We start from the raw sequence: 115,343 nt of genomic DNA, 5'->3' as shown, positions 1-115,343 counted from the left end.
ATTGTAGGTACTTTCTTATTTTCGATAAAATACATATTTTGGTTTATTATTATCAGTTTTGATGTTGTTCCCTATTCTTAAAAGTTACGAGAACAAAATAATATTGCTTACAATAGTTGGTATACAAAGACTATCCAAATGTCAATCCAAAGTGGTAACTTAACTATGTTGGTATGCACTCTCACCTAAAATGTAGGAAGTACACATTTGGGTCATCACGTTATATACTATTTTGTTCTCTCTACCCACTATTAATAAGTTCAAATTTCTTCTCAGGGCGTTGGTGTACAATTTCTGTAAAACAATAGCGGAGGTATTATCCATTTGAACTAAACTGGTAAGATTAATAACTGCTTGTCTTCGGTGTAAAAAACAATCAGTAATTTTTTCTTGTAGCTGGGATATGTTTTGATTATTTAAATTTCCAAATACAGAAAACACACCATTTATTTCTTTAATTCTCAAATCCATATCTTGCTATTTTGGTTCAGATAATTATTATTCTTACGGCAAAAATGTTGTTTTAAAACTTTTTATAATGTCTATTAATGATGGTTAACAGATTACTGTAGATGAACTGCTTTTAAACTACTTCCAAATTCACTTTCACCAACATAACTTTACTAAAATTTAGAACCACCAATAATTTTAGAAACCTAGCGTTATCTATTTGTAGTAATTATCTTACTTAAATGAATAAATTTTTATTTTTAATCCTCCTTAGCACACAACTTCTGGTTTCCCAATCTACCATGGATGAAGGATTTGAACTTTTAGAAAACGGTGATTTTCAAGAGGCAGAAATGTTTTTTGAAGGCTATTTAAAGCATGATCCTAGCAATAAAACAGCTAAACTATGTTACGCCCGAGCTGTAGGCTTAAGTGGTGAACCTAAAAAAGCAACCCAATTATTCGCATCACTATTAGAGACATTTCCTGGAGACTTTGAGATTGCGATTAATTATAATGAATCCTACTTATGGGCTAAAGAATATGAAGAAGCAAAACCACTTTATGCCCAAATGGTAAAAGAATATCCAGAGAAGTTTGGTGCAATATTGGGCTATGCAAATACCTTGAGCAATCTAAAAGAATATGAGAACGCTTTAGATTGGATCGAAAAGGCTTTAGTTTTAGAACCTGATAACCATAGTGCAAAAACATCTAGAAAATACATGCGATTAGGTTATGCCAACACCTATGTTAACAATCAAGATTATATAACTGGCGAAAAGTTATTGCTTTCTATCTTTGAAGATTTTCCTGAAGATAAAGATGCTCTTTTAAACTTGGCCAATCTCTATTTAATTACAAAAGATACCGATAAGGCAAAATCAACTTACAAAAGGTTTGCTACCTCTCCAAAAGATTCTATTACCGCTTTAAATGGAATAGCCCTTGCAGAACATATTGATAAAAACGACAAAGGAGCTCTTGAGGTTACTATTACTGCCAAGAAAAAAGTAGCTAAGGTTAAAGATTTTGAACTGACTGAAAAAACATTAGATCGCCATATACAGGCATTGATTTGGAATAGAAAATTTATAGAGGCTAAAAAACAGATTAAGTCTCTAGAAAAATATTACAAGGATAGGAATTGGATCTACGCCCTAAAAGCAACACTAGGACTGTACACTGGAAATCCAAAAAAAAGTATTAAAAGTTACGATAATATTTTAAAAAATGACAGTACGTCTTTTGATGGAAACCTTGGCAAAGCCAATGCTTTGTTTGCTGCGGACCGCATTATACCTGCATATAGTTATGCTTTCAAAACCTTAAAATTTTATAACAATCAAAAAGATGCCCAAGGCTTTATTGAGAAGTTGAATCTTATGTATACCCCAACAATAGAAGAACATTTTGCATATACCTTTGATAATGGCAATAACATTGCCTTTGCTACCAACACAACAGCAAACATCCCGTTTTCCACAAAATTTCGAACCACTTTGTCCTATACCTACAGAACAACACAAAATACAGTGACCAATAACCAGGCGAAATCACATGTACTTATTGCGGGATTACATTATAAACTATTTCCTAAAGCCATATTAAAAACGGTACTCGGGTTAAACAATTCCAAGTTCATGACAGAATCATATGTACAGCCGGTTTTTGATATAAGATTGGCGTTACAACCTCTCAAATTACAAAATTTGGAACTTGGCTATCAAAGGGAAATTCAAAACTTTAATGCAGATTTAATTGGGTTGGAGATAGTACAGAATCATTATGGGTTAACCTATAATTTAGGCACTAATGTCAACTTTGGTTGGTACACCCAGCTTATGCATACTCAACAAAGTGATAACAATGTTAGAAATCTTCTGTTCACTTCTTTCTATTATACTGTTTTACAAAAACCTGCTCTTAAAATGGGGATAAACTATCAATACATAACATTTAATGATCAGGTACCCACTATATACTTTAGTCCAGAAAAATACCAGGCAATCGAGCTCTTTGCCGACCTAAGGGGTAAATTTTCTGAAAACACAACCTACATGGCGAGTGCGGCAACAGGTTATCAAAAAGTAGAAGAAGACCCAAACACGGTAATATTTAGGGCTGAAGCTGGAGTTCAATATCAATTCTCTAAACGTTTTAGTGGGAATTTTTACGGAAAATATAGTAACATTGCCTCTGCCACAGCTGCCGGTTTTGAGTTTACAGAAATTGGTATAAAACTAAAATGGCTTTTTCTTAGTAAACCATTATTTTTTGAGACAATGAAAAAGAAAGTTAATACTGGGGATTACTAGATCAGACCACTATTAGCGATTTGAAATCACCAGAACACCCTTAATAAATTCATTTTTTTTAATCACATTGATAATAAAAGTCGGTACACTTTTTCTTGCTATCAATAAACTGGGTTTAGGAATGCTATTACAACTGACCTTAAGCTCCTGTCCCTACCGAAATCTGTAAGTCCTACAGTTCTAATAATGGTCCAATCTAAAGAGGATATTAAAACTATTTCTTCTTGTCTTTCATGGTACTCATAAGCGACGCCAATATTACTGTTTTTTATCAACCATCTAAACCATAAAGGAATATCATTGCTAGTTTTTGATACACCCCAAGCGGAACATACCACTAATCGTTTAACACTGTGTTTCTTTGCTAATGGCACCACAACCTTTATTACTTGTGAAAGATAATTTTTAGGCGTTCTTATTTTGTGCCATATAAAATCTGAATTTCTAGATATGTTTAAAACACCTCTAACATAATCACAACCTTTTATGAATGTCTCTAAAACCAATTTATCAAACTCATTACCGTTAAAAATTGAAATGTTTTTATGTGTAGGTAATTACAATGTATTTCTGGATAAACAATTTATCTAGTACCCCTGTTCTATAGCCAACTATAACACCCATATTTGCCAGTCCTTAACGTTGTATCAGTAATAATATCATCATGTTAAATCTTAGTCCTTTGATTTTACCCTAAAAAGGAACATTATATTCCAAAAAATAACTCTAAAGTAAGACTCTGCTTTTTTTCAGTTTTAAAAATGACTAAAAACAAGAAGGCAACCTTACAGTGATTGTAAGATCGCCTCTCGTCAAAACCACTCCTAACCTAACCAAAAAAAAGAAGTGGTCCGCCATTGAACCAATCAATATTTGACCCAAAAATAGGGGCCTTTACCGTCTTGTATTTGGAATAATAGTTAAGTTTACGATTGGTATAGACCAATAGTTAATATGTGTAGATAAAGTGTTTTTACAATAAATTTAACCTGCGCATTAACTCAGGCCTACTAGATCTGCTGATAGGTAATACACTCTTTTCAATAAGTACACTATTATCCTCTATATCTATAATTTTTGTGAAATTTATGATGTATGATCTATGTATTTGTAAAAATGTCTTTTCTGGTAATTTCTCCTTTATTTTCTTTAAAGTGGTATGTACATGATATTTCCCTGTAATAGTAGTAATGTCTATATAATCCCCTTTGGCCTCGACAAAGAGTATATTCTTTAATTTAAGCTTTATAAGCCTACGATCAATATTTATATAAAGATCCTCATCATCTATGGACTCGTTTCCATTCTTAGATTCAACTTCCGCTTTTTTGGTTATAGCATTCTTTGTCTTTTGAATAGACTTTTCGAAACGTTCCAAAGTAATAGGCTTAACTATATAGTCTACTATAGATTCATATTCATATGCTTCTATAGCAAATTGAGTATCTGAAGTGGTAAGTACAATTTTAGGGGAGTTTTTTAAGGTCTTAACAAAATCTACACCACTAAAGCCTGGCATATGAATATCCAGGAAGACCACATCGGTTGTATGTTCATTTAAAAATTTAATAGCATCAATGGCATTATCAAACTGTTCTATTACATCTAGGCCATCTATTTTAGAACAAAGTTGATTTACAACGGCCCGGGCCGTAGCTTCATCATCTACTATTATACAATTCATTACGATATAGTTTTTAAATATCCCTCAATTATTATTAGTATCTCATTAAATTCGGGGTCTTTTTCCATGTTCTTTAACTTAAGTTCCTCTTCATAATCAACAGCTAAAGTATACGCTTGTGACATACTCAAGATATTAAATTTATGTTTAAGCTTATGGACGATTTGAACAGCGTCCTCATAGTTAATATCGGATATTGCTTTTTCGTAAGTCTTTTTTTCTTGCGGAAACTCTGTCACTAATATATTGATGAATTCTTTTTTAAAAGTTTCATCGTCACCGGATAGTTGTTCTATATAAGATATGTTTGGCTTGTCCACTTTATTCTTTTTTTAAGGTTATAAAAAAGGTGGTTCCCTCTCCCATCTTGGATTCTAACCATACATCACCATTCAACAAGCCTGTAATTTTCTTTACAAGAGCCAAGCCTACCCCAGCGGCATTGGTGCCATTTTCTAATTTACTGAACATTTCAAAAATTTTCACTCGATGCTTTTCTGGAATACCCTTCCCGTTATCTTTAACGGTAAATTTCCAAAATTCGTCTTCTTCAATAAAATCAATTTCAATCTTCGGGTTGTCAATATGCTCAGTTGCCGTAACGGCATTTTCAATAAGGTTTATAAATATTTGTTCGGCCCAAAGTTTTTGTATTGGTATAACAGGAAGATTGTTATTAATGTGCATGTTAACTTTTTCGGGGATTTCCAATTTATTAATGATATCCCCTATTAAAGCAGACGTATCAACATTGGAGCGTTTTTTGGTTTCCCGTTCTACCGTTGCATGTCTTAAAATGCCGGAAATAAGATTATCCATTCTTGATAAATTGTCTCCAACTAAAGCACAATTGGCCTTACTACTTTCAGAAAAATTACATTTTTCCTCTTCCAAAATCCATGACATCAACGCATGTATATTACGTAAAGGTGTTTTTAGGTCATGGGAAACCATATGAATATAATTGTTCAACGATTCATTTTGAGCTTCCAAATCTTTTAATAAGATACTTTTCTCATCGGTTATCCTAGTTACATCGGAAGCTAAATTTTTAATATGGAAAGCCAATTTTTCAACGTCAACAGGTAATACTTCAGCATCTTTCATTATACCTTCCTCTAAATTTGAGTTTAAGCTCTTTACTGCCTCCTCTAGTGATGAAAGTACCTTTTTTTGCCTTTGTGCTTCAGCTTCCAATTCTCTATTGGCATTATACAACTCGTCGGAGCTGATCTTTGTTGCTCTTTGAATCATTGTTAACTTGTCATCATAATTTCTGTATGACTTGCCCACGGCTTCCAAGAATTGGTCCATTTCTGGACTATCCTTTAGGTGTTCAGGTAAATACTTTCGTATTTGTCTATCTAATAGTGATGACATTATTCGCTAAATAAAGTTAAGGTCATAGTTTGATTGTGTAATTTACAATTTCCCATCCCAGCAAATGGTGCCATTTCACCATAGGAGTAAAAACCTGAAATTTTGGTGTTCTCACCTACAATGGAAATAACTTCTTCCAATTCTTCCTCTGTTCTTTGGTCCATTACCAATTTTCTGCCAACGCAACTCACCAATAATGCAAGCTGTGGATTATTAACCCTATTTTCCATAGCAAGTTCTGCTGCAGTCCTGGCCCCATTTGCTATATCATCTATAGTGGACATCATGAGTTGCACCCTTGATCCCTCTGGTACATCGCCTGCTAAAACCATGGAATTATCTTTTTCATTGATATTTAAGATGGTCCTTACCAATGGCTCTTCATTTTCCTTACGAACACTTAACGGGTACAGTAATGCAGATTTAGGTAATTCATCTGCTTTGTCACCCAAATATTTTTTATATAAATCCAACGCCGGTTTCCCATCTAATTCATAAAGAATATTATTCTCCGACTTGGTAATTCTTCTTTCTGGCCCAAAGGATGTCCAACCACCATAATTTGCACTGGTTACCTCTAAACTATCACCGTAAAATGCTATAGCTACTATCTCACCCTCCTTTGGGTTTTCATTATAAGATGCCAATGTTTTTTCAAAACGGGCGTCATCACCACATAAACCTCCAGAAAGGCCTATTTCTTTGGCCATATTTTTCTCTAGGCCTTTAATTAAAGCACTGCCATTTACCGTGCTCCCCTCAGAAACTATAAAGAAATACTGTAAATTATCCTTTGGAAACCCATTAAATAAATCTTCGCCTAGATTATAATCATTGTGATTAAAATCCTTTACATTTTTAGTCTTGACTTCAAATTTACTTTTTTCAAATTCTATGGCCGTAAGTACAACTGAGTTTTCATAAACCACATCCTGCATAATTTCTCCAGAAGTGGAACCAAATACAATATGCCCTGTTGGAAATAAAGATCTGACTTCTTCATAAATAGATACATCCTCCAATAAATACCTGTTCCCAAATACCAAAACTAATGGATTTTCCAAAGACATCTTATTATCTAGCGTAAATGGTTGACCTAATTTTTTAATTCCTTGAGCTACTTTCATATTATTTATTTAAATGAGCAGATTTCCTTGTTTAAAGTGAACTGGAATTCCGTTCCCTCCCCTACTATACTATCTACCCAGACTTCACCTCCATATCGATCAACTATTTTCTTGACTATAGACAGCCCAATACCTGTTGATCTTTCCTTGTTACCAATAGATTGAAATATTTCAAATATTTTCTTGTGATATTCTTTAGGTATACCAACGCCATTGTCCTTAATATTAAAAATATAATGAGTGGTTGTTTCTTTACACAATACCTCAACCAGTCCTTTTTCTTTCTCTATGTGTACTACGGCATTACCAATAATATTCTGGAACAGTTGTCGCAATTTAGTACGGTCTGCCTGTAAAACAGGTAATTTCTCTGGAATACTTAAAGTAACGTTATTAGGTATATAGATAGTTTCCCCAACTTCGGCCACTACCTCATTCAGATCTACTTTTTTAGAGTCCAGTTCCGAACTATTGGCTGTAGAATATTCTAAAATTCCATGAATCAGCTTATCCATAGACGCAATTTTCTCTTGCATTAGCTGCAAGTTATGCTGCCCTCCTTCATCCAAAACATCTTTATAATCTTCCTGCATCCAAGTTGCCAGTGCACTAATACTTCTTAAGGGGGATTTTAAATCATGGGAAACAATATGGGCATATTCTTGTAAGCCCTTATTACTATTCTCTAGTTCCTTAACCAAGTGTTCTTTCTGTAATTCTAATTTCTTTTGATTGGTAATGTCCAAATGTATTCCTATGGAACCACTAACCTTATTATGAATGTCATAAATAGGCGCACCACTTAATAGCCAATGTTTTTTAGCCCCTGTTTTATCAAATACCTCAATTTCAAAAGAATTTAATTTACCTTTTTCTTTTAAAGCTAATTTTTCTTTCACAATATTTTTATCCTTTAGTCTAAGAAAATCGGTAGCTTTTTTTCCTATTAATTCATGCTCTTGATAACCGCTCATGTTGCAAAAACTTTGGTTAACAAGTAGGATATTACCATTTAAATCTGCCTCGATCAAACCTAGGTTCATATTGGCAATGATACGGCTATATTTTTCCCTTTCTGACCTTAATCTTTCCTCTGCTTGCAGTTGCTTGGTAATATCCTCTACCATGGCCACGTGATATTCTGTTTTACCGTGATCATTGTTTACAGCACTTACCGAAACCTTTATATTTACTTTTGAACCATCTTTTTTCAGATATTTTTTAACAAGAGAAAACTTATTCAATTTACCATTGTTCATTTTCTGCATTAATTGTTCACTCTCCTCGTAATACTCCGGTACAGTAATGTCCTTGATGGTCAACGATGTTAAATCCTCAATGTTATGGCCTAACAAATTAGCCATAGTCCTATTGGCTTTAAGGATTTTACCATTTTTGGTGAGCATTATACCTAAGGGGGAATTATTTATAATGATATCCAACTGTTTACGTTGTTCCGAAAGCAATTCTTTTACTTCCATTTCATTAGTAACGTCTCTAACTATACCTTGGGCTCCAATAGGTTTTCCTTCTTTATTATATATTAGGCTACTATTAATCTGAACCCACTTTTCCGAACCATCTTTAATGATAATTTTGGCTCTATAATTTTTCAGCAATCCGACCTCTAAAAGGGATTTCATTGATTCGGCCGTATACTGTGCAAAGTCTTTGTGAACTAATTGTGTTAGGTTTATTACTTCTTTACTATTGTCATAACCCAAAAATTCCTTGGCAGATATGTTCATGTTAATGACATTAAACTTGAGGTCCATTACTACGTAAGGATCAATAATGTTTGCAAAAACACCTTCTAGCTCAGAGGTCTTATCATTTAACAAGTTTTCTAATCTACCATTGGTTTCCCTTAAATGTCTCGTAACATCATACAACTCCTTTGATTTTTCCTCCAGTATCCTCTCTGCCTGAAATCTTGCCTTTTTCTGACGCTCCAAGGCTTTTTTAAGAAGCGCTATTTCGCTATCCATTCTGGACAATATTAAATTTCACTTGTGTACCATCTTCTTTTAAAAGTTCATAGGACACTTGTGCCGAAGCATTAAAATGTTCAAAAGTCTTTTCTATTAGCCCATGAGCCAATCTGTATAGACCTCTAGAAGAGGAATATATCATAGTTAAGGAAGTATCCGTTTTATCCAAAATCCTAAAGGTAGGAAGTTCCGCTTCTGGGTATATTTTTTTTACATGTACATGTATATGGTCCTCAATCGAATATAAGAGCCCAAGTGGTGAGTTGTAATTGGCAATAACTTCTGGATGGGCTTTTCCTAATCCGGAAAAAAGATAATGACCAAAGGCATAAATTAAATCTCCAGGAGGGATATTGGTCTCTTTGTTCAATTGGGTAATAAGACTGATCATCTCATTAAAACTATAGGTACCTATAGAAGTGTAGATACCCTCAGATGGTAAATCTGATTTTTCAATAATGTCATCCGCGGTTTGTAAGCCGAATTTGGCCTCAACCATTTCTAAAAATTCTGTAAAAACAATACCTTTCATTATACCTATTTAGAAATTCAAAAGTAAGAAAAGTATTACCTAAGGTAAAATATTTGTTGTGAAATGGCTTTTTTTGTTAGCCTTTCACCAATTCGTTGATGTCCCAGTATTCTAAAACCTTTTTTATCTTGGATTCGTAGTCTTCATATTTAAGAGGTTTTATGACATATCCGGCAACTCCTGTTTTATAACACTTTAACAAATCTGCCCTATTTTCTGAAGTGGTAAGAATAACCGTAGGTAAGTATTTAAAAACATCGTCATCCCTTAAAATTTCCAAAAATTCAATACCACTCATTCTGGGCATATTCAAATCTAAAAGAATAATATTTGGCAATTTTTCCCCAGTCTTTAAAATTTCCAATGCCTCTTCACCATTAGTAGCCTTAACAATAGTATGTTTCGTTTCTAATTTGGATAAGGTCCGTTCTAATTTCATGACCTCAATAGCATCATCTTCAATTAATAAAATATCCATGTGTGTTTAAGTTTAAGAATTAAAAGTCTACTATTTATTCTATTTAAATTTTTATTCATTGACGAATGACGGTTTACTGTAGACGAACGGTAATTTTATACCGTTTAGTAAATTTATCAATTACCCTTATTTGAACTTGCGATGGGGATTAAATGCAGAGACATCCATGCTTGCCTTTTTACCGCTACTAATCTCGGCAACCAACTTTCCTGTTGCGGGTCCAAGGCTCCAGCCCATCATGGCATGCCCAGTGGCAAAAATGAGATTACCAAAATTTTTGGATTTACCTAGGTAAGGCAACCCATCTGGTGTAACTGGTCTCAAACCAGTCTTCACATTTTTTATTTCATCATTGGTAATCTTTACTTCCGGATAAAATGAGGAAACACCATTCGCTATTGCCAAAACGCGTTCTTTTCTAATGACATTATTTATACCGGAAAATTCCATTGTACCTGCAAAACGGGTGAAACCACTCATTGGGGTTACGGCAATTTTAGATTCCATAAGTATGGCTGGCATAGTAATTCCCGTATTTCTATACACATTAATGCTATAACCTTTTCCTGCCTGTAAAGGTAGGTTTATTTTTAGTTTTTTAGATAGGCTTGCACTCCAGGAACCAGCAGCCAATATAACCTCGTCCGGTTGATAACTGTTTTTTGAGGTAATAACTTCAACAACTTTATTTCCCTTAGCAATTACATCAACTACCTCTTCATTAATTTTTACGCCAACACCTACCTTTTTTAAATATTCCAACATTTTAGGCATAAACTCAGTTGGTGTTGTATGGCTATCGCATTCATAATGTATGGCACCTTCGGCGGCTATTTTTATATTTGGCTCTTTTACCAATAAATCTTGTTTGTCCAATTCAGAAACCTCTAACCCCAAAACACTGGCTTTTTCTGCAACTTCTTTTTCATGCTGGTAACTTTCCTGTGTCTTGTAAAGCATAAGAAGACCTTTCCTCTCTAATTGAAAACTTCCCAATTCAGCTGAATTTAAAATATCGGAAAACAGATCTTGACTTAATAAATTAATATCCTTTATAATAGGTATCGCTCTTTCTACCTTTTCAATTGTTGATGATTTATGAAAATACCACGACCATTTAAAAAATTCATAGTCCAATCTAGGCTTCATGTAAAAGGGACTTGAAGAATTGAACATCATTCCAATGCCCTTAGCAATCATCCCAGGTGATGCTAGTGGTATAATATGGCTAGGCGTAATGTACCCTGCATTTACAAAAGAAGCTCCCGAAGTAATATCACCTTTGTCTAAAATAGTAACTTGATGTCCTTCCTTTTGAAGAAAATAAGCAGAACAAAGCCCTACAATTCCTCCTCCAATGATAACAATTTCCTTTCCCATATATAAGCAGTTGACTACTAAACCTAAATTACTTGAAATCCCTTTGAATATGGGTCGTCATCATCAATAATAATGGTATTATAACCATAAATTCTTGCCCAGCCTTTGATACTAGGTATTATTGCTGGCTTTCCATAAAAATTCACCTTGCTCTCTACCTTACCAATAAACTGTGATCCTATATAACTTTCATGAACAAACTCATCACCTACCCCTAGTTTACCTTTTGCGAACCACTGTGCCATACGGGCAGAGGTACCTGTACCACAAGGAGAACGATCTATAGCTTTGTCACCATAGAAAACCGCGTTCCTGGCTGTTGCATTCTTTGAAATTGTCTCTCCAGTCCATAGCATGTGGCTCACTCCATTTATGGTTTCATCTTCTGGATGAATAAATTCATCAGGATATTTTTGGTTAATGGACAATCGAATTTCTTGACTTAATTGCACCAACTTTCCAGCAGTATAATTTTCCAAGCCATGAAAATTCTCCTGCGGATCTATGATAGCATAAAAATTTCCTCCATAAGACACATCAAAATGGATTGTACCCAACTCAGTAGATTCAATATTTAAATTTTCTGCGGCTAAATAAGAGGTTACATTTACCAGTTTCACCCAATCTACCTTACCGCCCGTCTTTTGATATTTGATTTTAACCAAGCCTGCAGGAGTTTCCATTCTTAACTCGCCGGGAATTTTAGGTACTAGCAGTCCTTCTTCTATTCCAATAGTAATGGCACCAATAGTACCATGGCCGCACATGGGCAAACAACCACTAGTCTCAATAAATAAAATACCAAAATCATTTTCTGGATAACAGGGTGGGTAGAATATACTACCACTCATCATATCATGGCCCCTAGGCTCAAACATTAGGCCGGTCCGTATCCAGTCATATTCCATTAAAAAATGTTGGCGCTTTTCACTCATAGTGGCGCCAATTAATGCTGGACCACCCTCTTTTATAACCCTGACTGGGTTTCCACAAGTGTGGGCATCAATACAAACAAAAGTTTTCTTGTTCATTTTCACTTGAATAGTGCTATCAAACATAAAATGGCAATCAATTCTGAGGTACTCGTTTATAGTTTAAATAAAAAGATGGACTAATTATTTAATCCTTTATAGTCAGGTAACGTTGGTCTATTCGCCATTCCTATCTCAATAATTTTGGCTACACGTTCCCTTTCTGCCCCTTGCAACGGTAATCTTGGTGCACGCACATATTCCGTTCCAATACCCGTTGCTACCTCTGCCATTTTAATATTTTGTACTAATTGTGGACTAATATCCAATTCCAAAAGAGGCAAAAACCATCTATAAATGCGTAAGGCTTCATGAATTTTACCAGCTTTTGCCAATTCATATATAGCACAGGTTTCAGCAGGAAAAGCACATACCAATCCAGCAACCCAGCCATCGGCGCCCATTAACAGGCTCTCTAAACCTAATGTATCTACACCGGTAAGTACTTTGAGTCGGTCGCCAAACCTATTTTTTATTCTAGTTATATTTGAAATATCCCTAGTAGATTCCTTCACTGCCTGAATATTATCACAATCCAATAATTCTTCTAACATATCCAACGTTACCATAATACCATAATCTATTGGATTATTATATAACATAATGGGCAAATCTGTACTATTGGCAACCGCCTTAAAATAGGTGACGGTTTCAAAATCATTGGCCTTATAACGCATTGGGGGTAACATCATTAAACCTTTGGCCCCACAGTCCATCGCAATCGCCGCTGCCTCAATTGCATCTTTGGTTGTTTGTTCGGCAATATTAATAATTACAGGTACTGTACCCCCAACTAGTTTTACCGTTTCCCTAATTAATATTTGTTTTTCTTTCTGGGTAAGTGTGCTTGCCTCACCAAGTGTGCCACCTAAAATTATCCCACTAACACCAGCATCTAATTGGGCTTTTATGTTTACGGCGAACATAGCCATATCCAAAATGTCCTCCTTGGTGAATTTAGTAGTTACTGCAGGCATTACACCCTTCCAATCTATATGCATTCTTTTCTATTTTGATAGTATTCAAATTTATTCAATTTTAAGCCCCGATACTTACACCATATTACCTCTATTTGACACTATATTACCTCAATTAATATATATGATTTACATTTATTGATAATTTTGATTCAAATGAAAGTTTATCCTTTTAAAATTCCCAAACCATTAGAAAACCAATTGGTTGTTCAAGAAGATGTTCTAACAACCTTTTACAATAAATTGCACCAACATAAAGAGATACAAATAAGCCTCATAGTAAAGGGGCAGGGAAAATTATTGGCCGGTGACGGAATTCATTACTTTACAAGTGGAGACATCTTTGTACTAGGTGGTAATTTGCCCCATATGTTTCAAAGCAGCCCTCATTTTATAGAGTCCCATATGATTTCTCTCTTTTTTACGAAAAACACCTTTGGAAAAATATTTTTTGATTTACCAGATTTAACTGAATTAAAATCTTTTTTTTCATCATCCGAAACTGGTTTTAAGGTACTTTCAAACCAAATCAAAATAGCAAATAAAATTCAAGGGTTGGCACAAACAAATAACACAAAACGTTTTGTATTGTTTTTAGAATTACTTGTGCTCCTTAACCAAGTCAGAAAGGAAACCCTTGCAAAATTCATTTATTCAAAAACGTTAAGCTCCCAAGAAGGGGAGCGATTGCGCACTGTTGTAGATTTTGTCATTAAAAACTTCCACGCAGAAATTCAGTTACAACAAATAGCTAAAATGGCCTATATGACCCCAACCGCCTTTTGCAGGTTTTTTAAACAACGTACCAACAAAACCTTTTTCCAATTTTTAATAGCCATTAGAATTCAACATGCAAGCCAGTTGCTGGTAACTAAAAAAGACCTCTCAGTTAGTGAAATAGCCAATCTTTCTGGATTTAACTCGAGCACCAATTTTAATAAAAAATTTAAATTGATCAAAGGTGTTAGCCCCACAATATATCGAAATCAATAACTCCAAAAAAATACAAATCTCTGTTTGCAAATAATTTAAAAATGTAACCTTCACAAATCCGTTGAATACCTTTTTATTTGAGATATAGCTTTCTATATTTGTATCCTACTAATAAAATGCCCACGTGGTGAAATTGGTAGACACGCTACCTTGAGGGGGTAGTGTTCGTAAGGACGTGCTAGTTCGAATCTAGTCGTGGGCACAATGGCCGGGTTATCACCCGGCTTTTTCATTTTATGAATTTTAACGTTGAATTATAAAAAAGTTAATTGTTTTAATTGTAGATTTGTTTAACGATTTTACAGAATATATGAACAATGTAAAAAAGAATTTTAGCATTCGTGACCTTGAAAACCTATCTGGAATAAAAGCACATACCATTAGAATTTGGGAAAAACGCTATAATCTACTAACTCCAGAACGTACAGACACTAATATTAGAACCTATGGCCTAGCCAGCTTACAAAAACTCCTTAACATTACCTTGTTATACCACAATGGTTATAAAATTTCCAAAATTGCTAAAATTCCAGAATCTAATATTCCATTGGTTGTAAGGGAAATAGTCTCTAAAAAAAGTAACAAGGACCATGTTATTAATGCCTTTAAATTGGCGATGGTAAATTTTGACCAAACCATCTTTTTTAACACCTACAATGCACTTATTGCTGAAAAATCGTTCCGGGAAATTTTTAAGGAAACATTTATTCCCCTTTTAAACGAGATAGGTCTGTTATGGCAAACAGATACAATAAGTCCTGCGCATGAACATTTTATAACTGGATTGATAAAGCAAAAGATTCTCATTAATACCGAAAAGTTACAAAACTTAAAACCTACCAAAACAGATAAGGTTTTTGTTACTTACCTTCCAGAAAACGAAATACATGAAATTGGATTATTGTACCTAAACTATGAGATAGTACTCAGAGGTTATCAATGCATTTATTTAGGACAAACCATACCCATGGAAAACTTAATGGATGTGATGAAATATTTTAACAATATTCATTTCTTATCCTATTTTACGGTAGTTCCAGAAAAGGACAAAATTAATAAATATGTTGAGGATTTTAAGAATTTGGTAAGTGAATATAACAATCCTAATTTATGGATTCTTGGTAGACAAATTCAATATATAGATGAGAGTAAATTACCCAATTTCATAAAAACGTTTACTTCTATAGAACAAGTTATTAGTAAACTTTAGCCAACAAATAACGCTATACATGGGCAAAAAAATCATTATTATAGGTTCTGGGTTTTCTTCACTGTCCGCTTCATGTTATTTGGCTAAAGCAGGATTTGAAGTAAGTATTTTTGAAAAAAACGAATCTATTGGCGGCAGGGCTTCCCAATTTAAAAAAGAGGGCTTTACCTTTGATATGGGTCCAAGTTGGTATTGGATGCCGGATATATTTGATAAGTTTTTTGCCGATTTTGATAAAAAAGCCTCAGACTACTATCACTTAGACAAGTTAAGTCCTGCCTATAAAATTTTCTTTTCAGACGATATTATAACCATAGGTGACACCATGGACAAAATATGTTCTGAGTTTGAACGAATAGAAGAAGGTAGTTCTAAGGAATTACGAAAGTTTATAGCTATTGCCCAAGAAAATTATGATATTGCCATCAATAAAATAGTGCTAAGACCAGGCTTATCCCCTTTAGAACTTGTAACCAAAGAGACTGTTTTAAGAGTTGACCAATTTTTTAAAACCATTAGTTCAGAGGTTAGAAAACGTTTTAAAAACCCAAAACTTATATCTACTTTAGAATTCCCTGTGCTTTTTCTCGGTGCAAAACCTAGCAAAACACCCTCTTTCTATAGCTTTATGAATTTTGCAGATTTTGGTTTGGGCACTTGGCATCCCAAAGGTGGTATGTATGAAATTATTAGGGCTATGGGTGATCTAGCCCAAGAACTAGGTGTAAAGATCCACACGAATAAGACGGTAGATAAAATTCTAGTTGAAAACGGCATCAGTAATGGAATACAAGTAGAAGGTGAAAATTATATGGGTAACGTTGTTCTAAGTGGGGCAGATTACCATCATTCAGAAAATTTGCTGGAACCTAAATATAGGCAATACAGCGAAAGCTATTGGAACAAGAAAACATTTGCTCCATCCTCATTACTGTTTTATATAGGTATCGATAAAAAATTACAAAATATAGAACACCATAATCTTTTCTTTGATACAGATTTTGAGCTGCATGCACAAGAAATATATGATACTCCTAAGTGGCCATCCAATCCTTTGTTCTACGCCAACTTTCCATCGGTAACAGATACCAGTATGGCGCCAAGTAATTGTGAAACCGCATTCTTTTTAGTTCCGATTGCTCCAGGCTTAGAAGACTCTTCAACCCTTAGGGAACATTATTTTAAAGTGGTCATGGATAGATTTGAGACAAGGACTGGCCAAAACATCCGGAATAATATTATCTTAAAGGAATCTTTCTGCGTAAATGATTTTATAGGTCGATATAATTCGTATAAAGGAAATGCTTATGGAATGGCCAACACACTAACACAAACTGCATTCCTTAGGCCTAAACTAAAAAGTTCAAAAGTGAGAAATTTATTTTTCACCGGACAATTAACCGTTCCAGGGCCTGGAGTACCGCCAGCATTGATTTCTGGAAAATTAGTTTCTGAATTAATTGAAAAAGAAAATTAAATTACCCTATGAAAAGTACATTTGACCAAGCATCATATCATTGTAGCAAAATTGTTACGCAGAGGTATAGTACTTCTTTTACCTTGGCAACAAAAATGCTACATAATTCAATTAGGGGGGATATCTATAATATTTATGGATTTGTACGATTTGCAGATGAAATAGTGGACACTTTTCATGATTATAATAAACATGAACTTTTTGATAAATTTGAAAAAGACCTAGAAGATGCATTAACGGATAAGATAAGCTTAAATCCAATTCTAAATTCTTTTCAACATACCTATCATAAATTTGATATCCCAAAACACTTAGTGGACTCATTTATGAAAAGCATGCGAATGGATCTTATAAAAAGTGTATATACAACAGATGCAGAGTATAAGGAGTACATCTATGGCTCTGCAGATGTTGTGGGCCTTATGTGCTTAAAGGTTTTTGTAAATGGGTGCAATACGTCCTATGAGAGTTTAAAAGAATCTGCAATGGCATTGGGATCTGCTTTTCAAAAAGTAAACTTCTTACGGGATGTAAAGGCCGATTTTGAAGAATTAAACCGTTCATATTTTCCTAATACCGATTTTAAGAAATTAGACGAAAATTCCAAGAAAAAAATTGTAGACGAAATTGAATCAGATTTTAAATTAGGATACGATGGTATCTTAAGATTACCGGTAGAGGCAAAATTTGGTGTGTACACTGCTTATAGGTATTATTTTAAATTACTTAAAAAACTACAACAAACGCCTTCATTGGAAATTAAAAATACTCGCATTAGGGTTCCTAACTATGAAAAATTTGGACTACTGGCACGGTCCTATGTTAAATATAAAATGAATTTAGTTTCATGAAAATAGCACTTTGGATATTAATTTTCTTTGGCACATTCTCCTTTATGGAATTTATGGCCTGGTTTACACATAAATATATAATGCATGGCTTTTTATGGAGCCTTCATAGAGACCACCATCATAAAGACCACGATTCTTGGTTTGAGCGTAATGATGCATTTTTTATTTTCTATGCTATCGTAAGTATGGTTCTTTTCTATTCAGGAGCAAATGGCTTTTGGTTTGGATGGCCCTTAGGTTTTGGGATTTTAGCTTATGGTATCGCTTATTTTTTGGTTCATGATATCTTTATCCATCAACGTTTTAAGTTATTTAGAAATGCCAATCATTGGTATGCAAAAGGTGTGCGAAGAGCTCATAAAATGCATCACAAGCATTTAGGAAAGAGTGATGGGGAATGTTTCGGAATGTTATTCGTTCCCTTTAAATACTTTAAGAAAAACTAAACAATTTATTCAATTATAAGTTGTTCCAATAAACTAATAACTTTTTGATTATCCCAATCTGCAACTGCATTTTGGTGAACTACAATGCTACCCTTTTTATCAAGTATGTAGGACCCTGGTGGCTTAAGTAAAGTGATAGGACTTGGTTCCCCAACTATTTGGTAGGTTACTGGAAAGGTATACCCATTTTTCTCCATAAACAATTCAACTGGAGCCCTTTCCTCATTTGTAATAATATAGAAGGATACTTTATCATTATATGAATCGTATAGTTTTTGGATATCCTTTAGTTGAGCCTTGGATGGCAAATGCCAAGAATTCCAAAAGGTGATAAACACAACTTTTCCTTTTGATTTTTCAAAATTGATAAAATTCCACTTAGCATCTTTTAACCTCCAGTTGTAATCAGCTATTTTACCTCGATTGGATTCACTTATTATTGTTGGCGCTCTTGCCAACCATCTATTCAGTACAATTTTACTAAAATCACCTAAGGGGGTAACAAAAAATGACAAAACAAAGGCAATAACAACTAAGGTATAAACAGTCTCTTTTTTCATTTTTAATATGTAGTATCCAAAACTAAAAAACTCCCGAGGATATTCGGGAGTTTTATGTACTTATTTTTACAGGTACTAAACCGCGTTTTCCCTTTTTATAACGTTAAGGGCAGATCCTTCCCTAAACCAACCGATCTGGGCTGCGTTGTAGGTATGGTTAGCTAGTATAGTATCCTTACTTCCATCTGCATGAACAACCTCAATTGTTAAGGGTTTGTCCGGGGCAAAATCTGAAATATCTAAAAAGTTGAAGGTGTCATCTTCCTGTATAAGGTCATAGTCACTCTCATTGGCAAAAGTTAGGCCTAACATACCTTGCTTTTTAAGGTTTGTTTCATGGATTCGCGCAAAAGACTTTACCAGCACAGCTGCCACGCCAAGATGCCTTGGTTGCATTGCCGCATGTTCCCTAGAGGAACCTTCACCATAATTGTGGTCTCCAACAACAATAGATTTTATTCCTTCAGCCTTATAAGCCCTCTGTGTATCGGGTACACCTCCATACTCACCTGTAAGCTGGTTTTTAACCAAGTTTGTCTTTTTATTGAAGGCATTAACGGCACCAATAAGCGTATTGTTGGCAATATTATCCAAATGTCCCCTGAAACGTAACCAAGGTCCTGCCATAGAAATATGGTCGGTTGTACATTTCCCAAAGGCTTTGATCAATAATTTTACTCCTTGTAACTGCTCATTCTTAATTGGTACAAAAGGCTCCAATAACTGTAGTCTTTCAGAATCTTTGTCAACCACAACCTCAACACCGGAACCATCCTCTTCTGGTGCTAAAAATCCTGCATCTTCAACCTCAAAACCTTTTGGTGGCAACTCCCACCCTGTTGGCTCATCAAATTTTACTTCTTGGCCTTGCTCATTAATCAAAGTATCCGTCATTGGATTAAAATCAAGTCTACCGGAAATTGCAATAGCAGCAGTTATCTCTGGTGAAGCTACAAAGGCATGTGTATTTGGGTTTCCATCAGCCCGTTTTGCAAAGTTTCTATTAAAAGAATGTACAATACTGTTCTTTGGGGCATTCTTTGGATCACCATACCTGGCCCATTGCCCTATACAAGGTCCACATGCATTAGTAAATATCTTAGCATCCAATTTTTCAAAAATCCCTAAAATCCCATCTCTATCAGCAGTATATCTAACTTGTTCAGAACCAGGATTAATACCTAACTCGGCTTTCATTTTAATTCCTTTGTCCAAGGCTTGTTGTGCAATAGAGGAAGCTCTTGATAAATCTTCATATGAAGAGTTGGTACAAGACCCTATTAATCCCCATTCTACCTGTAAAGGCCATTCATTTTTAGTAGCCTTTTCAGTCATCTCATCACCAACAGCAGTTGAGAGGTCTGGCGTAAAAGGTCCGTTCAATAACGGATTTAATTTAGAAAGGTCAATATCAATAACTTGGTCAAAATATTGTTCAGGATTTGCATACACCTCTGCATCAGCAGTAAGACAATCTTTAACTTCATTGGCTGCATCTGCAACATCTGACCTATCAGTGGCCCTTAAATAACGCTCCATAGCTTCATCATAACCAAATGTAGATGTAGTAGCACCTATTTCAGCCCCCATATTACATATGGTTCCTTTGCCTGTACAGGACAATGCCTTTGCGCCTGGCCCAAAATATTCAACTATTGCGCCTGTACCTCCCTTTACCGTTAAAATCTCCGCAACCTTTAAAATAACATCTTTAGGGGCAGTCCAACCAGAAATCTCACCGGTTAATCTAACACCAATTAATTTAGGAAACTTAAGTTCCCAAGCCATACCGGCCATAACATCTACGGCATCAGCTCCACCAACACCAATAGCAACCATTCCTAAACCACCAGCATTTACGGTATGTGAGTCTGTTCCAATCATCATTCCGCCAGGAAATGCATAATTCTCCAATACTACTTGGTGAATAATACCTGCACCTGGTTTCCAAAATCCAATGCCATACTTATTGGAAACTGACTCTAAAAAATTAAATACCTCGGCACTGGAGGTATTCGCCATTTTTAAATCTGCCGCAGCACCATTCTTAGCCTGTATCAAGTGATCACAATGTACTGTGGTTGGCACAGCTACTTTAGGCTTACCTGCTTGCATGAACTGTAAAAGGGCCATTTGTGCCGTTGCATCTTGACATGCTATACGATCTGGAGCAAAATCAACATAGTCCTTACCTCTAGAAAAAGCCTTGGTTGGATTACCATCCCATAGGTGGGAATATAAAATTTTCTCCGAAAGGGTAAGCGGTTTTCCCACGATCTCACGTGCTTTATCCACTCGCTCCGCCATATTGGCGTACACCCCTTTAATCATATCAATATCGAATGCCATTAGTTATCTATTTTTAATGTTAAAGCAATTCCGTAAAATTAAGAAAATCTAAGGCGCAATTAAAATTTAAATAGCAGGATTGAACTCTTTTTATCGAATTGATGCATTATCATAACATCCGTAATAAAAAAGATTGGTGGAAATAGAAGAATAAAGCGAATAACTTAATGCGTAAATCTATAAAAGTCGGTCTATAATATCTTCTTCAGATATACCTTCTGCCTCGGCTTTGTAGTTCTTTATAATCCTATGTTTTAAAATACCTTTGGCAACGGCATGCACATCCTCAATATCTGGAGAATATTTACCAGAAATTGCCGCATTTGCCTTTGCACCTAAAATAAGGTTTTGAGATGCCCTTGGTCCTGCCCCCCAATCTAAATACTGTTTCACATACTCTGATGCCGTATCTAAATTTGGCCTAGTCTTGTTCACCAATTTCACTGCATATTCAATAACATTATCTGGCACAGGTATTCTACGTACTAAATCCTGTACCTGTAGCATTTCATTGGCACTGAATTGCGGTGTTATAGTATAGGAATTGTTTGAAGTTGTATTCTTGACTACTTGAATCTCCTCCTCCACTGAAGGATATTCCAATTCTATTGCGAACATAAAACGGTCCAACTGGGCTTCTGGCAAAGGATAGGTTCCTTCTTGTTCTATTGGATTTTGTGTTGCCAAAACAAAATAGGGCAAATCTAACTTGTACCGGTGCCCGGCAATAGTAACCGCTCTTTCCTGCATAGCCTCCAATAAGGCCGCTTGGGTTTTTGGTGGAGTCCTATTTATTTCGTCAGCCAAAATAATATTCGAGAAAATAGGGCCTTTGATAAATTTAAAATTTCTGTTCTGGTCTAAAACTTCACTTCCCAAGATGTCGCTCGGCATTAAATCTGGGGTAAACTGAATTCGTTTAAAATCTAAACCTAAGGCCTGTGCGATAGTATTTACCATTAATGTCTTTGCAAGTCCTGGCACACCAATCAATAATGAGTGACCACCTGTGTATATGGAAAGAAGAATTTGGTCTATTACCTTATGTTGACCTACGATGACACTACCTATTTCTTTTTTAAGCGCATTATGTTTTTCTACCAAACGATCAATTGCAGCAACATCGGACATGGTTATTCTTTTATCCAGTTATTTGCAAAATCACAATCTTTGTTTGCATCATTTACACTAACATAGGTGTCTTCTATGTGCTCCTTCATCCAATCTTTGATGGCATTATACTGCTTTTCGGTTAATGCCAGTTGCTGAATCTTAATGTAATCCTGGGCAAAATCAGCAACATGTTCATCATAACGGTTGGTCACCTTTAAAATCTTATATTTTGGTGGTCCGCCACGTTGATCTTCTTCCAATAACGGGTAGGAAATTTCATTGTCCTTTAAATTCCTTACTTGATTATACAGTGCAGGATCCATTTTAGTCAACTCAAAACGCGAACTAAAATCTTGTGGATTCCGAAGCAATCCACCATCAAATTTAGTCTCCTTCTCATCGGAAAAATTTAGTGCAGCCTCTGCAAAAGTAAATTTGCCTTCAATAATATTTTTTCTAATACTATCCAGCTCAGATTTTGCCTCATTTAAGGCATCTTGTGAAATTTCGGGTTGAAGTAGTATATGACGAACATCTCTTTCTTGTCCTCTTATTTTTTCAACTAACATTATATGATATCCAAATTGGGTTTCAAAGGGATCTGAAATTTCACCTTCCGCCAAACTAAATGCTACATCCTTAAATTCACTTACATAACCAGATTCTTTAGTAACGCTTGGAATAGCGCCTCCTGAAGTTTTAGATGGACCTTGGGAATAAAGAATAGCCTTTACACTAAAACTGGCATCATTATCCTCTACATCGGCCTTTATTTGATTAAGTTTATCTACAACCTTTTGTTTTTCAACTTCTGTTGGCTCTGGAGCTTTTACAATTTGCGCAATCTCTAACTCTGCCCCAAACACTGGTCGCTGATCCTCAGGTATTTTATTAAAAAATTGTCTTACCTCTTCTGGTGTTATCTCAATGTCCTTAACAATATTTTGTTGCATTTTTTCGGACAACATACGCAGCTTGTTAATTTTATATAGCTCTTCCCTAAAACTAGCCTCATCCTGTTTTTTATAATATTTCAAGACCTTTTCCATAGAACCAATCTGCTGGACTAAAGATTGTAATTGTCTATCTCCTGTAGCATTTACCTCATCATCAGAAACCAAAATACTATCCTGTACGGCTTGGTGGGCATACAAACGGTCTTCCATTAACTTACCTAAGAGACTACAATGTGTAATATCCTCAGTGGAAGCCCCCTGACTTTTCAAATCAATCAATGTTTTTTCTACATCAGAATCCAATATTACATAATCCCCCACTACGGCGGCTATACCATCCAATTTAATTCTTTGGAAATTTTTGGTCACATTTTCCTTTGTAGTGTTGGCGGTTTCCGCTAAATTCTCCATAGGCTCCACCTGGTTGTCCGGCACTACTGGTATAGAATCTTGGGCTGTTGTAGCCATTACGGCAAAAACACCTAAGATTATGGTGTGTCTTAACTTATTTATCATTGGTAAATACCTCAAATTCCTTATCCTTAATTGCTTCATCTATAATTTCTGTTTCCAGTTTACGCAGGTAGTCTATTTTTCTGCGATTTAATAAGACTTGTTTTATGGTAGGTGTAATATATGAAAGTGGGGCAATCTCATTAATGTCCATCACTTCCTCGATTTTGCCCAAATATACCCCTAATGAATCCTCCAATTCAAAAAATTGTGATTTTTTTAAGTACCTATCACGGTTATCAATGGTAATCGGGGGTATTTCGTCCATTACCCTAGATGATCGTACCCAAATGGAATCATTAAAATTAAGCTTATTGAACTGCACCCCTATTGAATCCAAATAAGTTAAATCCTCTTCTTTAAAATTTTTGAGTCTTTTACTTACCTCTTCCTTATTTAAAAAGTTTTTGGGCAATGAAACAAATCGTATTCTAACAATACGTTCTTTTAGCTTAAAATTCTCTTTCTCAAGTTCGTAAAAAGTCTCTAGCTGGTTTTTATTGATAACGGTATCCGCCCCAATGGAGACCAAGGCCTCTTTGTATGCCCTAGTATACAAATCTGCCCTGTAGTCATCAACAAGTGCTTCAAATTGAGCTATTTTTTCTTCTGGTAGATTTATTTTTGATTTGGATAAGAGTAGTTGTTTTGAAGCCCAATTATTAATATATCCGCTAACGAAGGATGCACTGTCCCCCTTTGTCATTCCTTGGGTTAACAATGGTGCTATATCTTCAGGGTATAAGTAGGACTCGCCAACACGGGCTAATGGTTTCCTTTCTTCCTGTTTTTTAAAAAGAGAATTACAAGATACAAGTACTCCCATTAATAGCACTGCTCCTAACTTGACATTCAACAATTTCATTCTTAAATTTAAAAAAAACATCTCGCAAAAATAGCAATTACCTAATCCCTTGCAAATGAAGCCATCCTTACTTAACATAATTTTGGGGTTATTATAGAAATTCAAAGATGGTGAATTTCAGGAGTAAATGGATTTAGTGAATGTAAACATCCTTTAATAATAGGACACTTTAGTACCTTAAATAAGATGCTTTGCCTTAATTTTGGAATAAATAGAATTGTGCTTTGAATAGAAAAATAAAGCTTATTTGGGATTTTAGGGGGCCCACGGCATTTAGAACTGCTGAACATCACGAAAAACATTTGAAAGAATTTATTTCCATTGAAAGGCTACATCTAGATATTACAGGCCATGAGGAAATAAATGACATGTATAGCATAGCCTATATGGTTGTTGAAGAAAAAGAAATGGCACCTGTTAGGGATGCACTAAAGCCACACCGAGGCCAAGTTTACGAAGACCATAACGATTAATGCAAAAGAGAAAGATTCCTTATTTATTACTCCTGCTTTTGATTTTTTCCTGCAAAAAGGAGAATGCCAATGATAACTTGTTGGCACTGGCCCTATCATCTAGCCATCCAAATATCAAAAAGGTTATGGATAATATTGATGCGTATGAAGTACAAATTAGATATACCAAAATTGATAGAATACAGGACAGTGTTATTTTTACGGATTATGATTTTCAAGTAAACAGTAATAATTATTTTTATCCGGCAAGTAGTGTCAAGTTCCCCATAGCGGTTCTAGCATTAGAACGTTTAAACCAAACGGATACTATTGGGTTAAATACCAGATATTATGTAGAAGGTGATTCCATTGAAAGTACTTTTGCTGAAGATATCATCAAAATTTTCACTATCAGTGACAACATGGCCAATAACCGATTGGTAGAATTATTAGGTCAAGATGCTATTAACAACAACTTAGCCAAAAAAGGGATCAAACCTGTTCGCATTGCCCATAGGCTAGGATACCATTCAGAAGATTTAGTGACAAAACCACTAATTATTTACTTGAATGACAGCACCACAGGCATTACGACACCTAGTCTAAATACTTCTCCCAAACCTTTAGAACTAGACAGGATTAAAAAAGGAAAAGGTTACATTGAAGAGAACTTGTTAATTGAGCAACCTTTTGATTTCAGTCTAAAAAATTACTTACCAATTACAGCACAACATGAAGTTTTAAAACGTGTTATCTTCCCTAATCTGTTTCATAAGGAAGAACGTTTCAAAATTACTGAAGGGCAACACCAATTTCTATTAAACGCAATGCAAACCTTACCAAAAAATGCTGGCTATGACCCAGACGAATTTTACGATGGTTACTGCAAGTTTTTTATGTTTGGTGACACAAAAGAAAATATACCTGGCCATATTAAAATTTATAACAAAGTAGGTTTCGCCTATGGAACATTAACAGACATTGCATATATAACGGATACCTTAAACAATGTAGATTTCATGCTATCCGCTACCATTTTAGTGAATACAAATGGTATATTTAATGACAATGTTTATGAATATGATGAAATAGGAATTCCCTTTCTTGCTGAACTAGGTAGAGAAATATACACCTTGGAACTTAAAAGGAAAAAACTACGATAGCACCTTGTATAATGTCTGATGCAATAAAACAAACCAGGATTAATAAATATTTGAGCGAAGTAGGGTATTGCTCTCGCCGTGCGGCCGATAAGTTAATAGATCAAGGTCGTGTTACTATTAATGATAAAGTTCCCGAAATGGGCACCAAAGTCTTGGACGGCGATTTGGTAAAAGTAGATGGCATACCTGTATCTGAACCAAAAGAACAATTGGTTTACCTAGCGTTTAACAAACCTATAGGTATAGTTTGTACTACAGATACCGGAGTGGAAAAAGATAATATTATAGATTTTATAAATTACCCAAAACGAATTTTCCCAATTGGACGATTAGACAAACCAAGCGAAGGGCTTATCTTTTTGACCAATGATGGTGATATTGTAAACAAAATCCTAAGAGCGAGAAATAACCATGAAAAGGAATATTTAGTGACGGTTGACAAGCCAATAACCACTGAATTTTTAAACAAAATGCGAAATGGTGTTCCTATCTTAGATACCGTAACCAGAAAGTGTGAGGTCATTAAGGTTAGCAATTATCAGTTTCGGATTATACTTACTCAAGGATTGAACCGACAAATTAGACGTATGACAGAACATTTAGGTTATTACGTAAAAAAACTAAAGCGCATACGCATCATGAATGTTCGTTTGGACCTTCCTGTTGGAAAATGGAGAGATCTCACACCCGATGAACTTAATGAAATTAAACGCCTTGTGAATGCTTCATCCAAAACGCATAATTAGTTTTTAAGAACTATAACTACAATTATTTTTCATTTTTATAAATAACTTTTTCCGGCGTAATTTTCTTGGAATTTATAAATGCCAAACCCTTGAAAGTTAACACTTAAAAATAAAATATGTGCTTGAAAATAATTAACTTAGGGAATAAAAATTAAAATGAAAATTTTATCATAAATGCAATATCATGCATAACCATTTAAATAGTAATCTAAATAAATCCATTATAAGAACAATACTTGCTTTTGTCTTTCTAATGGTTGCCCATATAGGGGTATCTTTTGCCCAAGAAACTGCATTTAAGGAATACCACGGAGAGGTAGCAGATAACAAAACAAAAAAACCATTGGTATTTGCAACAATTGCAGTTGAAGGAACTAATGTTAGCACTATCACTAATACTGAAGGACAATTTTCTCTCAAAATACCCCAATCCAGTAATGGTAAGAATATAATTGTTTCCTTCTTAGGATATAAGACCATGTCATTGCCAATTGATCAATTTTCAAACGGCACCAATGAAATTTTAATGACAGAGTTAATAACTGAGCTGTCTGAAGTTAATTTAAGTGTACCCAAAGACGCCGAGAAATTGGTAAGGGAAACACTTCAAAAAAGAGGCGAGAATTATATTGATGATCCTACTGTAATGACCGCTTTTTACAGAGAGACCATCAAAAAGAGAAAAAAAAATGTAAGTCTTTCAGAAGCTGTTGTAAATATTTATAAAACTCCTTATTCCTCTAAAAGAACAGATGCGGTACAATTGTACAAGGCACGTAAAAGTACAGATTATAATAAGTTGGATACGGTTGCATTAAAATTACAAGGCGGTCCTTTTAATGCACTTTTTGTAGATATGGTAAAATACCCAGAGTATATTTTTACCAACGAGACCATTGGTTATTATAATTTCTCATTTGTAAACTCGACCAGGGTTGATGATAAACTTATCTATGTTGTTAAATTTGAGCAAAAACCTGGTATTATTGATCCTTTATATACAGGCAAACTTTATATTGATGCACAGAATAAGATTCTCACAAGCGCTATTTACTCTTTAAACATTACAGATAAAAATTTAGCAGCTCAAATGTTTGTGAGAAAAAAACCAAAAAATGCCAAAGTTTGGCCAACAGAAGTAGCATATAGGGTAGATTACAGGGAAAAAGATGGCAAATGGTATTATGGCTATAGCAATGTGCTCCTTGAGTTTAAAGTAAACTGGGATAAAAAACTTTTTAACTCTATTTATAGTATGAGTTGTGAAATGGCAGTAACGGATTGGGAGAAAAATATGGATAATTTCGCTCCAAAGTCTAAAGAACGTATGAAATCTAGCATCATACTAAGTGATGAGGCAATAGGTTTTGCAGATCCTGATTTTTGGGGTGAGTATAATATAATTGAACCTGAAAAATCTATTGAATCCGCTATCAAAAAAATTCAGCGACAGTTAAGAAGATCCAAAAATGATGATAGCGGTACTTCAGCACCTTAAAAAATAATTTATATTTTAAAATCCCATGCCCATTCAGGTATGGGGTTTTTAGTTTAGTAAATAATCAAATGGATGTACATTTCCACTTATCCGAAGTTTACATATTTAATTTTCTGTTTAGATTTATGGCTCATAATCCTTAATTATGACTACAAGACGCAATTTTATTAATGGATTAATTGGGCTCTCCATAACATCTGTATTACCTTTCTCTGCACATGCTAAAAATGGCATTTCTGTAAAGAAAGAATCACTACTACCAAAAGCCTTAAAAAAAGGGGATACTATTGGGCTCATAGCGCCCGGTTACACTTTTACTAAAAACACACTAAATGAGACCATTTCTATTCTTGAACAATTAGGCTATAAAGTCTATTATACTCCAAGAATACTAGGACAATATGGATATTTCAGCAATACTGACACTGAGCGGGCAGCAGACATAAACCATATGTTTACCAATCCTTTAGTAGATGCCATACTCTGTTTAAGAGGGGGATATGGTTGTACTAGAATTATGGATTTGATAAATTATGATGTTATAGCTAAAAACCCAAAAGCCCTTATTGGATTCAGTGATGTTACGGCACTTTTAAATGGAATATATAAAATTACCGGATTAATAACTTTTCATGGCCCCTTAGGCAGTACTTTGAACGATGACTATAGTCAGAAATGCTTTAAAAAAATGCTAAGAAAACCTCTTAAAAAACAGTCAATAGAAAACCCAAAAATCCTAGATACCAATAAAACCAATCCAGAATATGAACGCTATGTTATAACACCCGGAAAGGCTGAAGGCAGATTATGCGGTGGTAGTTTAAGCCTTATCAACGCCTTAGTAGGAACACCCTATGAAATAGATTTTACCAACAAAATTGTTTGTATTGAAGATGTGGAAGAAGCTCCCTATCGCATTGATAGAATGCTTACTCAACTAATTGAAGGGGAAACTTTCAATAATGCGGCCGGAATTGTTTTTGGAGTTTGTGCAGGGTGCAACCAAAGTAACGACCCCAATTCATTTAACCTAAAAGAGGTTATTATGGATAGGATACAACCTCTTGGCATACCTGCCTTATATGGTATGGGATTTGGTCATATAAAACAAAACTTCACATTCCCAATAGGTATTAAAGCATCATTTAACACCGAGGTGATGTCTATAGAAATTCTTGAGGAAACAGTAAAATAACCCCTATGAAATTAATTTGCCACCTCGCTAATAAATTTTAAACGATAAAGACGCAATTCTTCATCTTCATATTCGCCATCAAATTCTTTTAATGCTTCTTCCAAATCATCAGTTTCTGCCTCTAGGAAATATTCGTGTATTTCTTCCTGTTGATCTTCATCTAAAACCTCATCTATCCAATAGCCTAAATTAAGTTTTGTTCCGCTAAAAACAATCTGTTCCATTTCTTTTATAAGTTCAGGTATCTCTAGCCCTTTGGCAGATGCAATATCGCTTAAAGGTAATTTACGGTCAACATTCTGTATGATATATAGTTTAAGTCCAGAGTTGGCCCCAGTACTTTTTACAACAAGGTCATCTGGTCTTATTATTTCGTTTTCCTCAACATATGCATTGATAAAGCTGATAAAAGGTTTCCCATATTTTTTTGCCTTACCCTCGCCTACTCCATGGACATTTAATAATTCTTCAAGGGTTATTGGATACTTTAAAGCCATATCTTCTAAAGATGGGTCTTGAAAAACCACAAAAGGGGGAACACCCATTTTACTTGCTTGCGTTTTTCTAAGGCTCTTTAACTGCGCCAATAATTTAGTATCTGAAACGCCACCAGATTTGGCCGCACCAACAATGGCGTTATCATTTTCTGCATTGTACACATGGTCTTTTGTCATCATAAAGGAAGTTGGGTTCTTTAAAAACTCCTCACCTTTTTTAGTTAAATGCAATACACCATATTGTTCAATTTCTTTTTTCAATAATCCGGCTACCAGTACTTGACGAATCAAGGCCATCCAATGACTTTTGTCCCTATCGGACCCTATACCAAAAAATTCCTTTTCATTGGTCTTGTGGGAGCTAATAATAGCATTGGTCTTACCTCTAAGGGTAATTACAATCTCTTTGGATTTAAACTTCTCGCTAGTACCTTTCACTACTTTCAGGAGTTTCAACACATCGTCTTTGGCCTCTACCTTATCCTTTGGATTCCGTGTGTTATCATCCATATCCGCACCTTCGCCATTAACCTCATCGAATTCTTCCCCAAAATAATGGAGCATAAATTTTCTTCGGGACATGGAAGTCTCTGCATAGGCAACTACCTCTTGTAATAGTGCATTTCCGATTTCCTGTTCAGCAACAGGCTTTCCAGACATAAACTTTTCTAGTTTTTCAATATCCTTATAGGAATAAAAAGCCAAGCAATGTCCTTCACCACCATCTCTACCGGCTCTTCCAGTTTCTTGATAATAGCTCTCAATACTTTTGGGAATATCATGATGAATTACAAAACGAACATCTGGCTTATCTATTCCCATACCAAAAGCAATGGTGGCCACAACTACATCTACATCCTCCATTAAGAACATATCTTGGTACTTGGCACGGGTTTTGGCATCAAAACCCGCATGGTAGGGCACCGCACTTATTCCATTTACCTGCAAAACTTGTGCTAGTTCTTCAACTTTCTTACGGCTTAGACAATAAATAATTCCAGATTTACCCGCATTCTGTTTGATAAAACGAATGATATCAGCATCAATATTTTCAGTTTTCGTGCGAACTTCATAGAACAAATTTGGCCTGTTAAATGATGCCTTAAAAAGTTTGGCATCACTTATCCCTAAATTCTTGATTATATCCTCTTGTACTTTAGGTGTAGCGGTTGCCGTTAATCCAATTATTGGAATATTGTCTCCCAACCTACCTACAATTGACCTTAAGTTACGATATTCAGGCCTAAAGTCATGACCCCATTCAGAAATACAATGTGCCTCGTCTACAGCAACAAAAGAGATCATTACCGATCTAAGAAACTCTATATTTTCTTCTTTTGTCAAGGATTCTGGAGCAACATATAGCAACTTGGTCACGCCATCCACAATATCCTGTTTTACCTGTTTTATTTCCGTTTTATTCAATGAGGAATTTAAAACATGTGCAATGCCTACTTCAGCTGAAACACCACGAATAGCATCTACTTGGTTCTTCATTAATGCTATCAATGGCGAAACTATAATTGCTGTTCCAGGCTGCATGAGCGCTGGAAGTTGGTAGCAAAGTGATTTGCCACCACCGGTTGGCATGATAACAAATGTATTGTTACCTTCCAGTATGTTTTTTATGACACCTTCCTGAAGACCCTTAAATTGTGAAAACCCAAAATACTTTTTCAGGGAACTGTGTAAATCAAAGTCGTTCAAACCTTTATCTTCTCTCAAATTGTAATGTTTAGCGAAGGAAAAAATTCGCTTCTATTTCGTTAAAAATTATACTTACTTTTAATCTTAACTTCTAAAACTAAATTGTCATTGGATAGATATCCTATAAAATTAAGTTTACGTAATTTTGTAATCTTAAAGATAACACAAACTTTTAGGATTACAATTCATAAAATTGAATAATACATTGATATCTACCCGTACTATTCTTGATTTAGCCAAAAAGACCATCGAAACAGAACGAGATGCCATTGGCAATCTTGCCACCTTGTTAAATGAGGACTTTTCCAATGCAGTTAATTGTATTCTAGAGACCAAAGGGAGGGTAATAATCTCCGGGATTGGAAAAAGTGCCATTATTGCTTCAAAAATAGTTGCTACATTAAATTCTACTGGCACACCTGCGATTTTTATGCATGCCGGTGATGCCATACATGGTGATCTAGGCACCATACAAGACAATGATGTTGTTATTTGTATTTCTAAAAGCGGCAGTACTCCTGAAATAAAGATGCTGGTTCCGCTTATAAAAAGAGGCAAAAACAAACTCATTGCCATGACAGGGAATTTAGACTCCTTTTTGGCCAAACAATCAGATTTTACACTTAACACTTTTGTCGTTAAAGAGGCATGTCCAAATGGACTCGCACCTACCACAAGTACCACTGCCCAGCTAGTTATAGGTGATGCTTTGGCCATTGTGCTTTTAGAGCTAAGAGGGTTTAGCAGTTCAGATTTTGCAAAATACCATCCAGGTGGAGCGTTGGGAAAAAGACTTTACTTACGTGTAGCAGACCTCGTTAAAAACAATCAAGCACCAAAAGTGCAAAAGGACACTGAGGTCAAGAAAGTAATTGTTGAGATATCTGAAAAAATGCTGGGTGTAACTGCGGTATTGGATGGCGATAAGATTGTTGGGGTAGTAACTGATGGTGATATTCGTAGAATGCTAAACAACCATGACAACATTAAAGGGCTTACGGCTGCAGATATAATGAGTACTAGTCCAAAAACTATTGAAATGAACACCTTGGCCATAAAAGCCTTGGAACTGATGCAACAAAAAGGAATATCCCAATTATTGGCTATAGAAGAAGGCCAATATACCGGTGTCATCCATTTACACAATTTAATAAACGAAGGCATAATATAATGGCAGATAAAAGTACCACTCCCCCAAACGAAATGTCTTTTTTAGACCATTTGGAAGAATTAAGATGGCATTTAATACGATCTACCATGGCGGTAGTAATTATAGGAATTGTCGCATTTGTTTTTAGTGGGTTTGTTTTTGATGTTATCATTTTTGGGCCTTCACAAATGAATTTTCCGACCTATGAGTTCTTTTGTAAGGCCGCTACCTATATAAATATTGAATCGGACTTCTGTAAGGATACATTGCCTTTTACTATTCAAAGTAGAACCATGTCCGGACAATTTTCCGCAGATATCTGGACGGCAATCTGGGTTGGTATCATCGTTGGCTTCCCATATGTATTATATGAAATGTGGAAGTTTATAAGTCCGGGATTATATGAAAAAGAACGTAGACATTCCAAAGGGTTTATATTTATAGCCTCTTTGTTATTTTTCTTAGGGGTACTTTTTGGATATTATATTGTTGCGCCATTATCCATCAACTTTTTAGGTACCTACCAAGTAAGTGAAATGGTCTTGAACGAATTTGACCTTGACTCTTATATAGGTACTGTACGATCTGCAGTTTTGGCTTGTGGTGTTTTGTTTGAATTACCGATTATCATCTTCTTTTTAACCAAAGTAGGTCTGGTTACCCCTGAAATCATGAGAAAATACCGAAAGATAGCATTAGTAATTGTTTTAATTCTATCTGCAGTAATTACCCCACCTGACGTGGCAAGTCAAATTATTGTTGCCATCCCTGTATTAATACTATATCAGGCAAGTATTTTCATTTCGGCCAGGGTATTGAAGATTGAGGCTAAAAAAGAAGTAAAAAGAGCAAAAAAGAATGTCAAACCAAGTTGAGGAATTTAATGCCTATCGTGCTAAGATGAACGATAAGCTGTTGCAAGACAACAATAAAATCATTAAAAGGATATTTAACCTAGACACCAATGCTTTCGCTGCCGGTGCATTAGATGTAAAGACCAAAGAACTATTGGGGTTAGTGGCATCTACCGTTTTACGTTGCGATGATTGTGTGAAATATCACTTGGAAAGCTCTTATAAAGAAGGGGTTAGCAAAGAAGAAATAATGGAAACCTTAGGTATTGCAACACTGGTTGGAGGCACCATTGTTATACCCCATTTAAGACGAGCCTATGAATATTGGGAAGAATTGGAAAACACTGAAGGTTAAATAAGTTATAAATCCCTATTTGCTCCATGAATTAGTTTTAGATTTGAAAATATGAAGCTTAGTGCCGAAAATATAATGAAATCCTACCGAGGTCGTCGTGTAGTAAAAGGAATTTCCCTTGAAGTAAATCAAGGTGAGATTGTTGGTTTATTAGGGCCAAATGGAGCAGGAAAAACCACTTCCTTTTACATGATAGTTGGATTGATCAAGCCTAATGGGGGCAATATTTATTTGGACAATATGGAAATTACCAATTTCCCAATGTACAAAAGAGCTCAAAATGGAATTGGTTATTTGGCCCAAGAAGCTTCGGTATTTAGAAAGTTAAGTATCGAAAAAAACATACTTAGTGTGCTTCAGTTGACAAAACTGAGTAAAAAAGAACAACACATGAAGATGGAGTCCTTGATAGAGGAATTTGGTCTTGGCCATATCAGAAAAAACCGTGGCGACTTATTATCTGGTGGTGAACGTAGGCGCACTGAAATTGCAAGAGCTTTGGCAACAGACCCTAAGTTTATTCTTTTAGATGAACCTTTTGCTGGTGTAGACCCTGTAGCGGTAGAGGATATCCAACGTATTGTTGCCCAATTAAAAAATAAAAATATTGGCATCTTAATTACTGATCACAACGTACAAGAGACTTTGGCCATTACGGAGCGCTCTTACTTAATGTTTGAAGGTGGTATATTAAAATCAGGAGTCCCAGAAGACCTAGCTGCTGATGAAATGGTACGAAAGGTATATCTTGGCCAAAATTTTGAACTACGAAAAAAGAAACTAGATTTCTAAGATTAACGTTTAGCTAAGGAAAGTTTATGCACATAAACAGCCCCCACGGCAGCTAGCATAGGAGCCAAAATATATACCGTAAAAAAGCTAAACGGAATTGGAGGGAAGGCCACATTTCCCCAGCCTGCCCAATATGCTACTATTCTAGGGGCAAAGTCCCTTGCCGGATTTAAACCTGCCTGCGTAAAAGGAGCTGCCAAACAAATAATCACAGTTACCGTAAGACCAATAATTAAAGGGGTTATGTTATCTATTTGCTTTGAAGATTCGGTCACTTTCAATATAACGAAGACCAACAAAAAAGTTCCTAGAAATTCCATAGAAAAGGCCAAGTACACAGAAACCGAGATTAACTCCATAAGTCCTGGATTGGGAAAATACTCCCCAAAAAACATAGCTGTCTGTACCGAATCCAATGAACCCCTAACAATATTATTATTTAGTTCATAAGTGATAATTGCATTCTCTAAGGTCAAAAAGAGCACCAATGCCGCTAAAAAAGCACCAATCATTTGAAACAAAATATAAGACGGTAGTTTTCTAAGCGAAAGTTTACCCATGATTACCATAGCCAAACTAACTGCCGGATTTAGATGTGCCGGACAAATGTTTCTTGTCACAAAAATAGCAATGGTCACTCCAAAACCCCAAATTAAAGCAACTTCCAACAAACTTGTGAATGTATTGAAAAGAACAGCACCTGCTACAGAACCACATCCAAAAAGCACTAAAATAAAAGTACCTATGGCCTCTCCTACTAATTCCTTAAGGTAAACCAAACTACTTTATTTTGGAGAAAATATAACCCAGTTCACATGCTATTTGCAAGCTGCGCTCCCTATACTTCTCTGTCTGTTGTGGTGTATTATCAAATAATTTAGGATCATCAAAAGTAAAGGGAATTCTTTCTTCGGCCCCTGGTATAAACGGGCAATTTTCATCTGCATGGGAACAGGTCATTATAGCGGCATAATTAGAGGAAGGGTTAAACTTATGGTCATAGGTTTTTGAAAATCCGATTACAGGATGCGCATCAGCACAATATTTTATGGCATATACAGGGTTAGGTTCTTGTGATAATCTTATTATGTCAAAACCTGAATCTGATAGTGTTTCTGCAACTTTTGGAAATAAGGCCGTTGCCTCTGTACCACCTGAATAACAGTACACGTTTTTAATTCCAAAATATGCCGCCATGGTTTGTGCCCAAATTTGTGAAAGATGACTCCTCCTAGAATTATGGGTACAAATAAAGTTTAAGTTTATAACTTCTCCCTTATCCTTTTTATCCTGAATGTAATTAATGATTTTTTGAAGTATAGGAAGACGTTCATCTGAGATATTATTTATATCCAAACCACTAATTTCTTGCTCAATTTTATCTAGCACCACGTAATGTTAATTTTATTATTGCAATATTACGATTAATATTCACCTGTTGTAAGGAAAGAAATAAAGCTAACGATTATTTAATATATATAAAGAGTATTGGTAGACTTTCAGGTTAAAACACCCCCAAACAAAAAATAGAAGCTCTAATAACAATGCAATCGTAAATTGTATAGAAACTCCATCAAACAACATGCTTACTATCCTACCCAATGAAATGCCACCCATAAACAATATATTACTAAGTGTGGCCGCTTTCCAATAGGTTTTTTTATAACATCCTATTAGCCAAAATATACCTACGCCTAAATAGATGCCCATAACTGCCCTTAATATCTGTTTCAAGCCTAAAGCTTCGACTTCAAAACCAAAGAAATATGGTATAAAACCTGTTGGATAGCCACCATATGCCAGACCTGCCAATACTACAATTATTGATGAAAGTAGAAGATGTAGGTTTTTACGGTTCATTTTTTTTTCGATATAATTTGAAATAAAACCAAGATGCCATCCCTCCAATTATAGAAAATACAGCCAACATCCAAAACACATGTTGATGTCCTTTGGGTCCAGGTGTACTATCTAGTAAATAGCCAATTACCGGACCAGCAAAAATTTCTGGTGTATAACCAATAACTGAAATTAGTCCAACTGCAGTACCGGTAAGAACTATTGGAATCCTTCCCTTTTCCATGACCGCAAAATAAAGTGACCTTACCGCATAAACGCCTGTTGCCACAATAAAAATAGATATGAAAAATAAAACAGTTGCTGTATGGGTAATAATTCCCAAAGCCAAAATCAATGCTCCTATAAAAGAAACAAAAAAGCTTATCATAAGCCAAAATATGGTATTTGTCCTATCGGCCAAAATCCCAATTAACACACCAATTACAGGTCTAAGAAATAACATAAATGTCCCTACTTGAGCCGATTGTACTTGATCATACAACATTACGTCTTGAGCATAAAGCGAGAAAATATCTGTTATTTTATAGCCAACATAGGCACATAAAATAATAATCATTAACAACCCTACAGAAGGTAGTTTTAATACCTCTATAATGTGTGAATTGGTAATCCTTTCCCTATTAATTTTTACCTCAATTGATTTAGGCATTTTCATAAAATTCCAAACCAACAAACCCATCAAAACAACAATAGCTGTACATGTCAATATTACAAATCTAAATGCTCTTTTGTTTTCTTCAAAAGTGATTTCAGATACTTCATTGACCGCAAAAATTGAAAAGATAAAAACCCCTAACGTTCCAAATAAGGCGCCAACCAAACCCCTTCCTCCATCTAAAAATCCAAATGCTTTGCCCTGAGAACTTGACCCACCCCAAATACGGGTAGCTTTAATCATAGCCGCCCAAAATAAAAATATAGTTGTAAAACCCCAATACCCGTATAGTATCCTTAATATAAAATAACTTGGTAAAGTAGCATAGACCAGTCCACCCAGTGCAGTCATCCAAAGTGCCATGGCTATTAATTTTCTAGGCGCCATTTTATCGGCCAATGGACCACCGAAAAGATAGGAGAACAAGGCCACAATACCATATGTGGAAAAACAATAGCCTAATTGGGTATTATCCAATTGAAATACTTCGAGCACCGTTGGCCTAAATACTCTTGACAAAACAAAAGGCAAAATAAAAACAGTTTCACCGGCAAGTATAAGTAATAATAAATAGTACCATGGAGCTTTAGTTGATTCCTCCATATTATCGTTTAAGCTTCAACATTTCCACGGTTACCAATAACTGACCAATATGCCTTTGGCTATGTTCAGCTGCATGGAACAAAAGTCCAATTACCGTTGTTGGTAATTTCTTTCTTCCAACAGTTCGCTTTTCTTTTAAATCTTCTTCTGAAATTGTTTTAAAGTAATCTAATGCTTTGGTCAATGTCCTCGTAAAATCATCTTGTAATCGTGAAATACCAATGACATTATTTGGTACTCCTTCGTTTAGAAGAAATTCTAATTGTTTTGGAGATAAATCTTCCTGTCTCGCATAGGTCAACATACGGTCCAAAACGCCAGTTATATGTTGCATATGAAAACCTACAGACGCTCTGTTCCCTACCTTTTCCCAGAGTAATTCTTCAGGAAAATCCTTCGTATATAAATAAAGTTCTTTATTGGTTTGCAAAAGGGCATGTGCAGATGGTTGAAGTAAATCTGGAATTTCTGCGAGTGGACCACGCAACCAAAACTCCCTAGGCACATCATCCTTTTTATCTATCATAATCAAAGTATTTATCCGCTTTACATTAATTTCCAAAACAAGAGAAACTAATCCTAGAACTTATCTACTACCAATGAACTTATTACATAAAAAAGAATAATCATTGGTATTGCAAAAAACTGCATGGTAATAATAAGCACCAAACTAATGATTATAAAAATATAGCGTAAAGCATTATCCTTAAATCCCCAATTTTTAAATTTTAATGCGAAGAGAGATAAATTGCAGTTTAATAAAAAGGCACTAAGCAAAGACAAGCCAATAAGAAACCATTTGTTAAGGATTATGGCATTGAGCATATCATTTCCCTGATAATAGATAATTAGTGGTAAAGAAAGAATCAGCAATGCATTTGCGGGAGTCGGCAAGCCTTTAAAGGAGGATACTTGGTCTTCATCTATATTAAATTTCGCCAAGCGATATGCCGATGCCAAAGTAATCACAAATCCTATAAAAGGCACTAATGAACCTATTTTCAGACCATTTGAATCTAAGAAAGAACCTGACGCCAAGACCCAACCTTCACTTACTGATAATATCAATAATTGGTACATGACAATTCCGGGAACCAATCCACTTGTCACCATATCTGCAAGAGAATCCAATTGTAGTCCTAGATCACTTTTTACATTTAAAGCCCGTGCTGCCAATCCATCAAAAAAATCAAAAAATATCCCTAATGCCACAAAACAAGCCGCAACCTCTAAATGATTAAGCACGGCAAAAACAGTAGCCACACAGCCGCAAAAAAGATTTAACAAAGTGATAAAATTTGGTATGTGCTTGGTCATTTTAAGAAGGATTTAAGTAAAAATAAGATAAATCTGTTATTATTTGCATCTTTGCGCCAGTAATGATTTTTAGGTACTAATGATTAAAAAAATAAGTCTTCTCTTTCTTTTTATAATTTCCATGGAAAGTGGTTTTTCGCAGCAAAAACAACTTTCACCTCTTTCAAAAATAAGTTTACTTACGGTTGGAACTGGTGAAGATTTAGCTGCGAAGTTTGGACATAGTGCCATTCGCTTTCAAGACCCTACTCTAGGAATTGACGAGGTTTATGGTTATGGCACCTATGATTTTGAAGACCCAAACTTTTATCTGAATTTCACTAAGGGTAAATTGTCCTATACCATATCCAGAATGCCCTTTAATTATTTTAAACGTAGCTACGAATTTGAACAACGCTGGGTTAAAGAGCAAGAGTTATACCTCAATTTAGAGGAACGAAAGAAAATTGTTCTCTTTTTAGAAAACAATCTTTTACCGGAAAATAGAAAATATAAATATGATTTTCTTTTTGACAATTGTGCCACAAGAATACCTGAAGTCTTTGAAAAAACGTTAAGAGACGGATTAAAATACGACTATTCCTACTTAGAAAATCCATATACATTCAGGGAATTAATACATCAAAACCTACATGTAAACTCATGGTCCAATTTTGGAATTGATCTAGCTTTGGGTGCTGTTATAGATGTAAAGGCATCGGCTTATGAACATATGTTCTTGCCCTTATATGTGTACCAACAAATGAAACACACTAGCATTAACGGTGAGCCTTTTGTTAAAGGGGAATCGATTGTTTTAGACATAGCAACAAAAAAAGATGACACCTTGTTTGTGTTAACACCTGTATTTTGGTTAGGTATATTCCTATTTATTGTAATTTATATAACCTATAAGGACTTTAAAGAAAAAAGAAGAACCGCGTGGTTAGATACCGTTTTATTTATGGTAACAGGATTAGCAGGAACACTAATACTTTTTCTTTGGTTTTTTACAGACCATGATGCAACCAAAATGAATTTGAATGCCTTATGGGCTTTTGCACCAAACCTTATTATTGTTTTTCTAATTGGGAAAAATAAATTAACCAAATGGTTAAAATACTATGTCATGCTATTGCTCATTTTGTTACTGGCGACTATTATTTTGTGGGTACTTAAAATTCAAATTTTTTCCATATTAATAACATTTGTTTTATTGGCTTTAGGGGCTCGTTACACCTACCTTGCATACTTTTTGAAATATTATAAAAAGTAATTTTAATTTATCTACCTAAAAAACATGAATCTACTTACCGTTGAAAATATAGCTAAATCTTATGGCGAAGTCGTTCTCTTTGAAAACCTTTCCTTTGGGGTTAATAAAGACCAAAAAATAGCGCTTATTGCCAAAAATGGTAGTGGAAAAACATCAATATTAAATATTTTGTCCGGAGCTGACAGCCCAGATACAGGGCAAGTTAACTATAGAAAAAGTACGCGTGTCTCTTTCTTGTCGCAGGAGCCTATTATGAATCCAGAACTTACTGTTGAGGAAACCATATTTGCTTCGGACAATGAAGTACTAAAAGTAATTTCCGACTATGAAAAAGCACTTAACAACCCAGAAGACACAGAAGCATACCAAAAAGCTTTTGAGGCTATGGACAGGTTTGAGGCTTGGGACTTTGAAACACAATACAAGCAAATTCTTTTTAAACTAAAATTAGAAGATTTACATGCAAAGGTTGGAAAACTATCTGGTGGACAAAAAAAACGTTTGGCCCTGGCCGATGCCTTAATCAACAAACCAGATTTGTTAGTACTGGATGAGCCTACCAACCATTTGGACCTTGAAATGATCGAGTGGCTTGAAGGTTATTTTGCGCGAGAAAATATGACTTTGTTTATGGTTACGCACGATCGTTATTTTTTAGAGCGTGTATGTAATGAAATAGTAGAATTGGACAATGGGGTACTCTACTCCTATAAGGGTAATTATTCTTACTACTTAGAGAAAAAAGAAGCTCGTATTGAGCAAGAAACGGTAGAGCAACATAAATCTGAACTTCTATTTAAGAAAGAATTGGCTTGGATGCGGCGTCAACCCAAGGCAAGAACGACCAAATCCAAATCGAGAATAGACGATTTCCATACCATAAAAGAAAAAGCCAGTCAGCGAAGAAAAGAACATGTGGTTCAGCTAGAGCTAAATATGGAACGTATGGGCAGTAAAATTTTGGAACTGCATAAAATTTCCAAAGCTTTTCCAGATAAGCCTATTCTGAACAAGTTTGAGTATACTTTTTCTAAGGGGGAACGTATAGGTATCATTGGAAAAAATGGTACGGGAAAATCTACTTTTCTAAATATCCTAACTGGCAAAGACCAACCAGATAATGGAAAGGTAGTTGTTGGGGAGACCATTAAATTTGGTTATTACACCCAAAAAGGAATTAACATAAAAGAAGGGCAAAAGGTAATAGATGTTATCCGTGAGTTTGGAGATTATATCCCTTTAATGAAGGGGAGGCAAATTTCTGCACAACAGCTATTGGAGCGTTTCCTATTTGATAGAAAAAAACAGTATGACTATGTTGAGAAATTAAGTGGTGGCGAACGTAAGCGATTGTACCTCTGTACAGTGCTAATTCAAAATCCAAATTTTCTTATACTAGATGAACCTACTAATGATTTGGATATTGTTACCTTAAATGTCCTGGAAAGTTTCTTATTAGATTTTCAAGGATGCCTCTTGGTGGTTTCACACGATAGATATTTTATGGACAAGATTATAGATCACCTTTTTGTGTTTCGCGGTGATACGGTTATTGAGGATTTTCCAGGCAACTATTCTGATTATAGAGCTTATGAAGATAGTCAGGTTATAGAAAAAAGAGAACAGAAAGAAAAGACCGAGAATTCCAAGAATACTTGGAAGAAAACCGAAACTACTAACAAATTGTCCTACAATGAACAAAAAGAATACCAACAGTTAGAAAGGGAAATTCAGAAATTGGAAAAGCAGAAAGAAGAACTCCAAACCAAATTCATGAATAGCACATTATCTGGTGAAGAAATTGCCGGTCTATCTATAAAGCTTGGTGAGGTTTCTACTGCAATTGACGCGAAAACGGAACGTTGGTTTGAACTTTCTGCTGCCATGGAAAGCTAATATGTTTCTATTCTTTCAAAAAAAGCACCCTATTAATTTCAAATAAACTTCTATTTACCCACTTCAAGACGCTTTTGCTTAGGACAAATTACCGTTAAAAGACACCTTTTTTCGGTAAGGTGTTTTTAGTGGCATTGTCGTTTACCGAGCAAAAAATGCACTTTGTCCCAGTTGTTGCAACATAACGAGAAATATATGTTTTTCAGCGAATGGGAACCCTTCAACATACGCTTGTGCAAGTTATAATAGTGTAACAAACGCAAGTCATGAAAACAATAGCAACCATCATCTTTATCATCTTCATCGGAACAGCTGCACAAGCCCAAAACAATACTACAGCTATAAATGCTGAGACGGTTGAAATGACGAGTGTTACAGAAACTACCAACGAAATTAAATTGGAGAGCAAGGCCGAGGTTGCCAGACTGTACAAAAGAAAATTCTCAACAATAAAAAAAGAGTTGTCTTTCACTACCAAAAGAAACAAAGCTAAAATGGCTTAATTTAAATATCAGGTCTTAAGTACAAAGTTGGAAGTACAAAGTCTGTTGTACTGAGCATGGAGAATATAGAACGAGGTGTTGCATATTACGTATTTTTTGAAATTAATTCAAATTAATGGCTTTGAGCGAAGCCGAAAGGTTGGGGAAAAACATCATTCTTTGTACTCAGAACTTGGGACTTTAGCTTCAGATCTGAGATTTTATCCTTCTGGAATTAAACCTTAAGACATTGCACTCCATACTTCACGTTTTTTTAATTCTTTATACCAACGCCACTCTACATTTTTTTATACTTTGGACGTTTTAATTTTTCAAATTAAATACCTTCAAATTGTATAGGCTTTTATCTTATTTAAGATTTATACTTACCGCTACCAATCAGCATGGTGTACATTCCCCGTTTATATATAATTTCATTACAAAAGGGATCTATAGAAAGGGGAATCCACAATTTACCATTACCCAGAACCTGCTAGCCCAAAGTATTTTCTACTTTAATTTTAAAAAAATTGGATTGGTATCAGAAGACAATTCCTTAAAAATAAAACTGAATTCCGTTTTTGAAGGTTTGGATTATAATGCATTACCCATTGACATTGTTTATGCTGATGATAAGAGTGAACCTTTCAAAACCATATCAAGGAAATATTTACATAATGACAGCCTGTTGTTGATTGAAGGAATCCATAATTCGAAAAAGAAATACCAAAATTGGGAACAACTTAAAAAACTACCCGAAGTATCAGTTTCTATTGACTTGTTTCATTGTGGCATCCTATTTTTTAGGAGGGAACAAGTAAAAGAACATTTTAAGATTAGACGAAAACCCTTATTTTTATAAGCTAATCTAGGTTATTATGAATAATACTATTTATATTATTTTGGGAGTTGTATTTGCCATTTATCTAGGCATAACTATCATAAATAGGAATAAATCCAAAGAGCGAAAAGACCGTAAATTTATGAGTGATTACAAAAGAAAAGACCGAAAGGATAAAGACTAGCCATTGGGCATCGTTTGGTATACTCAAAAAAAGCACCTAACAATCCTATCTTTTTATCTTCAGCAAATATACACACAGGCTGATTTAATATACTAAAAATGAAAATCTACACGAAAACAGGAGATTTAGGAAAAACCGCCTTATTTGGTGGAACAAGGGTTGCAAAGCATCATATTAGAATAGAAAGCTATGGTACTGTAGACGAGGTAAACTCTTGGTTAGGATTAATTAGGGATCAAGATATAGATTCAAGCACTAAAGCGTTCTTAACAGAAATTCAGAAAAATCTTTTTACACTTGGGGCAATTTTAGCCATGGATCCAGAAAAAGCGGTTTTAAAAAATGGGTCTGAGCGATTAAAAATTAATAGGATTACACAGGAGAATATTAAGAACCTAGAAGATGCAATTGATGAAATGGAACAGTACCTACCTCAAATGACGCATTTCATCCTTCCTGGGGGGCATACCAGTGTGTCATACTGTCATATTGCCCGTACAGTTTGTAGACGAGCCGAACGCATGGCCAGTATTTTATTCGAAAACACAGCTTTTGACAAGGAAGTATTAGCATATTTAAACAGGCTCTCTGACTATCTTTTTGTATTGGCACGAAAATTGTCAAAAGATTTAAAAGCAGAAGAGATCAAATGGATTCCTGAGAAAAAGGACTAATAAATCCGTAATTTCTTCGTTATCAAATTATCAAAGCAAAAATAAGTTGATAACTATGCTGAAATAATCAAGAATTATCTTGGCTGTTTCCATTTAAAAATTATTTTTGCAAAAAATTTAATATCAAACAATTACCATGTATTGGACATTAGAATTAGCATCTTATTTAAGTGATGCACCTTGGCCGGCAAGTAAAGATGAGTTAATTGATTACTCTATTAGAACCGGTGCACCTTTAGAGGTTGTAGAGAACTTACAATCTATGGAGGAAGAAGGTGGTGAAATCTACGAATCTATTGAAGAGATTTGGCCAGACTATCCTACAGAAGAAGATTACCTCTGGAACGAGGATGAATATTAATATTCTATATAAGAATAACTACTTAAAAGTCTCCTTGGAGGCTTTTTTTTTATGTAATTTTGGCAGTCAATGAGGTTATTTCAACCTAAGATAAAGACTGGAATAACTTTTGCTAAAAGTAAGTGTCAGTTATAATTACTGACTGCAAATAAAAACTGAAAATCGATTAGAAACTTAGTTTCCTTCAATTTCAGTACAAACAATACTATTTTATGAGTTTTATAAATTCAATTCTAAAAGCCTTTGTTGGCGATAAATCAAAAAAGGACGTAAAAGAACTTCAACCTTTAGTAGATCAGATAAAATCTTTTGAAGCCGCTTTTGAAAAACTAAGTAATGATCAATTAAGGAACAAGACATTAGAGTTCAAGCAAGCCATAAAAGATTCCTATAAAGATAATACAGAACAAATCACGAAGTTAGAGCAAGAAGTAAAGGATTCTACGGATATAGATAAAAATGAAGACCTCTATGCTGAAATGGACAAGCTTAAAGAGGAGGCATACACCTTGTCTGAAAATACATTAAATACAATTCTTCCAGAGGCATTTGCTGTGGTTAAAGAGACCGCCAAGCGTTTTGCCAACAATGAGACCATTATCGTAACCGCTTCGGAAAACGATAGAAAATTATCTGGCAGTAAGGACTATGTTTCCTTGGATGGCGATATGGCGAATTGGAAAAATTCATGGGATGCCGCTGGTAAACAAGTTACTTGGGACATGGTACATTATGATGTACAGCTCATTGGTGGTATTGCTTTACACCAAGGTAAAATTGCTGAGATGCAGACCGGTGAAGGTAAAACCCTTGTGGCAACATTGCCCCTATACCTTAATGCACTAACAGGTAATGGTGCCCATTTGGTGACCGTTAACGATTATTTAGCAAAAAGGGATAGTGCTTGGATGGCGCCTATTTTTGAGTTTCACGGCTTATCTGTAGATTGTATAGACCACCACACACCTAATTCTGATGGCAGACGTGCTGCCTATAACGCAGATATTACCTATGGCACCAATAATGAATTCGGTTTTGACTACCTAAGGGACAATATGGCGCATACCCCAAAAGATTTAGTACAGCGCCCACACAATTATGCCATTGTAGATGAGGTAGATTCGGTTCTTGTTGATGATGCCCGTACACCGTTAATTATATCCGGACCGGTACCAGAAGGTGACCGCCATGAGTTTAATGAGCTAAAACCTAAGGTTAATGAAATTGTACAAAAACAACGTCAACATTTAACTGGTGTTCTTGCAGAGGCCAAAAAATTAATAGCCGAGGGTGATACCAAAGAAGGTGGCTTTCTTTTATTAAGAGTATATAGAGGTCTCCCAAAAAATAAAGCATTGATCAAATTCTTAAGTGAAGAAGGGGTAAAACAATTACTTCAGAAAACCGAGAATTTTTATATGCAAGACAATAACAGGGAAATGCCCAAGGTAGATGAAGACCTGTTATTTGTGATAGATGAAAAAAACAACCAAATAGAGCTTACGGATAAAGGAGTAAGTTATATTTCTGGTGAGCAAGACAAAGATTTCTTTGTTATGCCAGATATTGGAGGGGAAATTGCCAAGATAGAACAGCAAAACCTTGATATTGAAAAAGAGGCCGAACTTAAAGAAGAGCTTTTTAAGGAATTTACGGTCAAGAGCGAGCGTATCCACACCATGAGCCAGTTGCTAAAAGCATATACTTTATTTGAAAAAGATGTGGAATATGTGGTCATGGATAACAAAGTTATGATCGTAGACGAGCAAACAGGACGTATCATGGACGGCCGTCGTTATTCAGATGGTCTTCACCAAGCTATTGAGGCAAAGGAAAATGTAAAGATTGAAGCCCTTACACAAACTTTTGCTACGGTTACTTTACAGAATTACTTTAGAATGTACAGTAAATTGGCAGGGATGACCGGAACAGCCATTACCGAGGCCGGAGAATTCTGGGAAATCTACAAGTTAGATGTAATGGAAATCCCAACAAACAGGCCAATTGCCCGTGATGACAGGAACGATTTAATCTATAAGACCAAAAGGGAAAAATACAATGCCATTATAGATGAGGTCACTAAATTAAGCCAAGAAGGTAGGCCTGTATTAATTGGTACCACATCGGTAGAAATATCGGAGCTGTTATCCAGAATGTTGAATATTCGTAAGGTGCCACATAATGTATTAAATGCCAAGCTTCACAAAAAAGAAGCAGACGTTGTAGCAGAAGCTGGTAATCCTGGAGTGGTGACCATAGCAACCAACATGGCAGGGCGTGGTACGGATATTAAATTAACCGAAGCTGTTAAAAAAGCAGGTGGTTTGGCCATTATTGGTACTGAGCGCCACGATTCACGCCGTGTAGATAGACAGTTAAGAGGTCGTTCTGGTAGACAGGGAGATCCAGGTAGCTCACAATTTTATGTTTCCTTAGAAGATAACCTTATGCGTTTATTTGGCTCGGACAGGGTTGCCAAAATGATGGATAAAATGGGACTGGAAGAAGGTGAGGTGATACAACATAGTATGATGACCAAGTCTATAGAACGTGCACAGAAAAAAGTTGAGGAAAATAACTTTGGTGTTCGTAAGCGTCTATTGGAATATGATGATGTAATGAATGCACAACGTGAGGTGGTCTATAAACGTAGAAGGCATGCTTTGCAAGGAGAACGTTTAAAAGTAGATATTGCCAATATGGTATATGACACTTGTGAGGTTATAGTAGAAGGTAATAAAGCAGCTAATGACTACAAGAATTTTGAATTTGAACTGATCAAATACTTCTCAATGACTTCCCCGGTTTCTGAGGATGAGTTTGGTAAACTAAGTGCCCAAGAAATTACTGGTAAAATATACAAAGCGGGCTATGAGCATTATAAGGAAAAAATGGAGCGCAATGCAGCAACAGCTTTTCCTGTAATAAAACAAGTGTATGAGGATAATGCAAACAAATTTGAGCGTATCGTAGTACCGTTTACAGATGGTATTAAATCACTAAATGTGGTAACCAATCTACAAGAAGCCTATGAAAGTAATGGTAAACAGTTGATTACTGATTTTGAGAAAAACATTTCATTAGCCATTATAGATGATTCTTGGAAAACGCATTTGCGTAAAATGGATGAGTTAAAACAATCCGTTCAATTAGCGGTTCATGAGCAAAAAGACCCTTTATTGATTTATAAGTTCGAAGCTTTTGAATTATTCAAAGGAATGATTGAAAAGGTTAATAAAGAAATTGTTTCTTTCTTATTTAAAGGGGAATTGCCTTCTGGCAATCCTAATGAGATACAAGAAGCAAGAAACGTTCAAAACAGAAAAGAAAAACTTCAGACCTCAAAAGAAGAAATTCCAAATAGTGATGAGTTGGCAGCCCAAAATAGAGCTGTAGGCCAAACACAAGGCCAACGACAAGCAGTTACGGAAACCATAACAAGGGAACAACCTAAAATTGGAAGAAACGAGCGTGTTACTATAAAAAATGTAATGTCCGGTGAAAGTAAAGTAGTAAAATACAAACAAGCAGAACCGCTACTATCAAAAGGCGAGTGGGTCCTTACAGAGGATTAATCTCAACTCAATTTTATAAAAGCCTTTCTTATGAGAAAGGCTTTTTTTTTGCTCAAAACTTAAATTGCGAATATCTAAACATTTTACTAAACCAAAAATTAAGAATCGAATGTTGAACTTCTTATTGTACACAAACAATGGCATCAAAAGAATTGTAGTGTTGTAACAGCTTTAAAAAGAACCAATCAAAAGATATATTCGTATTGGTGTTAAACACCTAATATCCAGAATCAGAGAAACTCAAAACAGAAGTAACAGAATAAGGGATGGCTCCATACCAATTTTACATATGAGTTACGGCACATAAAAAATGCAGCCAGTTAGGGATTAATAACCGATAATCTAACAGATTTACGTCCTAAAAAGCTGTACGATTAATAATTTGTGATATGTTCTTAAAAAAAATCTAGCATTATGCTAAAAACATAAGTAGCTTTACAATACTGAATTACGTGAATACCAGTACCTAAATAATTGTTATGCCGGATTTTCAAATAGAAGAAGAACGACTAAGGGATAAGATAAAACTGCTACTTAAGGTTAATTATGTAACCAGTGCTTTCTCATTTATATTTGGTTTTATCTGTTTATCCCTACTTAACATAAAAGAGATTATTCCCCATGTTTTAATACTGTATGGGGTTTTTAATTTTGTGAATACTATACTTTTTAAAAAGCATAAAAATTTAGTCTTAACGTATAACATAACCTCTATAATGGCCCTGTTAAGTGCCTTTACAATAACCGTTTATAGCGGCGGCATCAATAGCCCATTTATATTTATGCTAGGACTTATTGTCTTTGCTGGTTATGTAACCACACGAAAATATGGTAAGATCTATCTCAATGTGATTTTTGTATTGGTCCTTTTAATATTTACCCAAAATTTTCCTGAATTAAGTATTACAGAAAATGTAATTCCAGCACCATCAAGAAGTATTTTTAGTTTGTTATCCGTACTATTTTCGCTATACCTATTGGGTAATATTTTTGGTAAGAATTTGTTAAGGACACATCATTTACTGTATAAATCCAAAAAAGAACTTACCGTACAAATGCATGAAAAGGAAACCTTGATAAAAGAAGTACACCATCGGGTAAAAAACAACTTACAAACCGTTTCTAGCTTGTTAAGTCTTCAATCTAGAAATATTGCCGAGCTTAAAATGAAGAACATGTTAAAAAGCACACAGAACAGGGTTATATCCATGGCCATGGTACATGAAATGCTTTACATGAGAAATGATATTAGCCAAATAGAGTATAAATCTTACGTTCAGGAACTGAGTGAATATCTGATACGTTCTATAAAAGGGGTAGATAGTAAGGTAAATCTTAAGATTGATATTCCTGAGATCAAACTAGGAATAGACACTGCCATCCCATTAGGCCTACTCATTAACGAGGCAGTAACCAATGCCTTAAAATATGGATTTTCAGATGAAGAAGAAGGTGAGATATACATTGCCCTAAAAAAGGAATTGGATAAGCAATATGTACTAAATATTGGTGATAATGGTGTTGGTTTCCCAGAATCGGTTACTTATAAGAATACCAAATCACTTGGGTTAAAGCTTATATACAATCTAACAAGACAATTAAAAGGAACTATTCAAAGGGACAATAGTAAAAAAGGCACCAATTACATTATAACGTTTCAAGAAATTAAACAGCAGTTATCACCTGTTGCATAAAATGTACCCCTAGTTTTTATCAAGTTGATAATTGATCAATGAATATGGTCTATTGAAGAAATCTCTAATTGGATTATGTCTATATTTAAGGGACTAATTCAAAATACCCTTACATGTTCAAGAAGCTTTTGCTTACACTAGTGTTGTGTGGCACGACCATTTACGGTCAAGATTATTTTTTCAAACAATTCCATCCCTTTAACGAAAATATACCATCTCCAGAAGAATTTTTAGGTTACGGTATTGGGGACCATCATACACGACATGATCTTATAGTCGCTTATTTAGAAAAATTGGCCGATGTATCTGACAGGGCAACCCTACACTATTATGGAAAAACACATGAAGGTAGAAAGCTGGTCATGCTCACACTAACTACACCAGAAAATTTAAAAAATCTAGAGACCATCAAACAATCACATTTGGCATTTACAGACCCTGTCAAATCGGTTTCAAATTATGACGATGTTCCTATATTCATCAACTTGGCATACAACGTTCATGGTAATGAACCATCAAGCTCAGAGGCAGCGCTTTTAACTGCATATACGTTAGCAGCCTCAAATAATCCACAAATTTTAACTTACTTAAAAGATGCTGTTATCTTTATCGACCCAACTATTAACCCTGACGGTAGGGACAGGCATGCACAATGGGCAAACACGTATCAAGGTTCCCCAGAAGTAGCGGATCCACAAGATGCGGAACATAATGAATATTGGCCTAAGGGGCGTACAAATCATTATTGGTTTGATCTAAACCGTGATTGGTTGTTGGCTATTAACCCAGAAAGTAGAGGGAAATTAAAATGGTACCACGAATGGTATCCTAATGTAGTAACCGATTTTCATGAGATGGGATCGCAAAGCACCTATTTTTTTGAACCCATGAAAACCAACGGTTCCTTGAACCCAATTATGCCTAAAGAAAATTATGAGGATTTAAATACACTATTTGGCAATGAGTTTGCAAAGGCACTGGATAGTATTGGTTCATTATACTTCACTAAAGAAGCTTATGATGGCACTTACCCTGGTTACGGTTCTTCCTACCCAGATTTACAGGGTGGTCTAGGTCTTTTATTTGAACAAGCTAGCTCTCGCGGACATAGACAAACTACAGCTTTTGGAGAAATTACGTTTGCATTCACCATCAGAAACCAATACACATCAAGTATAACGACTGTAAAGACCGCGGTAAACAATAAAGCATATATGCGCAAATATCAGCAAGACTTCTTTAAAAGTGCTTTGTCTAATGCCACTAAAAGCAAAATTAAGGCTTATGTCTTTGAAGATGCCTATGATCAAAATAGGACGAAGGCTTTTATAGACAAGTTATTGCTCCACAAAATAGAAGTTTATAAATCTGGTGAAAAATTCATAGTTCCCACTAAACAACCACAATATAGAATGGTGCAAACCATGTTTGAGACCTATGAGAAATATCGTGATAGTGTATATTATGATGCATCAGCTTGGTCCGTTGCCAACTTTTATAACATGAAGTACAAACCTCTGAGTGGTACCATTAATTTAGGTGAAAAAATAACAAGTACAGAAAATCTGGTAAAGGTTGATCCGGTACAAAAATCAAATTACGCTTATATTTTGGATTGGGATGACTATAATGCCCCAGCTGCACTGTATGCATTACAAAAAGGAGGAATAGTAGCTTCGTCTGCAGCCAAACCATTCACAGCTAAAATCGGTACTTCTGCAAAAAATTTCAATTATGGGGCGGTAATGATCCCTGCTAGTCTTCAAAAGAAAGATTCGGATACTGTCTTTAAATTGTTACAGGAAGTACAACAGAAATTTAGTGTTCCCATCTACAAAATAGAATCTGGACTTAACTTAGGAGGAGTTGATTTAGGAAGTAGATCTATTACCCCAATAGAAAAAACAAAAGCTGCTATGTTAATTGGTGAGGGAGTTCGCTCTTATGAAGCTGGGGAAGTTTGGCATTTATTGGACACCAGAGTACATATGCCCATAACCAAAATTCCGATACGAAATTTCAATCGGGCAAATTTAGCCAAATACAATACCTTGGTTATGGTTTCCGGAAGTTATGATTTGACTGAGGAAGAACAAACTAAAATTAAGGATTGGGTAAGTAAAGGAAATACATTGGTTACCATTGGTACTGCCAGCAAATGGGCTATTGAAAAAAAATTGGTTAAAGAAAAGCTTATAGAAGCCACAAAAGATAGTATGGCCACTGTAGTACAAAAACCTTATGTAGATGCTAAGGAAAATATAGATAAGGAAAGTATAGGAGGAATAATTGTTATGGCTGATATTGATATAACCCACCCCTTGGCTTTTGGCTATCACGATAATAGCATACCGGTTTATAAAAACAATACGGTATGGTTGGCCCCAAGTAAAAATGAATATGCAACCGTAGCCAAGTATAGTAAAGACCCGCATATTGATGGTTTTATCACGAAAAAGAATATGGAAGAAAAACTAAAGCCCGCTGCATCCTTAATTGTGAGTAAAATAGGGAACGGCAGAGTAGTTCTTTTTGCTGATAATCCAAATTTCAGGGGGTCATGGTATGGCACTAACCGTTTGTTCTTAAATGCCCTATTCTTGTGGGATAAAATTAATGTACCTGAATAATTTCCAAAGGATACTAACCTAGCTAAAAAATTATGAAAAAAATACTCTTCTTAAACATACTCTTCTTTTTTACCATATCACTTACGGCACAATCCCTTCAAGGAGACGGACCTCATTCACAATTAATCATTAGAGGGGTAATGCTAATAAATGGTAATGGTGCACCACCACAAGGTCCAATTGATATTCTAGTAGAAAATAATATAATTAAGGATATCAAGGTAGTTGGTTATCCAGGAGTAGCCATAAATGAATCAAAAAGACCGCAATTAAAACCAGGAGGAAAAGAATTGGATTGTACCGGGATGTACCTTTTACCTGGGTTTATAGATATGCATGGCCATATAGGTGGAACGGCACAAGGTGCAGAACCCGATTATGTATTTAAGCTATGGATGGCCCACGGTATTACTACAGTACGTGAACCAAGCGGCAGAGGGGTAGATTTTACTATGGACTTAAAACGGAAAAGTGCCAATAACGAAATAATAGCGCCCCGCATTATGGCCTATACGGCTTTTGGACAATATAGTAATCGCTTTAACCCATTGAACGATATTCCAATTTCTACCCCAGAACAAGCTAGGGAATGGGTACGTGCCAATGCAAAAAAAGGTGCAGACGGCATCAAATTCTTTGGTGCTGAACCAGAGATTATGGCTGCGGCCTTGGATGAGAACAAAAAACTTGGTTTGGGTTCTGCTTGCCATCATGCCCAACTTAGTGTAGCCAGGTGGAATGTATTGCATTCCGCAAGAGCTGGGTTAACCTCCATGGAACATTGGTACGGGTTGCCAGAGGCTTTATTTAATGATAAAACGGTACAAGACTATCCTTTGGATTATAACTATCAAAATGAACAAGACCGTTTTGAAAATGCCGGTACATTATGGTCACAAGCGGCAGCTCCCTATTCTGACCATTGGAACACAGTGATGAAAGAATTATTGGATTTGGATTTCACGCTTGATCCCACATTTAATATTTATGAGGCCAGCAGGGATTTGCAAAGGGCACGAAGGGCAGAGTGGCACGAAGATTATACATTACCTTCTTTATGGGAATTTTATCAACCCAGTAAAATATCACATGGTTCCTATTGGCATAATTGGGGAACGGAACAAGAAGTTGCTTGGAAAAAGAATTACACACTCTGGATGACCTTTGTGAATGAATATAAAAATAGAGGTGGTCGCGTAACTACGGGTTCCGACTCTGGGTTTATATTTCAATTATATGGCTTCGCTTATATTCGAGAGTTGGAACTATTACGTGAGGCCGGTTTTCATCCATTGGAAATAATTAGATCCGCCACTTTAAACGGGGCAGAAGCCTTAGGAATGGATGACAAAATTGGATCTGTAGCCATTGGCAAAATGGCAGATTTTGTAGTGGTAGAGGAAAACCCTTTACAAAACTTAAAAGTACTCTACGGTACTGGAGCCATTAAACTTACCGAGGATAATAAGGTGGTACGTGTTGGTGGTGTAAAATACACCATAAAAGATGGTATTATTTACGATTCCAAAGCATTGTTGGCAGATGTTAAACGACAAGTTGATGATGCCAAAGCACAATCAGATTATAGTATTAAACAACCGGGAATCAAGGAATAATAGGAAATGTGTACTATTTGTTTCTTATAAACTAGAAACGTTTTGTATCAACTGGGACTTTAATTGGCTTTAAAGTTCCTTTTGTTTTTGGAAACAATACAACATAAGTGAAAATTAAGGCAACGGGTACTAAAAGTGTAAATACTAACATAGCTTTTGGTTTTTAATTAATTTCTAATCAGAGAATGTAGAACAATAGTTATGCCAATTTTGGACGATTCTTTAAAGTTCTAAATCCTAATTCACTTTTTACCCTAGAATTTTTATAACGGTATAATCTCGTTACACTATTTTCCAAAAAAAACAAAGTTTTTTCCTGACCAATAACAGTAGTACTGCCAGTAACCAAAACAACGTCCATTTTAAAAGTGTCAACTTTATCATTGTTATTTTTATTTTGTGCAATTGCCGCTACTCCGACAAAAAGAACTAAAACTAAAGTAAAAAGAGCTTTCATAAATAACATTTGGGTTATATAAAGTTAACCCCAGTTACAGGCTATAACCCGTTACAAGTCGCTCAAATACAGCTATTTTCGGTAATGGTGAAATTTGCGGATAAGGTGTAGGAATTTATCGGTAAATGAATTTTGAACCTAAAACCATTTATCCGAATCTTTGGCTTTTTATCTGGTATTATAAGTCTTTATCAGGTGATATCCCTGAAACTAATGAAGCTAATTTGTGGTAAAATCTATTTTCGTTTATTCCTCTTACTTGCGTTTTTATCTCCACGTGTCTTTGGTTTTGAATATTTCTTGCTTATGATACGCTTGTAAGAACCGCCTTGATTCTGTTTCTTGTTTTTTTCCGACTTTTCATGGAAACCGGCACCACGTTCGTCTTCGTTCTGTTTTAATGGATTTTCCCTTTCTATATGCTTTGGCTGCTCATCATAAGTAAGTTGCGTAGCTATTTCTACACTATCAGGTAATTCTAGTTTTACTATTTTTTTAGACATTAATGCTTCTATGCCCTCTTTAAAGGATTCCTCAGTAGGCGTATACAATAAAATGGCAGCACCTTGCTTCTCCGCCCTACCCGTTCTACCAATTCTGTGCATATAGTTTTCTGGAAAAATAGGCGTGTCAAAATTAATGACATGTGAAATGGCATCCATATCCAAGCCTCTAGACATCACATCTGTAGTTACTAAAATTCTATTCTTGCCAGAATCGAACTGATTTATTGATCGTAAGCGATAGTTTTGGGTCTTATTGGAGTGAATAACACATATTTCCTCGCTGAAAAACTCAGACAACTCCTTAAACACCAAATCAGCACTCCGTTTATTGGAAACAAAGATCAAAACCTTATGAAATGTTTTTTCATCCTGTAACAAATGAACCAGCAAATTTATCTTGGTGTAAAAATTAGGCAAGGCGTAACAACTTTGGTCAATATTTTCCAAAGGCGTACCGCTCACGGCAATTGAAATTTTCTCAACACCCTTAAAAAAATCATTGATCAATACATCTACATCCTCGGTCATGGTAGCGGAGAACATGATATGTTGTCTTCGCTGGGGCAACAATTCAAAGATGTTGACCAACTGAAACCTAAAACCTAGGTCTAACATCACATCTACCTCATCTATTACCAATTTTTTTACATTCTTTAGTTGAAGTCCACGTGTTAATACCAGATCATATAACCTTGCGGGAGTTCCCACCACGATATCTACCCCGAGTGACAGCGCTTCCTTTTGGCGGTTCATGTTTGTACCACCATAAACCCCTTGTACACGAACGGAGCTATATTTACCCAGCTTCTCCACCTCTTCTGTAACCTGTACCACCAACTCCCGTGTGGGCACTAAAATGATAACTCTTGGATGCTTATCCTTGGAGAAAGGCAAATCGTTGATGATAGGCAGTAAATAGCCAAATGTTTTACCCGTACCCGTTTGGGCAATACCCACTACGTCCTTCCCACTCATTACCACGGGGAACGCCTGTTCCTGGATAGGTGTGGCTTGTTCAAAACCTAAATCTGACAACGCATTTCTTAAAGGTGTGGATATTTTAAACTCATCAAATGAGGCCATAGGAATAGCTTTTAGTTCGCTGGTACAAAGCTACGGGGTTAATATGACAAATAACAATATCAAGTACAATATAACCTTAAGAAGATATTGGAAATTGAATGTATGTAGGATGAAGCTACTTTTATTTATCTGACCAAACGGCAAGTTCATTTCCCGAAGGATCCTTAAAATGAAATCTACGGCCGCCTGGAAAACTAAAAATATCCTTTGAGATTTTTCCGCCCGAGGATAAAATGCTGCTTTTTATCCAGTCTAGGTTTTCATGATACAAGACTATCAACGCACCATTTATGATTTCACCATCTGTTTTTTCGAAACCGCCATCAAGTCCACTATCTGAAAAAGCAATGTAGGTTGGCCCATAATCGGTAAAGGTCCAATGAAAAGCTTTTGAATAAAAATCCTTTATTTTTTCTAGGTCTTTTGCCTTAAACTCTACATAATTGATGTGGTTGTTAATACTACTCATCTTATCCTTTTAAATTAATGAACCATTTGTAGTTTATACTATTTTTGAAACGGGACACATTGTTTTACATCAAATTGACACCATCGGATTGGTATGTTTTGATAATGTTCTCATTTTGGAGCCAAATTTCTAAAATCATATATCCATGTCAGATCGAATCCTATTTTATAACCATATACAATGTTATGATACTTTGGTTTTTTGAAACACTACGGTTAGAGTACTAATAGTATTTGCTAACCACTATTAATTTGGATTTAACACCGCTTGCAATCAACCTACACGTAAAATTTTTTCCATTTTACGACCTTTTGCCAATTCATCCACCAGTTTGTCCAAATATCGTACTTGTCGTGTTAAGGTATTCTCTATTTCTTCTATTCGATAACCGCAAATTACTCCAGTAATCAGATGGGCATTCGCATTCAGTTTCGCTTTTTCAAAGAAAATCCCAAAGGTGGATTTATCATCAATATGTTTTTGAATTTCATGGTCATCAAAACCGGTTAACCATTCTATTACTTGGTGTAGTTCTTTCCTTGTCCTACCCTTTTTCTCAACCTTTGTAACGTAATGCGGATAAACAGACGCGAATGTCAATTTTGCTACCCTTTCATTATGTGCTTCCGTGACCTTCATGTGACCAAAGTTAAAAATTTACTGTTATAAAATATTTTTGAGCGATATACCCTCCTTTTATTCTTAAAACTTATACCTGAAAAAAAATAGTATATTTAAGATATGAATATTCCTCAGCAACTACTGCTTAGCATAACGTTTTTATGTATTGCCAAATCTATTTCGCAAGAACCCCAGTTAGAGGACTTTACGCAAACCATTTCTGGTTCTAATTTGGCCATAGAAATGGTCGCCATCCCATCTGGCGCTTTTATAATGGGGAGTCCAGTTACCGAAGAAAAAAGAAATAGCGATGAAGGCCCAACCCATACCGTACAACTAAACGCTTTTTGGATTTCTAGCCACGAAATTACTTGGGAATTATATAATCTTTTTGTGAATCGCGCCATAGATGATATCGAAAATCCATCAATATCATCTGAAGTAACTATAAATGTCGATGGTGTTTCAGGGGCAACCATACCTTATGTAGACATGAGTTTAGGCATGGGTACGAGTAAAGGTCTACCCGTTGGTAATGTTACACAGTACGCAGCATCGCAATTTTGCAAATGGCTTTCCGCCAAGACCGGTCATTTTTATCGGCTACCTACCGAGGCGGAATGGGAATACAGTGCACGCGCAGGCACCAGTACTGCGTACCATTTTGGAAATGATCCAAAAGAACTAGACAAATATGCATGGTATTTTGAAAATAGTGAGGATTCCTATCACCGAGTTGGCCAAAAACAACCTAACGCTTGGGGACTCTATGATATGCACGGTAATGTTGCGGAATGGACGCTAGATCAATATCTTCCGGAGGCATTTGAAACCAGGACTAATGTGACCAATTCACCATGGGAACGTCCTGTTACAAAATATCCACGTACTGTACGTGGAGGTTCTTACTACGACGATGCGGAATTTCTTAGAAGCGCGGCGCGTTTAGGATCTATGGAAAAATGGAAGATGCGAGACCCACAATTTCCAAAAAGTAAATGGTGGAATACAGATGCGCCTTATGTAGGCTTCCGTATTGTACGTGATCAAAATATCCCTAAAGAAACCGAGATTCAAAAATATTGGGGCGAGTAGGCCCGTAACCGTAAAACCAAAAACGATGAACAGTTCAAAAAACAAAACGAAGGTAAACCCTGATAATTCTAGAAGGGGATTTTGTAAAAACTCGGCACTTGTAGGTGCAGGTATGCTCCTACCTGGATTGGAAATGAGTGCCATGGTCAATGTTTTTAACGACAAGAAACTAAAGTTGGCTGTGGTAGGTTGTGGAGGTCGTGGTACCGGTGCCGCCAACCAAGCCTTAAAGGCAGATGACCATATAGAATTAGTGGCCATGGCAGACGCATTTGGTGACCAGTTAGACAAAAGCTTACTGAACCTCCAAAAGGAATTTCAAGAAACCAAAAAAATAAATGTCAAAGATGCACATAAATATGTGGGACTGGATGCCTATAAAAAAGCCATTGATCAAGCTGATGTAGTTATTTTGGCCACTCCTCCTGGTTTTAGGCCCTACCACTTTGAATATGCCATTAATGCCGGAAAACATGTTTTCATGGAAAAACCAGTGGCTACCGATGCTCCAGGAATCAGAAAAGTATTGGAAATGGGGAAGATTGCCAAGGAGAAAAAATTAAACGTAGTAGTGGGCCTACAGCGCCATTACCAGAACAATTATTTGGCCATTGCAGAGAAAATAAAACAAGGTGATGTAGGCAAAATAGTTTCGGGGCAGGTTTATTGGAATAGTGGGGGTGTTTGGGTACGCCCAAGACAAGCTAACCAGACAGAACTGGAGTATCAAATGCGCAATTGGTATTACTTTAATTGGTTATGTGGTGACCACATTTTGGAACAGCATATCCACAACATTGATGTTGCGAACTGGTTTATTGGCGAATATCCCATTTCGGCCCAAGGCATGGGTGGAAGACTGGTGCGTAATGGAAAAGATCATGGTGAAATCTTTGACCATCACTTTGTAGAGTTTACCTATCCAAGTGGGGCGGTCATAGCCAGTCAATGTCGACACCAACCCGGTACTTGGTCCAAGGTGGGTGAAAATTTTCAAGGAACAAAAGGCAGCATAGATATGAACGATGCCGGTGCCGCCAGTATTATTGGTTTGGACGGTGAAAAAATGTTTGATTACCGTAACCGTAACGACCCAAATCCGTATCAAGTAGAGCACGATAAATTGTTTGCATCGATACGGAACAATGAAGTGATCAGCGATACCGAGAACGGGGCAAAAAGCACCCTAACAGCAATTATGGGAAGAATGGCGACCTACTCCGGAAAAGTGATTACCTGGCAGGATGCCTTGGCTTCGGAAAAACAATTAATGCCAAGTGACCTAAGTTGGGACAGTACCCCACCAAGTGTACCTGGACCAGACGGATTTTACCCTATTCCAACCCCAGGAGTAACAGAGGTATTGATGTAAAAACTTGTAAATAATCTTTTTGGATTAATTAATGAAAAGGTTGTAAGTTTCAAATAAAGGCATATGGGTAGAAAATAAATAATGTCCATAAGGCAGGGTGACCAAGTGGATAAAGAATATGCTGTATAGCTATCTGGCACAACGACGTGAAAGATTTACTACTTATTATTTAGCGTAAATCCCATAAAATATATAAAACTATCCAGGGACTTTGCGGAGTCGGAATTTACTAGTGGCTACGACTCCGCTCAGCCACCAAAAAAAATGGACTTACTTTGAATACGACCAGCACAGGTCGTTCAGCTACAAAGAAATCAGCTCTTATTCCACTATCAGATTATACATCTGAGTTCTAAAAGATTCATTTCTTATTTCTAATCCGGTTTTTTCGGCATTTTCCTTGTACCATGTATTGGTGTATAAATCCATGATTTTGGGTTCTAAATTCTTGACGCTTATTTCGCTTACATCAATTCCCAAAGGACCCAATCCTTTTTGAAAGACTATTTTGTTCCAAACGTATTGATCTATTATATGTGGAATGATCATTGATGCACAACCATATTTAATGGCGGTATGGGTGGTACCAGAACCTCCGTGATGAATTACCGCATACAGTTTAGGAAAAACCCAGTCATAAGGAATACGATTTACAAAAAGTATGTTTTACCTAGCATACAACGCTGGTTCTACAAGACCCCCCGAAGCCGTATTAATGATGGCCGGGATATTATTTCGCTCTAAAACATCAAGAATAATTTTCGTTTTCTTTACCGGGTCAGAATTTACCATGCTACCAAACGTCACTAAAATAACTTTAGGATGCCTCTCTATAAACGACTTCAATGCTTGATTTGGCTCCCAATTATTGGTTTTCTTTCTTTCGTGGTATCCTAAAACTTGAAAGTTTTCACGCCAATATTCGGGTCTTTTAAAAAGTGATGGGGACACGGTATAAATGACCTTACTTTCAAACAATGCCTTTTTAATTTCCCTTGTAGGTATTCGGTTAGGTGTAGATAACCATTTTAACGAACCTGATATTGTCTTTATTAAACCATAATTGGCCAGTTGATACGTAAGTTTATTTATAAAAGGTCGATAGTTTTTATTGAACGCTACATGCGAATGGTCTTTTACATAATGTAAATAGGGTACAGGGCTTATTAAAATACTTTTCTTATTTTCTAATCCCCAAATAACAGGGTACATAACTTTTGCATTATGTACAATCCTATCTGGTTGTTCCTTTTCAATAACCGCTTCTTGTTTTAAGATCATACCTTTGCTCATTTCTTTTTGCATTGAAAGAAGTTTTAGGTATGCCTTTAATTTTTTAAACCCAAGTTTACCACCACCCATTGCAATTCTTCCTGCTGGACTATTTAGCATTTCAATAAACTCGCTGCCCAAGGATTCAAAAATAAAGCCAGAATCCTCTGTTAGGTTTCTAAACTGTTCTGGAAATAAACCTATTATAGTATGTCCTTTTTCCTTTAATAATTCGCCTATGGCTAAAAAAGGTTCAATATCCCCTCTGGTACCTATAGATGTTATGATTATTTTCATTTTTATGGTATTCACCGTTCGGGTCTGGGCCATGATAAATTAGCGGGGGCATCTGGAAACATCACCATAGAGCTGTTGACTTCTTTTCACCATTAAAATTAAGGAATACTATTTTCGCAGAAATTTATGGGGTTAGATTTAACAAGGGCATTCTATCGTGCCATCTTCCAAAACTTCACAATCACATTCTTCGGTACAGGAGGTTAAAGATAGTACGGGCAATAAAATTAGTAGGGCAACTATTTTTTTCATAATAAATACTTGTGTTAGGTTAAAATCTCGTTTGTATTATTCGTTGGGATTTAAAGCTTTTATTTTTCCGTTTATGATTTCACTTATTTCTTTTGCCCTGTCCACAATCATAAAATGCGCTCCTTTATCAATCAAAATGGTATTACTCCCTTTCGGTGGAAGTAATTTATCGTTTGTACCACCTATTTTGATCAAATTTTTTAATTGTGATCGGTTCTCCCAATTTACCAACTCTCTAATGGCCCATTTTGCAAAAGGCAAATCGGTATCCTTTAAAATGGAATTTAACAACTTCTTCCGCTCCGCACCGAACACAATATGAGCAATACATTTTGGTGGATTTAATAGTCTTGCAGGAATCAGCTCAAAAAATTTTAATTTGCCAGCTAATTTTATGATTCCGTTCAATTCGTTTCTTGTTTCTATGGACGAAATTAATATCGTGAACTTAGGTTTTGTTAATTTACTGATTTCTGTTGCAATGAGTCCTCCAAAACTTACCCCTAAAATTCCAAAATTAGTGTCCTTGTCAATTCCGTATTTCTTTATCAGCCTTTTTGAATATGCTATTATAGGTTCCTTATGTTTTGGGGTAATCCACTTTACAGGAACCAATTCATGGTCCAGGGTCAAATATTTGAAGACCCTTTCATCCGCTCCCAATCCGCTAATGGCATATATTTTCATTTGATACTGGTTAACATTACTTGCTACAACAGAACAACACCGACTATCGCATGCAGCTACTCAAGAGCGGAGTACCTATTACAATAATGAATCGCTATACTAGTATTTGGGTTTCCCTATCCCTTTTACCTATAACATTTACTTGTAAGGAACAACTTCCAGTAGGTGGGAAACTGCTTTTAAGCGGGCCGAAGATTTATTATTGGCATGAATAATCAACCACGGTGCTATTTCTGTATGTGTTGCCTCAAACATACGCTCTTTATATTTGGTATACTCGTCCCATAATTCCTGTGCTCTCTCATCTACGGGAGTCATTTTCCATCGTTTTAAGGGATTGGATTTGATATCCTTGAACCGTATGGCCTGTTCTTCTTTATTGATAGAAAAATAGAACTTCACCAAATGAATGTTAGCGTCAATAAGCATCCTTTCAAAATCATTTACGTGCCTCATAAATGTTTCGTACTCTTTTTCTGTACAAAAACCATTTACGGGTTCCACAACCGCCCTATTGTACCAACTACGATCAAAAAAAACTATTTCTCCAGGTTTGGGCAGTTGGTTGATATAGCGTTGAAAAAACCATTGCTTGCTTTCATCCTCGGTAGGTTTGTTCAAGGCAACTTTTCTAAAATGTCTTGGATTTATATATTCCGTAATTCTTCTGATGGCACCCCCTTTGCCGGCAGCGTCCCTACCTTCAAATAGAATCACTACTTTCTCATCATTATCAATTACCCAATTTTGAAGCTTTATGAGCTCTTCCTGCTTCTCTCTTAACACGGTTAGGTATTTGATTTCCTCCAATGCCTTATCCGGGTTGTTGTTCTTCCTTTTTAAAAGGGTGTGTAAACCTATTATAGAGTTAAATAGGTCCATTTCTTCTTTTGTGTATTTATCTTTCTTCATTTTGGCCCTATTAAATATCTATTTGCACTGCACTTCGGTGGTATCCCATGATCACATTTGGATCCGGTAAAAGTGTTACCTTGGATTGCCCTTTACCATCATAATCAAATTGGGACAGCACATAGCGCATACTCTCCAGACGTGCCTGTTTTTTACTGTTTGTTTTTACAATGACCCATGGGCTATAATTGGTATGTGTCTTACTGAACATCTGTTCCTTATAGTGCGTATACTCGTCCCATAAACCCTGACCTTTCATATCTACCGGGCTAAATTTCCACCGCTTTAAGGGATTATTTAAACGGGAATCAAATCTTTTCTTTTGTTCTTCCTTAGAGATCGAAAACCAAAACTTGATGATTTTTACATTATCCTCATATAACAAATGTTCATATTCCGGAACCTGGACAATAAACTTTTTGTATTGATCCTCTGTGCAAAAACCCATAACCGGCTCTACCACGGCCCTATTGTACCAGCTCCTGTCAAAAAATACAATCTCACCCGGATTGGGCAGTACTTTAATATATCTTCTAAAGTACCATTGCCCCTGTTCTTCATTGGTAGGTTTGTTAAGTGCCACCACACGGGCGGTTCTTGGGTTTAAATGCTCGTTAAACCTTTTTATGGAGCCTCCTTTTCCAGCGGCATCCCTACCCTCAAAAATTACGGCGACCCTCATGTTCTTATCGGCAACCCATTTCTGTAGACTCACTAGTTCTGACTGTAACTCCCGTAATTCTGCTTCGTAGCTTAATTTCCTAAGTGTTTTTTCTATAGGAATGTTATTTTTTTTGGCTATTTTTTTTAAATCGGACCGGGTTTTCGCTTTGGTCAAATGTTCACTGGTAAACTCCATTCGTATTTTTTTCTTGTATTTATGTTCTTGCCGAACACGGGAAGGTTATGGTTTTAAAAATAAAGAATTTATTCCCAAAAATGTTAAAATACTGGTGGATTTTGATTGCCAGGAAAGATTGGATGCAAATATGGATAGATACCTAGGTTGTGGTATTTTCTATTTTTAAGAATTTCTCAATTCAATTCTTTTTCTAGGTTTGGTCAATATATGGGTTCAACGGTTTAGCGAAGTGTAGTGCGTAGGTACGCCATCTGCGACAGCAGTGGGCGAGTTGGCGCGCTGGCCAGTTTCTGTCTGCATTTTTAGCCAGAGCTTTTTGTTAAGTTTTATTTTTTGTTCCAAAGCTAAAAACATAAGATTTGGCGGACTTGGCAAATAAAACCAAGCCATTAAATTTAGCACTTTATGCCCTATTTGCCTTAGGTATTGTTGGCAACTGTGTTTTTCCCGTTTGGATTTTCAGAAATATTTCATTCAGGTTTTGATATTGGATAATATCCTCCAGATTTTTTTAGGTCTAAAACTTTTTCATATGCTCTTTCACTTATTATTTCAGATTTGGATTTGTCTATTTTAATTAAATCAACAAGTGAATCGTTATAAGTAATTCCATCAAGTTGATCTATGAAAGGTCCAGTTATTTCTCCGATAAATGAAATACTTTTATTTTGAGTTATGGTCGAATATAGGACATTGGCCGTAACAAAAGAGCCAAGTGGAGTTGGATGTAGATTATCGTCCTGATAGAGTTGCCAATTGTTTTTTTCTTCTAATATACTTTTCCATGTGTAGCTTACCGGAGAAAGTGCAAGACCAAGTTCTTTGGCAATTTTCATATAAGAATAGTCCAAGATTTCTCCGTCTATCTTGGGTACGTTTTTTCGAGCATACAATGAGATAATTATGGTTTTGGCACCTCGTTTTTTGATCATTGAATCAAATTTTCTAACGCTTTCGTAAAATGATTCACTTTCTTTTACTCTTTGAACACCGTTCACTACGTAATTTTCTCCCAATGTACTTTGTTCGTTGAGAACTACAAAATCCCAACTCTGGGAATCAAGCGTTTTTTCGACAATCCCTTCGTTCAAATGGTCTTGTAGGGTATTGCCACCAAACGCAATTAATTTTGTCTTTATGTCCTGTCCATTTTTATTGCCAATGTATTCAAGCATTATTGGCATATTATTGAAATAAATACTACTGTTGCCGACTAAAAGGACATTTAAAGTTTTGTTATTGTGTTGATAGCAAGAATTTAAAATCGGGATTAATAATGCCAACTGGGCAAGAACAATAATTTGCTTTAATCCATTCATTCAAAATTCCCTTTATTAGGATGTCTAAAGTTAAATTTAGGCAATCATTTTAAATCGAGCTGATACAGTTGCCAACAAAAATGTATATGTATAATTAAACTTATTCCTAATGTAGGAACACCCCTAAAATACAGATTGTAGGATAATAAAACAGCTAAATAAGATATTATTCCTATGCGGTCTCTTTTCTTAATACTTGTAATGGGGGACTATTTAACACCTGCCTGCTGTTAGACAGACCTATTAACAATACCAAAAGTGTAATTCCTGGGAATACCACCAAAAAGGGTATTACCGAAGGCACAAAAGGTGTTTCAAATAGAAACAATGCCAATAACTGGCTACTCAATAAGGAAAGTAAAATACCAATACCACTTCCCAAAACACCTAAATACAGGTATTCCAAGGCCGTAATCTGTAGTATCTGCTTGCTCTTGGCACCGAGTGTGCGCAGCAATACATTCTCACGAATACGTTGATGTTTACTATTTCGTACCGAGCCAATAAGCACAATTATTCCGGTTAGGATGCTAAAAAATGCCATAAAACTAATGACCCAAGATATCTTGTCCAAAATACCTTCTATAAGGTTGATTACCTGTCTCAAATCCAAGACACTCACATTAGGGAACTGCTTTACCAATTGCCGTTGTAAATTTGCCGAGGCCACCTTGTCTGGCGCATTGGTGGTCAACACATGAAACTGTGGTGCATTCTCCAAAACCCCTGTGGGAAATACCACGGAAAAGTTTAATTGCATTCTGCCCCAATCTACTTGGCGTATGCTTCCTACAACGGTTTCCATAAGCATACCTTGTACATTGAACAGCAAGGTGTCGCCAACAATCACCTGTGCATCCCCCGCTACATTATCCGATAAGGAAATAAGTACCGGTTGCCCAGGTACATATGGGCCATTAAAATCTCCAGAAACCAACTTCTCGGAACCAATAAGGGAATCCCTATAGGTTACCCTAAACTCATGGTTTAAAATCCATTTGTTTATTGATGTAGTGGTATCTAAGCGGATATCGTTTACAGTTCTATCCTTTATACGTTCCAATCGCATGGTAATAATGGGAATATTATCCAGTATGGGCAATCCTTTAGGGGTAATGGTATTTATAACATCGGCCTTTTGGTTCGTCTGCACATCAAACAAAATAATATTAGGACTGGTCTCATTGGCTTCAAGCGTAGCTTTGGCCATTAAAAAATCCTTCGTAAAATATAGGGTGCTTATCAAAAAGCTACCGATACCAATAGCCAATATCAAAACCGCTGTCTGATTATTAGGCCTAAAAAGGTTCAGTAAACTTTGGCGTGCGGTAAAACTCCATGATTTAGGAAAGTAGCGTTTCACCAATCTCATAAAAAATAAGGCTACGCCCCCTAAAATAGCAAAGGTTATTAGGATACCTACCACAAAACTTAGGGCAAAGGTAAACCTACCCAGTAGCCAAAAGGCGAAAAGAAAAACGAAGAGTACAATAGCAAAAAGTACGGTAATTTGGGCTTTTTTGGACTTGTCTTTATTTGTTTCCTGTACCCTTAGCACTTGTAATGGAGATACATACCAAGTGGTAATCAATGGTGAAAGGGCAAATAATACGGACATGAATAGCCCGAGTAACAACCCAACAACAATAGATTGGTATGAGGTGCTGATTTCTACCGTAAAAGGCAAAAACTCCTGTAAAATCATGGGAAATGACTGCTGTAGCAATAGTCCGATAGCAGTGCCTATAATACCACCTACCAATCCCATACCGGCTATCTGAATCAAATAAATAAGAAAGGTCTGCTTTCTGGTCGCCCCCAAACATTTTAAAACTGCAACGGCCTTTAATTTTTCCTTAATGTAAATATGGACTGAGCTGGCAATGCCCACACAACCCAATAATAGGGCAATAAACGCCACTAAATTTAAAAACCTACCTACGTTGTCATACCTTCTTCCCAAGCGCTGACTTGTAGCGGTATGGGTGTCCATATCGGCATTTTGCTCGTCCAACAAAGGGTCTACCGCTTTATCCAAGGCTTTTAAGTCTGCATCGGGATCAACAAAATAATAATTATACCCTAGCCTACTCCCTTTCTGTAGCAGTCCACTAGGTTCCATAAACTTAAAAGGCACTATGACGGGAGGCGCTACCGAAGCCCCTATGCCCGTACTCCCTGGAGCGGTAATCAAGGAACCGATAATAGGAAAGGTACTATTACCCAATTTAATACTATCACCAGGTTTAAGGTCAAACTGCAACATAACGGTAGCGTCTACCAAAGCACCCTCCTTAACTTGATAGGTTTTTGCCGCTGCAACAGGTTCAGTTTCCAATTCTCCATAAAAGGGAAAACCACCCTCAATTCCCCTAACCTGTACTAATTTTGCCGCGCCCGATTTTGGAAAAGCTGCCATGGAGGCAAAATTTACTTCCATAGCATCATAGCCACCCAAGGAATCTATAATTTCCAAAACGCGCTCATTGGCTGGCTGGTTACTGTCTATAAGATAGTCTGCCCCCATGAGTGCTTTTGACTGCAGTCCAATATTATCTTGTAAATTATCACTAAACGATTGTATGGCCACAACAGCAGCTATTCCCAAAACTATGGATGCCATAAAAAGAAACAAGCGCTTACCACTTGCCTTACTATCGCGCCAAGCCATTTTAAAAAGCCAGCTGATTGGTGTGGTGGAAGAATTTTTTATATCGCTCAAGCTACAGGGTTTATTTCATTAGAAATTAATTTGCCACCTTTTAAGCGTATCACTTTTTGGGTAAGTTTGGCCAAATCAAGGTCGTGTGTAACAATGACCAAAGTGGTGCCCATTTCCTTATTTAGGTCAAAAAGGAGCTTTATGACCTTCTCCCCTGTTTCCTCATCCAAGTTTCCAGTAGGTTCATCTGCAAACAATATCTCGGGTGTATTGGAAAAGGCCCTGGCTAATGCCACTCTTTGTTGTTCCCCACCTGAAAGTTGAGAAGGATAATGGTCATGCCTATTTCCCAAACCTACTTTTTCCAATAGTTCACGGGCATCCGATAGCGCATTAGGGGCACCTTGCAATTCTAAGGGTACACTTACATTTTCCAATGCCGTCAATGTGGGCAACAATTGAAAATCCTGAAAAATAAAGCCTACTTTTTTATTTCTTAGCAAGGCCCTTTGGTCCTCATTTAAGCTGCTTAATTCGCTGCCACATAATTCTATTGTGCCTTCATCTGTTTGGTCCAATCCCGCGCAGAGCCCTAAAAGAGTGGTTTTTCCACTTCCTGAAGGACCTACGATAGCAAATGTGTCCCCTGCATTGATAGCAAAAGAAATAGAATCCAGGACCGTTAATTTTTTTGAACCACTGGTATAGGTTTTCCTTAGGTTGTTAACGTTTAATATCTTTGTCATAAATCATTTTGTACAAGCGAACAAAATAAGCAAATGATTTTGATTTATAGAACCCTAGCCTATGCACAAAGTATTAAAGTTTAGTTATTTTTTATTGGTATGCCTATTCATCAATTGTGGGGAACAACCAGCAAAAGTAAAATCTAATAATACTACCGACCGGGTAGAAACAGTACAACAAGAGGAAGTTTCCACAGATGATAAAACCATATTGTTTTTTGGCAATAGCCTTACCGCCGCCTATGGCTTGGAGAAAGAGCAAGGGTTTCCGCATCAAATTCAACTAAAACTAGATTCACTTGGATTGGTATACAAGGTGATTAATTCCGGATTGAGTGGGGAGACCACTTCTGGCGGACTTAACCGTTTGGATTGGGTACTGAACCAAAAGGTAGATGTGTTTGTTTTGGAGCTTGGTGCCAATGACGGGTTACGTGGTATTCCTTTAAACAAGACCAAAGAAAATTTACAGACGATTATAGATAAGGTGAAAGAAAAAAATGCCAATACCCAGATAATTTTAGCGGGCATGCAAATTCCACCAAATATGGGACCTGAATATACTACACAGTTTAGAAATATTTTCCCCAGTTTGGCAATGGAAAATGACATTGCCTTGATACCTTTTTTATTGGAAGGTGTAGCTGGAAATCCGGAGCTAAATTTAGAAGATGGTATTCACCCTACTGCAGAGGGCCAAAAAATAGTGGCCAACAATGTATGGACCGTATTAGAAAAAATGGTAACAAAAGAGAAAGAAACCGTATCAATGGACTAAGCCAATTTTACAATTTTACACTTTACTTTAAAAGCCAAAGCCCGTTTTACCCTGGAATTCTTAAGTACATAAATACCTGTTATTGCAGGGAACCCACCTTCACCAAAATTAGTTTGGTGAACCGTTTGGGACATGGGTAAAGCAATGGTTTTCACCTTTACTTCAGAATTTCGGTGCTGGGCCATAGCGCAGGTCCCCATACAGATAACAAGTAATAAAAAAAGAATATATCGCATTAGTAGGTTGTTTGGTGATTATATAACTGATGGTAATGCCCTTTTAGAATTCGCCTTTCGACAAACGGTCTATTTTCACCGATGAAATACATTTTTTTCGATGAATAACACCTTCCTACATTTTTTTTCCTACAAATAATCCTTCCATTCATCGATGATTTTATGCGTTTAATCAATTTAATAAGCTTATTCCTACAAAATGTTTGAATTGATGGGTCTAATCACTTAATAACATTAGTTGTGTACTGAAATACAAGTAGTTAAACAAAGGCAATAGTTCTATTATCTCTAGTCTAATATTTCAAATCTAAAAACTTCTGGTATATAAGAACACCAAGGAAAGGACACTTCTATTATGAACACCAAAAAGAACTGGATTCCCTATACTCTTTTTGATCTACTCACTACAACATACTTTGTACTTCCAACTTTGTACTTTGTACTTCCAACTTTGTACTTCCAACTTTGTACTTAATACTTGTACTTGATACTTTATAACTCGATTAAGCCATTTTAGCTTTGTTTCTTTTGGTAGTGAAAGACAACTCTTTTTTTATTGTTGAGAATTTTCTTTTGTACAGTCTGGCAACCTCGGCCTTGCTCTCCAATTTAATTTCGTTGGTAGTTTCTGTAACACTCGTCATTTCAACCGTCTCAGCATTTATAGCTGTAGTATTGTTTTGGGCTTGTGCAGCTGTTCCGATGAAGATGATAAAGATGATGGTTGCTATTGTTTTCATGACTTGCGTTTGTTACACTATTATAACTTGCGCAAGTGTATTTTGAAGGGTTCCCATTCGCTGAAAAACATACATTTCTCGTTATGCTGCAACAACTGGGACAAAGTGTATTTTTTGCTCGATAAACGACATCAAGCCTAAAAACACCTTACCGAAAAAAGGTGTTTTTTATCGGTAATTCTACCTTATAGGTTGAGTAGTAAATTAGGGTTTGGGCAATTATTTTGAAAATAATCCAAATCTTTGGCAGCACAGACTCCGGGATAATCCCCTTGGTAGCCCTGCATATCCTTTATTAACTGAAAATGAAGATGTGGGGCATAGTTTACATTAATATCCGGTGTACCCAATGCACCCAAAACACTCCCCTTTTTAAATACTTTTCCCTCGAATAAATCATCCAGTGATGCCAAGGAAAGGTGTCCGTACAGAGAAAAAAAAGTATGGATGCCCTCATCATGGCGCAGAACAATGGTTGGTCCATAGTCACCCGAAACCGCATTATTTTTAAAACTATGAACTACACCATCAATCGGTGTAATCACCTCAGTATGTGCATCACACCAAAAATCCACACCTAAATGAATGTCCCTCTTAAGCCCGTTCGCAGCATTAAAATTAGATTTATCCGCGTAGAGATTACGTTGTTCCAAATAGCCACCATAGGCCACCTTTCCCTTTTTCTGCTCTAAAACCTCATCAATATATACCTGACAGGCAACGGGGTCAGTGATATCAAAAACTTTTAACGACCCATTATTTATAGATAAGTCCATAGGTACATAGCTGTCCATGGATATTCGACTATCCAAAATTGCTATTCCCGATTTGGAAAGTACCTTTAAGTGATTCACCAATGTGTTCATCCCATAAAAATAATACTAGATTCCTTTACCTTAACATTTTTTAACCATTTCTACTGTAAGGACTTTGTACCTTACCTACCCCAACCATGAAAAGAAAATAACATGAAACTACTTCAAATATCACTACTAGCTGTAGCTACTTTATTCGTTACCAGTTGTCAGTCCAAGACAAAAAAAATCGATTCCCAACCTGAAAGCACTGCGGCGGTAAAGGAACAAACCACAAAAAAGGCCAAGCTAAACCCACAAGACCTTAGCGAATATGAAACTGCATATTTTGCCAGTGGTTGCTTTTGGTGCGTGGAGGCAATTTTTGAAAGCGTAAAAGGCGTAAAGGAAGTTATCTCTGGTTACGCCGGAGGAAAAGAGGACAATCCAACCTATGAAATGGTTGGTAGTGGGCAAAGTACCCATGCAGAGGCAGTAGAAGTATATTATGACCCAAAGGAAATATCCTTCACTGCATTGGTTCAGGTGTTTTTTGGCTCGCATGACCCAACTACCTTAAACAGACAAGGACCAGACCGTGGTACACAGTACCGTTCCATAGCTTTTTACAAAAATGAAAAAGAGAAAAAAATTATCGAGGGTTATATACAAGCTTTAAGGGACCAAGACGTATACAGCGGCGCCCCAATAACTACAGAGGTCACTCCGTTTAGCAAATTTTATAAGGCAGAGGAGTATCATCAGGACTACGAACGCAAACATCCCAATAATTCCTATATCAGAAATGTCTCCATTCCAAGGTTAAATAGGTTTAAGGAAAACTTTGGTGATTATTTAAAGGAAAATTCCCATTAAAACAATAGGAATTAATTTGTATCTTCAAGCGTCTTTTTTAAGACGCTTTTTTATTAATTAACAACAACCAATTTATGAACACTAGAACCAATCCTATTGCTTTAGGTCTACTCTGCCTAGGGCTTTTATTTAGCTGCAAACAAGAACCCAAAGATGATACCCCATGGGTTTCCCTCTTTGATGGCGAATCCTTTAATGGTTGGACCCAATTAGGAGGTGAAGCAAATTATACCATACGCGATAACAGTGTTGTTGGTACTACAGTGAGCGATACGCCCAATTCCTTTATGACCACAGATAAAATGTATGGAGATTTTATTTTAGAACTGGATTATTTGGTAGATTCTACAATGAATTCCGGGATTCAGATTCGAAGTAATAGCTACCCTCACTATATGGATGGGCGGGTACATGGCTATCAAATAGAAATAGACCCTTCTGACAGGGCTTGGAGTGCCGGTATTTATGATGAGGCAAGAAGGGGATGGTTAAACCCAATGACCTCCAATCCCGAAGCACAAAAAGCATTTAAGCAAAATGATTGGAACCATTACCGTATTGAGGCCATTGGTGATACCATAAAAACGTGGATAAATGATGTGCCGGCTGCACACCTTATAGATGACAAAACCTCTCAAGGATTTATAGCCCTACAGGTACATAGTATTTATGGAGACAATACAGAGGGAACGGAAATTATCTGGAAGAACATTAAAATATTGACCGATAGTTTATCAAAATATAGTCGCAGTACACCTATACAACCAATCATAACTAAAAATGCACTTGGTGTTGATGAGGCTAAGAAAGGCTGGAAAATGCTGTGGGATGGTGAAACTACCAACGGATGGCGTGGTGCCCGTTTAGATGAGTTTCCGGAACAGGGATGGGAAATAAATGACGGTGTACTTACGGTATTGTCTTCTGGTGGTGCAGAATCTGCAGCTGGTGGTGATATCGTAACCAAAGAGCTTTATGGTGATTTTGAACTTATGGTAGATTTTAAAATAACCGAAGGTGCCAATAGTGGTATAAAATATTATGTAGATACTGATATCAATAAGGGTCCTGGATCATCTATTGGTCTGGAATATCAGATTTTAGATGATGAAAGACATCCAGATGCCAAATTAGGAAACCATGACGGTAGTAGAACAATCTCTTCTTTGTACGATCTTATACAAGCAGATCCTAATAAGCATGTAAACCCCATAGGGGAATGGAATACAGCACATATTATTTCGAAGGATGGCCATGTAGAGCATTGGTTAAATGGCATGAAGGTTTTGGAATATGAACGTGGAAGTGAAGCCTATAAAAAATTGGTTTCTGAAAGTAAATATGTGCAATGGCCAAATTTTGGAGAGTCTGAAAAAGGACATATACTCCTACAAGATCATGGAGACAAGGTATCCTTTAAAAACATAAAGATAAAACCAATCACAAAAGACTAAACATGACCACAAGAAGAAACTTTATAAAAAAAACAACGGCAAGTACAGCTGCCATTACTCTGGGAAGTCTGGTATTGCCAACAAAATCCTTTGCCGGTATACTTGGTTCCAATGACCAAATCAACTGTGCCATTATTGGGGTGAGAAGTAGGGCAAAAGCCCATGTAAAGGCTATTCATACAGACTCCAATGCCAAAATTCTGTATAGCTGTGATGTAGATGATGTCATCTTGGAAGAACACAATACATGGTGCCAGGAAAACATTGGCTATATCCCTAAGGTTGAAAAAGACTTTAGAAAGGTCCTTGAGGATAAAAATGTAGATGCTGTTTTTATAGCCACACCGGAACATTGGCATGCGCCTATGGCCATTTTGGCCTTACAAGCTGGAAAGCATGTATATGTGGAAAAACCTTGTAGCCACAATCCCTACGAAAATGACCTTTTGGTAGCCGCGCAAAAAAAATATGGAAAAAAGGTCCAGATGGGAAATCAACAGCGATCTGCCAATACTTCTATAAGTGCTATTAAGGACATTAGGGATGGTATTATTGGAGAAGCTTACAAAGGAGAGGCCTATTATTCAAACAACAGAGGTTCCATTGGAAAAGGTAAAGTAATAGATGTACCAAAAACATTGGACTGGGAGTTATGGCAAGGACCTGCATTAAGAGATAAATATAAAGACAACGTTCACCCATACAACTGGCATTGGTTCAGAAACTATGGTACAGGCGAAATACATAACAACGGAACTCATGAAATTGATATTTGCCGTTGGGCACTTGGCGTTGACCTTCCTAACAGTGTTACCTCCTTTGGTGGAAAATACACCTTTGACGATGATTGGGAGTTTGTAGATAATCAACAAGTGACTTATACTTTTAATAATGATAAGTTTATTACCTGGACAGGACATAGTCGTGCTATCATGAAACCAGACAGACCTGGTCGTGGCATAACCATTTACGGTAGTAAGGGAAGTATAATGCTAGACCGTAATTTTTATCAGTTGTATGACCTTCAAGGAAATCTATTGAAAGAAGAAAAGGAAGGCGGAGCCAGTGAAACAACGAACACGAGAGGTGAAGGCCAACTAGATGTAAACCATATAGCCAACTTCTTTAATGCTATAAGACAGGATGAAAGTTTACATTCTGACATTAAAGATGCCAGCATTTCCACAATGTTATGCCATTTAGGGAATATGGCTCAGGACGCTGGAGAAACCTTAAAGATCGACAATACTACTGGAAAGGTTTTGAACAACGAAATGGCCATGAATTTTTGGAAAAGGGAGTATACCCAAGGTTGGGAACCTAAATTATAAAAGAGTAGGTAGTAATTAAGTTTAAAAAGGGATTTGCAGTACTAAAATACAATTTCCAATGTAGGAAATTACTATATTTAGTATTTCAAATCCCAAACTTATGACCTATGAAAAGAGTTTTTACAGCTACTTTCGCCCTTGTTCTATTCTCATGTAACACCCATAAGCACAAGGAAGACAAGGCCATCATTGAGGTTTCATATACCGATAACACCTTTACCCTTGATGGTACAGCAGCAGAAAATTTTTGGAATCTAATTTCTTGGAACCCTTTAGACCAAAATTGGCTTGGGGGACCTTATGACCATGAAGACTTTAATGGCAGATATAAATTGGCTTGGAACGAAGAAGGTCTCTACCTACTAATTGAGATTACGGATGATGTCTTGTATGACCGTACCAAAGACCCCTTAAAGTTATGGTGGAACGATGATTGTGTTGAAATTTTTATTGACGAGGATAACTCTGGAGGCCTACACCAGTATAACCACAATGCTTTTGCTTATCATATAGCCTTAGACGGTAATGTAGTGGACCTTGCTCCTGACAAGTCTCCCAGATTATTTAACAATCATATTAGTTCCAAACATAGTACAACCGATAATCTAACTACCTGGGAAATTAAACTAAAAGTATTTGATGATACTTATAATGACGACAACACTAGTAAACCGGTAATGTTAAAAGCTGAAAAGAAAATTGGCTTTGCGCTAGCTTATTGTGATAATGATGAGAGTACGGAAAGGGAAAACTTTATAGGATCGGTATTTGTACCGGGAGAGGATAAAAATCAAGGTTGGATAAATGCAGATATATTTGGGACATTACTTTTGAAGAAATAGCTATTCCAGCACCACTTCACTATAATCTGAAGTAATTATGATAGACCTAGAACTACCGTCTTTCATGTGGTAACCTTTGTGAATTGTTGAACTACCATTTTTAGAAGTCTGCAATTGTAATGCTGCCGGCGAACTAAAACTAGAAGCATTTCCTTTTACATATATCGCTGTAGCCACTTTTGGAAGTTTCAATTTCAATTCTGCATTTTTCAATGAAACATCCAACTCTTTAAAATCATCCCCAAATTCCAATATATGCAAAGGGCCAAAATCATTTTTAATGTACGCTTTTTTAAGCAATTGCCCTATTGTGATATCTGAGGAAGTCGCTTGTAATTGTAGATCTATAACTTTGGACAAGGAAATATCTTTTGAATATTTCGTATTTAAGTTGCCATAATTCCACTCTTGAACTTTTATCGGAGAGTAAGCGGCAGTGACGATAGTTTCATTTCCATCAATAGTTGTTGCCCAAAGGCTTGAATGCGACAAGGTCGCATTCAAATTCCTTGTGTTTTTTGCCAATTTAACCTCACCATGCCTAACGTTCATTTTTATTTTGGTAGACTTGGGAAGCTTAATTTTAATATTCTTCTTTATCTTATAATTTTTGTTTTCACCATCGGTTGAAAAATAGAATATATTAGACTCATTATTATCACCGTTCTTATTCATAAAAATAGATTGTTCGTGGTACATCGCTGCTCTCGCCTCTCTAGCAGCTTCCATTGCAGCTCTTTGTTTTTCACGGATCTCTACCTTTTTTTCTTGCATTTCAGCTCGTTTTTCCTCTATCTCCACTCGCTTAATTTCACGTTCCTCTAAACGTTCTTCCATGGCCTTGGCACGTTCCTCCATGTTTTTTGCCCATTCTTCCAATCGTTTTTGATGCTTTTTATCAAAACTCTTTTGAAAATCCTTCTGCCACTTTTTCATGTATTTATCGCCATCCTTTTTATACGCCTCATAGTCAAAAGTAAAGGCTTTTGTTGTTGGCAAGGGAGGCATTTCAGCGACTTCAGGAAATGGTGCTATCTCAGGCATTTCCATAACAAAAGAAGCAATTTCAGGAATTTCAATATGCATCTCATCCAAATCAACATGCACATCCTGATCCGTAATAAAAATGTTCCTTGAGGATTTGGAACTAACCGTAATTTTCTGACTGTTACCCATGATTTCAATGGGCATAGATTCAAAATAAGACGTGGCCTCTTCCTTTGTAGCACCTTCCAATTCTACTGTTGCGGTAATTTCTACCGTACTCTTGTCCCAGGTCTCAAACTCGATATCGGCATAACTGGTATTTATGTCTAAAACTGCATCTTCTGACACATTAAAGGTTTCTGAAAATGTTTTACTTTCCTTTTGGGCAAAAGCCCCGGAAACCAGTGTAAAAAATCCTAAGGCAATGATAAGTTGCTTAGATACTATTTTGGGTGATCTGTTCATTTTTTGATGATTTTAATTGATTTAACTTCTTTTTTAATTTCTGTAATAATTGTAATCGTAATTGTAAATTTTCAATCAACGCGCTAATAGTTTGGTCATTGGGACCTAGTTCATTTAATTCTTTATTTAGATCCATGTATTCCATATTTAACTCAGCCAGTCTGTCCATAAAGCTGTCTACCAAGTTTTTGTTTTCCTTAGAAATCTCCAACTTGGACAGTTCAAGATTAATATTGGCCACATAATAGTTCTCTACCTTTTTTAAATCTGGCGAAAGGTCACCAAAAGAAAAATCCTCATTTTGCGGAATAGCATCTATATCCACTATGGTTGTAGGTACTTTGGTATCCATTTTTAATTGCAAAAAGCCTAAAAATCCAATTCCTATCAATACTATTATTGATGCAGCTGCATACCAAATCGTATTTAACCCTTTCTTCTTTATAGGCATAGCATCATTCAACTTTTGGAGAAAACGGTCTTCATGCCCCTGTTTTAAGCTGAACTTCTGCTTTTGTTCTTCCTTGAACAACTCCCTAAGATCCTGTCCCATATCGTCTTGTTTTTAATAATTCCTTTAGATATCCTTTTCCTCTAAGTAACCTTGTTCTACAAGTGGTCTCCGTAATATCCAATATTTGTGAAATCTCACTGTGATCATATCCTTCAACCAAAAAAAGAAGCACCACATACTTATATTTATCTGATAAATCATTAATAGCCAATTTTATATCGTCCAATTTTATACCTACTTCTATGTTCCAATTCTCATCTTCGACTGGGTGCATATAATTGTCATCCAATGCTACCAAATGTTCCTTCTTAGACTTTAAAAAATCAATACTCTTATTTATCACTATTTTTTTTAGCCATGCCCCAAAGGTTACCTCACCCTTAAATTGATGTATTTTTTGAAATGCCTTTATAAACGACTCTTGCAACACATCTTCGGCATCATCCGAATTTTTAACAAATCGCATGGCCACATTGTACATACCATCACAGTATTGCCTGTACAATTGTACCTGTGCTGAGCGGTCATTAGCCTTACATTTTTCTACAACATCAATCAGAAACATGGATTGGTTTGGTGTTTGTTTTTAGTTGTTGTTAATTTAAAGACGAAAGAAAAATAACGATGTTGCAAAAAACTTTTATTTTTACTGATCTTATTAAAATTTCCATTTGAAACAAGTTACAATATCCAACGAATTCATCACCATGATGGTCCTGGATTACGGTGCCACCATACAAAAGCTTTTGGTAAAAGGTAAGGACCATACATTTACCAATGTTGTTGTAGGTTACAATCATCCTAGTAGGTATCGATTGGATGAAAATTATCTTGGCGCCTGCGTTGGACGCTATGCCGGACGCATATCCAAAGGGGGATTTGAACTTGACAGGGAAAAATTTCACCTACAGCACAATGAAGGTGTGCATTTACATGGTGGCAAGGAAGGTTTTAACCAAAAATATTGGCATATTGAAGAAGTAGGTAAATCTAATGACCCATATGTTAAGCTCTCTTACAAAAGTAAACACTTAGAAGAAGGATATCCAGGTAATTTAACTGTGAACGTAACCTACAAACTTGTTGGTAATGCCCTGCAAATAGTACATGAGGCGATTACCGACAGAAGTACAGTGGTAAACCTTACCAACCATTCTTACTTTAAATTGGATGATAGTCCATATATAGATGATTACGAATTACAATTAAACTGTCCCTACGTATTGGAAACCAATGACAATTTATTGCCAACCGGCGATATTATTCCTGTAAGAAGGACCAGCTATGATTTTCTGCTGCCCAAACAAATTGGTGTACAACGTATGGATACCCCCTTTATTAAAGACATTGGAAATGAAAAGGTAGCCGAGGTCTCTTCACAAAGATCAGGCATATCCTTGAAAGTATACACTAACCAACCTGCATTAATAGTCTATACCCCTTTAGATTTTCCCGGCATCTGTTTTGAGACACAAAATTACCCAGATGCTCCTAACATACCAGATTTCCCAAACAGCGTACTTAGGCCAGGTGAATCCTATAATAACATCTCTATCTTTAAGTTTGATTTACTACCTTAGAAATTCTAATCACAAATTATTAAATAAAACCAATTATGAGATTTTTAAAACGACTAGTGATTACGTTGGCAGTTTTAGCTGCGTTATTCTTTTTTATTGGCTTGCCATATATGCAATCTCAAACAAAGAAATATAGCCCAGAGCAAACTGCCACCTATGATTTTAAAGGAGGAACCATAACAGTAAACTATTCTAGTCCATCTAAAAAAAATAGAATCATATTTGGTGAACTTGTACCATATGGACAGGTATGGCGTACCGGTGCCAACGAGCCCACCACATTTACAACTACCAATCAAATCAAAATCATTGACAAGTTATTACCTGCAGGCACATATTCCCTATGGACCATTCCAAATAAGGAAAATTGGAAAGTTATTTTTAATAAAGAAGTACCGGATTGGGGCGTTACCTTATTAAGTGGTGGTTCGGAAACCACAAGGGAACCAGAAGAAGATGTTATTGTCGTTGAAGTCCCCATTAAGGAACAAGTTAAACCAATAGAAAATTTTACCATTGCTTTTGAAGAAAAGGACCAATTGTACTTAGACCTTTTGTGGGACCAGGTAAAAGTTCAAGTACCCATTAATTAGCCTTAAAAAATTCTACCATTACAACAGGCAAGGACAAATCAAAATCAGTTACTGCTCCAGAAAACTTGGTTAAAGGTATTTTGGAAAATAATATAACTGCCTTAAGCCGGGCGATAACCATCATTGAAAGCAAAAAACCAGAACATCAGCAAATTGCCCAAGGTCTGATTAAAGCTTGTTTAGCATATAAAAAAGAAACCATTAGAATTGGTATCACTGGAGTACCAGGTGTAGGTAAAAGTACCTTTGTAGAAAAATTTGGCAAAATGCTTACTCTAGAAGGCAAGTATGTGGCCGTACTTACTGTAGACCCAACAAGTCAGCGAACCAGAGGTAGCATACTTGGTGACAAAACTCGAATGGAAACCTTAGCTGCAGACCCTAAGGCCTTTATTAGGCCCTCACCCTCTGGTGATACCTTGGGCGGTGTAGCCCGAAAAACCAGGGAAAGTATCATTTTACTAGAGGCTGCCGGTTACGATGTAATACTAATAGAAACCGTAGGTGTTGGACAAAACGAAACAGCTGTACAAGGCATGGTAGATTTCTTTCTCCTTTTAAAATTATCGGGAGCAGGTGATGAATTACAGGGCATAAAACGGGGTATCATTGAAATGGCAGATGCTATTGCCATAAACAAAGCGGATGGTGACAATATTAATAAAGCCAAACTTGCAAAAGAAGAATTTAAACAGGCCTTAAAATTGTTTCCTCCCAAAGACAATGGTTGGACCCCGACCGTTACCATGTGTTCTGCATTGGAAAACAAGGGATTGGATAAAATTTGGGTAACCATTTTAAGGAATACACAACAAACCAAACAAAGCGGATATTTTGATATGAAAAGAAAGGACCAGAACAAAAATTGGTTTAAGGAATATGTGGAAGAGTTATTGAAAATGAACTTTTATCAGCAAAATCAAGTTAGGGAAATGGTTCCTAAATTGGAGAAAAAGATAATTGAAGGTATCCTCTCCCCTTTTATGGCTGCCGAAGAACTCTTAGCTATGTATATAAAAACCAAGGAATCATCCTAAAACAGTTTTCGTAAAACCAAGTTTACCATCTTAGTAATAAAAAACATAACTTTGCCGCTAATCCAAAATTAGCTTAATGGACATTGTTACCCCTTCCCTTTTATCGGTAGTCGTACCTCTCTTTAACGAAGAAGAAAATGTAACATTGTTAACCCAAAAAATTCATGAAAGCCTAGTAGGTTATAATTATCAGATCATATATGTAGATGATTTTTCCACTGATAAAACCAAAAAGGTTATCAAGGAGCTACAGGATGATAAAGTACATCTTATTGAGCTTAAAAAGAACTATGGGCAAAGTTTAGCATTAGCTGCTGGAATAGATTATGCTGAAGGGGAATATATTATTACCATGGATGGGGATTTACAGAACGACCCCAGTGATATTCCACAAATGTTGTCTTACGCCGTTAACGATGAGTATGATGTTGTAACTGGTATACGCCAAAAACGAAAGGATTCACTTGTAAAGAAAATACCCTCCAAAATTGCCAACTTTTTAGTGCGTAGGGTCACTAAATTAGACATAAAAGACAACGGTTGTGCCTTAAAGGTATTTACTAAGGATATCGCTAAAGATTTAAACCTATACGGGGAAATGCACCGTTTTATAACCTTATTGGCACATTTAGAAGGAGCACAAATAAAACAAGTACCTGTAAAACACCATGCAAGAAATGCCGGTGTTTCCAAATACGGACTTGAACGTGTCTTTAAGGTGGTAGCAGATATGGTACTACTTTTGTTCATTAGAAAATACTTTCAGAGGCCTATTCACCTATTCGGTATTTTTGGGGCATTAATGATATTTTTAGGTGTACTGATCAATATTTATTTATTGATTGTAAAACTTGGATTTGGACAAGATATCGGAACCAGACCTTTGCTCATTTTTGGCATGATGTTTATTATGGCCGGTATTCAACTGTTTACCATAGGCATTGTTATGGAGCTCCTTATACGTACGTATTACGAGTCGCAGAAGAAAAGACCTTATCGCATTAAAAAAATTAATGTAGGTGGCCAAGACACGTAAGAACTTTACAACCTTATTAAAGTTTATCATAAGTGTTGTACTTATCTATTTTATTGTCACAAAAATTGACATTGAAGAAATTGGCACCATATTAAAAAAAAGTGACCCAGTATATCTTTTTTGTGGACTTCTCTTTTTTTTGATTTCCAAAATAGTCGCGGCAATACGTTTAAATGGTTATTTCCATAAATTAAATGTACCCTTGTCTCAAAATAGCAATCTTAAATTGTATTTTCTTGGCATGTTTTATAACCTTTTTTTACCTGGAGGTATAGGGGGAGATGCCTATAAGGGATATCTAATTAAAAAAACATTTGATGTACCTACCAAAAGAGCGGTTAGCGTCCTAGTTTTAGACCGCTTAAGTGGGTTATTATTACTTTTTATTTATGCGTGCTTGTTGCTCTTGGTACTTAATCATGAAGCCATTTCAAGCTATAATTTCTTATTTGTACTGGCCATTCCCTTATCGGTAATGGTATTTTGGTTTTTGAACAAAAAGTTTTTTAACTATGTGCTACCTGTTTTCTGGTCCTCCCTATTGTTTTCTGCCATTGTTCAGCTTGCGCAACTTATATGCGTGTGGTTTATCATGCTTTCTTTAGGAATTCAAATAAATCAAATTTCATATTTGGTAATATTTCTTATTTCATCCATTGTATCGGTGCTACCCTTAACCATAGGAGGTATTGGCAGTAGGGAGGTCACCTTTTTTTATGGGGCAGCCCTACTAAATCTCAATGAAAATATTTCGGTAGGCATTAGTGTAGTGTTTTTCTTGATTACGGCCTTGATATCTTTCATAGGCATCTGGTATCATTTTAAGAAAATAAAGCTTGATGTAATGGCGTCATAAAACCACTGAATTCACTCTAGTTTATATGAACCAAGTATTGTCTATGTAATACTTTATCACGTGTATTAGGATTCAAGAACCTACCTTGGAGCCTAGTGATCCTAAACTGATCCACGGTGTAAAGCGTATCCCACTCCAATCTGGAAACCTTAAGTTTTTCCAGTTCTTCGTCATTCGCATATATCCAGATATTATTATTTTTCTTTATCCCCTCTATGTTGGTTAATTTCACAGGGGATTGATTATAGAAATCCAAGGCCCATGTAAATTCCTTTCCAATTTTATAGATCCTATCTACTGGAATATTGTTTTCTTCAACAACTTTAGACATAGAGGATCCACCTTGATACTTCAGTAAACTTGGATAAAAATGAACATTTAAAACTAAATTCAACATGAACGAAGCACAAACGGATATGGTTATCAATTTTACAAATTGCGCTTCACTCTTTAAAGCAAAAAAGAGTATTATCCCACCTCCAATGCCTAAAATAAAGTAGGTAAAAACACTATCAATCTTAAATACATAAAAACATAACAAACAAGAAGCTATAAAAATAATGGACAATATAAAATACTGTACCATAATCAAATACTTCATTACCGTTTGCTTGTTCAAACTATATAACCCATACATATAGGAAGCCGTTAGTACCGAAAACAATGGAATAGTGACGTTTAAGTAATGGGGTAATTTAAACTGGGCAAAACTTATAAGAATAAAAATTAAGGTAATTCCTCCAATTGTCAGTACCTCTTTACTGGAATCATAAGCAAATTTTTGTTTTACTAAAGCTTTTATTTTTGTTCCAAACCCGGTAATGGCCAAAATGGTCCATGGCAGAAACACCCATAAAAAAGTATGGAAAAAGAAAAAATAATCACTACTATTTTTACCAATACCCTCACCACTTAAACGTTCAAAACTCTGTTCCCAGAAAATAAAGAATATACCGCTCCTATCCGATTTGCCCCTTATGACCTTCTCCGGATGCAGATCAAACTGATGATAATATGCATATAACATTGGCGCGATAGCAATAGCAAAGACCATAAGGGCTACCAGTACTTTCCAATTTAAAAAAGCGTACCATTTTCTAGTGTACGCCATATGACAAATTATGGGCAAACCAATAACCAATAAAGCAATTTGCCCTTTGGTGGAGAAAGCAATACCTGCTGCAAATGCCCCAATAGCAATAGCTTTTAAACTTCCTTCCTCTATATACTTTGTTAACTGCCAAATAGCCAAAATTGTAAATCCAGTAAGGACAGCATCTGTACGCACGTCTATTGCCCCAAGTACAATAGTCTGTGCCGACATAAAAACTAATGCAGCTAATTTCCCTACGTTACTATTATAAAGAAGTTTCCCAAGCCCATAACTGCTATAAGCCCCAAGTAGAGTGGCCAGAATTCCAGGTATTCTATAGGCCCAATCATGTAAACCAAATACTTTAAAGGACAATGCTGCCAACCAATAGTGCATGTGTGGCTTATCCAGATACTCATTAGTCCCCTTAAAAAGATTTAGGAAATCGTTTTCTTGTACCATTCTCATGGCCATTACAGCAAATTGAGCGGAATCATTCTCAAAAAGAAGTGCAAAATTTCCGGCAATATACACCAGTATTATAAGAATAATCAAAAACCAATACCTTGTATTAGATGTCATAGGGCGAATTTCCGGTCAGCAAATATAAATAACTTCAAAAAAATCCATCCAAGCAGCGCTCCAACTGCAGCTCCTGTGAGCACATCTAAAGGAAAATGAACTCCAATATAAATTCTACTATAGGCCACCAAAAGAGCCCAGACCAAAAGTAAAAAAGCTATAAATCGTACTCTATCCCTTAACAAACCACCAAAATAAATTGCAATTGCAAAAGAGTTAGAGGCATGGGCAGAAAAATAACCGTATTTACCGCCACAATAACTTTTAACCAACCGCATAACATGGACAACCTCTTCATCATGGCATGGCCTATGACGTGCGACGCCATATTTAAAAAAGTTACTTAACTGATCTGATACGGTGATAAGAAGTGCTACTGCAATTACCAGTAGGGCGGTTCTTTTAGCACCAAATTTCTGATAGGTTACAATTAAAAGAAAAAGGTATAGCGGTATGGCACTGAATTTATTGGAAACAAACTGCCAAAAAATATCCCAGTCGGAATTTCCCATGCCATTCAAATAAAGAAAAAGTTCTTTATCAAGATGTAGCAGTTCTTCAAACATAGATATTAATCTTCGTAACGAGAGACCTCTCTGTCATAAAAAGCGGTTGCCGCCTCTATTAACCCTTCCGCCTCTGTTTCCAATTCCTTTTCGTCCTCTTTTGAAAATTCCTCTAACCACTCTACTTCATCATTCTCTAGGTTAATAACAAAGCGTGGGAAATCTGTATGCACAATAAATATAGCGCTAGGATAATCTGTATTATCCCCTAATAAAAATTTTGGCAGTTCCATATACTCACTAATAGACTTAAGGTTTGTGTAACTTTTTACTTGTTTGATATGATCAATTGTTGTGTCAAATAATTAAATCGAAGATACAACATAATAGCCGATGCCGTTAGCCCCGATAAGAGTCCTATCCAAATTCCCATACTTTCCAAATTTGTATAAAGACCCAAATAATAAGATATGGGAAAACCTATTAACCAATAAGATATAAAGGTAATTATTGTAGGTATTTTCACATCCTGAAGTCCTCGTAAAGCACCCAATACAACAACCTGTATGCCGTCTGAAATTTGAAAGAATGCGGCAACTAACATAAGTTGTCCAGCAAGGAAAATTACTTCTGTATTATCCGCCATATTGGAAATATCGTCCACATCTAAGTATAATGACGGAAACCAAGTACGACCTAAAAGAAAAAGAACGGCAAAAACAATTTCCAATAATAAGGTTAAAAAAAAGATGGATTTGGCAATTCTTCGTAATTGTATAAAATTTCGCAATCCCTTTTGGTTGCCTACGCGTACCATAGCGGCAACACCTAGTCCCATACCAAACATGAAGGTCATACTACTTAAGTTTAGCGCAATTTGGTTGGCTGCCTGGGCATTTTTACCCAAAACCCCGCTTAACCATATCGCCGCTGTAAATATGGCCACCTCAAAAAACATCTGTAAGGCAGAAGGAAAACCAAGATTAATAATTTTCCGCATCACCTTTTTCTCAATTTTCCTAAAATTGAACCCGGTTACATAGTCATGGAATTTTTCCTTTTTTCTAAGCAATATCCATATATAGGCCACCATCATAAATCTAGAAACCAGAGTACCTATTGCCGCACCAACGACCCCCATTTTGGGAAACCCAAACGACCCAAAAATCAATAAATAGTTTAATACTATATTAACCACATTGGCAATAATTGTAGCGTACATGGGATACCTTGTTTGCGAAAGCCCTTCCGAAAACTGCTTAAATGCCTGAAAAATTACTAATGGAAGTAAGGAAAGCGCCACCAAGTCTAAATAAGGCAAGGCCAATTCCACAACCTCCACAGGTTGTTTCATCATATACATTAGGGGCTTGGCCAATAAAATTGCACCAAACAAAGTAATTCCAAGAATAGTGCATAGCACCAAACCATGTTTAAGTGCACTTTTGCCATCTGCTTTGTTACCTGCACCATCGGCCTCTGCAACCAAAGGGGTAATTGCTGTAGAAAAACCAATTCCCAACGACATTGCAATAAAGACAAAACTATTACCTAAAGAAACTGCGGCCAATTCTGCGGTACCCAATTGGCCTACCATAATGTTATCTGCCAATTGAACAAGGGTATGCCCTAAAAGACCCATGATAACAGGCACTGATAGCTTTATATTGTATCTAAATTCTTTTGTAAAATCTTGTAACAAATTATATTTATTAATGTGTGAAGTAGAGGGGACCTTTCTCTGTTCCTATTATTCTGCCACTTTTGCCTCTTCCCAAAAAACATCCATTTCGCCAAGAGTCATATCTTTTAGTTCCTTACCCATTTCCTTGGCTTTTCCTTCCAAATACTGAAATCGCCTTATAAATTTTTTATTAGTCCGTTCCAAGGCATTTTCAGGATTAATATTTAAAAAACGAGCGTAATTGACCATGGAAAAAAGTACGTCCCCAAACTCAGCTTCCATTTTATCTTGGTCACCCACCTTTACTTCGGTTGTAAACTCTTGTAATTCCTCTTGTAATTTTTCAAATACCTGTTCAGGTTCTTCCCAATCAAACCCTACGCCTGCTACTTTATCTTGAACCCTATTTGCCTTTACAAGAGCTGGAAGCCCTTTTGGAACGCCTTCCAATACACTTTTCTTCCCTTCCTTAAGTTTTATATTCTCCCAATTCCTTTTTACATCTTCTTCATTTTCAACAGTGACATCCCCGTAGATATGGGGATGTCTATGAACTAATTTCCCACATATTTCATTGCACACGTCCGCAATATCAAAGTCCTGGGTCTCCGATCCAATTTTAGCGTAGAAAACTATGTGCAACAATACATCACCTAACTCCTTCTTAACTTCTTCAAGATCATTATCCAAGATAGCATCACCTAGTTCATACGTTTCCTCAATGGTAAGGTGACGTAGCGTTTGCATGGTTTGTTTCCTGTCCCAAGGGCATTGTAAACGAAGCTCATCCATAATAGTGAGCAACCTATCAAAAGCCTCTAATTGTGCCTCTCTAGAATTCATCTAAAAACATTTTGGCAAAAGTACAAATCATAACCATGAAAAGGTGTCGTATTATTTACTAATTTAGAAGGCACATTTTTTCACGATATCACAATAACCGAGAAGAAAATTTAATAATAATTAAATGAAACGAAGAGATTTTTTACAACAATCCAGCATGCTTTCACTTGGCACATTTTTATTGCCGAACTTTAGTTTCACTACGGGAGAAGAACAAAAATATGGGGTACAATTATATTCCTTTAGGGATGAAATGGCTATGGACGCCATGGGCACATTAGAAAAAATCGCATCTATAGGGATCAAAGAAATAGAATCTGCCAGAAGCAGCAAAGGTCATTATTACGGACTTACCCCTGCAGATATGAAAAAGGCATGTGATGATTTGGGTATGCGATTAACAAGTGGCCACGTGGCATTGGATAATAATTTTGACAAAACCATGGTAGAAGCTGTTGCCTCCGGACAATCTTATTTGATTTGCTCCTCAATGCCCAGTGAAGGCCAAACTGTTGACAACTATAAAAAAGTAGCTGAGGAATTCAATAAGGCTGGAGAAAAATGTAAAAAATTGGGACTCAAATTTGGGTATCACAATCATGAGTATGAGTTTGAATCTGATAATGGGCAAGTCCTATATGATGTGCTAATGGATAATACCGATCCCGATTTGGTGCATATGGAATTAGATCTTGGTTGGGTGATTGTAGCAGGCAAGAACCCCTTAGATTACTTTAAAAAATATCCAGGTCGTTTTCCTCTTTGGCATTTAAAGGATATGAATATGGATAAAAAAGAAAGTACCGAATTTGGCAAAGGTGGTCTCGATATAAAAATGATGTTACGAAACAAGAAAGCATCAGGGGTAAAACATATTTTTATTGAACAAGAAGAATATGCAAGTACACCTTTAGAAAGTATGAAACATAATATGCAATTCTTAAAATCTATTTAACCAGCTTAAAACATAATCCATGAAACTTCCTTATTTATCCATGGCAATAGTATTGGTCGCTGTTTCCTGCAAAGCACAAAACATTATTGCCAAAGGTGCAGAGCTGACTTTAGTAGCCGAAGAATATGAGTTTACAGAAGGCCCTGCCGTGGATAAGAACGGTGATGTTTATTTTACCGACCAACCAAACGACAGAATTGTAAAATGGAACGCTATTGATAATACGGTAACCGATTGGATGCAACCAAGTGGCCGCTCCAACGGACTTTTTTTTGATAATACCGGTAACCTCATCTCATGTGCCGATGAAAAAAATGAGCTTTGGAGTATTGACCCACAAAAGAATGTTACTGTATTAATTGATAACTACAAAGGCAAAAAATTAGGCGGTCCAAATGATGTCTGGGTGGCCCCAAATGGAGGTATGTATATAACCGACCCTTTTTACAAAAGACCTTGGTGGAATTATACCGAGGCCGAAATAGACGAAAGAAGACTATATTATTTGGCACCTAATGCAAAGGAGTTAATTATTGTAGACCCAAATTTTGTTATGCCCAATGGCATTATTGGGACTGCCAATGGCAAAAAATTATATGTTGCTGACATAAAGGACAAAAAAACCTATGCCTATACCATTGAAGAAGATGGCACACTTACCAACCGTAAACTTTTTTGTGAATTAGGTTCCGATGGTATGACCATAGACAATAAGGGTAACGTTTATTTAACAGGGGATGGGGTTACTGTGTTCAACAAAAAAGGAAAACAAATTGAACACATAAAGGTGCCAGAAAAATGGACAGCCAACGTAACTTTTGGAGGAGCAAGGCAAGATATTTTATTTATTACCGCCATGGATGCCGTGTACACTTTACAAATGGCGGTAAATGGAGTTAGATAACTAAGAAATATTTTTCAAAATCAACATGTATATCAAATTAAAATACCATGAATTGGAAAAATTTATTTGACGAGCAAGAATCAAAGGAAACTATAGAACCTATCCAAAATCTAACTCCTGAAACGCAAAATAAGTGGGGCAAAATGAATGTTTCACAAATGTTGGCCCATTGTAATGTTGCCTATGAATTAATTTATACGGATAAACATCAAAAACCAAAAGGGTTACAGAAGTTCTTAATTAAGCTTTTCGCTAAAAATCTGGTTGTAGGTCCAAAACCATATAAAAAGAATCTTCGCACTTCACCAATTTTTTTAATTTCCGATGAACGGGAGTTTGAGAAGGAAAAAACTAGACTAATAGATTATATTACCAAAACCCAACAACTAGGTGGTGCACATTTTGATGGTAAAGATTCACATGCATTTGGAGCTTTAACAGAAAAGCAGTGGAACACCCTTTTCTCCAAACATCTAGATCATCATCTACAGCAGTTTGGTGTTTAAAATGTATAACTCAATAGATTTTTTTATATTAAACCAGTTTAACCAAATAACCAATGACCAACTATATTTTTGAATTTATCGGCACAGCTATGTTAATCTTAATAGGAAATGGTGTAGTGGCCAATTTAGTACTAAAAGGGACCAAGGGACCTGACTCAGGATGGGTTGGTATTTCCATAGCTTGGGGTATTGCCGTATTTATCGGAGTTTTCATATCAGCAGATGTTAGTGGAGCCCATCTAAACCCAGCAGTTACCATAGGTCTTGCTACGGCTAGCAAATTTTCATGGAATTTGGTGCCCGGATATATTGTAGCACAGATTTTGGGTGCAATGATGGGTAACTTATTGATTTGGCTAACCTATAAGAAACAATATGATGCTACCGAAGAACCAAATGCAATTTTAAGTACTTTTTGTACTTCACCAGCCATAAGAAATCCTTTTTGGAATATGGTCACAGAAATTATTGGAACGTTCGCACTTGTTTTTGGGGTGTTTTATATTGCAGGTGGTTCCATGGCCAATGAAGCCATATCACTAGGGTCCCTAGATGCCTTACCAGTTGCATTGCTCGTTATGGGTATTGGTTTTGGTCTAGGAGGCCCAACAGGGTATGCTATTAATCCGGCAAGGGATTTTGGTCCACGCCTTCTGCATGCCTTACTGCCATTAAAACATAAATCCAGTAGTGATTGGGGATATGCATGGGTACCCATTATAGGACCAATTATAGGTTCTTTATTGGCAGCCCTCATATTTATAAGTCTAAACTAAACAAAACCTGTTATGAAAAAAATGTTATTCTTAAGTGCTATATTAACAATTAATACAGCCCTATTTGCGCAAGAAATTATAGAATTACCATTTAATAAAAATTCAAATGTTGTTTGGGAAGGGCAGGCAAAAAGCTATTATTCGGATATCTGGCAAACAGATGTAGTAACCAATGTGTCCGTACCTACCATGGAAGTTTTTAAACCAGAAAAGCCCAATGGAATGAGTGTAATTATTGCTCCAGGTGGAGGCTTATATGCGCTTAGTATCAAAAATGAAGGAACGGCAGTCGCCAAATGGCTAAATGAAAAGGGAATAACGGCATTTGTTTTAAAATATAGGTTGGTACCCACAAGAGAAGATGGCGTAAAAGAAATAACCGATGAAAGCACTACAAACCCACAAAAGATTGCAGAACGGATTACACCTGTTCTACCGCTGTCAATTGCAGACGGACTTTCAGCCATTGCCTATGTAAGGACCAATACGACCAAATGGAACATCGACCCACAGAAAATTGGTTTCATGGGTTTTTCTGCTGGAGGTGCCGTAACCATGGGGGTAGTTTATAATTACAATTCAACCAATAGGCCTAATTTTATTGTTCCGGTATATCCCTGGACTACTGCCATGCCGGTTCAAGAAGCACCTGCAGATGCACCGCCAATGTTAGTAATATGCGCTACCGATGACCCATTAGGATTGGCAGCTGGAAGTGTAGAATTATATTCCTCATGGTTAAAAGCCGAAAAAAATGCGGGACTACATATGTATTCCAAAGGTGGCCATGGATTTGGAATGAAGCAACAAGGCTTGCCTTCTGACAACTGGATAGAACGGTTTTATAATTGGTCTGAAATTGAAATAACCAACAAGGATCTCAGCCCTGTAAAAATGTAATGCCACACTCCATTCCATATACCTTAACTTTAAATACATTACGTTGAGATTCCAAAACCAATTACTGGTCACTTTTTTATTTTCCCTTCTTTTTATCGGAAAAGGATATGTTACATACGGACAAGACCCCGTACCCTTTTTACAAGAGGTCACAACACTTTCAAAAAAACATGATACTATTTGGGACAACTCAAAAAATACCATTGTATTTACAGGGAGTTCAAGCATTCGCATGTGGAAAAATCTAAAAGAGTCCTTTCCTAACCATCAAATTTTAAATACAGGTTTTGGTGGTTCACAAGCTTCTGATCTATTGTACCACATAGAGCCACTTGTACTTAAGTACAATCCTATAAAAGTGTTTATTTATGAAGGTGATAACGATATTTTTGCAAAAAAAAGACCCAAGGAAATAATTGTTACCACGCAACAGATTGTTGCTAAAATTAAGGCTAAAAATCCACATGTGAAAATTATGCTTATCTCAGCAAAGCCAAGTATTAGCAGGTGGAATTTGAAAGGAAAGTACAAAAAATTGAATCGAAAATTTGAGCGAATGGCAAAAAATGACCCTATCTTAAAATACGTAGATGTGTGGACACCAATGCTCAATGGACGAAAGCTAAAAAAAGATATTTTTATTTCTGATGGACTTCATATGAACCAGAAAGGATATGATTTATGGTACGCCGCCATGAAAGATTTAATTAATAAACCTTAAATATAAAAATGATTAAAACTGTTATTGTAAGAAGTATTTTCTTTATTTCTGTAATTGTAGCCTTTTTTGCCTGTAAGGACGAGCAAAAAAAGAGAATTCCTATGCCAGTTACAGACCTTACCAAAGTAAGTTTAATACCAAAACCCGTTAAAACCATACCAACCAATTCTGCCTTTGCACTAGACCAATTCACGGCTATTTACACATCTAAAAGTGCCACTGGTTTTGATGCCGTAGGGGAATTTTTATCAGAAAAGATAAAGGCTAAAATTAATTTAGAACTACCTGTAAATGGTGAGACAACAAATGATGTTGAAAGGGTAATCTATATTAACCAATCTGATAGCTTAGAACTTGGGAATCCGGAAGCATATCAGTTATACATTAACCAAGATTCCATTATTCTTAATGCAAATACTGCAGAAGGTGCATTTAGGGGAATACAAACCTTGCGCCAACTGGTCCCAGAGACTAGCAATGATACCTTAGCTCCACAGAAAATATGGCCAATACCATCGGGTAAAATCAGTGATAATCCAAACTTTGCCTATAGGGGATCTATGTTAGACGTTGCAAGGCATTTTTTCAGTGTAGATGATGTGAAAAAATATATTGACATTTTATCCTACTATAAAATCAATGTGCTTCATCTCCACTTATCAGACGATCAAGGTTGGCGTATAGAAATTAAATCTTGGCCTAAACTTACAGAAATTGGAGGGCTTACAGAAGTTGGCGGGGAAGCTGGTGGTTTTTACACCCAAGAAGATTATAAAGAAATAGTTCGCTATGCAGCAGAAAGATACATGACCATAATACCGGAAATAGATATGCCTGGGCATACCAACGCAGCATCGGTATCCTACCCTTTTCTTAATGGAAATGGAAAAACACCAAAGTTATATGAAGGTATGCGTGTTGGTTTTAGCACGTTTGATACAAGAAAGGATACTGTGTATGCCTTTATAGACGATGTTGTACGTGAATTATCCGAAATAACGCCAGGTCCTTATTTTCATATTGGTGGAGATGAAAGCCATGTAACCAAAAAGGAGGATTATATCTATTTTGTAAATAAGGTTGAGAAAATTGTTCAAAAACATGGCAAAAGAATGATAGGTTGGGACGAAGTGGCTATTGCCGATGTAGATTCTACTTCCATATCACAGTGGTGGGCAAGTGAGGAAAATGCAAAGAAAGCAGTAGAAAAAGGAATGCAAATCATTGTTTCCCCTGCAAAAAAAGCTTATTTGGATATGCAATATGATACCTTATCTAAATTTGGACTGCATTGGGCAGCATATATACCAGTTGATACAGCTTACCAGTGGACACCAGAAGAGTATGGCATCCCAATGAAAAATATTTTAGGTGTAGAAGCTCCGTTATGGTCAGAAACAATCAGTAATATAGATGAACTGGAGTATTTAGCTTTCCCAAGGGTAATTGGCTATTCTGAGCTTAGTTGGAGTATTTCAGAAAACCGTAGTTGGGATGATTATAAAGTGCGTTTGGCCGATCAAGCGCCTTTCTTGGATAGAATGAATGTAAAGTATTATCCGTCACCATTGATTGATTGGAAAAAGAGTATATATACCTATGAAGAAATAGAAAAGGATTAAATTAAAAAGCCTCGCTAAAATTAGCGAGGCTTTTATTTTTTTGTTCTTATAGTTACTATTCTTCTTCAGAAACTGCTTCAGGCTCAGATTTTTTTTCGTCGAAATCCGTTATCCCATTTTCCAAAAGGATATTATACCACTGAATTATTTTTTTAATATCACTTGCATAAACCTTATCCTCATCATAATTAGGTAAAATTTCAAAGAAATATTCCTCCATCTTAATTTTCTCATCCTTATGGCTAACAGAGGTTTTATTCCCTTTTTCCTTCACCTGTATTTTAAGGAAAACATCCCTTAATGGCAATTCTTCCTCAAGTGTGTATATAGCAATTTCTGACAACACACTTACATTGCTACGTAAACCAACACTTACTCTTTTACCGTCCAATAAAGACTCCGCTACAAAACCACTTCTGGTCTGTGTAATTAATTTATATAAACCGGGTTTACCGGCAACTGATAAAATTTTATCCAATCCCATATGCAATTTCTGGTTTTAAGAGGGCAAATATTATATTTTTAATTGTATTGTGAATATATTTTAACGTCCTTTTTTTAGAGAAGGAAAACGCATTCTATATTCAACGTTAATTTTTCCTTTAGATATGTTAGCTAGTCTACCCTTTAAAAGCCTCTTCTTAAGAGTGGATAATTTATCGGTAAACAAAATTCCTTCAATATGATCATACTCATGTTGTATAACCCTTGCCAATAGACCGTCATATGTTTTTGAATGTTGTTTAAAATTCTCATCTAGATAGGATATCGTTATGGTATCTTTTCTATTCACATCCTCTCGTATATCGGGAATACTGAGGCATCCTTCATTAAAAGCCCATTCCGATCCTGTTTCCTCTTCAATTTTGGCATTAATAAAAACTTTTTTAAATCCGTCTAGTTGTTTCTGTTCCTCTAGCGTTAAATCCTCATCATCAGAAAAAGGTGTGGTATCTACCAAAAACAAACGAATTGGCAATCCTATTTGTGGTGCCGCGAGCCCTACACCACTGGCATTATACATGGTTTCCCACATATTTGAAATAAGTTCTGGGAGATTTGGGTAATCCTTGTCTATATCGCTTCCTACTTTTCGTAATACAGGGTCGCCATAGGCAATAATTGGTAATATCATAACTTTAGTTTATGCTTTAAATCGTGATCTGTTGACCATTCCTGTATTAAGCCATGTAACCAGGTCAAAATACAAAAATGTTAGTTTAAATAATTTTTTTCCGTTTTGTAATTGGGTACTTTTCTTTTTCGGATTATGTACAACCATATGTTGGCTTGAATTTAATCCTTCAATTTTATTTTTGCCGAATGAGACTTTATTTTTAAATGGCAAATCGTGAAATTCCCTTATTATTTCTACCGACGCGTCCCTCCTATCACAAATAGTGAAATAAAAACGATCAAAGTCCATATTACTTTTTAGTCTCGCAACCCTTCTATTCCATTTATCCGTTGCCTCGTTCTCATCTTTGTAATGTTGAAAATGAATTTCAATATCATCTAACATCCCAATAGGGTATATCTCTTTTACATTAACCTGGTATTTGGTATTTTCTACAAATTTTAATTCTTGCCCAAGGTAATACTCAAAGTTTTTTAAAAGTTTAATATAGCATGGGCCACATAAAAACAACCCAACAAATGGGGTATTATATGGCAGATCGAACCATTTATATAGTTGTCCTCCCCAACAATTTTTACTAACTATTACAAAGTCGCTATTACTTAAATTTTGCCTTTCCTTATTTTTGAAATAAGAATCCAAATATTGCCTGAACTTTCTTCTAATTAATATTTCCGCTCCCTTCAAATACCTAAAATTTATTGCTCTCTATATAAGACTGTAAAATTATGGTTGCGCTAATTTCATCAATCAAAGCTTTGTTTTTGCGTTGTCCTTTTTTTAAGCCACTATCCAACATCGTCTGAAATGCCATCTTGGAGGTAAATCGTTCATCCTGCCGTTCAACCGTAATTTTTGGAAATTCTTTTTTGATTTCTTGAATAAAAGGAAGTATCAAAACCTCTGATTCTGATGGCATATTGTCCATTTGTTTAGGCTCACCAACAACAAAAATATCAACCTTTTCATTTATAATGTATTCTTTTAAAAAGGATATAATATCCGATGTGGCTACTGTTGTAAGTCCAGAGGCAATTAATCGCAGTTCGTCCGTTACAGCAATACCTGTTCGTTTTTTACCATAATCTATTGCCAGAATCCTTCCCAAAACTATTTTTTTTGCAAAAATAAAGGATAATTTGTTATATGTACTTTCTTAGGTGGCTATTTACTATCCTACCACCTATATTTGACAAAATTTTTAGAAGAAATGACCGAATTAAAAAATACTATTGAGAAAGCTTGGGAAAATAGAGAGCTTTTAAAAGAAACGGATATTCAAGAAACTATAAGAGAGGTTATCAACCTAATTGACCTAGGAAAGTTGCGTTGTGCAGAACCGGTTGCTGATGGGTGGCAAATAAACGAATGGGTAAAAAAGGCGGTTGTAATGTATTTCCCTATTCAAAAAATGGAAACATTGGAAGCGGGTATTTTTGAATACCACGATAAAATGCCACTTAAAAAAGGATATAAGGAAAAAGGTATCCGTGTTGTACCGAATGCGGTAGCTAGACATGGTGCTTATATTTCCCCAGGCACCATTTTAATGCCAAGTTATGTGAATATTGGTGCATATGTAGATGAAGGCACCATGGTAGATACTTGGGCTACAGTTGGCAGTTGTGCCCAAATTGGAAAAAACGTTCACTTAAGTGGAGGCGTGGGTATTGGCGGTGTTTTGGAACCATTACAAGCTGCTCCCGTAATTATTGAGGATAATGCTTTTATTGGCTCTAGATGCATTGTTGTTGAAGGTGTTCGCGTAGAAAAAGAAGCGGTATTAGGGGCTAATGTAGTATTAACCGCATCTACAAAAATAATTGATGTTACTGGTGATGTACCTTTTGAAAGAAAAGGTTTGGTACCGGCACGTTCTGTTGTAATTCCAGGTAGCTATACCAAAAAATTTCCTGCAGGAGAATATCAAGTGCCATGTGCCTTGATTATTGGCACCCGTAAAGAAAGTACCAATAAAAAGACTTCCTTAAATGATGCGTTAAGGGAATATGACGTAGCTGTTTAAGCTTCAAGTAGTATTTAAAACCACCATAGTCGAAAATATTTCCGACTATGGTGGTTTTCTTTAAACATATTGCCGTCTTACATTAAATTGTTATAAGTAAATATGGGCTTTGCCATAAATTTTGTAGGAAAATACAATTTTCAAGCTTTTTTTTTGTTATATCTTTGTTGACCCAACCAAAAGTGTCCTACTTATACTGGATAATATGACTAGCAAAATAGAAAAACTTACCGCCTTAATTATTACCTATAATGAAATAGGATACATAGAAAAATGTATTGAATCAATTGCTTTTGCTGATGAAATAGTGGTAGTGGATTCCTATAGTACAGATGGCACTTTTGAATATTTAAAGCAACATCCAAAGGTAAAAGTGATTCAAAATCCATTTGAAAATTTTACGGCACAAAAATCTTTCGCTTTAAAACAAGCCTCTAATGATTGGGTATTGTTTGTTGATGCAGATGAAATAGTTACCGGTGCCTTGCAAAATGAAATCTCAGACACTATAAATCAAAATACAGATATAGTTGCCTTTTGGTTCTACAGACAGTTTATGTTCCAAAATGAAAAGTTAAGGTTTAGTGGATGGCAAACTGATAAGAACTATAGACTTTTTAGAAAAAGCAGGGTTAAGTTTTCTGATTGTAAAATTGTTCATGAGACTCTTGATGTAAATGGTAAATCGGGAATTTTAAAAGAAAAATTAACACATTACTGCTACAAGAATTATGAGGATTATAAAGGTAAAATGCTTAAATATGGTAGACTTAAGGCTGTTGAGTCTTTTTATACTGAGAAAAGGTTCAGCTATTTACTAATGTTCCTAAAACCAAGCTGGAAATTCTTTAACCATTACATACTACGGTTTGGTATTCTTGATGGCAAAAAAGGATTTACCATATGTTACTTAAATGCATTGGGCGTATTAGAACGTTACAAGGAGCTGAAACGTTTGGAACAAAAAAATGAATTGGCTTACTATTTAGTAATGCCATAGTGGGTCCACACCCTTTTCTCATATTTAGTTTTCCTACGTATACCAACATTTTTAGCAATAGATTCAGGAGTTTTATATCCTCTTTTGTGGTCTAAATGAACACAAACTGCACTGTAACGTAGTTGTTTGGATTTTATTCCAAAATTAAAAAGCCGCTCTCCCAACTCTCTATCTTGGCCCCCATATTGCATACGTTCATCAAAACCATTAACGTTTACAATATCTTTCTTCCAACCAGAGGAATTATGACCATTCCAACTGGCATTGGTGGGTGTTATCCAATTTAAAAGTTTAGAGAAAATACCTGTAGCCGTTAATTTATTGTTCTTAAAGGTCTTTGGAATGCCCTTTTCCTTTAGCCAATTAATATTAAAACATCTTTGTTTTTCAATATCTTCCAATGATATTAATTTTGAGATGTTCATTGGTAACATATAATATCCCCCAGAAATAAAATAACCTTGCTGTTTATTAATGTAATGTACCTGTACAAAGTCCTCTCTTGGTATACAATCACCATCTGTCATTATAATATACTCAGACCTACATGCGACCACGGCTTTGTTCAGAATCATAGATTTTTGAAAACCATCATCCTCTTGCCACACATGAACTATAGGATAACTTACCTGCAAAGACATTTCTTCAATTAACTCTTTAGTGGCATCCCTAGATCCATCATCGGCTATGACCACCTCAAAATCCTTAAATGTTTGCTGATCAAATCCCCATAAAACCTTTTTTAACCATTCTTCTGCATTATAAGTACTTACGATTACACTGATTTTAGGAATCTCCATGTTGTTGCTCATATAAGGACAAAAATATAAAAGTCTTCCAGTATCTTTGAATTATCTAAGAGATAAAAATGTGAAAAAGAAAATAGCACTCATTGAGTTGACCACTTACCATGAAGAATGTCTTTTTAGCCAAATTAAATTTTTAAAGGATGCCAACTATGACGTAAGTCTTATAATCAACCCAAAAAACAGTAATAATATTACCTTTTACGGTATAGATAAAAATAAAATAAAACTGTTTGACCCTAGAGGTGCTTCAACACTTATAATAAGAATTATAAATTGGTTTTCATTATACCGGTATATTGTTGATAATAAATTTGAAAAAGTTGTTTTTAATACCGCAAGCAGCAATAAGGAAACTATTGCACTTATACAATTTTTACCAAAATCCATTACCTGTTTCGGTACTATACACAATTTAAAAAAGTTAAATCATAGCTCTTCTCAAAAGTCAGTTAGTAAGCGTATTAAAAACTATTTTGTGCTTAATGATTTTTTAGTGAATTCCGCTCAAATTAACAATAAGGGGTTATCTCTTTTTCCTTATTATCCTATTTATTTTCCAGAATATGAAACGGTAAGAACAATAGATAAAAATAATGATGTTTGGGTCTGTATTCCTGGGGAATTAAACTATAAAAGAAGAGATTACAACCTAGTGTTAAAGGCGTTATCCAAAATAGAAAAAGACACTAATAATTTAAAAATCATACTACTTGGCAAAGTGAATCCGGCGAATGCAGATGCAAAATCGTTCCTACATGAACTGGAAAAATTAAGTCTAAATCAAATGGTTTTAACATTTGATAGTTTTATCGAAAATGAACTATTCCATAGCTATATAAAAAAATCGGATTATATAATGGCACCCGTTACCACAGAAGAGCGGCATTATTTGAACTATAAAATTACTGGCGCCTATAATTTGGCATTTGCTTATAAAAAGCCTCTCATTTGTCCAAAAGAAGTAAGCATCATACCAGATTTAAAAGAAAATTCCTATTTCTATACCAATTCAGAAAGTTTATTGATGTTATTTAAATCTATAACCAACAAAACAATTGAAAATAAAGATTTTTATTCCCATGAGAAATGGAATTACGAATCACAGTTAAAAAATTATATGACACTTATAGAGATCTAAATACTTATGTCGAAAATTGATTTTAGCTCAGAATTGAATACTTGTATTGAAGTCCTAAACCGTGGCGGCCTTATCCTCTACCCTACGGATACGGTTTGGGGAATTGGCTGTGATGCCACAAATGAAAATGCTGTTAAAAAAGTGTATGCATTAAAGCAAAGAGCAGACTCAAAAGCACTTATCTGTCTAGTAGCAAATGATGCCATGCTAGAAAGGCATGTTGAAAAAGTTCCAGAGGTAGCTTATGACATTATGGATTTATCCACAAAACCAACTACCATTATATATGACCAACCCAAAGGATTAGCTAAAAACTTAGTAGCTTCAGACAATACTATCGCAATACGCGTAGCATCCGATAAATTTTGCAAATACTTAATAGGAAAGTTTAAAAAACCAATAGTATCAACCTCTGCAAATATTGCGGGATTAGCGACTCCCAATAGTTTCAAAGAAATAGACCAAGCAATTTTAAAAGGTGTAGACTATGTGGTAAATTTGCACCGGGAAATTGAAAATCAATCCCCATCTTCAATAATTAAGCTAAGTAATGATGGTACGGTAAAAATTATCCGTAAATAATGCCTAAGCAACCATAAATGAACCATAAAAAAGCACTTTCAAATCATATTTTTCAAATAATAGGGCAATGTGCAGATGAACTCCAAATTGATGCTTATGTTATAGGAGGTTTTGTACGTGATTATTTTCTAAACCGAGGTACGGCCAAGGATATCGATATTGTGGCTGTAGGGAGCGGTATTGAACTGGCTCAAAAAGTGGCGTCCAAATTAGAAGGTAAACCGCAAATTTCTGTTTTTAAAAATTTTGGCACCGCTATGATAAAACATGGTGATTTAGAATTAGAATTTGTTGGGGCCAGAAAAGAAAGTTATCATAGGGACAGTAGAAAGCCTGTTGTTGAGGATGGTACCTTAGAGGATGACCAAAAAAGACGCGATTTTACAATTAATGCCTTGGCATTATCCATTAATAAGTCCAGTTTTGGAGCGCTTTTAGATCCTTTTAATGGTCTTAAAGACTTAGATAACAAATTAATCAGAACTCCTTTAGAGCCAAGCATAACCTATTCAGATGACCCCTTAAGAATGATGAGGGCCATACGTTTTGCCACTCAACTGGATTTTGTCATCCAACCAGAATCGCTGCATGCTATAACAGAAAACAAGGAGCGTATTAAGATAATCTCCAATGAGCGCATAGTTGATGAGCTGCATAAAATTTTACTCTCCAAAACCCCGTCAATTGGATTCTCTTTACTACATAAAACAGGTCTTTTAGATATTATTTTACCAGAATTAACTGCCCTACAAGGTATTGAGGAAATTGAAGGACAAAAACACAAGGATAATTTTTGGCACACCCTGGAGGTTGTTGACAACATCTCTAAAAATACCAATAACCTATGGTTACGCTGGGCAGCGCTATTACACGATATTGGGAAGGCGCCAACAAAAAGGTTTCATAAAAAAATAGGTTGGACATTTCACGGGCATGAGTTTGTAGGCTCAAAAATGGTATTCAAGCTGTTTAAAAGGTTAAGGATGCCACTAAATGAAAAGATGAAATATGTTCAAAAGTTAGTAATGATGAGTTCCAGACCAATAATTCTATCTGAAGAACATGTAACAGATTCCGCTGTAAGAAGATTAGTGTTCGATGCTGGTGAATTTGTAGATGATTTAATGACTTTGTGTGAAGCAGATATAACCACCAAAAACCCAAAAAAACTTCGTAAGTACAAAAACAATTTTAAAATTGTAAGGGAAAAAATTATTGAAGTAGAGGAGCGAGATCGTATACGAAATTTTCAACCACCGGTAAGTGGTGAGGAAATAATGGAAACCTTTAACCTAAAACCATCAAAGGAAATAGGAATAATTAAAGATGCGATAAAGGAAGCTATTTTAGAAGGCGAGATACCCAATGAATATGAGGCTGCCAAACACTTTATGATCAAAAAAGGAAAAAAATTAGGTTTGACAGTTAATTGACGTATTATGGCCTTCAGAAAAATTGCTAAAATCACCCTCATATTGGTCTATCTCGTTATTATAGCAGGTGCGGTGGTGCGTATGACCGGTAGTGGAATGGGCTGCCCAGATTGGCCAAAATGTTTTGGTTATTACATTCCGCCTACAGATGTGTCTGAATTAGCATGGCAACCCAATAAAGAATTTGAAAAAGGACAAGTAATTATAGTCAAGGAAACTTTACAAGTAGCTAAGAAAGATTTTAAAACTTCTACAAAATATACACAAGAAAATTGGAAACCTTATACAAAACATAACTATGCCATTTTTAATCCATGGCATACTTGGATTGAATATATAAATAGACTCTTTGGAGCTCTTGCCGGCATAGCCACACTTATTTTAGCAATCTCATCTTTCAAATTTTGGAGAAAAAAAAGAGTTGTTCCAATTCTTTCATGGTTGGTTGTCTTTGGCATGGGATTCCAGGCATGGTTAGGTGCAACTGTGGTATATTCTGTTTTGGAACCTATTAAAATAACACTTCATATGCTAATGGCCTTGTTAATTGTAGCTATGCTGCTATATGTTATTTATACTGTTAATACGGAGGACAAGCGTATAACCTTTGACAAAACTACTTTATGGATCGCTATGTTAGCCTTAGGCCTTACTTTAATACAAATTATAATTGGAACACAGGTACGGCAGTTCGTGGACCATCAAATTGATTTAGTTGGTGCCAATGCAAAGGATATGTGGCTAGACAATCCGTCTTTGCAATTTTATATACATCGTTCTTTTTCAATTTTAGTAGTTCTTGTTAATACTTTATTAGGATATAGAATCTTTAAATATAAATTAGGCCACATTAAGATTTACTGGATACTCTTTTTACTAATTGTAGAAGTTTTCTCTGGCATAGCCATGTATTACTTAGATTTTCCTTTTGCAAGCCAACCCTTGCACCTTGTACTTGCCTCAATTTTATTTGGTGTACAATTCTATTTGGTTTTAGATGCATTAAAGCCTAAAATAAGTCTCAAAACTTTGTAACTTTGCCTTCCCACAATAATTAAGGTATGGTTTATAAAGTAAGGATAATCTTGGATGCCGAGGAAGACATCTTCCGGGATTTGGAGATAGAGGCGAATAATTCTTTAGAAGAATTTCATAATGCCATTACCCAAGCCTTTGGATTTCTAGGAAACGAAATGGCATCTTTCTATACTTGTGACGAGGAATGGAAACAAGATGAGGAAATTGCACTTTTTGATATGAGCGAAAACGGTTCTGATGTTAGGTTGATGAATGAAACGTTTTTAGAGGATGTTTTAACCGAGAACAGTCCAAAACTTATATATGTTTATGATTTTCTAAACATGTGGACCTTCTTTGTTGAATTAGCAGATATCGTTGAGAAGGAAGATGGAAGGGCATATCCTAATGTGCTATTTAGTTTTGGGGAACTTCCAGAATTCCCGCCAGAAAGGAAGTTTGAATCTGAAAACAGTGCATTTGATTTTGACGATACGTTCGAAAATTATGATGATTTGGATTTTGATGAGAACTGGAACTAGTTAGTAGTTAGTAGTTAGTAGTTAGTAGTTAGTAGTTAGTAGTTAGTAGAAATAAAAAACATCCTGCTACATAATAAAATTCCTTAAATAGACCATTTAAATAATACAATTGCATGATTAACCTATACGCAACCCAAATTGAAACAATCTCCATACATAGAGTAGGAAATAAAAATAAAAATGAGGGTGTTTTTCTATCATCGGAACCTTTTGCGCTTAATGATGAGACTACTGGTTTACTAAAGGAATATTTCTTTAAACCATTTAGGGAAAAAGAGGAGAATTACTATAAACTAAGTAATGAGGTAGATGTAGAATTTAACGAATTATATAAGATTGTTAGTGAGGTATTTACAGACCCGGCAAAAACGCATTATAATTCCAAAAAAATCGCTACACACCTATTTGAACAATCTAACCATCCGCATATAAAGAGTGGTGAAGTTTATGTTACCTATTTATCCGGTTTACTTCTGGACAATGAAAAAGTAGATGCTATTGGCATTTTTAAAAGCGAACTTAAGCATGATTTTCTTCAGTTTCAAGAAAATAAATCTAATTTGGATATTGTTGTACAACAAGGAATTAACATTAACAAATTAGATAAGGGATGTTTAATTTTTAATGTTAACAAAGAAGAAGGTTATAAAGTATTATCAGTAGATAGTAATAAGTATGATACTAAGTATTGGTTAGAAAATTTTCTAGGAGTTGATGTCCTGTCCGATGACAATTTTAAGACCAAAAACTATCTTAAGTTTTGTCAAAATTTCGCCAAGGATGTTGTACTTCCTGCCGAGGATAAACAACAGGAAGTTTTATTCATGAACAGGGCAGTAAACCATTTTGCCAAAAATGATGCTTTTGAAGAAACCAACTTCCTTAATGAAGTTATGGAAAATCCTGAGCTGATACCTGAGTTTAAGCATTACAAAGTAGAAAAAGGTCCTAAATATAGCATTGAAGACGTTTCTAATTTTGACATAGCCAACAAAGCGGTATCGGATGCAAGAAAGAAGATAAAAAATGTCATTAACCTGGACACCAACATACAGATTAAAATGGACTTCATAAATCCAGAATCAGCTGAAAAGTTTGTAGAAAAAGGATGGGACGAAGAGCGTCAAATGTACTATTATCTAGTTTACTTCAATAAGGAGCAAAAAAGTTGATGGTTGATGGTTGATGGTTGATGGTTGATGGTTAATGGTTGATGGTTGATGGTTGATGGTTGATGGTTGATGGTTGATGGTTGATGGTTGATGGTTGATGGTTGATGGTTGATGGTTGATGGTTGATGGTTGATGGTTGATGGTAAAATTATATTATTTTCCTAAAATAGAATGAATAGAACGAAACCTAATAAATATATTTAGCTTTCAAACGAAACTAGCCTTAACAACTAATATCTAATTCCCAACTACTCGATACTAAATTTTTATATTCTGCTCTATGATTTGTTTCATACTAACATCTTCATAATTTCTGCGCACAAAATTTAGTGCAAGGTCCAATACTTCGCCCATAGTCTTGCATTTGTTAAAATTAGAGTCAGATGTTAGTATTTCAATCTGCTCTTTTAGCATTTGAATATTCTCATCAGTAGATATAACATCTTTTTTGCATATGGTCCTTAACCGTTTAATACGGTTACCAGAACTTAAAATTCGCTTTGCTACCATAGAGCGTTCTTCTAATTTGTACTGGTCTACAGAATCTCGTAAGAGTTTATTACGTACCAACTCTACCATTTCAAAATTTTCCTTAAAGAATTGAGGCCTATACACTTTTAACTTTCCCTCGAAGCACTGTTGATCAAAATCAATAGCACGTATCTTGTAGACCACGTGATCAAAATCATGTGTAGGAACAATCACGTAGTTATAAGATCGCATATCACCCAATAGTCGTATCATACACCGCTCATTGAATTTTACAAATTCTTTGGCCAATTGTGCTTTTTCAGGTTCAGAACAAGTAGGCAACATATTTTTGATGAACTCATCTCCTGGTATCCCCGCAATATGCTCCTCAATTAAGGTATCCTTGTAAACTAAAAAGTTAAGGTTATAAGGAGATAACATATGCTCCAATTCAAGACCATAAATACGGGAAGCATCAGTTCTTTTAATGTAAAAATAAGTGAAGTTGTCATTTAAGATATTCCTTATCTTGATTCTAAAGGGTTTGGAATTACCAAAAGTACAGAAGTCTACGGCATCTACATTTAGGTATTGATGAATATTGCTGCTACCATCTGAATGTAAAATTGAATACACTTTTTTTAAACTATCATCAATTTCCTTTCGGTCAAATTCAGAGTAATACACTCTGATCCATAAGGTATCTTCATCGTTGTTATCATAAACTACTACCGAACCGGAGAACCTTAATAAATCATCATAAAAGATGGGAATCTCAATTTTTCGACTATAATGTTCCAGATACTCATCTAGATCTTTGTTCACCGGATATGCCGGTTTTTTTTTTGACATTAATCTTTCTTCCATAGCATCAAATTCTTTGATAAAGATACAATAAAGAGAATTTAATCAAGTACCATGGTTGATGAGCGAATTACGTATTTGCATTACTACTAAGTTTAAATACAACTAAATACTCAACTAATTTATATCGGTCTATAAAATTATTCTTGAAACTGTAACAATTTACCAGTTTACTCGTCCCATTAGTACATCAATCAAAAACTACTAGCTTTGAATACAATTCTTACGGTTAACCACCTCTCAAAAAATTTTGGCTATTTAAAAGCTGTAAAAGATTTATCCTTCACCATAGAAAAAGGTAATGTTTATGGAATTTTAGGACCCAATGGCAGTGGTAAGTCCACTACCCTCGGCATAGTACTTAATGTGGTAAATAAAACCAGTGGTGATTTCCATTGGTTTGATGGCACTACCTCAACCCATGATGCTTTAAAAAAAGTAGGTGCCATAATAGAAAGGCCTAACTTTTATCCTTACATGACCGCTGTTCAAAACCTAAAGTTGGTTAGCATCATAAAAGAGGTGAGCACGGATAAAATAGAAGAAAAATTAGAATTGGTAGGACTGTTGGAAAGAAAAAACAGCAAGTTCAGAACCTATTCTTTGGGCATGAAACAAAGACTGGCCATAGCCTCTGCCCTGCTTAATGACCCTGAAATATTAATTCTTGATGAACCCACCAATGGATTAGACCCACAAGGTATCCATCAAATTCGTGAAATAATAAAAAAAATTGCTTCACAGGGAACTACAATCTTATTGGCTTCCCATTTATTGGATGAAGTGGAAAAGGTATGTAGCCATGTCGTCATTTTAAGAAAAGGTGAGAAATTATATTCTGGAAGAGTTGATGGTATGTTGACCAGTTATGGATTTTTTGAATTGAAGGCAGAAAACCAACAAAAGTTGATTTCGGTCTTAAAATTAAATCCGAATATTTCAGAAATCAAGGAAGAAAAAGGTTTGGTAACTGCATTTCTAAGTGCAGAACTAGATGCCCATTCCTTAAACGCCTCTTTGTTCAATAATGGTGTGGTACTTTCCCATCTTGTAAAAAGAAAAGAAAGTTTAGAAGAGCAATTCCTAGCCTTGACCAAAAATCAATCAAACTAAAAAGAGGACATCATGTTAAGATTACTTCAAATAGAATTCATTAAACTTTGGAACAATAGGGCGAGTAAGGTGCTAATAATCGCCTATTTTGCCTTGTTAACATCTATTGCACTAATAGCCGCCATAAAGTTTGACATTGGACCCGTAAAATTCCATTTAGCGGAAATAGGAATTTTCAATTTCCCGTATATATGGCACTTCAATACTTTTGTAACTGGCTTTTTTAAACTATTTCTAGCAATCGTCATTGTATCCATGATGGCGAACGAATACAGCAATAAGACTATAAAACAGAATCTTATTGACGGGCTTTCCAAAAAAGAATTCATCCTATCAAAATTTCTTACTGTTCTTTCATTTGCCATGATCTCTACAGTATTCGTATTTGTAGTATCATTGATATTAGGATTATTTTACTCAGATTACGATGAATTGTCCATTATTTTTTCTGATTTAGAATTCATATTTGCATTTTTCATAAAGCTTGTAGGTTTCTTTTCATTTTGTTTATTCTTGGGAATTCTTGTAAAACGATCGGCCTTCGCTTTAGGCTTCTTGATCTTATGGCAAATTTTGGAAGGGATTACCAGAGGGCTGATACGCTGGAAATTATTTGATGGGGACACTACTGATACAATTATGGGATTTTTTCCCCTGCAGTCAATGTTCAATCTAGTTAAGGAACCCTTTACTAGGTTAGAAGCCGTACAAACGGTTGCAGATCAGGTTGGCGAACAAATAACCCTGAATTATGGTGTACATTGGTATGAAGTACTAATTGTTTTGGTTTGGACAGTGGTTTTTATATATGGATCATATGCCTTACTTAAAAGAAGGGATTTATAGGATGTGAGTCAAAAGTCAATATTGTTAAATAGGCATACGACCCAGTTATATCCCATTTAACAGTATTATTAGACCCGATACGTCCAAATTTAATTATATTGTACTGTTATTAAGTACGCTATGAAAAGAATTGGGACTTGGGTTTTTTCACCCTTTTTTCCTAAAATACTTCTATTTAAAGCAAGAGGTTTTATTGTCCTTTTGGGTTGTATTCTATGTACAGTTCACACTACCGCTCAACAATGCCCTACAATGACTTCTCCTTTGGATGGGGATATTAATGTACCTGTTGACAATCTAATAAGTTGGACACCAGTGGAAGGGATTATCGGATATCTTATCTCATTGGGAACAACACCAGGAGGAGGAGAAATAATTAATCGTAGATCTTCTGGACTAAATAATTTCTATCAACCAGAAGTCGGATTACCAGAAAACACCACTATTTATGTGACTATTAGCCTATTTTTACCAGATGCTCCTATAAAAACCTGTCCATTAAAAATATTTACCACAGTTAATGTAACAGAACCACCGGAGTGTACAACTTTATCCAGTCCGTTAAATCTTGACACAGAAGTACGTGTAGATACCAATATAAAATGGGAGTATGCCCCAGGCGCAACTAACTATCGCATTTCTATGGGTTCTTTATCCAATAATTATGATATAGTAGATAACCTTGAAACAGGAAACCAACTTTTCTATAAATTACCCGAAGAACTTCCTTTAAACCAAGAAATTTTTGTTAGGATAGTACCTTTCAATGAAAATGGTGACGCTATTGGCTGTAGCGAGGATAGTTTTACCACCGGAGAACCTACTGTAAGTTGTGTTCCTGCTAATTACCCCACCATATCCATTCCGGACAAATTAAGTTTATGTTCAGACCGTTTAAACGCAACTATAGTGGCAACTGATAAAGCTGTTGGATATAGATGGTACAAAATAAATTCAGACGGAATTGAAACCATACTCTCCGAGAGCAGAAGTTTGGAATATAATGAAACAGGCCTGTACAGATTGGAATTATTTAACACAATAAATGAATTTGGCGCAACAATCGAATGTCCTGTTAGTAAGAATTTTGAAGTTATAGCAGCAACCACTCCTGTAATCGATGAAGTAATAACAACTAGGGAGTCTTCGGGTTTAAGAATTGAAATTGTGGTAGTTGAGCAGGGAAATTACGAGTATGCATTGGATAATAATAATTACGATTTTCAGGATAGTCCAATTTTTTTTAATATCAGGCCAGGAGAAAGAACGGTATTTGTTAGGGATAAGGGAGGTTGTGGCATTGCAGAAAGACAAATTGAGAAAGAGTTGTCCGTAAATGATTTTCCAAACTTTTTCACTCCCAATGGTGATGGTACAAATGACTTTTGGCAATTTATTATGCCCCCAGACAGCAATGAAACAAATATTGAGACCATACATGTTTTTGATAGATATGGGAATTTTATTGTTCAACTAGATCCTAAATCCATTGGTTGGAATGGAAATTTTAATGGCACACCAATGCCGGCAAGTGATTATTGGTATAGAGCAATTACTTTTAACCAGAAAGTAGTTTCTGGTCATTTTACATTGAAACGATAGTCTGAACTACGGCTTAACTTTTCTTAGATCTTGGTTAATTGCCATAAAACGAATGTAGAATACAAAGAGTGTTCGTATTTTTAATCCATGAAATTCAAGGTAGTATCAGAATTCAAACCTACGGGAGATCAACCCAATGCCATTAAGGAATTGGTAACTGGATTAGAACATGGCGAAAAGTACCAAACCCTATTAGGTGTTACTGGCTCAGGTAAAACTTTTACAGTAGCCAATGTAATCAAGGAAGTACAAAAACCAACTTTGGTACTGGCCCATAATAAGACTTTGGCGGCCCAACTATATTCAGAATTTAAACAGTTCTTTCCAGAAAATGCCATCGAATATTTTGTCTCCTATTATGATTATTATCAGCCAGAGGCTTATATTCCTACGAGTGGGGTTTATATAGAAAAAGATTTGTCAATTAATGAGGACATCGAAAAACTAAGGCTAAGCGCAACATCATCATTACTTTCCGGTAGAAGGGACGTGCTAGTTGTGGCTTCTGTTTCGTGTTTATATGGAATTGGAAACCCTGTGGAATTTCAAAAGAATGTCATTTCCATTCATAAAGACCAAGTTATTGCACGAACAAAATTTTTACATCAATTAGTACAAAGTCTTTATTCTAGAACTACTGCAGATTTCAGGAATGGAAATTTTAGGGTGAAAGGTGATGTAGTAGATGTTTTCCCAAGTTATGCGGACCATGCTTTTAGAGTTCATTTTTTTGGGGATGAGATTGAGGAAATAGAGGCATTTGATCCTTTTAACAATAACGTTATAGAAGTTTATGATAATTTAAACATATATCCTGCAAACATGTTTGTAACCTCACAAGATGTATTGCAAAATGCCATTCATAACATTCAAGATGATTTGGTAAAACAAATTGATTACTTCAGGGAAATTGGAAAGCCCCTAGAAGCCAAACGACTTGAGGAAAGGACCAATTTTGACCTTGAAATGATACGGGAATTGGGCTACTGTTCTGGAATTGAAAACTATTCTAGATATTTAGATGGTAGGGAACCAGGCACAAGACCCTTTTGTCTTTTAGATTATTTCCCTGATGATTATTTAATGGTAATAGATGAAAGCCATGTAACCATTCCACAAGTTCATGCCATGTATGGTGGTGACCGTTCACGTAAAGAAAATTTGGTGGAATATGGATTTAGGCTACCTGCAGCAATGGATAACAGACCATTGAAGTTTGAAGAATTCGAGGCCTTACAAAATCAAGTAATTTACGTTAGTGCAACCCCTGCAGATTATGAACTAAAACTTAGCCAAGGAGTATTTGTAGAACAGGTCATTAGACCAACAGGATTATTAGACCCTATCATTGAAATTAGACCAAGTTTAAATCAAATTGACGATTTAGTCGAGGAAATTCATCTACGCGTAGAAAAAGATGAAAGAACTTTAGTAACTACGCTTACAAAACGCATGGCAGAAGAATTGGCCAAGTATTTGGATCGCATTAGCGTTAGGTGCAGATATATACATAGTGATGTTGACACTTTGGAACGGGTAGAAATTATGCAAGACCTTAGAAAAGGTATTTTTGATGTGCTCATAGGAGTGAATCTTTTACGGGAAGGTCTAGATCTTCCAGAGGTTTCTTTAGTAGCAATTTTAGATGCGGACAAAGAAGGTTTTTTGCGAAGTAATAGATCGCTTACACAGACCGTTGGCCGAGCTGCAAGAAACCTGAATGGCAAGGCAATTATGTATGCCGATAAGATTACGGATAGCATGCAAAAAACGATTGACGAAACCAATTACAGGAGAGAAAAACAGATTGATTACAACACCAAAAACAACATTGTCCCAAAAGCGTTAAAGAAAAATCTAGACAGTGTTTTTGCCAAAAATTCTGTCTCTACCTATCATTTTGAAAAGGAAGAATTAAGAGCTGCAGAACCCGATTTACAATACCTCACAAAAGAACAAATTGAGAAACTTATACGTGAAAAAAGAAAGGCAATGGAAAAGGCCGCCAAGGAGTTGGATTTTATGCAAGCAGCTAAATTGAGAGATGAAATAAAGTTATTACAAGAGCAAGAACCTTGATTACAATCAGAAAATGATAAATGTATTATGCTTTACAATAAAAACTTTATATAAATTAAATTAATATCCTGAATACAAAACGTTTAAATAACATTTTTAGACATGGCTAAATTTTTCAAACAACTCCTTTTAAAGTGAAAAAATACAAATTAATCCTAATTAATACCTTGCTTATTTTGACTTTTAATAGCAAGGCACAAAGTCTTTCAAAGAAGTATATCACAGAGGCTACAGAAGAAAAATTTGTAGAATCCATTTCGAATTTACAACAATTTTTGAGACTAAAAAATGATGGGAATTATCCTGATCAAATCCTTAGGAACAAACACTGGTGCGATAGTGTTTTTACCCAATTAAATTTCAAGACCACAACAATAGAAACCAATGGTGCTCCCCTACTCTTTGCAGAAAAAATGTACCACAAAAAGGCTAAAAGTATTTTGTTCTATTTACAAATTGATGGTCAGCCGGTAGACACAACCGCATGGCTTCAAGCCAATCCTTTTGAACCCGTTTTAAAAGAAAAAAAAGATGGTGTTTGGCAGTCTATCAGCTTTGAAAATATTCACAAAAAAATAAATCCAGACTGGCGTATTTTTGCACGTTCCGCATCAGACTCAAAGGGACCGGCAATGTCACTCATTTCCGCATTACAAATTCTTCAATCCAAAAAAATAAAACCAGCGTTCAACATTAAAGTGATCATGGATTTTCAAGAAGAATTGGGGTCACCAGATTTACCTAAGGCAGTTTCAATCCATAAGGATTTATTAGCATCTGAAATGCTTTTTATAATGGATGGCACAAGACATATTTCCAATTTACCCACACTAACATACGGAGCACGAGGTATTGCAACTGCCAAGTTAACCATCTATGGACCCAGATATGGTTTACATAGTGGACAGTATGGAAATTTTGCTCCTAATCCTGTTTTTGAAGCCGCTAAACTTATAGCCAGTCTAAAAGATGAATATGGAAAAGTAACCATTCCCCATTTCTATGATGGAGTCTCATTAACAGACGATGACAAAGCAAGATTAAAAAAGATACCTGAAGATATGGACCAAACCTTAAGTAATTTAGGCATTTCCAAAGCGGAACAGGTTGGTGAGACATATCAAGAGGCATTACAGTACCCCTCACTTAATATTAGAGGCATAAAGGCTGCTTGGGTAGATAAAGAAGTTAGAACCATAATACCTTCAGAAGTATTAATAGAAATTGATATGCGATTAGTGCCAGAAACTCCCGGGGAAAGACAAATTGCTTTATTAAAAAAACATATTCAAGATTACGGATATCATCTTGTGGATTCTTTACCAACAAACATAGAAAGAAAAAAATATTCCAAGTTAGCCTCCCTATCCCACAGAATAGGCTCAGAACCGTTTAGAACAGAAATGGACAGTCCAATTGGCAACTTTCTCAATAAGGCAATGTATAAAGTATTTGCAGGACAAGTTGTAAACATGAGGACCACGGGTGGCTCACAGCCTATGGCACCCTTTATAAAGACTTTAAATGTACCCGCAGTATCAATTAGAATTCCAAATCCTGATAATGGTATTCACGGACCTAACGAGAATTTAAGACTGGGCAACCTAAAAGAAGGTATTATAAGTTGTTTGGCCATACTATCCGAGCCCTTGCCGAAATAAAAAAGGCACTTTGATTGCTCAAAGCACCTTTTCCAACTAACCAACTCAACCAACTCTATGAAAATTCAACTCTAATGAATAATCACAAATTCTTTTGTTATGACAATTCAATCAACCTTTTTGGTTTTGGCAAAGCCTCTTCCTTTTTAGGTAAATCAAATTTTAAAATTCCGTTCTCATAACTAGCGCCTATCTTATCTGTATTAACAGTTTCTGGCAATGTAAATGAACGTCTAAATGAAGAATAACCAAATTCCCTTCTGGTATAGTTATCCTCTTTGGTTTCTTTTTCTTGCTTTACCTCAGATGAGATAGTCAATACATTATCGTCTACCTCAATATTAAAATCCTCCTTAGTCCTACCCGGAACCGCAAGCTCCAATTCAAAATTAGAATCACCCTCTTTAATATTTACCTTGGGGTGGGCAACGTTTAAATTTTCCATACCTCCAAACCAATCTGGCTTAAAAATTTCATTCATCAATGAAGGGAAAAGCATGTCATTTCTTTTTACTAAACTCATAACTATATATTTTTTAAGATTAAACTTTGTTACGCTTTTCAAAAAACAAATGATATACCAATCAGTAATTCAGGACATTTTGACATGTAGTGATGATGAAATAATGCCTTTATGGCATTTTTTAAGATGCTTATATTATATTTTTGACATGCAAAAAGTCAAATTTACCTAGCCGACAGATAATAAAGTGAAGTTTCCATAAGATTCCTAAATGGAACTCGATATAATAAAGCACGTATATTAAAAGGCTTAATTAGTTATAATGGGCTTTAAAAATATTTATGATAACCTTTGGAGGTACAAGTCCGTTTGGGTACTTATGCATTATAGACAGAACCTGTTCTATAGCTGAAGGAGGCAAGCCCATGCCCAATCCTATATTATGGAGTTTACTTATTTCAGTAAGATCGGTTTGCCTGTCAATATTCATAAGCAATAATAATCTATGAAATTGAACCAAACGGTCCGCCTGTGATTTAGGAATTACATGTTCAGATTTTGATTTTAACAATGAATCAAAATCCTTTTTACCTATCTCCAATTGTTGTGCAACGTTAAAAAGAAAATCATACTCAGATTGCTTTAAGGTGTTATCCACCTTTGCAAAAGATATCATTTCTGACAGAATACTAAGTTTTTCTTTAAGGCTGTTCATTTATAGGTATTATGCCAATCTTATCTATATATAACTATTTTAATATCAAAATAGTATACAAAACACTTCACTTTATGTTTAAAAAAATATAATAATTCCTTTTTAAACAACTGATT

At 35.8% G+C, this 115,343-nt stretch carries 113 protein-coding genes and 1 tRNA gene; 59 read left to right on the top strand and 55 right to left on the bottom strand.

What is annotated here, in order from left to right; translation table 11 throughout:
- Window positions 1-159: 159 nt before the first annotated feature.
- Window positions 160-471 carry an STAS domain-containing protein gene (locus ACOCEA_RS15775; protein ID WP_420757226.1) on the bottom strand — a complete coding sequence of 104 codons (312 nt, stop codon included), beginning with the start codon at window positions 469-471 and terminating at the stop codon, window positions 160-162.
- Between the two features lie 221 nt (window positions 472-692).
- On the opposite strand from ACOCEA_RS15775, the gene ACOCEA_RS15770 reads away from it, so the two are divergent.
- Window positions 693-2,768 (top strand): tetratricopeptide repeat protein, encoded by a 2,076-nt coding sequence (locus tag ACOCEA_RS15770; RefSeq protein WP_420757225.1) that lies wholly within the window; start codon window positions 693-695, stop codon window positions 2,766-2,768.
- A 101-nt stretch (window positions 2,769-2,869) separates the two neighbouring features.
- Here ACOCEA_RS15770 and ACOCEA_RS15765 read toward each other — a convergent pair whose 3' ends face one another.
- The 11 genes from ACOCEA_RS15765 to ACOCEA_RS15715 form a co-directional block, all read right to left on the bottom strand.
- Window positions 2,870-3,307 (bottom strand): NAD(P)H-binding protein, encoded by a 438-nt coding sequence (locus ACOCEA_RS15765; RefSeq protein ID WP_420757259.1) that lies wholly within the window; start codon window positions 3,305-3,307, stop codon window positions 2,870-2,872.
- Window positions 3,308-3,741: 434 nt separating this feature from the next.
- Window positions 3,742-4,452, bottom strand: a complete 711-nt coding sequence (locus tag ACOCEA_RS15760) for a LytR/AlgR family response regulator transcription factor (RefSeq protein ID WP_420757224.1) — start codon at window positions 4,450-4,452, stop codon at window positions 3,742-3,744.
- Window positions 4,452-4,772, bottom strand: a complete 321-nt coding sequence (locus ACOCEA_RS15755; RefSeq protein WP_420757223.1) for an Hpt domain-containing protein — start codon at window positions 4,770-4,772, stop codon at window positions 4,452-4,454. The genes ACOCEA_RS15760 and ACOCEA_RS15755 overlap by 1 nt, the downstream gene beginning before the upstream one ends.
- A gap of 1 nt (window position 4,773) precedes the next feature.
- On the bottom strand, window positions 4,774-5,832 hold the full coding sequence (locus tag ACOCEA_RS15750) for a sensor histidine kinase (RefSeq protein ID WP_420757222.1): 1,059 nt from the start codon (window positions 5,830-5,832) through the stop codon (window positions 4,774-4,776).
- Window positions 5,832-6,959: an FIST signal transduction protein gene (locus tag ACOCEA_RS15745; RefSeq protein ID WP_420757221.1), complete on the bottom strand. Its 1,128-nt coding sequence runs from the start codon at window positions 6,957-6,959 to the stop codon at window positions 5,832-5,834. Before ACOCEA_RS15745 ends, ACOCEA_RS15750 begins: the two co-directional genes overlap by 1 nt.
- A 5-nt stretch (window positions 6,960-6,964) precedes the next feature.
- Window positions 6,965-8,947: a PAS domain-containing sensor histidine kinase gene (locus tag ACOCEA_RS15740; protein ID WP_420757220.1), complete on the bottom strand. Its 1,983-nt coding sequence runs from the start codon at window positions 8,945-8,947 to the stop codon at window positions 6,965-6,967.
- Entirely contained in the window at window positions 8,940-9,482 is a 543-nt protein-coding gene (locus ACOCEA_RS15735) for a heme NO-binding domain-containing protein (protein ID WP_420757219.1), read from the bottom strand. Before ACOCEA_RS15735 ends, ACOCEA_RS15740 begins: the two co-directional genes overlap by 8 nt.
- Window positions 9,483-9,558: 76 nt before the next feature.
- Window positions 9,559-9,960: a response regulator gene (locus tag ACOCEA_RS15730; RefSeq protein ID WP_420757218.1), complete on the bottom strand. Its 402-nt coding sequence runs from the start codon at window positions 9,958-9,960 to the stop codon at window positions 9,559-9,561.
- A 126-nt stretch (window positions 9,961-10,086) separates the two neighbouring features.
- Window positions 10,087-11,340, bottom strand: coding sequence for an NAD(P)/FAD-dependent oxidoreductase (locus ACOCEA_RS15725; RefSeq protein WP_420757217.1), 1,254 nt, complete (start codon window positions 11,338-11,340; stop codon window positions 10,087-10,089).
- Window positions 11,341-11,363: 23 nt separating this feature from the next.
- Window positions 11,364-12,371: a 4-hydroxyproline epimerase gene (locus tag ACOCEA_RS15720; RefSeq protein ID WP_420757216.1), complete on the bottom strand. Its 1,008-nt coding sequence runs from the start codon at window positions 12,369-12,371 to the stop codon at window positions 11,364-11,366.
- An 80-nt stretch (window positions 12,372-12,451) separates the two neighbouring features.
- Window positions 12,452-13,372: a dihydrodipicolinate synthase family protein gene (locus ACOCEA_RS15715; protein WP_420757215.1), complete on the bottom strand. Its 921-nt coding sequence runs from the start codon at window positions 13,370-13,372 to the stop codon at window positions 12,452-12,454.
- A 132-nt stretch (window positions 13,373-13,504) separates the two neighbouring features.
- Between ACOCEA_RS15715 and ACOCEA_RS15710 the strand changes: the two genes are divergently transcribed.
- The 6 genes from ACOCEA_RS15710 (at window position 13,505) to ACOCEA_RS15685 (ending at window position 18,325) form a co-directional block, all read left to right on the top strand.
- A complete protein-coding gene (locus ACOCEA_RS15710) occupies window positions 13,505-14,341 on the top strand; it encodes an AraC family transcriptional regulator (protein WP_420757214.1) in 837 nt (278 codons plus the stop codon).
- A gap of 118 nt (window positions 14,342-14,459) precedes the next feature.
- Window positions 14,460-14,543: transfer RNA gene (locus tag ACOCEA_RS15705), tRNA-Leu, on the top strand.
- Window positions 14,544-14,651: 108 nt separating this feature from the next.
- Window positions 14,652-15,551, top strand: coding sequence for a MerR family transcriptional regulator (locus ACOCEA_RS15700; protein ID WP_420757213.1), 900 nt, complete (start codon window positions 14,652-14,654; stop codon window positions 15,549-15,551).
- A gap of 19 nt (window positions 15,552-15,570) precedes the next feature.
- Entirely contained in the window at window positions 15,571-17,028 is a 1,458-nt protein-coding gene (locus tag ACOCEA_RS15695) for a phytoene desaturase family protein (RefSeq protein ID WP_420757212.1), read from the top strand.
- Between the two features lie 8 nt (window positions 17,029-17,036).
- Entirely contained in the window at window positions 17,037-17,879 is an 843-nt protein-coding gene (locus ACOCEA_RS15690) for a phytoene/squalene synthase family protein (RefSeq protein ID WP_420757211.1), read from the top strand.
- Window positions 17,876-18,325, top strand: a complete 450-nt coding sequence (locus tag ACOCEA_RS15685) for a sterol desaturase family protein (protein ID WP_420757210.1) — start codon at window positions 17,876-17,878, stop codon at window positions 18,323-18,325. The genes ACOCEA_RS15690 and ACOCEA_RS15685 overlap by 4 nt, the downstream gene beginning before the upstream one ends.
- 5 nt (window positions 18,326-18,330) lie before the next feature.
- On the opposite strand, the gene ACOCEA_RS15680 is transcribed toward ACOCEA_RS15685, so the two are convergent.
- The 5 genes from ACOCEA_RS15680 to ACOCEA_RS15660 form a co-directional block, all read right to left on the bottom strand.
- Complete coding sequence (locus ACOCEA_RS15680) at window positions 18,331-18,885, bottom strand: TlpA family protein disulfide reductase (RefSeq protein ID WP_420757209.1); 555 nt, start codon at window positions 18,883-18,885, stop codon at window positions 18,331-18,333.
- 75 nt (window positions 18,886-18,960) lie between these two features.
- Window positions 18,961-21,234 (bottom strand): aconitate hydratase, encoded by a 2,274-nt coding sequence (locus ACOCEA_RS15675; RefSeq protein ID WP_420757208.1) that lies wholly within the window; start codon window positions 21,232-21,234, stop codon window positions 18,961-18,963.
- Window positions 21,235-21,411: 177 nt separating this feature from the next.
- Complete coding sequence (locus tag ACOCEA_RS15670; protein WP_420757207.1) at window positions 21,412-22,365, bottom strand: AAA family ATPase; 954 nt, start codon at window positions 22,363-22,365, stop codon at window positions 21,412-21,414.
- A 2-nt stretch (window positions 22,366-22,367) separates the two neighbouring features.
- Window positions 22,368-23,819: a peptidylprolyl isomerase gene (locus ACOCEA_RS15665; protein WP_420757206.1), complete on the bottom strand. Its 1,452-nt coding sequence runs from the start codon at window positions 23,817-23,819 to the stop codon at window positions 22,368-22,370.
- On the bottom strand, window positions 23,809-24,681 hold the full coding sequence (locus ACOCEA_RS15660; protein ID WP_420757205.1) for a peptidyl-prolyl cis-trans isomerase: 873 nt from the start codon (window positions 24,679-24,681) through the stop codon (window positions 23,809-23,811). The genes ACOCEA_RS15665 and ACOCEA_RS15660 overlap by 11 nt, the downstream gene beginning before the upstream one ends.
- Before the next feature lie 224 nt (window positions 24,682-24,905).
- On the opposite strand from ACOCEA_RS15660, the gene ACOCEA_RS15655 reads away from it, so the two are divergent.
- The 5 genes from ACOCEA_RS15655 (at window position 24,906) to ACOCEA_RS15635 (ending at window position 29,735) form a co-directional block, all read left to right on the top strand.
- A complete protein-coding gene (locus ACOCEA_RS15655; protein ID WP_420757204.1) occupies window positions 24,906-25,154 on the top strand; it encodes a hypothetical protein in 249 nt (82 codons plus the stop codon).
- The gene (locus ACOCEA_RS15650; RefSeq protein WP_420757203.1) at window positions 25,154-26,296 is read left to right on the top strand and encodes a serine hydrolase; all 1,143 of its coding nucleotides are present in this window, start codon (window positions 25,154-25,156) and stop codon (window positions 26,294-26,296) included. Before ACOCEA_RS15655 ends, ACOCEA_RS15650 begins: the two co-directional genes overlap by 1 nt.
- Before the next feature lie 11 nt (window positions 26,297-26,307).
- Complete coding sequence (gene rluF / locus ACOCEA_RS15645) at window positions 26,308-27,042, top strand: 23S rRNA pseudouridine(2604) synthase RluF (RefSeq protein ID WP_420757202.1); 735 nt, start codon at window positions 26,308-26,310, stop codon at window positions 27,040-27,042.
- A 184-nt stretch (window positions 27,043-27,226) separates the two neighbouring features.
- Complete coding sequence (locus tag ACOCEA_RS15640) at window positions 27,227-28,540, top strand: carboxypeptidase-like regulatory domain-containing protein (RefSeq protein WP_420757201.1); 1,314 nt, start codon at window positions 27,227-27,229, stop codon at window positions 28,538-28,540.
- A 145-nt stretch (window positions 28,541-28,685) separates the two neighbouring features.
- Entirely contained in the window at window positions 28,686-29,735 is a 1,050-nt protein-coding gene (locus ACOCEA_RS15635; protein WP_420757200.1) for a S66 peptidase family protein, read from the top strand.
- Window positions 29,736-29,746: 11 nt separating this feature from the next.
- Here ACOCEA_RS15635 and recQ read toward each other — a convergent pair whose 3' ends face one another.
- On the bottom strand, window positions 29,747-31,957 hold the full coding sequence (gene recQ, locus ACOCEA_RS15630; RefSeq protein WP_420757199.1) for a DNA helicase RecQ: 2,211 nt from the start codon (window positions 31,955-31,957) through the stop codon (window positions 29,747-29,749).
- Between the two features lie 169 nt (window positions 31,958-32,126).
- On the opposite strand from recQ, the gene ACOCEA_RS15625 reads away from it, so the two are divergent.
- Genes ACOCEA_RS15625 through lptB form a run of 4 tightly spaced genes read left to right on the top strand, consistent with a single transcriptional unit; the run spans window position 32,127 to window position 35,090 of the window.
- Complete coding sequence (locus tag ACOCEA_RS15625) at window positions 32,127-33,110, top strand: KpsF/GutQ family sugar-phosphate isomerase (protein WP_420757258.1); 984 nt, start codon at window positions 32,127-32,129, stop codon at window positions 33,108-33,110.
- Window positions 33,110-33,964, top strand: coding sequence for a twin-arginine translocase subunit TatC (tatC, locus tag ACOCEA_RS15620; protein ID WP_420757198.1), 855 nt, complete (start codon window positions 33,110-33,112; stop codon window positions 33,962-33,964). The genes ACOCEA_RS15625 and tatC overlap by 1 nt, the downstream gene beginning before the upstream one ends.
- Window positions 33,948-34,298, top strand: coding sequence for a carboxymuconolactone decarboxylase family protein (locus ACOCEA_RS15615; protein WP_420757197.1), 351 nt, complete (start codon window positions 33,948-33,950; stop codon window positions 34,296-34,298). The genes tatC and ACOCEA_RS15615 overlap by 17 nt, the downstream gene beginning before the upstream one ends.
- 51 nt (window positions 34,299-34,349) lie before the next feature.
- Window positions 34,350-35,090, top strand: a complete 741-nt coding sequence (lptB, locus tag ACOCEA_RS15610) for an LPS export ABC transporter ATP-binding protein (RefSeq protein WP_420757196.1) — start codon at window positions 34,350-34,352, stop codon at window positions 35,088-35,090.
- Between the two features lie 2 nt (window positions 35,091-35,092).
- Here lptB and ACOCEA_RS15605 read toward each other — a convergent pair whose 3' ends face one another.
- From ACOCEA_RS15605 to ACOCEA_RS15580, 6 genes are all read right to left on the bottom strand, one after another.
- Entirely contained in the window at window positions 35,093-35,869 is a 777-nt protein-coding gene (locus tag ACOCEA_RS15605; RefSeq protein ID WP_420757195.1) for an MIP/aquaporin family protein, read from the bottom strand.
- Between the two features lies 1 nt (window position 35,870).
- Window positions 35,871-36,482, bottom strand: a complete 612-nt coding sequence (locus ACOCEA_RS15600) for an arsenate-mycothiol transferase ArsC (RefSeq protein ID WP_420757194.1) — start codon at window positions 36,480-36,482, stop codon at window positions 35,871-35,873.
- A gap of 66 nt (window positions 36,483-36,548) precedes the next feature.
- Window positions 36,549-36,950 (bottom strand): DUF4345 domain-containing protein, encoded by a 402-nt coding sequence (locus ACOCEA_RS15595; RefSeq protein WP_420757193.1) that lies wholly within the window; start codon window positions 36,948-36,950, stop codon window positions 36,549-36,551.
- The gene (locus ACOCEA_RS15590) at window positions 36,940-38,208 is read right to left on the bottom strand and encodes an MFS transporter (protein ID WP_420757192.1); all 1,269 of its coding nucleotides are present in this window, start codon (window positions 38,206-38,208) and stop codon (window positions 36,940-36,942) included. Before ACOCEA_RS15590 ends, ACOCEA_RS15595 begins: the two co-directional genes overlap by 11 nt.
- A 1-nt stretch (window position 38,209) precedes the next feature.
- Window positions 38,210-38,734 carry a DinB family protein gene (locus ACOCEA_RS15585; RefSeq protein ID WP_420757191.1) on the bottom strand — a complete coding sequence of 175 codons (525 nt, stop codon included), beginning with the start codon at window positions 38,732-38,734 and terminating at the stop codon, window positions 38,210-38,212.
- A 53-nt stretch (window positions 38,735-38,787) separates the two neighbouring features.
- Window positions 38,788-39,525, bottom strand: coding sequence for a CDP-alcohol phosphatidyltransferase family protein (locus ACOCEA_RS15580; RefSeq protein ID WP_420757190.1), 738 nt, complete (start codon window positions 39,523-39,525; stop codon window positions 38,788-38,790).
- A gap of 79 nt (window positions 39,526-39,604) precedes the next feature.
- On the opposite strand from ACOCEA_RS15580, the gene ACOCEA_RS15575 reads away from it, so the two are divergent.
- From ACOCEA_RS15575 to ACOCEA_RS15525, 11 genes are all read left to right on the top strand, one after another.
- The gene (locus ACOCEA_RS15575) at window positions 39,605-40,780 is read left to right on the top strand and encodes a lipoprotein N-acyltransferase Lnb domain-containing protein (RefSeq protein ID WP_420757189.1); all 1,176 of its coding nucleotides are present in this window, start codon (window positions 39,605-39,607) and stop codon (window positions 40,778-40,780) included.
- Window positions 40,781-40,804: 24 nt separating this feature from the next.
- Window positions 40,805-42,676: an ABC-F family ATP-binding cassette domain-containing protein gene (locus tag ACOCEA_RS15570; RefSeq protein ID WP_420757188.1), complete on the top strand. Its 1,872-nt coding sequence runs from the start codon at window positions 40,805-40,807 to the stop codon at window positions 42,674-42,676.
- A gap of 266 nt (window positions 42,677-42,942) precedes the next feature.
- Window positions 42,943-43,179, top strand: a complete 237-nt coding sequence (locus ACOCEA_RS15565) for a hypothetical protein (protein ID WP_420757166.1) — start codon at window positions 42,943-42,945, stop codon at window positions 43,177-43,179.
- A gap of 331 nt (window positions 43,180-43,510) precedes the next feature.
- Window positions 43,511-44,020 (top strand): hypothetical protein, encoded by a 510-nt coding sequence (locus ACOCEA_RS15560; RefSeq protein WP_420757187.1) that lies wholly within the window; start codon window positions 43,511-43,513, stop codon window positions 44,018-44,020.
- 16 nt (window positions 44,021-44,036) lie between these two features.
- The gene (locus tag ACOCEA_RS15555; protein ID WP_420757186.1) at window positions 44,037-44,183 is read left to right on the top strand and encodes a hypothetical protein; all 147 of its coding nucleotides are present in this window, start codon (window positions 44,037-44,039) and stop codon (window positions 44,181-44,183) included.
- Between the two features lie 98 nt (window positions 44,184-44,281).
- Window positions 44,282-44,857 (top strand): cob(I)yrinic acid a,c-diamide adenosyltransferase, encoded by a 576-nt coding sequence (locus tag ACOCEA_RS15550; RefSeq protein ID WP_420757185.1) that lies wholly within the window; start codon window positions 44,282-44,284, stop codon window positions 44,855-44,857.
- Window positions 44,858-44,993: 136 nt separating this feature from the next.
- Entirely contained in the window at window positions 44,994-45,218 is a 225-nt protein-coding gene (locus ACOCEA_RS15545) for a DUF2795 domain-containing protein (protein ID WP_027064442.1), read from the top strand.
- Between the two features lie 212 nt (window positions 45,219-45,430).
- Entirely contained in the window at window positions 45,431-48,793 is a 3,363-nt protein-coding gene (gene secA, locus ACOCEA_RS15540) for a preprotein translocase subunit SecA (RefSeq protein ID WP_420757184.1), read from the top strand.
- Between the two features lie 479 nt (window positions 48,794-49,272).
- Entirely contained in the window at window positions 49,273-50,487 is a 1,215-nt protein-coding gene (locus ACOCEA_RS15535; RefSeq protein ID WP_420757183.1) for a sensor histidine kinase, read from the top strand.
- A gap of 113 nt (window positions 50,488-50,600) precedes the next feature.
- Window positions 50,601-53,117 carry a M14 metallopeptidase family protein gene (locus tag ACOCEA_RS15530; RefSeq protein ID WP_420757182.1) on the top strand — a complete coding sequence of 839 codons (2,517 nt, stop codon included), beginning with the start codon at window positions 50,601-50,603 and terminating at the stop codon, window positions 53,115-53,117.
- A 32-nt stretch (window positions 53,118-53,149) separates the two neighbouring features.
- Entirely contained in the window at window positions 53,150-54,733 is a 1,584-nt protein-coding gene (locus tag ACOCEA_RS15525; protein ID WP_420757181.1) for an amidohydrolase family protein, read from the top strand.
- Between the two features lie 199 nt (window positions 54,734-54,932).
- Here the strand turns inward: ACOCEA_RS15525 and ACOCEA_RS15520 are convergent, their stop codons facing one another.
- From ACOCEA_RS15520 to ACOCEA_RS15505, 4 genes are all read right to left on the bottom strand, one after another.
- Window positions 54,933-55,190, bottom strand: a complete 258-nt coding sequence (locus ACOCEA_RS15520; protein ID WP_420757180.1) for a hypothetical protein — start codon at window positions 55,188-55,190, stop codon at window positions 54,933-54,935.
- A 236-nt stretch (window positions 55,191-55,426) separates the two neighbouring features.
- The gene (locus ACOCEA_RS15515; protein ID WP_420757179.1) at window positions 55,427-56,779 is read right to left on the bottom strand and encodes a DEAD/DEAH box helicase; all 1,353 of its coding nucleotides are present in this window, start codon (window positions 56,777-56,779) and stop codon (window positions 55,427-55,429) included.
- A gap of 121 nt (window positions 56,780-56,900) precedes the next feature.
- The gene (locus ACOCEA_RS15510; RefSeq protein WP_420757178.1) at window positions 56,901-57,248 is read right to left on the bottom strand and encodes a VOC family protein; all 348 of its coding nucleotides are present in this window, start codon (window positions 57,246-57,248) and stop codon (window positions 56,901-56,903) included.
- 273 nt (window positions 57,249-57,521) lie between these two features.
- Complete coding sequence (locus ACOCEA_RS15505) at window positions 57,522-57,887, bottom strand: DUF2200 domain-containing protein (protein ID WP_420757177.1); 366 nt, start codon at window positions 57,885-57,887, stop codon at window positions 57,522-57,524.
- Between the two features lie 102 nt (window positions 57,888-57,989).
- On the opposite strand from ACOCEA_RS15505, the gene ACOCEA_RS15500 reads away from it, so the two are divergent.
- Window positions 57,990-58,964, top strand: coding sequence for a formylglycine-generating enzyme family protein (locus ACOCEA_RS15500; protein WP_420757176.1), 975 nt, complete (start codon window positions 57,990-57,992; stop codon window positions 58,962-58,964).
- 25 nt (window positions 58,965-58,989) lie between these two features.
- A complete protein-coding gene (locus ACOCEA_RS15495) occupies window positions 58,990-60,336 on the top strand; it encodes a Gfo/Idh/MocA family protein (RefSeq protein WP_420757175.1) in 1,347 nt (448 codons plus the stop codon).
- Window positions 60,337-60,657: 321 nt separating this feature from the next.
- Here ACOCEA_RS15495 and ACOCEA_RS15490 read toward each other — a convergent pair whose 3' ends face one another.
- From ACOCEA_RS15490 to ACOCEA_RS15455, 8 genes are all read right to left on the bottom strand, one after another.
- A complete protein-coding gene (locus ACOCEA_RS15490; RefSeq protein ID WP_420757257.1) occupies window positions 60,658-60,999 on the bottom strand; it encodes a glycosyltransferase in 342 nt (113 codons plus the stop codon).
- A gap of 3 nt (window positions 61,000-61,002) precedes the next feature.
- Window positions 61,003-61,905, bottom strand: a complete 903-nt coding sequence (locus ACOCEA_RS15485; protein ID WP_420757174.1) for a glycosyltransferase — start codon at window positions 61,903-61,905, stop codon at window positions 61,003-61,005.
- A 288-nt stretch (window positions 61,906-62,193) separates the two neighbouring features.
- Complete coding sequence (locus ACOCEA_RS15480) at window positions 62,194-62,844, bottom strand: alpha/beta hydrolase (RefSeq protein WP_420757173.1); 651 nt, start codon at window positions 62,842-62,844, stop codon at window positions 62,194-62,196.
- A 138-nt stretch (window positions 62,845-62,982) separates the two neighbouring features.
- Complete coding sequence (gene ppk2, locus ACOCEA_RS15475) at window positions 62,983-63,756, bottom strand: polyphosphate kinase 2 (RefSeq protein ID WP_420757172.1); 774 nt, start codon at window positions 63,754-63,756, stop codon at window positions 62,983-62,985.
- A 10-nt stretch (window positions 63,757-63,766) separates the two neighbouring features.
- Window positions 63,767-64,615, bottom strand: a complete 849-nt coding sequence (gene ppk2, locus ACOCEA_RS15470; protein WP_420757171.1) for a polyphosphate kinase 2 — start codon at window positions 64,613-64,615, stop codon at window positions 63,767-63,769.
- Between the two features lie 473 nt (window positions 64,616-65,088).
- Complete coding sequence (locus ACOCEA_RS15465; RefSeq protein ID WP_420757170.1) at window positions 65,089-65,793, bottom strand: SGNH/GDSL hydrolase family protein; 705 nt, start codon at window positions 65,791-65,793, stop codon at window positions 65,089-65,091.
- 316 nt (window positions 65,794-66,109) lie between these two features.
- Window positions 66,110-68,608 (bottom strand): ABC transporter permease, encoded by a 2,499-nt coding sequence (locus ACOCEA_RS15460; RefSeq protein WP_420757256.1) that lies wholly within the window; start codon window positions 68,606-68,608, stop codon window positions 66,110-66,112.
- A 47-nt stretch (window positions 68,609-68,655) separates the two neighbouring features.
- Window positions 68,656-69,345, bottom strand: coding sequence for an ABC transporter ATP-binding protein (locus ACOCEA_RS15455; protein ID WP_420757169.1), 690 nt, complete (start codon window positions 69,343-69,345; stop codon window positions 68,656-68,658).
- A 61-nt stretch (window positions 69,346-69,406) separates the two neighbouring features.
- On the opposite strand from ACOCEA_RS15455, the gene ACOCEA_RS15450 reads away from it, so the two are divergent.
- Window positions 69,407-70,123: an arylesterase gene (locus ACOCEA_RS15450; protein ID WP_420757168.1), complete on the top strand. Its 717-nt coding sequence runs from the start codon at window positions 69,407-69,409 to the stop codon at window positions 70,121-70,123.
- Here the strand turns inward: ACOCEA_RS15450 and ACOCEA_RS15445 are convergent.
- The 3 genes from ACOCEA_RS15445 to ACOCEA_RS15435 all read right to left on the bottom strand — a co-directional run bounded on the left by ACOCEA_RS15445 (window position 70,120) and on the right by ACOCEA_RS15435 (window position 71,965).
- Window positions 70,120-70,359: a hypothetical protein gene (locus ACOCEA_RS15445; RefSeq protein ID WP_420757167.1), complete on the bottom strand. Its 240-nt coding sequence runs from the start codon at window positions 70,357-70,359 to the stop codon at window positions 70,120-70,122. The genes ACOCEA_RS15450 and ACOCEA_RS15445 overlap by 4 nt on opposite strands.
- Window positions 70,360-70,862: 503 nt before the next feature.
- Window positions 70,863-71,099, bottom strand: coding sequence for a hypothetical protein (locus tag ACOCEA_RS15440; protein WP_420757166.1), 237 nt, complete (start codon window positions 71,097-71,099; stop codon window positions 70,863-70,865).
- A 185-nt stretch (window positions 71,100-71,284) separates the two neighbouring features.
- Window positions 71,285-71,965 (bottom strand): peptidoglycan DD-metalloendopeptidase family protein, encoded by a 681-nt coding sequence (locus tag ACOCEA_RS15435; RefSeq protein WP_420757165.1) that lies wholly within the window; start codon window positions 71,963-71,965, stop codon window positions 71,285-71,287.
- A gap of 102 nt (window positions 71,966-72,067) precedes the next feature.
- On the opposite strand from ACOCEA_RS15435, the gene msrA reads away from it, so the two are divergent.
- The 4 genes from msrA (at window position 72,068) to ACOCEA_RS15415 (ending at window position 76,396) form a co-directional block, all read left to right on the top strand.
- Window positions 72,068-72,769: a peptide-methionine (S)-S-oxide reductase MsrA gene (gene msrA / locus ACOCEA_RS15430; protein WP_420757164.1), complete on the top strand. Its 702-nt coding sequence runs from the start codon at window positions 72,068-72,070 to the stop codon at window positions 72,767-72,769.
- Between the two features lie 74 nt (window positions 72,770-72,843).
- Window positions 72,844-74,223, top strand: a complete 1,380-nt coding sequence (locus ACOCEA_RS15425) for a 3-keto-disaccharide hydrolase (protein WP_420757163.1) — start codon at window positions 72,844-72,846, stop codon at window positions 74,221-74,223.
- Window positions 74,224-74,225: 2 nt separating this feature from the next.
- A complete protein-coding gene (locus tag ACOCEA_RS15420) occupies window positions 74,226-75,554 on the top strand; it encodes a Gfo/Idh/MocA family oxidoreductase (RefSeq protein ID WP_420757162.1) in 1,329 nt (442 codons plus the stop codon).
- 107 nt (window positions 75,555-75,661) lie between these two features.
- Window positions 75,662-76,396: a sugar-binding protein gene (locus ACOCEA_RS15415; RefSeq protein ID WP_420757161.1), complete on the top strand. Its 735-nt coding sequence runs from the start codon at window positions 75,662-75,664 to the stop codon at window positions 76,394-76,396.
- Here ACOCEA_RS15415 and ACOCEA_RS15410 read toward each other — a convergent pair whose 3' ends face one another.
- The 3 genes from ACOCEA_RS15410 to ACOCEA_RS15400 are packed head-to-tail and all read right to left on the bottom strand — an operon-like array spanning window position 76,397 to window position 78,927.
- Window positions 76,397-77,848, bottom strand: coding sequence for a hypothetical protein (locus ACOCEA_RS15410; RefSeq protein ID WP_420757160.1), 1,452 nt, complete (start codon window positions 77,846-77,848; stop codon window positions 76,397-76,399).
- Complete coding sequence (locus ACOCEA_RS15405) at window positions 77,820-78,401, bottom strand: hypothetical protein (RefSeq protein ID WP_420757159.1); 582 nt, start codon at window positions 78,399-78,401, stop codon at window positions 77,820-77,822. Before ACOCEA_RS15405 ends, ACOCEA_RS15410 begins: the two co-directional genes overlap by 29 nt.
- Window positions 78,385-78,927 (bottom strand): RNA polymerase sigma factor, encoded by a 543-nt coding sequence (locus tag ACOCEA_RS15400; protein WP_420757158.1) that lies wholly within the window; start codon window positions 78,925-78,927, stop codon window positions 78,385-78,387. Before ACOCEA_RS15400 ends, ACOCEA_RS15405 begins: the two co-directional genes overlap by 17 nt.
- A 106-nt stretch (window positions 78,928-79,033) precedes the next feature.
- Between ACOCEA_RS15400 and ACOCEA_RS15395 the strand changes: the two genes are divergently transcribed.
- From ACOCEA_RS15395 to ACOCEA_RS15375, 5 genes are all read left to right on the top strand, one after another.
- Window positions 79,034-79,942 carry an aldose epimerase family protein gene (locus tag ACOCEA_RS15395; protein WP_420757157.1) on the top strand — a complete coding sequence of 303 codons (909 nt, stop codon included), beginning with the start codon at window positions 79,034-79,036 and terminating at the stop codon, window positions 79,940-79,942.
- A gap of 35 nt (window positions 79,943-79,977) precedes the next feature.
- Window positions 79,978-80,535 carry a DUF2911 domain-containing protein gene (locus tag ACOCEA_RS15390; protein ID WP_420757156.1) on the top strand — a complete coding sequence of 186 codons (558 nt, stop codon included), beginning with the start codon at window positions 79,978-79,980 and terminating at the stop codon, window positions 80,533-80,535.
- A 17-nt stretch (window positions 80,536-80,552) separates the two neighbouring features.
- Complete coding sequence (meaB, locus tag ACOCEA_RS15385; protein WP_420757255.1) at window positions 80,553-81,572, top strand: methylmalonyl Co-A mutase-associated GTPase MeaB; 1,020 nt, start codon at window positions 80,553-80,555, stop codon at window positions 81,570-81,572.
- Between the two features lie 76 nt (window positions 81,573-81,648).
- Window positions 81,649-82,608: a glycosyltransferase family 2 protein gene (locus tag ACOCEA_RS15380; RefSeq protein WP_420757155.1), complete on the top strand. Its 960-nt coding sequence runs from the start codon at window positions 81,649-81,651 to the stop codon at window positions 82,606-82,608.
- A complete protein-coding gene (locus ACOCEA_RS15375; protein ID WP_420757154.1) occupies window positions 82,592-83,464 on the top strand; it encodes a lysylphosphatidylglycerol synthase transmembrane domain-containing protein in 873 nt (290 codons plus the stop codon). The genes ACOCEA_RS15380 and ACOCEA_RS15375 overlap by 17 nt, the downstream gene beginning before the upstream one ends.
- A gap of 16 nt (window positions 83,465-83,480) precedes the next feature.
- Here ACOCEA_RS15375 and ACOCEA_RS15370 read toward each other — a convergent pair whose 3' ends face one another.
- From ACOCEA_RS15370 to mazG, 5 genes are read right to left on the bottom strand one after another with little or no spacing between them, the layout of a single operon-like run.
- Window positions 83,481-85,139 (bottom strand): ArnT family glycosyltransferase, encoded by a 1,659-nt coding sequence (locus ACOCEA_RS15370; RefSeq protein ID WP_420757153.1) that lies wholly within the window; start codon window positions 85,137-85,139, stop codon window positions 83,481-83,483.
- Window positions 85,136-85,705, bottom strand: a complete 570-nt coding sequence (locus ACOCEA_RS15365; RefSeq protein ID WP_420757152.1) for a phosphatase PAP2 family protein — start codon at window positions 85,703-85,705, stop codon at window positions 85,136-85,138. The genes ACOCEA_RS15370 and ACOCEA_RS15365 overlap by 4 nt, the downstream gene beginning before the upstream one ends.
- Window positions 85,706-85,710: 5 nt before the next feature.
- Window positions 85,711-85,938, bottom strand: coding sequence for a hypothetical protein (locus tag ACOCEA_RS15360; protein WP_420757151.1), 228 nt, complete (start codon window positions 85,936-85,938; stop codon window positions 85,711-85,713).
- A 35-nt stretch (window positions 85,939-85,973) separates the two neighbouring features.
- Complete coding sequence (locus tag ACOCEA_RS15355; RefSeq protein WP_420757150.1) at window positions 85,974-87,347, bottom strand: MATE family efflux transporter; 1,374 nt, start codon at window positions 87,345-87,347, stop codon at window positions 85,974-85,976.
- 48 nt (window positions 87,348-87,395) lie between these two features.
- Window positions 87,396-88,172 (bottom strand): nucleoside triphosphate pyrophosphohydrolase, encoded by a 777-nt coding sequence (gene mazG / locus ACOCEA_RS15350; RefSeq protein WP_420757149.1) that lies wholly within the window; start codon window positions 88,170-88,172, stop codon window positions 87,396-87,398.
- A 124-nt stretch (window positions 88,173-88,296) separates the two neighbouring features.
- On the opposite strand from mazG, the gene ACOCEA_RS15345 reads away from it, so the two are divergent.
- Genes ACOCEA_RS15345 through ACOCEA_RS15315 form a run of 7 tightly spaced genes read left to right on the top strand, consistent with a single transcriptional unit; the run spans window position 88,297 to window position 94,556 of the window.
- Window positions 88,297-89,127 (top strand): sugar phosphate isomerase/epimerase family protein, encoded by an 831-nt coding sequence (locus ACOCEA_RS15345; protein WP_420757148.1) that lies wholly within the window; start codon window positions 88,297-88,299, stop codon window positions 89,125-89,127.
- 19 nt (window positions 89,128-89,146) lie between these two features.
- Complete coding sequence (locus tag ACOCEA_RS15340) at window positions 89,147-90,031, top strand: SMP-30/gluconolactonase/LRE family protein (RefSeq protein WP_420757147.1); 885 nt, start codon at window positions 89,147-89,149, stop codon at window positions 90,029-90,031.
- Window positions 90,032-90,078: 47 nt separating this feature from the next.
- Entirely contained in the window at window positions 90,079-90,537 is a 459-nt protein-coding gene (locus ACOCEA_RS15335; protein ID WP_420757146.1) for a DUF1569 domain-containing protein, read from the top strand.
- A gap of 53 nt (window positions 90,538-90,590) precedes the next feature.
- Window positions 90,591-91,313: an MIP/aquaporin family protein gene (locus tag ACOCEA_RS15330; RefSeq protein ID WP_420757145.1), complete on the top strand. Its 723-nt coding sequence runs from the start codon at window positions 90,591-90,593 to the stop codon at window positions 91,311-91,313.
- 12 nt (window positions 91,314-91,325) lie between these two features.
- On the top strand, window positions 91,326-92,213 hold the full coding sequence (locus ACOCEA_RS15325; RefSeq protein WP_420757144.1) for an alpha/beta hydrolase: 888 nt from the start codon (window positions 91,326-91,328) through the stop codon (window positions 92,211-92,213).
- Window positions 92,214-92,256: 43 nt separating this feature from the next.
- Entirely contained in the window at window positions 92,257-92,934 is a 678-nt protein-coding gene (locus ACOCEA_RS15320) for an SGNH/GDSL hydrolase family protein (protein ID WP_420757143.1), read from the top strand.
- 8 nt (window positions 92,935-92,942) lie between these two features.
- Window positions 92,943-94,556, top strand: a complete 1,614-nt coding sequence (locus tag ACOCEA_RS15315) for a family 20 glycosylhydrolase (RefSeq protein ID WP_420757142.1) — start codon at window positions 92,943-92,945, stop codon at window positions 94,554-94,556.
- 55 nt (window positions 94,557-94,611) lie between these two features.
- Here the strand turns inward: ACOCEA_RS15315 and ACOCEA_RS15310 are convergent, their stop codons facing one another.
- Genes ACOCEA_RS15310 through ruvX form a run of 4 tightly spaced genes read right to left on the bottom strand, consistent with a single transcriptional unit; the run spans window position 94,612 to window position 96,802 of the window.
- Window positions 94,612-95,040, bottom strand: coding sequence for a DUF5606 family protein (locus ACOCEA_RS15310; protein ID WP_420757141.1), 429 nt, complete (start codon window positions 95,038-95,040; stop codon window positions 94,612-94,614).
- Window positions 95,041-95,100: 60 nt separating this feature from the next.
- Window positions 95,101-95,691 carry a peptide deformylase gene (gene def, locus ACOCEA_RS15305; RefSeq protein WP_420757140.1) on the bottom strand — a complete coding sequence of 197 codons (591 nt, stop codon included), beginning with the start codon at window positions 95,689-95,691 and terminating at the stop codon, window positions 95,101-95,103.
- Between the two features lie 9 nt (window positions 95,692-95,700).
- Window positions 95,701-96,381, bottom strand: coding sequence for a DUF1919 domain-containing protein (locus tag ACOCEA_RS15300; RefSeq protein WP_420757139.1), 681 nt, complete (start codon window positions 96,379-96,381; stop codon window positions 95,701-95,703).
- Window positions 96,382-96,385: 4 nt separating this feature from the next.
- The gene (gene ruvX / locus ACOCEA_RS15295; protein WP_420757138.1) at window positions 96,386-96,802 is read right to left on the bottom strand and encodes a Holliday junction resolvase RuvX; all 417 of its coding nucleotides are present in this window, start codon (window positions 96,800-96,802) and stop codon (window positions 96,386-96,388) included.
- A 102-nt stretch (window positions 96,803-96,904) separates the two neighbouring features.
- Between ruvX and ACOCEA_RS15290 the strand changes: the two genes are divergently transcribed.
- Window positions 96,905-97,720 carry a 2,3,4,5-tetrahydropyridine-2,6-dicarboxylate N-succinyltransferase gene (locus ACOCEA_RS15290; protein WP_420757137.1) on the top strand — a complete coding sequence of 272 codons (816 nt, stop codon included), beginning with the start codon at window positions 96,905-96,907 and terminating at the stop codon, window positions 97,718-97,720.
- A gap of 205 nt (window positions 97,721-97,925) precedes the next feature.
- Entirely contained in the window at window positions 97,926-98,720 is a 795-nt protein-coding gene (locus ACOCEA_RS15285) for a glycosyltransferase family 2 protein (RefSeq protein ID WP_420757136.1), read from the top strand.
- On the opposite strand, the gene ACOCEA_RS15280 is transcribed toward ACOCEA_RS15285, so the two are convergent.
- Entirely contained in the window at window positions 98,702-99,532 is an 831-nt protein-coding gene (locus ACOCEA_RS15280) for a glycosyltransferase family 2 protein (RefSeq protein WP_420757135.1), read from the bottom strand. The genes ACOCEA_RS15285 and ACOCEA_RS15280 overlap by 19 nt on opposite strands.
- A gap of 58 nt (window positions 99,533-99,590) precedes the next feature.
- On the opposite strand from ACOCEA_RS15280, the gene ACOCEA_RS15275 reads away from it, so the two are divergent.
- The 6 genes from ACOCEA_RS15275 (at window position 99,591) to ACOCEA_RS15250 (ending at window position 105,413) form a co-directional block, all read left to right on the top strand.
- Window positions 99,591-100,667 (top strand): glycosyltransferase family protein, encoded by a 1,077-nt coding sequence (locus ACOCEA_RS15275; RefSeq protein WP_420757134.1) that lies wholly within the window; start codon window positions 99,591-99,593, stop codon window positions 100,665-100,667.
- A 6-nt stretch (window positions 100,668-100,673) separates the two neighbouring features.
- Window positions 100,674-101,249 (top strand): L-threonylcarbamoyladenylate synthase, encoded by a 576-nt coding sequence (locus tag ACOCEA_RS15270; RefSeq protein ID WP_420757133.1) that lies wholly within the window; start codon window positions 100,674-100,676, stop codon window positions 101,247-101,249.
- 17 nt (window positions 101,250-101,266) lie between these two features.
- Window positions 101,267-102,682: a CCA tRNA nucleotidyltransferase gene (locus ACOCEA_RS15265; protein WP_420757132.1), complete on the top strand. Its 1,416-nt coding sequence runs from the start codon at window positions 101,267-101,269 to the stop codon at window positions 102,680-102,682.
- Window positions 102,683-102,688: 6 nt separating this feature from the next.
- Window positions 102,689-103,717, top strand: coding sequence for a COX15/CtaA family protein (locus tag ACOCEA_RS15260; protein WP_420757131.1), 1,029 nt, complete (start codon window positions 102,689-102,691; stop codon window positions 103,715-103,717).
- Between the two features lie 26 nt (window positions 103,718-103,743).
- Window positions 103,744-104,241 carry an IS1096 element passenger TnpR family protein gene (locus tag ACOCEA_RS15255; protein WP_420757130.1) on the top strand — a complete coding sequence of 166 codons (498 nt, stop codon included), beginning with the start codon at window positions 103,744-103,746 and terminating at the stop codon, window positions 104,239-104,241.
- A 113-nt stretch (window positions 104,242-104,354) separates the two neighbouring features.
- A complete protein-coding gene (locus ACOCEA_RS15250; protein ID WP_420757129.1) occupies window positions 104,355-105,413 on the top strand; it encodes a nucleoid-associated protein in 1,059 nt (352 codons plus the stop codon).
- A 258-nt stretch (window positions 105,414-105,671) separates the two neighbouring features.
- Here the strand turns inward: ACOCEA_RS15250 and ACOCEA_RS15245 are convergent, their stop codons facing one another.
- Complete coding sequence (locus ACOCEA_RS15245; RefSeq protein ID WP_420757128.1) at window positions 105,672-106,751, bottom strand: hypothetical protein; 1,080 nt, start codon at window positions 106,749-106,751, stop codon at window positions 105,672-105,674.
- Window positions 106,752-106,958: 207 nt separating this feature from the next.
- Here ACOCEA_RS15245 and ACOCEA_RS15240 point away from each other — a divergent pair, with 207 nt between their 5' ends.
- The 5 genes from ACOCEA_RS15240 to ACOCEA_RS15220 all read left to right on the top strand — a co-directional run bounded on the left by ACOCEA_RS15240 (window position 106,959) and on the right by ACOCEA_RS15220 (window position 114,049).
- Window positions 106,959-107,861, top strand: coding sequence for an ABC transporter ATP-binding protein (locus ACOCEA_RS15240; protein ID WP_420757127.1), 903 nt, complete (start codon window positions 106,959-106,961; stop codon window positions 107,859-107,861).
- Between the two features lie 12 nt (window positions 107,862-107,873).
- Window positions 107,874-108,707, top strand: a complete 834-nt coding sequence (locus tag ACOCEA_RS15235; protein ID WP_420757126.1) for an ABC transporter permease — start codon at window positions 107,874-107,876, stop codon at window positions 108,705-108,707.
- A 120-nt stretch (window positions 108,708-108,827) separates the two neighbouring features.
- Window positions 108,828-110,309: a T9SS type B sorting domain-containing protein gene (locus ACOCEA_RS15230; RefSeq protein WP_420757125.1), complete on the top strand. Its 1,482-nt coding sequence runs from the start codon at window positions 108,828-108,830 to the stop codon at window positions 110,307-110,309.
- Window positions 110,310-110,396: 87 nt separating this feature from the next.
- Window positions 110,397-112,388 (top strand): excinuclease ABC subunit UvrB, encoded by a 1,992-nt coding sequence (uvrB, locus tag ACOCEA_RS15225; protein WP_420757124.1) that lies wholly within the window; start codon window positions 110,397-110,399, stop codon window positions 112,386-112,388.
- A gap of 134 nt (window positions 112,389-112,522) precedes the next feature.
- Window positions 112,523-114,049, top strand: a complete 1,527-nt coding sequence (locus ACOCEA_RS15220; RefSeq protein WP_420757123.1) for a M20/M25/M40 family metallo-hydrolase — start codon at window positions 112,523-112,525, stop codon at window positions 114,047-114,049.
- A gap of 97 nt (window positions 114,050-114,146) precedes the next feature.
- On the opposite strand, the gene ACOCEA_RS15215 is transcribed toward ACOCEA_RS15220, so the two are convergent.
- Both ACOCEA_RS15215 and ACOCEA_RS15210 read right to left on the bottom strand, forming a co-directional pair.
- Window positions 114,147-114,572, bottom strand: a complete 426-nt coding sequence (locus tag ACOCEA_RS15215) for an Hsp20/alpha crystallin family protein (protein ID WP_420757122.1) — start codon at window positions 114,570-114,572, stop codon at window positions 114,147-114,149.
- A 253-nt stretch (window positions 114,573-114,825) separates the two neighbouring features.
- Window positions 114,826-115,227 carry a TerB family tellurite resistance protein gene (locus tag ACOCEA_RS15210; protein ID WP_420757121.1) on the bottom strand — a complete coding sequence of 134 codons (402 nt, stop codon included), beginning with the start codon at window positions 115,225-115,227 and terminating at the stop codon, window positions 114,826-114,828.
- Between the last annotated feature and the right edge of the window lie 116 nt (window positions 115,228-115,343).

The organism is Maribacter luteocoastalis (assembly GCF_048890225.1).
Taxonomy (GTDB): domain Bacteria; phylum Bacteroidota; class Bacteroidia; order Flavobacteriales; family Flavobacteriaceae; genus Maribacter; species Maribacter luteocoastalis.
This window is presented reverse-complemented; position numbering and strand designations above follow the sequence as displayed.

Bases quoted from the DNA above. Each gene is read 5' to 3' on its own strand.
- ACOCEA_RS15775 (WP_420757226.1), bottom strand. From the start codon at position 471: ATGGATTTGAGAATTAAAGAAATAAATGGTGTGTTTTCTGTATTTGGA.
- ACOCEA_RS15770 (WP_420757225.1), top strand. From the start codon at position 693: ATGAATAAATTTTTATTTTTAATCCTCCTTAGCACACAACTTCTGGTT.
- ACOCEA_RS15760 (WP_420757224.1), bottom strand. From the start codon at position 4,452: ATGAATTGTATAATAGTAGATGATGAAGCTACGGCCCGGGCCGTTGTA.
- ACOCEA_RS15750 (WP_420757222.1), bottom strand. From the start codon at position 5,832: ATGTCATCACTATTAGATAGACAAATACGAAAGTATTTACCTGAACAC.
- ACOCEA_RS15745 (WP_420757221.1), bottom strand. From the start codon at position 6,959: ATGAAAGTAGCTCAAGGAATTAAAAAATTAGGTCAACCATTTACGCTA.
- ACOCEA_RS15740 (WP_420757220.1), bottom strand. From the start codon at position 8,947: ATGGATAGCGAAATAGCGCTTCTTAAAAAAGCCTTGGAGCGTCAGAAA.
- ACOCEA_RS15735 (WP_420757219.1), bottom strand. From the start codon at position 9,482: ATGAAAGGTATTGTTTTTACAGAATTTTTAGAAATGGTTGAGGCCAAA.
- ACOCEA_RS15730 (WP_420757218.1), bottom strand. From the start codon at position 9,960: ATGGATATTTTATTAATTGAAGATGATGCTATTGAGGTCATGAAATTA.
- ACOCEA_RS15725 (WP_420757217.1), bottom strand. From the start codon at position 11,340: ATGGGAAAGGAAATTGTTATCATTGGAGGAGGAATTGTAGGGCTTTGT.
- ACOCEA_RS15720 (WP_420757216.1), bottom strand. From the start codon at position 12,371: ATGAACAAGAAAACTTTTGTTTGTATTGATGCCCACACTTGTGGAAAC.
- ACOCEA_RS15715 (WP_420757215.1), bottom strand. From the start codon at position 13,372: ATGCATATAGATTGGAAGGGTGTAATGCCTGCAGTAACTACTAAATTC.
- ACOCEA_RS15710 (WP_420757214.1), top strand. From the start codon at position 13,505: ATGAAAGTTTATCCTTTTAAAATTCCCAAACCATTAGAAAACCAATTG.
- ACOCEA_RS15700 (WP_420757213.1), top strand. From the start codon at position 14,652: ATGAACAATGTAAAAAAGAATTTTAGCATTCGTGACCTTGAAAACCTA.
- ACOCEA_RS15695 (WP_420757212.1), top strand. From the start codon at position 15,571: ATGGGCAAAAAAATCATTATTATAGGTTCTGGGTTTTCTTCACTGTCC.
- ACOCEA_RS15690 (WP_420757211.1), top strand. From the start codon at position 17,037: ATGAAAAGTACATTTGACCAAGCATCATATCATTGTAGCAAAATTGTT.
- ACOCEA_RS15685 (WP_420757210.1), top strand. From the start codon at position 17,876: ATGAAAATAGCACTTTGGATATTAATTTTCTTTGGCACATTCTCCTTT.
- ACOCEA_RS15680 (WP_420757209.1), bottom strand. From the start codon at position 18,885: ATGAAAAAAGAGACTGTTTATACCTTAGTTGTTATTGCCTTTGTTTTG.
- ACOCEA_RS15675 (WP_420757208.1), bottom strand. From the start codon at position 21,234: ATGGCATTCGATATTGATATGATTAAAGGGGTGTACGCCAATATGGCG.
- ACOCEA_RS15670 (WP_420757207.1), bottom strand. From the start codon at position 22,365: ATGTCCGATGTTGCTGCAATTGATCGTTTGGTAGAAAAACATAATGCG.
- ACOCEA_RS15665 (WP_420757206.1), bottom strand. From the start codon at position 23,819: ATGATAAATAAGTTAAGACACACCATAATCTTAGGTGTTTTTGCCGTA.
- ACOCEA_RS15660 (WP_420757205.1), bottom strand. From the start codon at position 24,681: ATGAAATTGTTGAATGTCAAGTTAGGAGCAGTGCTATTAATGGGAGTA.
- ACOCEA_RS15650 (WP_420757203.1), top strand. From the start codon at position 25,154: ATGCAAAAGAGAAAGATTCCTTATTTATTACTCCTGCTTTTGATTTTT.
- rluF (WP_420757202.1), top strand. From the start codon at position 26,308: ATGTCTGATGCAATAAAACAAACCAGGATTAATAAATATTTGAGCGAA.
- ACOCEA_RS15640 (WP_420757201.1), top strand. From the start codon at position 27,227: ATGCATAACCATTTAAATAGTAATCTAAATAAATCCATTATAAGAACA.
- ACOCEA_RS15635 (WP_420757200.1), top strand. From the start codon at position 28,686: ATGACTACAAGACGCAATTTTATTAATGGATTAATTGGGCTCTCCATA.
- tatC (WP_420757198.1), top strand. From the start codon at position 33,110: ATGGCAGATAAAAGTACCACTCCCCCAAACGAAATGTCTTTTTTAGAC.
- ACOCEA_RS15615 (WP_420757197.1), top strand. From the start codon at position 33,948: ATGTCAAACCAAGTTGAGGAATTTAATGCCTATCGTGCTAAGATGAAC.
- lptB (WP_420757196.1), top strand. From the start codon at position 34,350: ATGAAGCTTAGTGCCGAAAATATAATGAAATCCTACCGAGGTCGTCGT.
- ACOCEA_RS15595 (WP_420757193.1), bottom strand. From the start codon at position 36,950: ATGAACCGTAAAAACCTACATCTTCTACTTTCATCAATAATTGTAGTA.
- ACOCEA_RS15590 (WP_420757192.1), bottom strand. From the start codon at position 38,208: ATGGAGGAATCAACTAAAGCTCCATGGTACTATTTATTATTACTTATA.
- ACOCEA_RS15585 (WP_420757191.1), bottom strand. From the start codon at position 38,734: ATGATAGATAAAAAGGATGATGTGCCTAGGGAGTTTTGGTTGCGTGGT.
- ACOCEA_RS15580 (WP_420757190.1), bottom strand. From the start codon at position 39,525: ATGACCAAGCACATACCAAATTTTATCACTTTGTTAAATCTTTTTTGC.
- ACOCEA_RS15575 (WP_420757189.1), top strand. From the start codon at position 39,605: ATGATTAAAAAAATAAGTCTTCTCTTTCTTTTTATAATTTCCATGGAA.
- ACOCEA_RS15570 (WP_420757188.1), top strand. From the start codon at position 40,805: ATGAATCTACTTACCGTTGAAAATATAGCTAAATCTTATGGCGAAGTC.
- ACOCEA_RS15565 (WP_420757166.1), top strand. From the start codon at position 42,943: ATGAAAACAATAGCAACCATCATCTTTATCATCTTCATCGGAACAGCT.
- ACOCEA_RS15555 (WP_420757186.1), top strand. From the start codon at position 44,037: ATGAATAATACTATTTATATTATTTTGGGAGTTGTATTTGCCATTTAT.
- ACOCEA_RS15550 (WP_420757185.1), top strand. From the start codon at position 44,282: ATGAAAATCTACACGAAAACAGGAGATTTAGGAAAAACCGCCTTATTT.
- ACOCEA_RS15545 (WP_027064442.1), top strand. From the start codon at position 44,994: ATGTATTGGACATTAGAATTAGCATCTTATTTAAGTGATGCACCTTGG.
- secA (WP_420757184.1), top strand. From the start codon at position 45,431: ATGAGTTTTATAAATTCAATTCTAAAAGCCTTTGTTGGCGATAAATCA.
- ACOCEA_RS15535 (WP_420757183.1), top strand. From the start codon at position 49,273: ATGCCGGATTTTCAAATAGAAGAAGAACGACTAAGGGATAAGATAAAA.
- ACOCEA_RS15530 (WP_420757182.1), top strand. From the start codon at position 50,601: ATGTTCAAGAAGCTTTTGCTTACACTAGTGTTGTGTGGCACGACCATT.
- ACOCEA_RS15525 (WP_420757181.1), top strand. From the start codon at position 53,150: ATGAAAAAAATACTCTTCTTAAACATACTCTTCTTTTTTACCATATCA.
- ACOCEA_RS15520 (WP_420757180.1), bottom strand. From the start codon at position 55,190: ATGAAAGCTCTTTTTACTTTAGTTTTAGTTCTTTTTGTCGGAGTAGCG.
- ACOCEA_RS15515 (WP_420757179.1), bottom strand. From the start codon at position 56,779: ATGGCCTCATTTGATGAGTTTAAAATATCCACACCTTTAAGAAATGCG.
- ACOCEA_RS15510 (WP_420757178.1), bottom strand. From the start codon at position 57,248: ATGAGTAGTATTAACAACCACATCAATTATGTAGAGTTTAAGGCAAAA.
- ACOCEA_RS15505 (WP_420757177.1), bottom strand. From the start codon at position 57,887: ATGAAGGTCACGGAAGCACATAATGAAAGGGTAGCAAAATTGACATTC.
- ACOCEA_RS15500 (WP_420757176.1), top strand. From the start codon at position 57,990: ATGAATATTCCTCAGCAACTACTGCTTAGCATAACGTTTTTATGTATT.
- ACOCEA_RS15495 (WP_420757175.1), top strand. From the start codon at position 58,990: ATGAACAGTTCAAAAAACAAAACGAAGGTAAACCCTGATAATTCTAGA.
- ACOCEA_RS15485 (WP_420757174.1), bottom strand. From the start codon at position 61,905: ATGAAAATAATCATAACATCTATAGGTACCAGAGGGGATATTGAACCT.
- ACOCEA_RS15480 (WP_420757173.1), bottom strand. From the start codon at position 62,844: ATGAAAATATATGCCATTAGCGGATTGGGAGCGGATGAAAGGGTCTTC.
- ppk2 (WP_420757172.1), bottom strand. From the start codon at position 63,756: ATGAAGAAAGATAAATACACAAAAGAAGAAATGGACCTATTTAACTCT.
- ppk2 (WP_420757171.1), bottom strand. From the start codon at position 64,615: ATGGAGTTTACCAGTGAACATTTGACCAAAGCGAAAACCCGGTCCGAT.
- ACOCEA_RS15465 (WP_420757170.1), bottom strand. From the start codon at position 65,793: ATGCTTGAATACATTGGCAATAAAAATGGACAGGACATAAAGACAAAA.
- ACOCEA_RS15460 (WP_420757256.1), bottom strand. From the start codon at position 68,608: ATGGCTTGGCGCGATAGTAAGGCAAGTGGTAAGCGCTTGTTTCTTTTT.
- ACOCEA_RS15455 (WP_420757169.1), bottom strand. From the start codon at position 69,345: ATGACAAAGATATTAAACGTTAACAACCTAAGGAAAACCTATACCAGT.
- ACOCEA_RS15450 (WP_420757168.1), top strand. From the start codon at position 69,407: ATGCACAAAGTATTAAAGTTTAGTTATTTTTTATTGGTATGCCTATTC.
- ACOCEA_RS15445 (WP_420757167.1), bottom strand. From the start codon at position 70,359: ATGCGATATATTCTTTTTTTATTACTTGTTATCTGTATGGGGACCTGC.
- ACOCEA_RS15440 (WP_420757166.1), bottom strand. From the start codon at position 71,099: ATGAAAACAATAGCAACCATCATCTTTATCATCTTCATCGGAACAGCT.
- ACOCEA_RS15435 (WP_420757165.1), bottom strand. From the start codon at position 71,965: ATGAACACATTGGTGAATCACTTAAAGGTACTTTCCAAATCGGGAATA.
- msrA (WP_420757164.1), top strand. From the start codon at position 72,068: ATGAAACTACTTCAAATATCACTACTAGCTGTAGCTACTTTATTCGTT.
- ACOCEA_RS15425 (WP_420757163.1), top strand. From the start codon at position 72,844: ATGAACACTAGAACCAATCCTATTGCTTTAGGTCTACTCTGCCTAGGG.
- ACOCEA_RS15420 (WP_420757162.1), top strand. From the start codon at position 74,226: ATGACCACAAGAAGAAACTTTATAAAAAAAACAACGGCAAGTACAGCT.
- ACOCEA_RS15415 (WP_420757161.1), top strand. From the start codon at position 75,662: ATGAAAAGAGTTTTTACAGCTACTTTCGCCCTTGTTCTATTCTCATGT.
- ACOCEA_RS15410 (WP_420757160.1), bottom strand. From the start codon at position 77,848: ATGAACAGATCACCCAAAATAGTATCTAAGCAACTTATCATTGCCTTA.
- ACOCEA_RS15405 (WP_420757159.1), bottom strand. From the start codon at position 78,401: ATGGGACAGGATCTTAGGGAGTTGTTCAAGGAAGAACAAAAGCAGAAG.
- ACOCEA_RS15400 (WP_420757158.1), bottom strand. From the start codon at position 78,927: ATGTTTCTGATTGATGTTGTAGAAAAATGTAAGGCTAATGACCGCTCA.
- ACOCEA_RS15390 (WP_420757156.1), top strand. From the start codon at position 79,978: ATGAGATTTTTAAAACGACTAGTGATTACGTTGGCAGTTTTAGCTGCG.
- ACOCEA_RS15380 (WP_420757155.1), top strand. From the start codon at position 81,649: ATGGACATTGTTACCCCTTCCCTTTTATCGGTAGTCGTACCTCTCTTT.
- ACOCEA_RS15370 (WP_420757153.1), bottom strand. From the start codon at position 85,139: ATGACATCTAATACAAGGTATTGGTTTTTGATTATTCTTATAATACTG.
- ACOCEA_RS15365 (WP_420757152.1), bottom strand. From the start codon at position 85,705: ATGTTTGAAGAACTGCTACATCTTGATAAAGAACTTTTTCTTTATTTG.
- ACOCEA_RS15360 (WP_420757151.1), bottom strand. From the start codon at position 85,938: ATGGAACTGCCAAAATTTTTATTAGGGGATAATACAGATTATCCTAGC.
- mazG (WP_420757149.1), bottom strand. From the start codon at position 88,172: ATGAATTCTAGAGAGGCACAATTAGAGGCTTTTGATAGGTTGCTCACT.
- ACOCEA_RS15345 (WP_420757148.1), top strand. From the start codon at position 88,297: ATGAAACGAAGAGATTTTTTACAACAATCCAGCATGCTTTCACTTGGC.
- ACOCEA_RS15340 (WP_420757147.1), top strand. From the start codon at position 89,147: ATGAAACTTCCTTATTTATCCATGGCAATAGTATTGGTCGCTGTTTCC.
- ACOCEA_RS15335 (WP_420757146.1), top strand. From the start codon at position 90,079: ATGAATTGGAAAAATTTATTTGACGAGCAAGAATCAAAGGAAACTATA.
- ACOCEA_RS15330 (WP_420757145.1), top strand. From the start codon at position 90,591: ATGACCAACTATATTTTTGAATTTATCGGCACAGCTATGTTAATCTTA.
- ACOCEA_RS15325 (WP_420757144.1), top strand. From the start codon at position 91,326: ATGAAAAAAATGTTATTCTTAAGTGCTATATTAACAATTAATACAGCC.
- ACOCEA_RS15315 (WP_420757142.1), top strand. From the start codon at position 92,943: ATGATTAAAACTGTTATTGTAAGAAGTATTTTCTTTATTTCTGTAATT.
- ACOCEA_RS15310 (WP_420757141.1), bottom strand. From the start codon at position 95,040: ATGGGATTGGATAAAATTTTATCAGTTGCCGGTAAACCCGGTTTATAT.
- def (WP_420757140.1), bottom strand. From the start codon at position 95,691: ATGATATTACCAATTATTGCCTATGGCGACCCTGTATTACGAAAAGTA.
- ACOCEA_RS15290 (WP_420757137.1), top strand. From the start codon at position 96,905: ATGACCGAATTAAAAAATACTATTGAGAAAGCTTGGGAAAATAGAGAG.
- ACOCEA_RS15285 (WP_420757136.1), top strand. From the start codon at position 97,926: ATGACTAGCAAAATAGAAAAACTTACCGCCTTAATTATTACCTATAAT.
- ACOCEA_RS15280 (WP_420757135.1), bottom strand. From the start codon at position 99,532: ATGAGCAACAACATGGAGATTCCTAAAATCAGTGTAATCGTAAGTACT.
- ACOCEA_RS15270 (WP_420757133.1), top strand. From the start codon at position 100,674: ATGTCGAAAATTGATTTTAGCTCAGAATTGAATACTTGTATTGAAGTC.
- ACOCEA_RS15265 (WP_420757132.1), top strand. From the start codon at position 101,267: ATGAACCATAAAAAAGCACTTTCAAATCATATTTTTCAAATAATAGGG.
- ACOCEA_RS15260 (WP_420757131.1), top strand. From the start codon at position 102,689: ATGGCCTTCAGAAAAATTGCTAAAATCACCCTCATATTGGTCTATCTC.
- ACOCEA_RS15255 (WP_420757130.1), top strand. From the start codon at position 103,744: ATGGTTTATAAAGTAAGGATAATCTTGGATGCCGAGGAAGACATCTTC.
- ACOCEA_RS15250 (WP_420757129.1), top strand. From the start codon at position 104,355: ATGATTAACCTATACGCAACCCAAATTGAAACAATCTCCATACATAGA.
- ACOCEA_RS15245 (WP_420757128.1), bottom strand. From the start codon at position 106,751: ATGGAAGAAAGATTAATGTCAAAAAAAAAACCGGCATATCCGGTGAAC.
- ACOCEA_RS15235 (WP_420757126.1), top strand. From the start codon at position 107,874: ATGTTAAGATTACTTCAAATAGAATTCATTAAACTTTGGAACAATAGG.
- ACOCEA_RS15230 (WP_420757125.1), top strand. From the start codon at position 108,828: ATGAAAAGAATTGGGACTTGGGTTTTTTCACCCTTTTTTCCTAAAATA.
- uvrB (WP_420757124.1), top strand. From the start codon at position 110,397: ATGAAATTCAAGGTAGTATCAGAATTCAAACCTACGGGAGATCAACCC.
- ACOCEA_RS15215 (WP_420757122.1), bottom strand. From the start codon at position 114,572: ATGAGTTTAGTAAAAAGAAATGACATGCTTTTCCCTTCATTGATGAAT.
- ACOCEA_RS15210 (WP_420757121.1), bottom strand. From the start codon at position 115,227: ATGAACAGCCTTAAAGAAAAACTTAGTATTCTGTCAGAAATGATATCT.